Origin of the sequence: Micromonospora sp. NPDC048868 (assembly GCF_043198195.1) — a bacterium.
Taxonomy (GTDB): Bacteria; Actinomycetota; Actinomycetes; order Mycobacteriales; family Micromonosporaceae; genus Micromonospora; species Micromonospora reichwaldensis.
Window position 1 is genome coordinate 65364 of the sequence record NZ_JBICUN010000005.1, and the last position, 111752, is coordinate 177115.

Sequence of the window (111752 nt, forward strand, 5' to 3'; positions counted from 1 at the left end):
GTCCGCCGTGCGGATCAGCGCCGTCGTGACCATCAAGCAGCCCGACGACACCCTGACCCGGCAGCCCCGACCGGGCCGCACGACCACCATGTCCCGACCGGCGGAGTCGCTCTCCTTCTCCGTGGAGGGGGCCGATCTGCTGACGCTGACCGTGGAGTGCGACCTCGGCGAGGGCCTCGCCGTCCTCACCGACGCCGGGCTCACCCGCTGACGGGAGTGCCGGGCGGAGGGACCCACGACGAGGTCAGTCACCCGCATCGGCCGGCAGGAGGTGGTTCACCACGATCTCCCCGACGGTGAGCGCCCGGGCCCGCTCCTCGACGCCCCGGTCGGCGCCGGTGAGCCGGCCGCCGTGCTGGCGCAGGTGCTCCTCCCACGACGGCACCTGGTAGACCTCGACGAAGCCGTCCTCCCGTTCGCCCGGGCGGAACAGGCCCCAGCGCATCGCCCCCGTACGCCGTCGGGACCTGCCCACCAGGCGCATCGCCGCGACGAACTCCGTCTGCCGCTCCGGCGGCACCGTGTAGGAGACGGTCACCAGCACCGGCCCGCTGCGTGGGTCCGCGGGCAGCGTCAGGTGCGGCTCCGGCCACCAGACGGCCGGGTCCCGGTCGAGGCCCCGGGTCTCGCGCAGCGGCCAGAGCGGTACGGTCACCGCGCCGACCGCCATCGTGCCGGCCGCCGCGGCGAGCGCCACCACGAGGCTGGTCAGCTCGCCGAGGGCACCCCAGGCGACCGCGCCGAGCGCCTGCCCGCCCGCGAAGACCATCTGGTAGACGGAGAGGCCGCGGGCGCGTACCCAGCCGGGCAGGAAGAGCTGCATGGCGGCGTTGACGCTGGACAGCACGGTCATCCAGGCCATGCCGGCGGGCACCAGGGCCAGGGCGACCGGCACCGGGCCCGGCGCCAGGGCGAGCACCACCAGGACGGCGGCGTAGACCAGGCCGGCCAGCAGCAGGAGCCGGTTGGTGGTGAGCGCCAGGCGGATCCGGGGCAGGACGAGGGCGCCGGCCACCGCACCGACGCCGAGCGCGGCGAGCAGCACGCCGTACCCGCCCGCGCCCAGGTGCAGGCGGCGGCTCGCGACCAGGGGCAGCAGGGCCCACAGTGCGCTGCCCGGCACCACGAACAGTGCGGCGCGCAGCAGGATCCGGCGGACCACCGGCGAGTGCCGCACGTACCGGCCGCCGGCGCGCAACGCGGCGGTGAACCGCTCCGGCAGGTCGTCGCCGCCGGCCCGCTCCGGCCGCCAGCGCAGCAGCGCCAGCGCGAAGACGGCGAACGACACCGCGTTGACAGCGAAGACGGTGGCGACGCCGGCCCGGGCGACCAGCACCCCGGCCACCGCCGGGCCGACCGCGCGGGCCAGGTTCACGCTGATCGACCCGAGCGCCGAGGCCGAGACGAGCTGGGAGCGGGGCACCAGCTCGGGGATGACCGCCTGCCAGGCCGGCAGGGTCAGCGCCTGCCCGACGCCGAGGGCGAACGTCAGGGTGAGCAGCAGCGCCGGCGGCATCCGGTCGGCGGCGGTGAGGCCGGTCAGCAGTACGCCGACGGTGGCCAGGAAGAACTGCACCCCGATCAGCAGCCGGCGGCGGTCGAGGGTGTCCGCCAGCGCGCCGGCGGGCAGGGCGAGCAGCAGCACGGGCAGCATGCTGGCGGTCTGCACCAGCGCCACCAGGGTCGAGGCGTTGGCCTCCTCGACGAGCAGCCACTGGGCGCCGACGGTCTGCATCCAGGTGCCCACGTTGCTGGCCAGGACCGCCAGCCAGAGGCTGCGGAACGCGGCGAGCCGCAGCGGGGCCCAGGCGGACGTGACGGCGTCGGCGAGCGGGGTCGGGGAGGCGCTCACCGACCGGAACGTACCCCGGCCCGCCCGCTTGAGTCCGGCGAACCGTTGCGGGCACGCGGACGGGCCGCCGGGATCACCCGGCGGCCCGTTGCGGTGCGATCGATCAGAAGATGCTGACGCCGTAGCGGCTCAGCGCCTCGCCGACCGGCTGGAAGTAGGTCGTGCCGCCGGTGCGGCAGTTGCCGCTACCACCGGAGGTCAGGCCCAGGGCGATGGTGCCGCTGAACAGCGAGCCGCCGCTGTCGCCCGGCTCGGCGCAGACGTTGGTGCGGATCAGGCCGGAGACCGAGCCCTCGGCGTAGTTCACCGTGGCGTTGAGCGCGGTCACCGAGCCGCCGCGCAGGCCGGTGGTGCTGCCGGAGCGCTGCACCGACTGGCCGACGTAGGCGTTGCCGGCGGCGGTGATGTCCCGGAAGCTGCCGTTGTAGAGGGAGACGTTGCCGGCGGCGTTGGCGGAGTTGTTGTGCCGCACGATGCCGTAGTCGTTGCCGGGGAAGCTGGTGCCGGTGCGGCTGCCCAGCAGGTTGGTCTGGGCGGAGTTGCTGTACCAGCTCGACGAGATGTTGGTGCAGTGCCCGGCGGTCAGGAAGTAGTAGGTGCTGCCGCTGCGGACGTTGAAGCCGAGCGAGCAGCGACCGCCGCCACCGGCGTAGATGGCCTGGCCGCCGGAGATCCGGGTGCCGAGCACGCCGGCCTCGGCCTCGATCCGGATCGCGCCGTTCATCCGCTCGGCGGCGGCCTTGACGCGCTCCAGCTTGGCGCCGGTGACGGTGCTGTCGACGGAGACGACGACCTGGTTGGTGGCCGGGTCGGTCCACCACGCGGTGCCGGGGATCTTGGCGGAGCGGTCCAGCTCCGAGGTGGCCCGGGCCAGCTCGCTGGCGCCGCGCTTGACGATCTTCGGGGTGGCGCCGGCGGCGCTGACCTGCCGGGCGGCGAGCGCGTCGGTCACGGTGACGACCATCTTGCCGTTGGCGTCGGCGTACGTTCCGGCGGACCGGTCGCCGAGGCGCTCGGCCAGGCCGGCGGCGGCGTCGGGCGAAGCGAACGAGGGTGCGGCCTGGGCGGGCGCGCCGATCAGCGAGCCGGCGACCATGGCGCCGGCCGCGGCGACGACGGCGGCACGACGGAGCGAGGACCTCGTGGGTCGCATACAACAACCTCCAGAAGGGGGTGACGGACCCGCGCCGGGGCGACACGAGCCGGGAGCAGCCCTGCCGATCTGGGGGTACCGGCCGAGCACACTGAAGTATTCACATACTTGAGTTCGTATGCAAGACCCGGCTTTGTCCTTTTCGCCCCGGCTGCCTCGGCCATCGGCCCGAAACATTGTGGACACAGGCGTACGTCTGTGTGCTTCGCCCGCCGTCCCACCATCCGGTACGCGCGACCCGGCGGCCCTCGTGACGTCACCAGGCGGACCGACGCCGACGGCACGCGTCGCGGCCCTGGGCCGATCCACCCGCCGACGGACGGTCAGCCGGCGCGGCGGCGCGCTCCGGGCCCCGGCCGCGGCACCACGTCGCGCGGCCGGTCGACCTCGTGCCCGCGCTCGCAGCGCAGCTCGACGCGGACCTCCGCGCCGCAGTCGCGGTGCGCGACCGTCAGCGGCGAGCCCTCCGGGTCGGCCAGGTAGCGATCCCCCCAGCCGAGGACGGCGACCAGCACCGGCCACAGGTCGAGCCCCATCCCGGTCAGCCGGTACTCGTGGCGCTCCCGGCTGCCGGGCTCCCGGTAGGGCTCGCGCCGCAGGACGCCGCGCTCCACCAGCATCGCCAGCCGGTTGGCCAGCACCTGCCGGGGCACGCCGGTGCGCACCCGCATGTCGTCGAAGCGGCGGACGCCGCTGAAGACCTCGCGCAGCACCACGAGGGTCCACCGCTCACCGAGGATCTCCATCGCGCGGGCGATGGTGCAGTTCTCCACCGACCAGTCCAGTGCCGCGGGTCTCATGCGCTCCAGGCTAGGTCTGATTGACAGACTCAGCAACGCGCTGCGAGGCTGGGTCCATGACGCAGACGCAGGATCCGGCGCGCAGCCGTACCTTCTCGTGGTCCGACCCGGGCATCAACGCCGCGCACGTCGGCCGGCGCGGCGGCCTGGAACTGCTCCGCGCGATGATCGCCGGCGAGCTGGCGGCGCCGCCCATCATGCACCTGGTCGACATGTCCCGGATGGAGGCCGACGAGGGGTGGGTGGCCGTCGAACTCGTCCCGCAGGAGTTCCACTACAACCCGCTGGGCACCGTGCACGGCGGGGTCATCTCCACCCTGCTGGACACCGCCGCGGCGTGCGCGGTGCACACCACCCTGCCGGCCGGGGTCGGCTACACCTCGCTGGACCTGAACGTGAAGTTCCTGCGCCCGGTCACCGTCGCGAGCGGCACGCTGCGCTGCGAGGGCACCGTCCTGCAGAGCGGTCGCCGCACGGCCCTGGCGGAGGCGAAGCTGCTCGACGCGAAGTCGCGCCTGGTCGCCCACGCCACCTCCACCTGCCTCCTCTTCCCCCTCCCCCCTCCCACCGAGTAGTCGGGGCGAGGGGGTGGGTCAGCGGGCGGCCAGGCGGGCGGCCCGGGCGTCGCGCTTCTCCTCGAAGCGGGAGGCGGCACGGTCCAGGTCGTCGAGGTGCGTCGCGATCTGGTCGCGGGCGGCCTCGCCGTCGGCGTCGAGCCCCGTCACGTTGAAGACGTCCCACTGGCGCAGCACCGGCGCCACCACCTCGTCGCGGTGCTGGCGCAGGTCGTAGATGCCCGCCAGGGCGATCGCCACGGACTTGCGGGCGAAGCCGTCGATGCCGTTGCCGGGCATCTGGAAGTTGGCCAGCACGTCGGCGACGGCCCGCATCGTCTGTCCGGGCGCCACTTCGAACGCCGCGCCCAGCAGGTTACGGTAGAAGATCATGTGCAGGTTCTCGTCGGCCGCGACCCGGGTCAGCAGCGCCTCGCACACCGGATCGCCGACCGCCCGGCCGGTGTTGCGGTGCGAGATCCGGGTGGCCAGTTCCTGGAACGAGACGTACGCGAGCGAGTGCAGCATCTCCTCGTCGTGCGCGTTGCGGTAGCCGGCGGACATGTGCGTCATCCGGGCCCGCTCCAACGCCACCGGGTCGACCGCCCGGGTGACGCTCAGGTAGTCGCGGATGGCGGTGCCGTGCCGCCCCTCCTCGGCGGTCCACCGGTGCACCCAGGTGCCCCAGGCGCCGTCCCGGCCGAAGAGCGTGGCGATCTGGTGGTGGTACGAGGGCAGGTTGTCCTCGGTCAGCAGGTTGACGATCAGCGCGGTGCGGGCCACGTCGGGGATCGTCGAGTCGCTCTCCGCCCACGCCTCGCCGCCCAGCGGCCCGTCGAAGGTGCGCCCCTCGCTCCACGGCACGTACTCGTGCGGGAACCACTCCTTGGCGATGGCCAGGTGCCGGTCGAGGTTCTTCTCGACGACGGGTGCCAGTTCGAGGAGCAGGGCGGTCTGGCTGAGTGCGGTCACGACGATCTCCCTACGGTGGCGTAACTTACGCCACCGTAGGTCCGATCGCGCGTACGCGCCAGTAATGTCTCAGCTGACCAGGGGCCTGAGGTCCGCCCGGGGCGGCGTCCACTCCCCCGCCGCGGCGGCGGTCTGCTCGCCGGAACGGATGTCCTTCACCTCGTCGGCCGCGCCGTCCACCCCGGGGAACCAGACGTACGGGATGCCCCGCCGCTCGGCGTAGCGGATCTGCTTGCCGAACTTCGCCGCGCTCGGCGACACCTCGGTCGGTACGCCCCGCGAGCGCAGCGCCTCGGCCACCCGGTTGCTGGCGGCGCGCTGCTCCTCGCTGGTCACCGCGACCAGGACGCAGGTCGGCACGTCCCGCGACACCGACAGCGCGCCCGCGCCGAAGAGCAGCCCCAGCAGCCGGGTCACCCCGATCGAGATGCCGACCCCCGGGAAGCGGGTGGCGCCGGCGCTGGCCAGGTTGTCGTACCGGCCGCCGGAGCAGATCGAGCCGAACCGCTCGTAGCCGATCAGCTGGGTCTCGTAGACCGTGCCCGTGTAGTAGTCCAGGCCACGGGCGATGCGCAGGTCGGCCACGCAGAGCCCCGGCGAGTGCGCGGCGGCCGTCTCCACCACCCGGACCAGCTCCTCGACCCCCTCGTCGAGCATCGGGTCGCTGACGCCCAGCGCGCGGACGGCGTCGGCGAAGGAGGCGTCCGGGGCGGAGATCTCCGCCAGCGACAGGACCGCCTTGGCCTGCGCCTCGCTCGCCCCGGCCGTCTGGGCCAGCAACTCGGCCACCCTCGCCGGGCCGATCTTGTCGAGCTTGTCCACCGCGCGCAGGGCCGACTCCGGGTCGGTCAGCCCGATGCCCCGGTAGAAGCCCTCGCAGATCTTGCGGTTGTTGACCTGGATGCGTACCGGCGGGATCGGCAGCGAGCGCAGCGCGTCGCCGATCACCAGCGGCATCTCCGCCTCGTGGTGCGGGGCGAGGGTGTCGCGGTCGACGATGTCGATGTCGGCCTGGAGGAACTCGCGGTAGCGCCCCTCCTGCGGCCGCTCGCCCCGCCACACCTTCTGGATCTGGTAGCGGCGGAACGGGAACTGCAGCTTGCCGGCGTTCTCCAGCACGTAGCGGGCGAACGGCACGGTCAGGTCGAAGTGCAGGCCGAGCGCGTCGTCGCCGGCCGGCCCGTCGGCGTCGGCCTGAAGGCGCCGGATCAGGTAGACCTCCTTCGAGGTCTCGCCCTTGCGCAACAGCTGGTCCAGCGGTTCCACCGCGCGGGTCTCCAGCGGGGCGAAGCCGTACAGCTCGAAGGTGTCGCGGATCCTGTCGAGGACGTACTGCTCGATCATCCGCTGCGCGGGCGTCCACTCCGGGAAGCCGGAGATGGGCGTGGGCTTGCTCATGATGCTCCGTTCGCGGTCCCGCGCGGTCGGCGCGGGCGAAGAGTCGGCGCGGCCGGCCACGGCCGCGGGGTGAGAAGTCGGTGCGGCCGGTCAGAGGCCGCGGGCGGGGGCCGCCGGTCGCGCGCCGCCACCCGCCACCTCGACGAGGTACGGGTTGGTCGCGCGCTCGCGGCCGATGGTGGTCGCGGGGCCGTGGCCGGGCAGCACGACGGTGTCGTCGGCCAGCGGGAGGATCTTGTCCCGGAGGCTGGTGACCATCCTCGTCATGCTGCCGCCCGGCAGGTCGGTGCGGCCGATGGAGCCGGCGAACAGGACGTCGCCCGAGAGGCAGAGCTGCTCCGCGTCCCACGACGAGCCGGCGGCCGGCAGTCGGAAGAGCACCGACCCGCCGGTATGGCCCGGGGCGTGGTCGACGGTGATCTCCAACCCGGCGAGGGCGAGCGTGGCGCCGTCGGTCAGCTCGGCGACGTCCTCCGGCTCGGTGTAGGGCAGCCGCCCACCGAAGAGCGAGCGGAGCTCCGCCGACAGCCCCTTGGCCGGGTCGGCGAGCATCTCCCGGTCGCCGGGGTGCACGTACGCGGTGATGCCGCGCGCGCCGCAGACCGGTGCCACCGAGAACGTGTGGTCGAGGTGGCCGTGGGTGAGCAGGACGGCGGCCGGGTGCAGCCGATGCTCGGCCAGCAGGGCGTCGAGCCGGTCGAGCACCCCGATGCCGGGGTCGACCACCACGCACTGCTCCCCCGGCGCGGCGGCGACCACATAGCAGTTGGTGCCGAAGGCGTCCGCGGGAAAGCCGGCCACGAGCACGTCCGCTCCCCTTCCGTCGAGTGGGTTGCCTGTCAGCAGCCTAACGGGCGGGGCGAGGAGGTTCTGCGCGTGCGTCCGGGGCGTACCGCGTGGCGCCGATCGTGCCCGTCCCGGGCACCGCGTGCGGCGACGATCGCGTGCGTCCCGTGGGCTCCGCCGGGCGCAGTGACGCGTTCCGATAAACCCGGCCCGGACCTAGTACACCACTTTCCCAGCCGGTAGCCGTACACTCTGGCGGGCGTGTGGCGTGGCGCACCTGCCGCCGAACGGGCGCAGGACGCCCGACCACCGGTGACGACCAGGGTAGAGGAAGGGGAGCACGGGTGGCTTCCAGCAGGGACCGGCAGCGCAAACTGGCGCGCGCCAAGCTCGACCGGCAACTCGCCCGCCGGGCCGCCGTCGTCAAGCGTCGTCGGCAGATCCAGGCCGGTGTCGGCGTCGCCGTCGTCCTCGCGCTGATCGTGGGCGGCTCGGCGTGGGCGCTGGGCGCCTTCGACGACGAGCCGAAGGAGAACACGGCCGCCGAGGACGTCTGCCTGTGGACGCCGCAGGACGCCACCGCGAACACCAACCTCAAGGACGTCGGCACCCCGGCCACCGAGGGGCTGCCCACCGACGGCGTACGTCCGATGACGGTCACCACCAACCAGGGTGCGCCGATCACCGTCGAGCTGGACCTGGCTGGCGCCCCGTGCGCGGCGGCGAGCATCGCCCACCTGTCCAGCCGGTCGTTCTACGACAACACCAAGTGCCACGAGATCACCGCCGAGGGCGCGGTGCGCTGCGGCGACCCGAGCGGCACCGGGCTCGGCGGCCCCACCTACTCGTTCTATGACGAGAACGTGCCCACCGCGCCGTCACCGTCGGCCAGCCCCGCCGCCAGCCAGCCCGCGACGTACCCGAAGGGCACGGTCGCGATGATCGCCAACCCGCCGGGCGCCAACGGCAGCCAGTTCCTGATGTTCTTCAAGGACTTCACCACGGCCGACCCGAAGTATCCGATCATCGGCCGGGTCACCGGTGGGATCGACGTGGTGGCGAAGATCGGTGCCAAGCCGACCGTGGACAATGGGACGGGGGCCAAGGTCAAGCCCAAGGACGACGACGTGGTCGTGCAGAGCCTGACCGTCGGCGAGCCCGCGGCGCAGGCGACCTCGGCACCGACGCCGCCCGCTTCGGGCGCTCCGGCGGCCAGCCCGAGCGCCGGCTGACCCGGCCGCCCCACCAATCTCAGCGGCACCGACCGCGCCACCCGACAGCCCAGGAGGATCCAGGCGTGACGTCCACCAGAGAGCGGCAGCGCGCGGCGGCGCGCGCCCGGCTCGAGAAGGAGATGGCCGAGCGCGCGGCCAGGGCCCGCAAGCGCCGGCAGACCCAGGCGATCGTGGGGGCCGCCTCGGTCCTGGTCCTCGTCGTCGCCGGCACGGTCTGGCTCGTCACCACCCTCGGCGGGGACGACGACAAGACCGACACCGCCGGCCCGGGTGCCGGCAAGGTGCAGTGCGCCTGGACCGAGATCCCCGCCGACCAGCGGTCCCCGCAGATCAAGGACGTCGGGGTGCCGCCCGTGCAGCAGTCGGCCACGGGCACCCAGACGATGACGATCGACACCAACCTGGGCCCGATCACCGCTACGATCGACCGGTCGGCGGTGCCCTGCACCGCGGGCAGCTTCACCCACCTGGCGGAGAAGAACTTCTTCGACAACAGCAAGTGCCACCGGCTGGTGACCGAGGGTATCAAGGTGCTCCAGTGCGGTGACCCCGGCGCGACGGGCAAGGGCTGGCGCCAGACCGACGGCACCGGCGGCCCGAGCTACCGGCTCGCCGAGGAGAACCTGCCCACCGACAAGCGGCCCCCGTACCCGGAGGGCGTGATCGCGATGGCCAACTCGGGCCAGCCGGGCAGCACGGGCAGCCAGTTCTTCATCGTCTACGGCGACTCGCCGCTGGACCCGAACTACACCGTCCTGGGCACCATCACCGGCGGCATGGACCTCGTGAAGCAGGTCGCGGCGGCGGGCGACGACAAGGCGTTCGCGAAGCAGGCCGGTGGCGGCCACCCGAAGAAGGAAGTCACCATCAACAAGCTCACCATGAGCGCCCCCCAGGGCTGAAAACCACCCTGACGTACGACGAGCGCCCGCCGGCCCCGCCGGCGGGCGCTCGTCCGTTCCACCCGCACACCAGCGCCCCGGCTCGGTCGGTGCCGGGCCGGGGCGCTGGTGTGCGAGGGGTTAGCGGGGTCAGGCGCCGGAGGTGACGCGGTAGGCGTCGAAGACGCCGTCCACCTTGCGGACCGCCGCCAGCAGGTGGCCCAGGTGCTTCGGGTCCGCCATCTCGAAGCTGAACCGGCTCACCGCCACCCGGTCGCGGGTGGTGGTGACTGTGGCGGAGAGGATGTTCACCCGCTCCTCGGAGAGCACCCGGGTCACGTCGGCGAGCAGCTTGTGCCGGTCCAGCGCCTCGACCTGGATGGCGACCAGGAACGTCGACGCCGAGGTGAGCTTCCAGCTCACCTCGACCACCCGCTCGGCCTGCGCCCGCAGGTCCTCGGCGTTGGCGCAGTCGTCGCGGTGCACGCTCACGCCGCCGGAGCGGGTGACGAAGCCGAAGACCGAGTCCGGCGGCACCGGCGTGCAGCAGCGCGCCAGCTTGATCCACACGTCGCTGACCCCGCGTACCACCACGCCCGGGTCGGCGCTGCTCTGCCGGCTGCGGGGCGGACGGGTGGCGACGGCGGTCTCGGCGATGTCCTCCGCCGCGCCCTCCTCGCCGCCGTACGCGGCCATCAGCTTCTGCACCACCGACTGGGCGGAGACCTGGCTGTCGCCGACCGCCGCGTAGAGGGAGGCCACGTCGGCCAGGTGCAGGTCCCGGGCGATCGCCATCAGCGCGTCGGAGGTGAGCATCCGCTGCAACGGCATGCCCTGCTTGCGCATCGCCTTGACGATCGCGTCCTTGCCGGCCTCGATCGCCTCCTCGCGCCGCTCCTTGTTGAAGTACTGCCGGATCTTCGTGCGCGCCCGGGGGCTCTTGACGAAGCCCAGCCAGTCCTGCGTCGGGCCGGCCGTGTCGGACTTCGACGTGAAGATCTCGATCACGTCGCCGTTGGACAGCGTCGACTCCAGCGGCACCAGCTTGCCGTTGACCCGCGCCCCGATGCACTTGTGCCCGACCTCGGTGTGCACCGCGTACGCGAAGTCCACAGGCGTGGAGCCGGTCGGCAGCGGGATGACGTCACCCTTCGGGGTGAAGACGTACACCTCCTGGCTGGACAGGTCGAAGCGCAGCGCGTCGAGGAACTCGCTCGGGTCGGCCGCCTCCCGCTGCCAGTCCAGCAGTTGGCGCAGCCACGTCATCTCGTCGATGTGCGCGGGCGGGCCGACGATCTGGGTGCCCTTGTGCTCCTTGTACTTCCAGTGCGCGGCGATGCCGAACTCGGCGGTGCGGTGCATCGCGTACGTGCGGATCTGCATCTCCACCGGCTTGCCGGTGGGCCCGATGACCGTCGTGTGCAGCGACTGGTACATGTTGAACTTGGGCATCGCGATGTAGTCCTTGAACCGGCCCGGCACCGGCTGCCAGTTGGCGTGGATCACGCCCAGCGCCGCGTAGCAGTCCCGCACCGTGTCGACCAGGATCCGCACCCCGACCAGGTCGTAGATGTCGTTGAAGTCGCGACCCCGCACGATCATCTTCTGGTAGATCGAGTAGAGGTGCTTCGGCCGCCCGGTGGTCTCCGCCTTGATCTTGGCGGCCTTCAGGTCGGTCTGCACCTTCTGCGTCACCTGGCGCAGCAGCGCCTCCCGCTGCGGCTGGTGCTCGCCGATCAGCCGGTTGATCTCCTCGTAGCGCTTCGGGAAGAGCGTGCCGAAGGCCAGGTCCTCCAGCTCCCACTTGATCGTGTTCATACCCAGCCGGTGGGCCAGCGGGGCCAGGATCTCCAGCGTCTCCTTCGCCTTCTGCTCCTGCTTGGGGCGGGGCAGGAAGGTGAGGGTACGCATGTTGTGCAGCCGGTCGGCCAGCTTGATCACCAGCACCCGCGGGTCCTTGGCCATCGCGACGACCATCTTGCGGATCGTCTCGGCCTTGGCCGCGTCGCCCAGCTTGACCTTGTCGAGCTTGGTCACCCCGTCGACCAGCAGCGCCACCTCGCCGCCGAAGTCGGCCCGCATCTGGTCGAGGGTGTATTCCGTGTCCTCGATCGTGTCGTGCAGGAGCGCGGCGACCAGGGTGGTGGTGTCCATGCCCAGGTTGGCCAGGATCGTGGCGACCGCGAGCGGGTGGGTGATGTAGGGGTCGCCGGACTTGCGGTACTGCCCGGAGTGCCAGCGGGCCGCCGTGTCGAAGGCGCGCTGGAGCAGCCGCGCGTCCGCCTTGGGGTGGGCGTCCCGGTGGGTCGAGATCAGCGGCTCCAGCACCTCGCTGACCTGCGAGGACTGCCAGGGCGCGTTGAACCGCGCCAGCCGTGCCCGGACCCGGCGGCCGGTGGGCGCGGTGGAGAGCGCGAAACCGGCGCTCGGCATGTGGTCGCCGACGACGTCGGCGGGGAACGGAAGCAGGACCCCCTCGGCCGCCGCGCCCGCGCCGCCGGCCGTGGCCGTCGGCGTATCGGGGCGTACGGGCTCGGCCGGGACGGTCACGCCGGGGCCCGCCTCCGGGGCCTGCGCGTCACCGTTGGGTGCGGTCGCCGAGCCGTCCGCGTCGCCTGTCGGGTACACCGTGCCCTCCACCGGAGGGGCGACATCGTGGGACACCGGCCTCCTCACCGCTCGCCGGGAAGTCACCGACCGTGCGCCGGCCGGCCTGGTCTCGCGCCGCCCGGACGGGTCCCGCCCGGTCAGCAAAGGGCAATGCTACCCGCACGCACGGTGCCCCGCCGCTCCGCCGGACGGTCCGCACCGGGTCCGCCCGACGGTCGGCGGGGTCAAACGGTCAACAGGGCATGCACCGGGCGCGGGGCCAGCCGCTCCCGGCCGCCGAGGAAGGCGAGCTCCAGCAGGACGGTGAAGCCTGCCACGGTCCCGCCGGCCCGCTCCACCAGGTCCAGCGTCGCCTCGGCGGTGCCGCCGGTGGCCAGCACGTCGTCGACCACCAGCACTCGGTGCCCGGCCGTGAAGGCGTCCTCGTGCACCTCCAGCGTGGCCTCGCCGTACTCCAGGGCGTAGGAGGCCGAGTAGGCCGGACGGGGCAGCTTGCCGGCCTTGCGCACCGGCACGACGCCGACCCCGGTCGCGTACGCGATGGCGGCAGCGACTACGAACCCGCGCGCCTCGATGCCGACGACGGCGTCGAACGACTCCCGCCCGTGGTACGCGACGATCCCGTCGATCACCTGACGGAACGTGTCGCCGTCGGCGAACAGCGGCATCAGGTCCTTGAACATGACGCCGGGCTTCGGGAAGTCGGGCACGTCGAGCACCCGGCTGGCGACCAGCGCGGCGGTGGCCGGGCCGCTGTCTCCCCGTACCCCGGTGCTGTGGGTCTCCGTCACGGCAGTTCCGCTCCCCTTCACGACGACGGCGTCCTGCATGCTGCTCGCACAGCATGAAGGACGCCGTCGGATCGGTTCCTACCGGGTCTGCCCGGCCCGGCTCAGCGCCGCTTGCCGCCACCCGGCCGGTTGCCACCGCCGCCGGCGGGTCGGCCGCTCCGGGCGCCGGTCGGGCGCTTCCCGGCCGGTCGGGCGCCCACCCGCGGCGCCGCGCCGGCCAGCGCGGCCGACTCCGGGTCGACCGGCTCGTCGTCGGACTCGTCGGTACGCGGGGCGGTGCCCTTGCCGGTAACCTCGCCCCGGGCGATCGCGCCCCGGCGGGCCATTACCCGCTTGTTGTGCGCCTGGATGCGCGGGTCGTAGTTCTTGAGCAGCACCAGCAGCGGCGTGGCCAGCAGGATCGAGGTCAGGAACGCCACCGCCATACCGACGAAGAGCACCAGGCCCAGGTCCTTCAGGGTGCCCGCGCCGAGCAGGCCGGCACCGATGAAGAGCAGACCGCCGACCGGCAGCAGCGCGACCACCGACGTGTTCAGCGACCGCATGAGGCTCTGGTTGATCGCCAGGTTGGCGGCCTCGCCGTACGTCTGGTTGTTGTTGGCGGTGATGCCGCGGGTGTTCTCCTGCACCTTGTCGAAGACCACCACCACGTCGTAGAGCGCGAAGCCCAGGATCGTGAGGAAGCCGATGACCGTCGACGGGGTGACCTCGAAGCCGACAAGCGAGTAGATGCCGGCGGTGAGGACCAGGTTCATGATCAGCGAGGCGACGGCCGCGACCGCCATCCGCCACTCGAAGCGCAGGATCAGGTAGACCATCACCACCGCGATGAAGATGACCAGACCGAGCAGCGCCCGGGAGGTGACCTGGCTGCCCCACGCCTCGCTGACCTGGTTGCCGCTGATGGCGGCGGCGTCGATGCCGAACTCCCGGGCGATCTCGTCCTTGACGGCGTTGGACTGCTCGGTGTCGAGCTGGCTGGTGCGCACCTCGTAGAAGTCGCCGCCGGTGCCGCCGACCTTCTGCGTGGTGACCACCTCGGCGCCGTCGGCGGCCGTGTCGAGGGCCTCCTGGACCTTCAACTCGGTCTGATCCAGCGTGCCGACGCTGGCCGGGATCTGGAACGAGTTGCCGCCGGCGAACTCGATGCCGAGGCTGAAGCCGCGCAGCCCGAAGCTGAGCAGCGACAGCAGGATCAGCGCGAGCGCCACGCCGAACCAGAGCTTGCGCCGACCGATGATGTCGAGGCCGGCCTCGCCACGGTAGAGGCGGCTCGCGAGACCACTCTTTGCCATCTCAGGCCTCCTTCACGCGCGGGTTGCGGGGCTTGGCCGGCTCGGCCGTCCGGGGCGGGAGCGCCCGGCCGAGGCCGCTGACCCGCGGGGACAGGAACGCGGAGGTGCGGGCGAACATCGTCATGATCGGGTGCCGGAAGAGGAACACCACGACGAGGTCCAGCACCGTGGCCAGGCCGAGGGCGAACGCGAAGCCCTTCACCGTGCCGACCGAGACCACGTAGAGCACCACCGCCGACATCAGCGTGATCGCGTTGGCCGAGATGATCGTGCGGCGGGCCCGGATCCAGGCGCGCGGCACCGCGCTGCGCGGGCTGCGCCCCTCGCGGATCTCGTCCTTGAGCCGCTCGAAGTAGATGACGAACGAGTCCGCCGCCACACCCAGTGACACGATCATGCCGGCGATGCCGGCGAGGGTGAGGGTGAAGCCGATCTGCCGGCCCAGCACCACCAGCGCGCCGAAGACCAGCAGCGCCGAGAGAACCAGGCTCAGGAAGATGACCGAGCCGAGCAGGCGGTAGTAGAAGAACGAGTAGACGATGACCAGCAGCATGCCGATGCCCGCCGCGAGCAGACCCGCCCGCAGGTGGCTGGCACCCAGGGTGGCGGTGACGTTCTGCTGCTCCTGCGCCTCGAAGGTCACCGGCAGCGCGCCGTAGCGCAGCTGGCCGGCCAGGGCGCTGGCGTCCTTCTGGTTGAAGTTGCCGGTGATCTGCGAGTTGCCCGTCAGCACGCCCTGGATCTCGGGCGAGGAGACGATCTCGTTGTCGAGCACGACGGCGACACGGCACTTGCCGTCCTGGCCGAGGGCGGTGGCGTCGCAGGCCTGTCCCTCGTTGTTGAACGCCTCGCGGGTCAGGTTGGTCCACTTGGTCTGGCCGCCGCCCGTGAAGTCGAGGCTCACCACCCACTGGCTGGTCTGGTCCAGCACCGCGCTGGCGCCCTTGACGTCGGTGCCCAGCACCTTCGCCTGGTCGAGCAGGTACTTCGCCACGCCGTCCTCGCAGGCCACCGCCTGCTGGTCGGCGGCCGAGATCGACGCCGGCGGGCGCTTGTCGAGCTGGGCGCAGCTGATCTGCGGCACGTTGAACTGCACCGCCGCCGGCAGCACCGCGACCTCGCGCGGGTCGAGAGCCGCGAACGGCTTGAGCTTCTCCGCCAGCGACGGGTCGGCGGCCAGGTCGGCCGGGGCCTGGAGACCGCTCGCGGCCGCCCAGGCGGCGGCGCCGACCTTCTGCTCGACGGCCTTGCGCTGCTCCTCGATGCTCTGTGGCACCGGCTCGCCGCTGGCGCTCGGCGCCGGGGCGGCGGCCGAGGGGGTGGCGCTCGGTGCGGCCGACGCGCTGGCGCTCGGGGCCGGGGCCATGCCGCCCTGGCCGCCACTCGGCGACGCGGTCGCCTTCGGGGCGGCGCTGCCCGACGGGGCGGCGCTGCCCGAGGGCTTCGCGCTGCCCGACGGGGCCGGGGCCGCGCTGCCGGACGGGGCCGGGGTGGCGGCGGGCGGCGGGGCGGTGGCCGCGCCGCTGCCGTCGGCGGCCTTGAGCACCTTGCGGAAGCGCAGCTCGGCGGCGTCGCCCACCTCGGTCAGGTCGCGGTTCTCGCCGGGCAGGGAGATCACGATGTTGCGGTTGCCCTCGGTGACCACCTCGGCCTCGGCGACGCCGAAGGCGTTGACGCGGCTCTCGATGATCTGGCGGGCCTCTTCGAGGTTCTCCGCCGTGGGGGGCCGGCCGTCGACGCTGTTGGTCGCCTCCAGCGTCAGCCGGGTGCCGCCGACGAGGTCCAGGCCGAGCTTGGGCTCGAGCCTGTCCTTCAGGCCGCCGCTGGCGCCGCCCGCGAAGAACACCAAAAGATAGAGGACGACGAAGATGAGCCCGAGCACGGCCAGTTGCCGTCCGGGCCGCATCTGTCCCTGAGGTGGTGCCACGGCTGTCCTGTCTCCCTGTACGGTCGCGCCGCTGGTGCGGCGGGTGTCGGCCGGTCCGGCCGGCGGGTCCGACGGGCCGGCGTCGGAGGCCGGCATCCGGCTCCGGGCTCGGCGTGGGGGCGCCGGGCGGAACGGGACGAGCCGGCTTCCGGCGTCGGGCCCAACTATCCAGTTTTCACGTCGCCTCCGCTGCCCCGTCGGGGAAAGTCGTCACCGGAGTCCGGCGACGACCACTCCGCGCGGGGCGGGAGCGACAGTCATTCCTTGACGACGTCCGCGTCCTCGACGACCGGCTCGCCGGCGGGGCGCTCCGCCTGACTGACGACCCGGGCGATGGCCGGACGGGCGTAGCGGGTCTGCACACCGGGCGCGACCTCGAGCAGGACGGTGTCGTCGTCCACGCCGGTGACCGTGCCGTAGAGGCCACCGATGGTGACCACCTCGTCGCCGGGCGAGAGGGCGGACTGCATGGACTCCGCCTCACGGCGGCGCTTCTGCTGCGGGCGGATCATCATGAAGTACATGACGCCGAAGAGCAGAGCGATCATGAGGATCGGCGTCAGGCTGCCGGCACCCCCGCCGCCCTCTGCTGCGTAAAGCACGGTGAAAGACCTTCCCATTGGCCCCCGGCCCGGCGCGGGCGCGCCGGAGCGGAAGCGGATTCTCACGTCCTGTACAGACCGGCGCGAGTCTAATCCCTGCACCTGGGAACGCCGAATGCGGCACAGATCACGTTCACATCACGGCTGATCGACATCCGTCGAGAACAGATCGGGCACCGCAGGAGCATTCGCGCCAAATGTACCATTCGGCGGCGTACGGCCCAGATGCCGCCAGGCGGCCTCCGTGGCGACCCGGCCGCGCGGCGTACGGGCCAGCAGGCCGGCCCGGACCAGGAACGGCTCGCAGACCTCCTCCACCGTGTCCGGCTGCTCACCCACCGCCACGGCCAGCGTGGACAGGCCGACCGGCCCGCCCCGGAACGAGTCGACGAGCGCGGTCAACACGGCCCGGTCCAGCCGGTCCAGGCCCAGCGCGTCGACGTCGTACACCGTGAGGGCGGCCCGGGCGGTCTCCAGGGTGACCACGCCGTCGGCCCGGACCTCGGCGAAGTCGCGGACCCGGCGCAGCAGGCGGTTGGCGATGCGGGGCGTGCCCCGGGAGCGGCCGGCCACCTCGGCGGCGCCGTCGTCGGTGATCGGCACGCCGAGGATCCGGGCCGAGCGGCGCAGCAGCACCTCCAGGTCGGCCGGCGAATAGAAGTCGAGGTGCGCGACGAAGCCGAACCGGTCGCGCATCGGCCCGGTGAGCAGGCCGGAGCGGGTGGTCGCGCCGACCAGGGTGAACGGCTCGACGTCCAGCGGGATCGCCGTCGCGCCCGGACCCTTGCCGACGATCACGTCGACCCGGAAGTCCTCCATCGCGCTGTAGAGCAGCTCCTCGGCCGGCTTCGCGATCCGGTGGATCTCGTCGATGAAGAGCACGTCGCCCTCGGCGAGGCTGGTCAGGATCGCCGCCAGGTCGCCCGAGCGCTCGATCGCCGGCCCGCTGGTCACCCGGATGCCCGAGCCCAGCTCGGCGGCGACGATGTTGGCCAGGGTGGTCTTACCCAGGCCGGGCGGGCCCGACAGGAGGATGTGGTCGGGCGGGGAGCCGCGCCGCATCGCGCCCTGCAGCAGCAGGTCGAGCTGGTCGCGGACCCGGTGCTGGGCGATGAACTCCTCCAGCCGCTTCGGCCGGACCGTGGCCTCCGCGTCGAGGTCGGCGTCGTGCACGTACGCGGAGACCAGCCCGCCGTCGGGCCCCGTCACCGGGTGCGGCCCAGCAGCCGGATGGCCTGCTTGAGCAGGACCGGCACCGGCGGCACGTCACCGTCGATGGTCTCCGCGACGGCGGCCACCGCCTGGTCGGCCTGCCCGGCCGTCCAGCCGAGCCCGACCAGCGCCTGGCGGACCTGCTCCGGCCAGGCCCCGCCGGTGACCCCGGCCGCGCCGTCGGCGCCGACCGGCACCGGGCCGACGCGGTCGCGCAGCTCCAGGACCAGGCGCTCCGCGCCCTTCTTGCCGATGCCGGGCACCCGGGTCAGCGCGGCGGTGTCGGCGTTGGCGATCGCCTTGCGCACCGCGTCGGGGGTGTGCACGGCGAGGACGGCCTGGGCCAGCCGGGGGCCGACACCGCTGGCGGTCTGGAGCAGCTCGAACAGCTGCTTGGCGTCGTCGTCGGCGAAGCCGTAGAGGGTGAGCGAATCCTCCCGGACGACCAGGCTGGTGGCCAGCCGGGCGGGCTGGCCGATGCGCAGGTCGGCGAGGGTGCCCGGAGCGCACTGCACCGCCAGGCCCACCCCGCCGACCTCCACCACGGCGTGATCCGGACCGGTCGCGGTCACCACCCCGCGCACGCTGGCGATCATCTGGCTCCTCCTCGTCGTACCCGGTCGGCCGCGGCGGCCAGCTTGGAACGCGTCCCTCCGCGCCACACGTGACAGATGGCCAGGGCCAGGGCGTCGGCGGCGTCCGCCGGCCTCGGCGGCTCGGCCAGCCGCAGCAGCCGGGTGACCATGGCGGTCATCTGCGCCTTGTCGGCCTGGCCGGAACCGGTCACGGCGGCCTTCACCTCGCTGGGCGTGTAGGTCTGCACGGGCAGCCCGGCGCGGGCGCCGGCGAGCACGGCGATTCCGCTGGCCTGGGCGGTGCCCATCACCGTGCGGACGTTGTGCTGGCTGAAGACCCGCTCGACGGCGACGCTGTCGGGCCGGTGCTCGGCGACCAGGTCGGTGAGCGAACGGTCCAGGTGCAGCAGGCGCAGCGCCAGGTCGTCGTCCGGATCGGTGTGGACGACGTAGTAGGCGATCAGCGTGCAGGGGCGCCCCGGCACACCCTCGACCACGCCGACCCCGCACCGGGTCAGCCCCGGGTCGACGCCCAGCACGCGCACGCCGCCTCCTCCCCCAGCCGCCAGCGAGACCCCAGCCGCCAGCAGTACGTGTGTTCGACACCCTACCGAGCCGGGCGACACCCCGCCGCCGGGGACACGCCGGGCGCGCCGACACGCCGCCGGGGGCGCGCGGCGGCCACACATGCCGGGCGGTGAGTATGTGTCGCCGGCCCATGTGCGCCCGGACACACAGCTCGTAACTTCATGCGCCATGACGGCAGAACCCGTGGCGGTCCCCCACGTCGTACACGTCGACCTCGCTGGTCGTACCGCCCTGGTGACCGGGGGCGGGAGCGGCATCGGCCGGGCCTGCGCCCTGCGGCTGGGCGCCGCCGGCGCGGAGGTCCTGGTGGTGGACCGCAACATCGAGGCGGCCAAGGCGGTGGCGGCGGAGGCCGGCGGGCGGGCCGAGGGCGTGGACCTGGCCGACCCGGACGCGGTGGACCGCCTCGACGCCGACGTGGACATCGTGGTGAACAACGCGGGCCTGCAGCACGTGGCGCCGGTGCAGGAGTTCTCCGCGGAGCGCTTCGCCCACCTGCACCGGGTGATGGTCGAGGCGCCGTTCCTGATCATCCGTCGGGCGCTGCCGCACATGTACGCCAGGGGCTGGGGGCGGATCGTGAACATCTCCTCGGTGCACGGGCTGCGCGCCTCGCCGTACAAGTCGGCGTACGTCTCCGCGAAGCACGCGCTGGAGGGGCTGTCGAAGGTGGTCGCGCTGGAGGGCGCCCCGCACGGCGTGACCGCCAACTGCATCAACCCGGCGTACGTGCGCACCGCGCTGGTGGAGAGCCAGATCGCCGACCAGGCCGCCAGCCACGGCATCCCCGAGAGCGAGGTGGTCGAGAAGATCATGTTGGCGCGGGCGGCGATCAAGCGGCTGATCGAGCCGGAGGAGGTGTCCGAACTCGTGGCGTACCTCTGCTCGCCGCCGGCGGCGTTCATCACGGGCGCGTCCATCGCGCTCGACGGGGGCTGGACGGCGAACTAGTGGCAAGCCGCACAATGTCGGTCATGTCGTCACCGGTGGAGTTCCTGGAGCTGCTCGCCCGCGAGGCCGCGGCGGTGGAGTTCGAGGGGCCGCTCATCGCCGCGCGCGCCGCCGGGCTGTCGCCCGCGCGGCTCGCCGAGCTGGAGCAGGCCAAGACGGTGGCGCTGCGGGTCCGCGCGCTGCTGGAACGCCGCCGCCGCCGGGAGGTCGAGCTCTCCGGGCTGTACGACACGGTCAGTGACCTGGCCGGGCTGCGCGACCTGGACGACGTGCTGCGCGCGATCGTGCACCGGGCGCGCAACCTGCTCGGCGCGGACGTGGCCTACATGACGCTCGACGACGAGGAGCGCGGCGACACGTACATGCGGGTCACCGACGGCTCGGTCTCCGCCCGCTTCCAGCAGCTGCGGCTGCCGATGGGCGCGGGCCTGGGCGGCCTGGTGGCCCAGTCCGGCGCCCCGTACGTCACCGCGAACTACCCGGAGGACGACCGCTTCCACCACACCGGCGAGATCGACGCCGGCGTGGGCGAGGAGGGCCTGGTGGCCATCCTCGGGGTGCCGCTGCGGCTCGGCTCGACCTCGATCGGGGTGCTCTACGCGGCCAACCGCTCGGCCCGGCCGTTCGTCCGCGAGGAGGTGGCGCTGCTGGTCTCCCTGGCCGCGCACGCGGCGGTGGCGATCGACACCGCGCGGCTGCTCGCGGAGACGCAGGCCGCGCTGGAGGAGCTGTCGGCGGCCAACACCACCATCCGGGCGCACAGCAGCTCCGTGGAGCGGGCCGCCGCGGCGCACGACCGGATGACCGCGCTGGTACTGCGCGGGGGCGGCGTGGAGGACGTCGCCGCGGCGGTCACCGACGTGCTCGGCGGGGCGCTGCTGGCGCTCGACGCGGAGGGCCGGCTGCTGGCCCGGGTCGGCGAGATCGAGGAGCCGGACCGGGCGGACATGGTGGAGGCGGTGGCCGCGTCGCGTACGGAGGGCCGCAGCGTGCGCCGGGGCCGGCTCTGGTACGCCGCCGTGGTGGCCGGGGCGGAGAACATGGGCGCGCTGGTGCTGCGCCCCGACGACGAGCTGGTCGACGCCGACCAGCGGATCCTGGAGCGGGCGTCGCTGGTGACGGCGCTGCTGCTGCTGTTCCGGCGTACCGTCGCCGAGGCGGAGGGGCGGGTCCGGGGCGAGCTGCTCGACGACCTCATCGCCCGGCCGCTGCGGGACACGGACGCGCTGCGCAGCCGGGCGCGCCGGCTCGGGGTGGACCTGGACGCCCCCCACGTGCTCGTGGCGGTCGGCGACGACGCCATCGCCGCCACCGGCTCGGCCCGGCAGCGGGTGCTCTCCTGGGCCACCACGTACGCCTCGACCCGGGGCGGGCTGGCGGCCGCCCGCGACGGGCGGGTGGTGCTGATGCTGCCCGGGCAGGACGCGGGCGGCAGCGCCCGGGCGGTGGCCCGGGACCTGTCCCGGGTGACCGGCCGGCCGGTGACCGCCGGGTCGAGCGGCCCGTCGACGGGGCCGGCGTCGCTGGCCGCGACGTTCGCCGAGGCGGAGCGGTGCCTGACCGCGCTGGGTGCGCTGGGCCGCTCGGGGCAGGGGGCGAGCACGGCCGAGCTGGGCTTCGTCGGGCTGCTGCTGGGCGCGGTCGGCGACGGGGGCGACAAGGACGTCAACCGGTTCCTGACCGCCACCGTCGGGCCCGTCGTCGACTACGACGCCCGGCGGGGCACCGCGCTGGTGCGGACCCTGGAGGCGTACTTCGGGGTGGGCGGCAGCCTCGCCCGGGCCGCCGAGCTGCTGCACGTGCACGTCAACACGGTCACCCAGCGGCTGGAACGGGTCGGGCAGCTGCTCGGCGCGGACTGGCAGAAGCCGGAGCGGGCGCTTGAGGTGCAGCTGGCCCTGCGCCTGCACCGCCTGCGTACGCCCGCCGCCTGACGGCCCGCGCACCCGGGCGCCGACGGACCTGGCCGCAGCACGACCGACAGGCGTCCGGCCGCCGGGGCCGCCGCCAGGCGAGGCGGGGCCGTCAGCGGGCGCGGATGCCGTCCAGGACGCCGTCGACGATGCGCTGCGGCAGGGTCGCCTCGTCGAGGTCGGGGTGCCAGCGCATGACGCGCTGCACCAGCATCGGGCCGGTCAGCATCGCCATGACCACCTCGACGTCGAGATCCGCGCGCAGCTCGCCGGAGCGCATCCCGCGCCGCAGCACCTCGCGCATCATCTCCCGCCGCGGCTCGATGATGTTCTGGTAGAGCTGGTACTGCTCGGGGCTGCGGTTGACCTCCGGCACCAGGCAGGGCATGATCCGCGCCGCCCGCGGGTCGATGTGGTTACCGACCGCGCCGACCAGCAGGATCAGGTCGTCGCGGACCGAGTGGCCGGCGGGCTCCGGCGGGGTGCCCTTGAGCGTACGCAGGGCGTCGCGCAGCAGCGCGTCCTTGCCCGGCCAGCGGCGGTAGATGGTGGCCTTGCCGACCCCGGCGCGGGCGGCGATCGCCTCGATCGAGATCGCCTCGATCGTGCTGCCGTCGGCGAGCAGGTCGAGGGCGGCCTCGACGATCGCCTCGTCCGCGCGGACGCTCCTCGGCCGCCCGGGCGGCCGAGGAGCGTCGGCGGTGGAAGTCATGTCGGACATTGTTCCCGAAGCTAGGCGGTCCCGGCCAACTCGGGTTCCCCCACCGGCGCCGGCCTCCCCGCCGCCTCGGCGGAGCGGCCGGGCATCCAGCGCAGCACCACGAGGATGCCGAGCGCGGCGATCGCGGCGGCGATACCCGCCGCCCAGTGCATCGCGGCCAGGAAGGCGTCGTCGGCGACCGCGATCAGCTGCGGCGCCGCCGGCCCGAGCTGACCCGCCGCGGCGTACGCGCCGGAAATGGACTCGCCGGCCGCCTCGCGCGCCCCGGCGGGCAGGTCCCGCAGGGCGGGGTCGACGTCGGCACGGTAGACCGCGGAGAGCACCGACCCGAGCACCGCCACGCCGAGCGCGCCGGCCACCTGCCGGACCGTGTTGCTGACCGCCGAGCCGACGCCGGCCTTCTCCCGGGGCAGCGCGGACATGATGGACTCCGTGGCCGGCGGCATGATGTTGGCCATCCCGGTGCCCTGGAGGAAGAAGACGACAAGCACCACCCAGATCGGGGTGGTCGCGTCGACGAACGCGAACGCGCCGAGCGCGACCACGGTCAGCGTCAGCCCGACCGCCGCGACGGCCCTGCCGCCGTACCGGCGGACCATCGCCGCGCTGGCCGGGGCGAACACGAGCTGGGCCGCCGCGAAGGGCAGGAAGAGCAGGCCGGTCTCCAGCGGGCTGTAGCCGCGCACCAGTTGCAGGTAGAACGAGGTGAAGAACATGACGCCCATCGCGGCGAAGAAGATCAGCCCGACGATGGCCACGGGCGCGGCGAAGCGCGGCACCCGGAACAGCCGCACGTCCAGCGACGGGTGGTCGCTGCGCCGCTCGTACGCGACGAACCAGGCCAGCACCGCCAGGCCGCCGAGGATCGCGACCCAGACCAGCGGGCGGCCGAAGCCGTGCTCGCCGCCGTCGATGATGCCGTAGGTCAACGCGACGAGCCCCACCACCGACAGCAGCACACCGGCGACGTCGACGCGGCCCGGATCCGGGTCCCGCGACTCCGGCACGAGCAGCGCCACCAGCACCACGCCGAGCACCACCACCGGCACGTTGATCAGGAAGACCGAGCCCCACCAGTAGTGCTCCAGCAACGCACCGCCGAGGATCGGACCGATGGCCACGGCCAGGCCGACCGCGCCGGCCCAGACGCCGATCGCCCGGCCCCGCTCCCGGGGGTCGAAGACGTTGGAGATGATCGAGAGCGTGACCGGCATGATGGCCGCGCCACCCACGCCCATCAGCGCACGGGCCGCGACGAGTTGCGCGGGGCTCTGCGCGTACGCCGACAGCAGCGACGCCAACCCGAAGAGCACCAGGCCGATGAGCAGGAAGCGCTTACGCCCGGCGCGGTCACCGAGCACACCGAAGGTGAACAGCAGGCCGGCGAAGACCAGCGTGTAGGAGTTGATCGACCACTCCAACTCGCCCTGGCTCGCCCCGAGGCCGTGCACCGGGTCGGCGAGGGTCCGCAGTGCGACGTTGAGGATCGTGTTGTCCAGGACGACCACGAGCAGGCTGATCACCAGCACCCCGAGGATCGCCCACCTCCTCGGGTGTCCCGTGTGCTCGTGCGGTGGCATCTTCGCGTTCTCCCCCCGGACCCCGTTTCGATACGGGCCAGACTCGTAATTCGGCGGTGTCAGCGTAGGCGGGTGGTTATCGATACGGAACCGGTTCGTATCTTATGTGGCGGCGGTCACTCGCGTCCTCTTTCCGGGTGCTGCTTCAGGTTTCCGGGTGCTGCTTCAGGTTTCCGGGTGCTGCTTCGGGCGCTCGGGGTGGGTTGGGCCTTCGGTGGGTGGGGCCTTGGGTGGTTACGGGGCGTCGCGGTGCGTCGTGGTGGGGGTGTGGCCCGCCGTGCCCGGTTCCGGGCGGTCAGGCTTGATCGGCGGGCCACACCCCGTCGGTGGCTACCTTCGCGTCCGTCCGCGTGGACCGGTCGGGAAGGGGCGCCGATCCGGTCGCCTGGCGCATCGCCGTATTGGTCTGCGCGAGGTGTGCGGGCTCCTGCCGGAGATCTTGGCGAGAAACCGCCCCTCCAGGGGCACTCTCGTACCAAGATCTCGACTGGCGCCTCAGTGACCCGGTGTCTGGGGGCGACCCGGGTGACCCGGGCGACCCCGGAACCCCAGTGACCCGGAGGAGCGGCTCACCCGACTCACCCGGGTTCACTCGGATGAGCCGGATGAGGTGGGTGAACCGGATGAGGTGAGAGAACCGGATGAGCTGGGTGAACCGGTGAGCCCTTGATGAGCCGGGTGAGCGCGGGTGAGCCGGGCTGAGCCAGGTGAGTCCTTGGTGAGCGGGGAGTCGGTGAACGTGGGCCCGGGTGTGATCGGTGTCCGGTTTCGTGGTGGCTGTCCGGGGCGGGTTGAGCCGGTGAGTCGTCGGTGGTTGGCGTGTCGGTACTGGGTGTGCGGTTTGTGGGTGTGACCGGGGGCATCGTGGGGGCGGAATCGTGGCCGGGGCGGGGTCGTTACACCCTGCGTACGACCGAGCAAGACCCACGCCGCCGAGGCCACGCCGCCCCGACAGATGGCGGGCCCGGGCCCGGAATGATGGCGGGCCGGCGGTGGTTACACATGGTCCGGCCGACGCGAGGGCGTCCCCCCGCCCCGCACGACAGCCCGGGCCCCTTCCGGCCCGCACGGGTCGGACATCCGGCCGGCATGGCCGATCTGATCTTTCCTCCGGCTGATTCGTCGGAGATCCTCTCCAGGTTTCGCTGGAGATTTCGCGTGAGTTCGTATGAGCGCCGACGGTGCTTGCACCCGCGTGAAGCCGATCCCCCTCGGTGTGGGTGCCAACCCCCGAATGGAGCGTTTCTGATGAACACGATCATCCGTAAGAGCGTTCTCGGTATTGCTGGTCTCGCGTTCGCCGGTGGCGTGTTCGCCGGTCCCGCGACCGCGCACGCGGCCCCGTCGGTGGAGTCGACCCCGGTGGCGGTGGCCGTGCAGGCCGACAAGCCGTCGGTCGACAAGGCCAAGCTGATCCCGCACGGTGTGCAGGGCACGCAGTCGCACGTCGACCTGTCCGACGAGCAGGTCACCAACGTGAAGGCGATCATCGCCGCGACGAAGAAGGCCGGCATGGACGAGCGCGCCGCCGTCGTGTCGATCGCCACCGCACTGCAGGAGTCGAAGCTGGAGAACCTGGGTCACCTGGGTGACCGCAACGACCACGACTCGCAGGGCCTGTTCCAGCAGCGTCCGTCCTCGGGTTGGGGCACGGTGGAGCAGATCACCGATCCGGAGTACTCGACGATGGCGTTCCTGAAGGGTCTGAAGCAGGTCGACGGGTGGCAGGACATGCCGCTGACGAAGGCCGCGCAGACGGTGCAGGTGTCGGCGTACCCGGACCACTACGCCCAGTGGGAGCAGCAGGCCGCCGACCTGGTCGCCGAGCACTGGAACAGCTGACACAGACTTTCCACCACAAGGGGGATCGCTGGCCGGCACCCGAACACGGGGTGCCGGCCAGCGGCACATCCACCGCCGGCCATCGCAGAGGGCTCGACGTCAGGGTTCCTGGCCGGACGGCGGCCGAAGCCACGACGGACCGATGGGCAGCCGGAGGCGAGCTGGCGAGCAGCCGGAGGCGGACGAGTGGGCAGCCGGAGCCGACGCTCTACCGTTCGGCAGGGGCGGGCGGCTGGCTGAGCCCGTAGATCTGGTTGAGCCCGTCAGGGCAGGAGCGGCACAGGCGGTGACGGCGCGGCGCAGGCGGTGACGGCGGCGGGCAGCGTGGACAGTCGGGTCGCCGGCGCGCCGAGCGGCTCGATCCAGCCCGGGCCGGCGCCGTACACCCGGGTCGCCGGGAAGTCGCGGGCGAAGCGCACCAGGCGGTACGCGCGGCCGGTGACCGGCGTCTGCGCCCAGACCACGACGATGCGCGGGCGGACCCGACGGGCGGCGCTGGCGAGCGCCGTCCACGGCAGTGCCGGCCCGAGCAGCAGGCTGCCCCGGGACCGCTCGCGCAGCGCGGCGGCCAGCGCGTGCAGGCCGAGGCAGTGCGTCTCCTGCTCCGCGCCGGCCAGCAGCACGCCGTCGGTGGGCAGCGGGCGGCCCGGTACGCGCCGGAACACGTCCAGGCCGACGCGGACGCCCTCGGCGAGGGCGTGCTCGACGGCGACCTCGATGGCGGTGTGCCCGGGCAGTGCTGCCAGCATCGGCACGCAGACCTGTTCCCACAGCGCCGCCGTGCCCCACTCGTCGGCCACCTCGACGACGACCGCCGCGACCCGGTTGGCGTCGAGGTCCTCGGCGGCCAGCGACAACTGCTTGCGCGCGGTCTCGACGGCCCCGACCGGCATGGGATCTGTCAGCACCAGACGTACCCCCGGGTAGACGTTCACTACCCGGGGGTTCGTCGGGAGGGCCGCGGCTGGATGCGCCCGGGTGCGACTACCGGCGGCGGGATGCCGCCCAGCGCGTCGCCAGGGCGGCGGCGCTGCCCCAGATGCCGCGCCGGAACACCAGCACGACGAGGACGAAGATCCCGCCGGTGACCAGGCCGATCGCCTCGAACCCGGAGAACGACAGCCAGTCCTCCAGGCGGACCAGGATGCCCGCGCCGAGCACCCCACCCCAGAGCGTGCCGATGCCGCCGAGCACCACCACGATGACCGCCTTGCCGGAGGTCGTCCAGTGCAGCACGTCGAGGGAGACGAAGCGGTGGCCGACGGCGAACAGCCCGCCGCCGAGCCCGGCGATGAAGCCCGACAGCACGAACGCGGTCAGCTTGTAGCGGTGCACGGGATAGCCGAGCGCGCGGGCGCGGGCCGGGTTGTCGCGGATGCCGACCAGCACCCGCCCGAAGGGCGAGTGCACGATCCGCCAGGCGGCGGCCAGCCCGAGCAGCACGATCGGCAGGATCGCGTAGTAGAAGTAGTAGTCGTCGGTCAGGTCCAGCCCGAACAGCTCGCGGGGCACGCCCTGCAGGCCGTTCTCGCCGCGGGTCACCGAGCGCCACTCGTTGGCGACGTAGTAGACCAGCTGCGCGAACGCCAGGGTGACCATGGCGAAGTAGATGCCCGTCCGCTTCACCGCCAGGTAGCCGATCGGCACGGCGAGCACGGCCGCCGCGAGCGCCCCGGCCAGCACGGCCGCCGGGAACGGCAGGCCGAGGTGGATGGCCGTCAACCCGGTGACGTACGCGGAGGCGCCCCAGAAGGCCGCGTGCCCGAAGGACATCAGCCCGGTGAAGCCGAGCAGCAGGTCCACGGCGACGGCGAACAACGCCCAGCAGAGGATGTCCACCGCCACCGCCGGGTAGAGCCCGTTGGGCAGCCAGAACGCCACCAGCAGCCCGACGGCGAGCAGCGCGTACCGGACCCAGCCGGGGGCCCGGGTCACGGCGACCAGCCCGGACCTCGGCGCCGGGCGAGCGGCGTCGGTCTCGGTGTCGACGGTGCTCGTCATGCCGGTGCCTCCTCACGGCCGAACAGCCCGGCCGGGCGCCAGAGCAGCACGACGGCCATCACGATGAAGACGATCGTCTGCGACACGATCGGGAAGTCGGACAGGTACGCCTCGCCCCACGCCTGCACCAGGCCGATGCCGAAGCCGGCGGCGACGGACCCGAAGATCGAGCCCAGCCCGCCGATCACCACCACCGCGAAGACCACGATGATCAGGTCGGCGCCCATCAGCGGGTTCACGGCCCGCATCGGCGCGGCCAGCACCCCGGCCAGCCCGGCGAGGCCGATGCCGAAGCCGAAGACCGGGGTGACCCAGCGCCCCACGTCGATGCCGAACGCCCGGGTCAGCTCGGGCCGCTCGGTCGACGCCCGGACCACCATGCCGACCCGGGTGCGGGTGAGCACCCACCAGACGCTGGCGCAGACGGCGAGCGCGAAGCCGAGGATGAAGACGCGGTAGGTGGGGAAGTCGAAGAGCCCGAAGTCGACCGATCCGCTGAGCGCGGACGGGGTCTCGTACGGGCTGGACTGCACGCCGTAGCGGAGCTTCACCAGGTCCTGGAGGATGAGCGTCAGGCCGAAGGTGAGCAGGAAGTTGTAGAGCGGGTCGAGCCGGGTGAGCCGGTGGATGAAGGCCCGCTCCAGGGCCATGCCGACCAGGGCCAGCCCCACCGGCATGATCACCAACGCCGCCCAGAACGGCACGCCCGCCTCGGTGAGCAGGACGTACGCGCCGAAGGCGCCGAACATGTAGAACGCCCCGTGGGCGAAGTTGACCACCCGCAGCATCCCGAAGATGACCGCGAGCCCGAGGGCGAGCAGGGCGTAGAACGCCCCGCTCACCAGCCCGTTGAACGTGTTCTGCAAGAAGCTGGTCATGCCCTGGTCACATCTTGCAGTCCGCCGACGGGGCGCGGAACGCCTCGGCAGCGGGGATGGTCTTGAGCACCTTGACGTAGTCCCACGGCTCACTGACCTCGGACTGCGGCTTCACCTGGGCGAGGTAGGCGTCGTGGATGACCCGGTGGTCCTCGGCGCGGAACTTGCCGTTGCGCAGGAAGACGTCGTTGACCTCCTTGCCCTCCAGCTCCTTGACGATCGCGTCGGCGTCGTCGGTGCCGGCGGCCTGCGCGGCCTCCAGGTACTGCGTCGCGGCGGAGTAGTTGGCCGCGTGCGCGAAGGACGGCCGGGTACCGGTCTCCTTCTGGAACCGGTCGGCGAACTCGCGGTTCTGCTGGTCGGAGTTCCAGTACCAGGCGTCGGTGTAGGTGGTACCGGCGAGCGCGGCCGGGGTGAGCGAGTGGATGTCGGTGATGAACATCAGGCCGACCGCCAGCCCGACGCCCTTGTCGCGCAGCTTGAACTCGTTGTACTGCTTGACCACGTTGACCAGCTCCGCGCCGGCCTGCATGGTGCCGAGCACCTGCGGCTTCGGGTTGAGCGTCGGCGCCTTGAGCAGGAAGGTGGAGAAGTCGCCGCTGGTGTTCGGGAACGGCGCCCCGTCCTTGCCGACGACCTGCCCGCCGGCGGCGGTGATGGCGGTGGTGAAGCTCTTCTCCATGTCCTGGCCGAAGGCGTAGTTCGGGTAGAGGATGTACCAGTTCTTGCCGACCTGCTCGGTGGTGACCTTGCCCGTTCCGTTGGCCAGCATGTAGGTGTCGTACGCGTAGTGGAACGTGTACTTGTTGCAGCTCTTGCCGGTCAGGTCGGTGGTCGCGGCGCCGATGTTGAAGTAGAGCTTCTTCTTCTCCTTCGCCACGTCGGCCACCCGCAGCGCCGCCGACGAGGTGGGCACGTCGAGGATCAGGTCGACGCCCTGGCGGTCGTACATCTCCTGGGCCTTGCTGTTGGCGATGTCCGGCTTGTTCTGGTGGTCGGCGGTCTCCACGGTGATGTCGCCGGTCACCGCCTTGTCGCCGTGCTTCGCCTTGAAGTCGGCGATGGCCATCTCCACGGCCTTGACCGAGTTCTTGCCGGACAGCTCGGAGTACGCGCCGGACTGGTCGTTCAGCACGCCCAGCACGATCTTGCCCCCGGTCAGCTTCTGGTCGCCGCCCGACTGGGGACCACCGCCGCCGCAGCCCGCGACCAGCACCATCGCCGCCGTCGAAGCCGCGGCCACACCCACCGTCCTACGCATGCCCATCCCTCCACCCCGCGCGCCGCGCGGGTCGTCGAATCGGAATTCAGATGCCGAGGTACGACAGCAGCTCCCGTTCCCGGGAGCGCACCTCGGAGTTGTCCATCGCCTCCACGACGCGTCCCTCGGCCAGCAGGTAGTGCCGGTCGGCGACGCCGGTGGCGAAGTGCAGGTTCTGTTCGACCAGCAGCACGGTCACCCCGTGCCGTTTGGCCTCGCGCAGGAGGTCGCCGACCTGCTGCACGAGCAGCGGCGAGAGCCCCTCGGTCGGTTCGTCGCAGAGCAGCAGCCGGGCGCCCATCCGCAGCACCCGGGCCAGCGCGAGCATCTGCTGCTCGCCGCCGGAGAGCATGGTGGCGGCCGAGTCCCGCCGCTGGTGCAGGGCGGGGAACGCCTCGTACACGCGCTCCAGCGACCACGGGTCGGGCCCGACGGTCGGCGGCAGGGTGAGGTTCTCCGTCACGCTCAGCGTGGCGTAGCTGCCCCGGTCGTCGGGGACCCAGCCGAGCCCCAACCGCGCCCGCCGGTACGCGGCCAGCCTCCCGACGTCCCGCCCGTCCAGCTCGATCCGGCCACGCTGGCCGGCGTGCAGGCCCATCACGCAGCGCAGCAGGGTGGACTTGCCGGCGCCGTTGCGCCCGACGAGGGTGACCACCTCGCCGGCGGCGACGTCCAGGCTGACCTCCCGCAGCACCTGCGCCTCGCCGTACCAGGCGGACAGGTTCTCAATGCGCAGCATCGGTGGCTCCCAGGTAGGCGGTGATCACGCGCTCGTCGGCGCGCACCTGCTCGTACGGGCCCTCGACGAGGACCTTGCCGGCCTGCAGGACGGTGACGGTGTCGGCGAGCCGCCCGACCACGCTCATGTTGTGCTCGACCAGCACCACCGTCCGGCCCTGCCGGACCCGCGCGACCAGCTCGACGGTGCGGTCGACGTCCTCCAGGCCCATCCCGGCGGTCGGCTCGTCGAGCAGCAGCACCTTCGGGTCCAGCGCGAGGGCGATGGCCAGTTCCAGCGCCCGCTTGCGCCCGTACGCCAGCGCCTCGGCGGGGGCCTCGGAGAGCTCGGCCAGCCCGACCATGTCGAGCAGTTCGCCGGCCCGGTCGGTGTAGCGGCGCATCAGCTTCGCCGAGCGCCAGAACCGCCAGCCCAGCCCGCTCGGGCTCTGCAGGGCCAACTCGACGTGCTCCCGCGCGGAGAGCTGCGGGAAGAGGCTGGTGATCTGGAACGACCGGGCCACGCCGAGTCGGGCGACCCGCTCGGGGGGCAGCCCGGTCACGTCGCGGCCGGCCAGCTCGATGCGCCCGCCGCTGGGCCGTAGAAACCCGGTGAGCAGGTTGAACAGGGTGGTCTTCCCGGCGCCGTTCGGGCCGACGAGCGCGTGGACGCTGTCCGCCGCGATGTCGAGGTCGACCCCGTCGACCGCCCGGAAACCCCGGAAGTCACGGGTCAGCCCGCGGGCCGACAGGAGCGCTTGCCCGGCCATCGCCTACTCCTTCGTAGGTCCGGCGACGACCGGATCGGTGACCGGGGTCACATGGCCGTCGCGTCCTGGAAACCTACGGCGGGGCCGTGATGTCGAACTATGTCGATGGCAGCCACATTCCGGGACGCCCGACCGTGCGGGAACGCCACCCCGCCGCCCGGCCACCCCGCCCGCCGGCATCGACGGCGATGACTGTGGAGTCACGGCGTACCACGTCATGTGGGCGCGCCACGGCCGCGCCCCACAGGCGTTTCGCCTTGACCGGTGCTCCTAGGGTGATGGCCCCCTCCCGCGAAAGGTGCCGAGCGAAATGCCCTTCGGCTTCACTGTTGCGATCATCTTCGCCGTCGGCCTGGCGATCTCCGGCCTGCTGGCGCTCGCCGCCTCGAATACGTCGACGAAGGGGACCGCCACCCTGGCCGCGGTCGCCTGCCTCGTCGGCGCGGTCGTGTTCACCATCGGCTCCAGCGCCCACTCCGTGCCGATCCGTTCGGTCGGCATCGTCACCAGCTTCGGCAAGCCGACGGGGAAGGTCACCGGCTCCGGCCTGAAGTGGGTGGCTCCCTGGCAGAAGGTCGGCGAGTGGGACGCCGGCCGGCAGAAGTACGACCACATCGGCGGCGACCACTGCGTGCGGGTCCGCACCGGCACCCTCGCCGACGCCTGCGTCGAGGTGCTCGTCGAGTGGCAGGTCAAGCCGGAGAACGCGCCCAAGCAGTTCATGGACTACAAGGGCGACTTCGACAGCTTCCGGGGCCAGCGGGTGGGCGTGCAGCTCGACAGCGCCGTCAACGACGCCTTCGCCACCTACAACCCGCTCGAGAAGATCGACTCGAACACCGGCAGCCTGAACGTGGACCTGAAGCCCTTCGCCGAGAGCATCAAGACAAGCGCCGAGTCGCGGCTCTCCAGCGACGTCGACATCCTGTCGGTGACGATCACCCGGGTCAACCACGACGACAAGACCGAGGGCAACATCAAGGCCTTCCAGGACAAGCTCGCCCAGACCCGCAACCTGGAGCAGGACCGGAAGAACGCCGCCATCCAGAAGCAGATCACCGAGACCAACGCGAAGGTCGACAAGGTGTCGCGGTGCCTGGAGATCGCCGAACGCAACGGCAGCAACCCCGGCCTCTGCATCAACCCCGGGATCGTCACCGGCGCCAAGTGACGGCCGGCCGGCGTCGACCCCGCCCTCGGCCCCGCCCCGGCCTCAGCCGGTGAGCGCATCCAGGGCGAGGTCGACGTCGGCCACCGTGGAGTAGACGTGGAAGGACGCCCGCACCCGGCCGGCACGCACCGCCGCCTGGACGCCGGCCCGCTCCAGCCGCTCCGCCGCGCCCGGCACCTCCACCGCGACGATCGCGCTCTCCCCCGGCGGACGACCCAGCCCGGCGAGAAACCGGTTGGCCAGGGCGACGTCGTGCGCGTGCACGGCCGGCACGCCGATCTCGGCGAGCAGTTCCAGTGCGGGGGCCGTGCCGACCCAGCTGAACCACGCCGGCGAGATGTCGAACCGGCGCGCGTCCCCGGCGAGGCGCAGCGGCAGGCCGTAGTAGGAGGCGTGCGGGTCGTCCCCCGCGTACCAGCCGGCAGCGTCGGGGCGCAGCCGCTCCCGCAGCGCGGGCGCCAGGTAGGCGAACGCGGAGCCGCGCGGGGCCATCAGCCACTTGTACGCGCCGACCGCGACCAGGTCGGCGAGGCTCGCGTCGAACGGCAGCCAGCCACACGCCTGGGTGGCGTCGACCGCGACGAACGCGCCGTGCGCCCGGGCCGCCGCGACCACCTCGGCGTACGGGGCGACCGCGCCGTCGGCCGACTGCACCAGACTGAACGCGACCAGGTCGGTGTCGGCGTCGATCGCGTCGACGAGCCCGGCCAGCGGCACGGTGCGCACCCGCACGCCCCGCTCGACCTGCACCAGCCACGGGAAGAGGTTGGAGGTGAACTCGACCTCCGGCACCACGACGGTCGCGCCGGCGGGCAGGGCGGCGGCGACCGGGGCCAGCAGCTGCGAGACCGTGCTGCCGACCGCGACGTCGGCGACCGGCACCCCGACCAGGCCGGCGAAGGCGGCCCGCGACCGCTCGGTGGCCTGGCCCCAGCCCTCCCACGACGTGCGCCCGGCCCGCCAGTCGGTCAACGCCTCCTGCACCGCGTCCCACACCGGATCGGGCGGGAGCCCGTAGCTGGCGGTGTTCAGCCAACCCGGCTGCGGCTGCCACAACTTCTGCGCCTGTGCGATCTCCACCCCACCGACGCTAGCCACCCGCGCCGCGTACCGGGATGGCCAATCCCGCGCTCGCGGCCCCGGGCGCCGGTTCAGGTCGCCGCGCGCAGGGCGTGCAGACCTCGTCGCACCTCGTCGAGCCCTTGGTCGAGGTCCCAGGCGGCGATCTCGTGCAGCGGGTGGCGCTCGCGCAGGAGCCGGACCAGTTCCAGGCCGACGAGGTAGCCGCAGCGGCGCGGCAGGTCGCCCCGGTGCACGCTGTCGCGCATGAGGAACCAGGCGGCGTACCGGTCGAGGTCGGTGGCGTCCACGTCGGCGGCGATCCGGTGCAGGATCTCCGGCCAGCGGCGCCGGCAGTCGGCGAGCCACCGCCGGTGGGTGGCGCCCATCCAGAGGTACTCGTCGTCAGGTCGTCGCGGGTCCAGCTCGGCCGTCACCTGGGTGGCCAGCCCTTCGGTGAGCAGCGCGGGGGCGACCCCGTGCTCCGGCCAGTCCCGGATGCGGGCCAGCCGGTCGTGCACCACGTGCGCCACCTCGTGCCGGACCAGCAGCTCGTCGTGCTCCGGCTCGCCGAGCCGCTCGACGGCGAGGAACACGGCACCTGGACGGTCACCGGCGGGGCCGAGGGAACCGTGACGTACGAATGGATGGAGGGCCGGTTCTTCCTGCTCCAGCGCGTCGCACTCACCCAGTTCGGTCAGCCCGTCACCGGCCTGGAGGTGATCGGCAACCTGCGCCCGTTCGGCGAGCCCGTGAGCGCGGACGTGGTGTCGCGGTTCTACGACTCGACCGGCAACACCCTCGACTACGTCTACGAGCTGACCGGCGACAAGCTGACGATCTGGGGCGGCGCGAAGGGCAGCCCGGCCTACTACCAGGGCACGTTCAGCGCCGACGACACCACGGTCACCGGTGAGTGGGTCTACCCCGGCGGGGGCGGCTACCCCTCGACCATGACCCGGGTCTGACCTCGCCCACCCCGCCGGCCAGGCTGGCCGGCGGGGTGGTGGCGTCAGCTGACGTTGGCGGGGCCGAGGACGCTCTTCAGGTCGCCCATCAGCGCGGTGGTCGCCGCCACCCGGAACGGCCCCAGCCGCAGGGTGGTGGTCCGGCCGCCGTTGAGCAACTTGACGTGCACCTCGGTGTCGCCCGGATGCAGCACCAGGGTCTCCTTGAGCCGCTCCACCAGCGGCGGGGTGCACCGGTGCACCGGGATGGTCAGGGTGACCGGCTTGCTCCCCGGGGTGCTGCTGACGTCCGGCATGGACATGTCCATCGCCATGATCCGGGGCGTGTCGTCGCGCCGGTCCACCCGCCCCTTCACCACCACGATGGCGTCCTCGGCGATGTACTGCCCGATCACCTCGTAGGTGTTGGGGAAGAAGAGGGTCTCCACGCCGCCGGCGAGGTCCTCCAGGGTGGCCGACGCCCAGGCCCGGCCCTGCTTGGTGACCCGCCGCTGCACCCCGGAGAGGATGCCGGCGAGGGTGACCACGGCCCCGTCCGGGACGGTGCCCTCCTCGGACAGGGAGGCGATGGTGCAGTCCGCCGCCGCGCCGAGGACGTGCTCCAGGCCGAAGAGCGGGTGGTCGGAGACGTAGAGGCCGAGCATCTCGCGTTCGAAGGCGAGCTTGTCGCGCTTGTCCCACTCCCCGTCGCCGATGACCGGCATCACCGTGGTGCTGTTGGTCTCCGCGTCGCCGAAGCCGGCGCCGAAGAGGTCGTACTGGCCGACGGCCTCCTTGCGCTTGACGTCGGCGTACGCGTCGATCGCCTCCGCGTGCACCGTGAGCAGCGCCTTGCGGGAGTGCCCGAGCGAGTCGAACGCCCCGGCCTTGATCAGCGATTCGATGGTCTTCTTGTTGCAGACCACGGCGTCGACCTTCGACAGGAAGTCGTAGAAGTCGGCGTACTCGCCCTTCTCGTCCCGGCAGCGCATGATCGCGGCGACCACGTTGGCGCCGACGTTGCGCACCGCGCCGAGGCCGAACCGGATCTCCTTGCCGACCGGGGTGAACGGCCCCGCGGAGGTGTTCACGTCCGGCGGCAGCACCTGGATGCGCATCCGGCGGCACTCCGACAGGTAGAGCGCCATCTTGTCCTTGTCGTCGCCGACGGAGGTGAGCAGCGCCGCCATGTACTCGGCCGGGTAGTGCGCCTTCAGGTACGCCGTCCAGTACGACACCAGCCCGTACGCCGCCGAGTGCGCTTTGTTGAAGGCGTAGCCGGCGAACGGGACCAGCACGTCCCAGACCTTCTGGATCGCCTCGTCCGAGTAGCCCCGCTCCCGGCAGCCGTCACGGAAGGGGATGAACTCCTTGTCGAGGATCTCCTTCTTCTTCTTGCCCATCGCGCGGCGCAGCAGGTCGGCCTGGCCGAGGGTGTAGCCGGCGAGAATCTGCGCGGCGCGCTGCACCTGCTCCTGGTAGACGATCAGGCCGTAGGTGGGCGCGAGGATCTCGCGCAGCGGTTCCTCCAGCTCCGGGTGGATCGGGGTGATCTCCTGGAGGTTGTTCTTGCGCAGCGCGTAGTTGGTGTGCGAATCGACGCCCATCGGGCCGGGCCGGTAGAGCGCAAGGACGGCGGAGATGTCCTCGAAGTTGTCCGGCTTCATCATTCGCAGCAGGGAGCGCATGGGCCCGCCGTCGAGCTGGAACACCCCCAGGGTGTCGCCCCGGGCCAGCAGCTCGTACGCGGGCCTGTCGTCCAGCGGCAGCGCCAGCAGTTCCAGCTCCTTGCCGTGGTTGAGCTGGATGTTCTTCACCGCGTCGTCGATGATCGTCAGGTTGCGCAGGCCGAGGAAGTCCATCTTCAACAGCCCGAGCGACTCGCACGTCGGGTAGTCGAACTGGGTGATGATGACCCCGTCGGAGTCCCGGCGCATGAGCGGGATGTGGTCGATGATCGGCTCGGCGGACATGATGACGCCGGCGGCGTGCACGCCGGTCTGCCGGATCAGCCCCTCGATGCCCCGGGCGGTGTCGATGACCTTCTTGACGTCCGACTCCGCCTCGTACATGCCCCGGAGCTCGCCGGCCTCGGCGTAGCGGGGGTGCTTGGGGTCGAAGATGCCCTCCAGGGGGATGTCCTTGCCCATCACGGCAGGGGGCATCGCCTTGGTGATCCGGTCGCCCACCGCGTACGGGTAGCCGAGCACCCGGGCCGAGTCCTTGATCGCGGCCTTCGCCTTGATGGTGCCGAAGGTGGCGATCTGGGCGACCTTGTCCTCGCCCCACTTGTCGGTGACGTACTTGATGACCTCACCGCGCCGACGCTCGTCGAAGTCGATGTCGACATCCGGCATGGAGACGCGCTCGGGGTTGAGGAAGCGCTCGAAGATCAGGCCGTGCGGGATCGGGTCCAGGTCGGTGATGCCCAGCGCGTACGCCACCAGCGAGCCGGCGGCCGAGCCACGGCCCGGGCCCACGGCGATGCCCTGGTTCTTGGCCCACTGGATGAAGTCGGCGACCACGAGGAAGTACGACGGGAAGCCCATCTGGATGATGACGCCCAGCTCGTACTCGGCCTGCCTGACGTGCCCCTCGGGGATGCCGCCGGGGTAGCGCCGTTCCAGCCCGGCGAAGGTCTCCTTGCGGAACCAGGACTCCTCGGTCTCCCCCTCCGGAACGGGGAAACGCGGCATCAGGTTGTGGAACTCGAACATCCCCGCGGGGTCGACCTTCTCGGCCACCAGCAGGGTGTTGCGGCAGCCCTCCAGCCAGAAGTCGGAGTTGTCGACGGCGCGCATCTCGTCGGCGGACTTGATGTAGTAGCCGCTGCCGTCGAACCGGAACCGGTTCGGGTCGGCGACGTTCGCCGCCGTCTGCACGCAGAGCAGCACGTCGTGCGCCTCGGCCTGCGACTCGTGGGTGTAGTGCGAGTCGTTCGTGACCACCGGCGGGATGTCCAGCTTGCGGGAGATGTCGTGCAGCTCCTGGCGGACCCGGCTCTCGATGCTGATGCCGTGGTCCATGACCTCCAGGAAGTAGTTCTCCTTGCCGAAGATCTCCTGGTACCGCGCGGCGGCCTTGAGCGCCTCGTCGTACTGGCCCAGGCGCAGCCGGGTCTGCACCTCGCCGGAGGGGCAGCCGGTGGTGGCCATCAACCCGTCGGAGTTCGCCGCGAGCAGCTCCGCGTCCATCCGCGGCCACTTGACGAAGAACCCCTCCGTGTACGACCGGCTGGTGAGCTTGAAGAGGTTGTGCAGGCCGGTCTTGTTCTTCGCCCAGATGGTCATGTGGGTGTAGCCGCCGCTGCCGGAGACGTCGTCGCTCTTCTGCTCCGGCCGGCCCCACTTCACCCGCTGCTTGTGGAACCGCGACTCCGGCGCCACGTACGCCTCGATGCCGAGGATCGGGGTGACGCCGGCGGCCATCGCCTGCTTGTAGAAGTCGTTCGCGCCGTGCATGTTGCCGTGGTCGGTCATCGCCACCGCCGGCATGCCCTGCCGCTTGACCTCGGCGAAGAGGTCCTTGAGCCGGGCCGCCCCGTCGAGCATCGAGTACTCCGTGTGCACGTGCAGATGCGCGAACGAATCGCCCATGCGTGGCGCCCCCCGGGTCGGATCTTGGGTTGGTCGAGCTCGGACGGCCTACCCTATCGCCGCCGCCGAAGGCGGCTCCAGACGCCGCGCGGACAGGGCCGGGCCGGGGTGGCGCGCGTCTCTCCGCCGGCCCCGCCCCGCACGCTCGGCGGGCCCACGACGGCCTCCGGCAGTCGGTTCCCGGACTCGGGGCGCCCCGATCGGCGGCGGCGGCCGTAGCCTGGGCGGACGGTATCCGGCGAGCATTGGACGACCTGATGCCCCTCCCGGACGGTGTCGAGGAGCTGGTCGAGTCGGCGGCGCGCGGCGATCCCGTGGCGCTCGACGCGCTGCTGGTCGCGGTCCGCCCGGAGGTGCTGCGGCTCTGCGCCCGCCTGCTGCCGAACCGGGAGGACGCCGAGGAGGCGTGCCAGGACGCGCTGCTCGCGCTGGCCCGGGGCGTCGGCCGGTTCGAGGGCCGCTCGTCGTTCCACACCTGGCTGTACCGGCTGACGGCCAACCGGGCCCGCTCGACGTACCGGGTGCTGCGGCGGCGCTGGCTGGTGGAGGCCGGCGGCGTGCCGCTGCCGGAGCCGGTGGACCCGCGCCGCACGAGCGTGGTCGCCGGCACCCGGCTGGACCTGCTCGACGCGCTCGACGCGCTGCGCCCCGAACTCGCCGAGGCGGTGACCCTGCGCGACGTCCTGGGGCTGGGCTACCGGGAGATCGCCGGCCTGCTCGGCGTGCCCGAGGGCACCGTCAAGTCGCGGATCCACGAGGCCCGCCGGCAGCTGCGCCACCGGCTCTCCGCTGAGCCCGCCGCCGGCGAGGGCCGGCGGTGACGGCGACGGGCCGCCGCCGGGGCGGGCCGCGCGGCTCCGGTGATTCCGGCGGCTCCGGCGGCTCGCGGTTCTCCGCGCCGCGGCTCGCCGGGATCGCGGTGGTCGCCGTGACCGTGGCCGTGCCGCTCGCGGGGTGCGGCGGCGGGGACGCTCCCGTCTCGCCGCTGCCCGTGCAGGCGCCGGCCCCCCGCTCCCCCGGCCCGGCGTCGCCCTCCCCGTCGGCCCTCCCGCCGTCGGCCTCCCCGCCGTCGCCGAGCACGCCAGGCCGACCGCCGGGCACGTCGGCCGTCGTCCCGCCGTCCCGCCGGCCCACGCCGGCTGCGCCCCCGACGACCACCCCCGGGCGTACGCCCACCGCGACGCGCTCGCCGGGCGAACTGCCCGGCACCTGCTTCGGGGCGGTACGCCACGACCTCGTGCTGGCCGAGACCGAGCTGGCGCTGGTGCGCTCGCTCTGCTTCGCGACCGGCGGGGTGCTGCGGATCATCGGCATCGGGCCGGGTGAGGTCGACGTGGACCGCGAGGACCTGGTGTCCCGCAGCTACGAGGCGGGGGTGGTCGACATCCGGTTCGTCCGCCCCGGCACGGTGGACGTGCTGATCCCCCAGGGCGGTACGACGCACACGGTCACGGTGGTGGTGCGCTAACTCCGACGGAGGGCGGTGCGCCGGCGGGGCGTACGCCCCCGTCGATGGCGGCCCCCTCGCCGTCGGGCTGACCTGCCGTTTCCCTAGGCTGGACCGTCATGACGGAGCGGAAGACGATTCTCGTGACCGGCGCCACCGGCAATCAGGGCGGCGCCACGGCCCGCCGGTTGCTTGAGGACGGCTGGCAGGTGCGGGCACTCGTCCGCGATCGGACCAGGCCGGCCGCGCGCCTCCTCGCGGAGCAGGGCGCCACCCTGGTCGAGGGGGACATGGACGATGCCGGGTCGCTACGCGCGGCGATGCGCGGCGTGCACGGTGTCTTCAGCGTCCAGGCCCTGGCACACACTCCGGACGGCCTCGCGGCCGAGGTCAGGCAGGGCAGGACGGTCGCCGACGTGGCCGGGGAGACCGGTGTCGCACACCTGGTCTACAGCTCGGTGGGCGGCGCGGAGCGCCGGACCGGCATCGACCACTTCGAGACCAAGGCCGAGATCGAGCGGCACATCCAGGCGTCGGGCCTGCCCGCGACCATCCTGCGCCCGGCGTTCTTCATGAACAATCTCCTCCACCACGCCGACGCTGAGGGAGAACGGGTCCTGCGCCTCCAGGTCCTTCCCGACCGACCGCTGCAGATGATCGCCTCCGACGACGTGGGCCGCATCGCCGCGTACGCCTTCGCGCACCCCGCGGACCACCTCGGCGCGCAGATCGAGATCGCCGGGGACGAGCTGACCTTCACCCGGGTCGCCGAGATCTACGAGGCGCTCACCGGCACCCCCACCCGCCTGGAACCGCAGCCGGTCGAGCACCGCATGTACGCCTGGTTCGCCGAGAGCGGATACCAGGCCGACATCGCCGGCCTGCGGAACCGGTTCCCCTGGCTGCTGACGTTCGAGGAGTTCCTGCGCGACCGCCTCGGCCGGGCGGCGGCGTCCGCTCCGCACGGGGAGGACCGGGCCGGGGAGCGCGCGGAACGGGGCGGACCCCGGGAGAGCTAGTGCCTCGTCCCAGAGCGGTGTCCGTCGGTGGCGGATCCGCACGTACGACGCTGTCGAGCTGATGTCGCAGACGACTCACCGCCCCCTGGTGCCCCCAGTGGCCCGGACGACGCCTGATGTCACAGACGACTCAGCTCGACAGCGTCATCCGATCCTCCCGCTCGCGGACCGGCTCGGCGGCCCACGCAGCGCGGAGTACCCGTGCAGGGCTACCTGACGAGGCACTAGCCCACCCTCACCCCGGCCAGCAGCGTGTCGACGAAGTCGGCCCGGCTGCCGGCCGGGGGCGTGATCTGCACGTAGACCAGGCCGGCGCGGCCGGGTGCGAGCCCGGCGGCCTCGACCACCTCGGGCCGCCCCCGGTCACAGGTGAACCGGGCCACCACCCAGTCCACGCCCGCCTGTCGGGTGCGGCGTACGGGCGCGGCGACACACGCCGCGTGGGGACGCTCGGCGACGAATCCCGCCGGGCTGGTGTGTGCGGCGATGCTGGCGGAGAGCCCAACGAAGGCACCCGGCACGGTGGGGTCGGCCGCCCACCGGTGCGGGTCGGGCGACATCACCAATGCCGGTTCGAGCCGGCCGTCGGGTCCGTACCGGCCGGCCCAGCCGGTGCCGGTGGCCCGCCACCCGGGCGGCAGCGCGACGGTGACCGGCCCGCTCGTCCAGCTTCCGGCGTCCCGCCGGCCCGCCGTGTCGTCGCCGGCGGTGGACAGGGCCGCCAGGAGGGCCAGGATCCCCAGCGCCAGCGTGCCGAGCCGCCGCCGGGCGACCGGCCGCCCCTCCGTGCGCGCCCGCCGGGCCGGATGCCTGACCGTCCCGGCGGCCGGCGCGGGGACAGCCGGGGCGGGGGCAGCCGGCACGGGAGCGGCCGAGGCGAGGGCAGCCGCCGCAGGGGCAGCCGGTGCAGGGGCGGCCGGTGCAGGGGCGGCCGGTGCAGGGGCGCCCGGGACGGGAGCGGCCGGGACGGGAGCGGAGGCAGCTGGGGCGGAGGCGGCCGGGGCGGGGCGGCGCAGGGCGGCGCGGAAGGCGGTGGCGTCCGGGTACCGGTCCACGGCGCGGGGCGCGGTGGACCGCCGCAGGACCTCGGCCACCTCCGGCGGGGCGCCCCCACCCGCCGCCTGTGCGACGGCGACGGCACCGGGGGCGGCGCCTGGAGCGGCACCGACATCGGCAGCCGGGGCGAGGAGGCGGAGGCCGAGCCGGCCCAGCGCGTACACGTCGGCGCGGGTGTCGACGATGGCGAACGGGTCGTCCTGCTCCGGGGCCATGTAGCCGGGGGTGCCGGCCCGGGCGGTGAGACCGGAGGCGGCGGCGAGGGCCTTGGCCAGCCCGAGGTCGGCGATCAGCACCCGCTCGCCGTCCGGGCCGGAGCGGAACAGGACGTTGCCCGGGCTCAGGTCGCGGTGCACCACGCCGTGCCGGTGCAGGACGGCGACGCCGGCGGCGATCTCGGCCAGCAACTCCAGGGCGGCGGGCGCCGGCACCGGCCCGGCGGCCAGCCGGTCGCGCAGGCTGCCGCCGTCGGCCCAGGTCAGCACCGAGTACGGCCGGCCGTCGGCCAGTTCGCCGACCGCGTGGACGCGGACCAGCCGCTCGTCGTCGAGCCGGCGCAGCAGGCGGGCCTCGTCCAGGAAGCGCTCCCGTACCCGCAGGTCGTGGTGCCAGTTCTCGGCCAGCACCTTGATCGCCACCCGGGAGTCGAGCACCGGGTCGTGGGCCAGCCACACCGTCGCGAACGACCCCGTGCCCAGCAGCCGCTCGATCCGGTAGGGCCCGATCCGCCCCGGACTGGTCACCGCACCACCCCCGACACCGGCACCGCCGGTCGCCGTTCCGCCTCGACAGTAGACGGCGCAGCGGGCCGGGGGCAGCCCGCGACCGCCACGCGGGGTCGGCGCGTCGGGCGGGCAGGGGCGCACCGGTCGGGCGCATCGGTCCGGGCGCATCGGTCGGGAAACCGACGAACCTTCCCGGCCGGACGGGTGACCAACAGGACAAGGACACCCGCACTCCCGAGGAGGAGATCCCCGTGCACCGTCTCTCGTACACCGTCGTCACCGCCCTGCTGGCCACGGCCGGGCTCGTGCCGATCACCGCGGCGGCACCCGCCGCCGCCGCGCCCACGCCGGCCGCCGTCGCCGGGAACCTGTCCGAACGTGCCGACGGCCGATTCGGCGCGGGTACGGACGGCGCCGCCCGCCCGGCCGCCGCCGACCCCGACGAGGTCCGGCTCATCAGCGTCCGGGGCGCGGGGCCGTTCCGGATCGGGGCCGACCTGGCCCGCCTGTCGGCGGCCGGCCTCATCGACTGGATGGCTACCGGCTGCGACGGCACGGTCCATGCCGGCGTCACCGGGGCCTGGGCAGGCAAGATCCTGCTGGCCTTCCGCGACGGGCGGCTGGTGGAGGTGGGCACCGCCACCGCGCCGCCGCGCACGCCCGCCGGGGCGGGGGTGGGCATGTCCTTCGCCGCCCTGGAGGAGATCTACGGCCCGCGGGGCTCGATGATCCGCAACGACGCGGGCGACGCCTCGGCCTATCTGGTGCGCGTCGGTTCCCGGGTGGAGCTGTTCACCGGCCACCCGATCCGGCCGGGGGTCGGCTACCTCCAGGTCGGGCCGGCGTCCGTCGTCGAGCGCGGCTTCCGGGAGGGCCGGTCCTGCTGAGCGACCGGCACCCGCGGCGGCGGATCCCTTCGAGGGGTCCGCCGCCGTCCGTTTCGCCCGAACACGCTGATGTTGGCGCGCACGATGATGTAGCGGTGGACGATAGTGTGTGCCACACAGTATGGTGTGACGCATGGTTAGCGATGAGATCCTGCGAACGCACCTCCAGGAGTTGCGTCGGGGCACCGTGGTGGTGGCGAGCCTCGTCGCGCTGCGCCGTCCCGACTACGGTTACGCGTTGCTGCAACGCCTCTCCGACCACGGCTTTCCGGTCGACGCCAACACGCTCTACCCGCTGCTGCGGCGGCTGGAGGAGCAGGGGCTGCTGACCAGCGAGTGGAACACCGAGGAGAGCCGGCCACGCAAGTTCTACCGGACCAGCGAGGAGGGCGAGTCGGTGCTGGGCCGGCTCCTCACCGACCTCGCCACAGTGCAGACCTCCCTGACCGGGCTGATCGAAGGAGCCGACCGATGACCACCCTGACCGACCGATACCTCACCGCGACCCTGCGTTCGGTGCCGGTCGCGCGCCGCGCGGAGATCGACACCGAGCTGCGCGCCTCGATCGCGGACATGGTCGAGGGCCGTACGGCCGGCGGGCAGGACGCCACCACCGCCGAGCGGGAGGTGCTCACCGAACTGGGCGACCCGGACAAGCTCGCCGCCCGCTACGCCGACCGCCGGTTGCAGCTCATCGGCCCGGCCTACTACCTGGCCTGGTCGCGGCTGATGAAGCTGCTGCTCAGCTTCATCCCGGCCCTGGTCGGCGTGCTGGCCGGCCTGCTCAGGGTCGCCGACGGCGGCAACGCGGGCGAGGGGATCGGCGCGGGCATCACCACCGCCTTCCAGGTGGCCGTCCAGATCGCCTTCTGGGTGACAGTGGTCTTCGCGGTGCTGGAGCGCACCAAGACCCCCCTGCACCTGCCCGCGTGGAGCGTCGACCAGCTTCCGGAGGACACGACCGACCGGCAGATCACCCTCACCGACATCGCCGCCTCGGTCACCTTCCTGGCGCTGGTCATCGCCTACCTGCCGATGCAGCACTTCCGCTCGTTCGTGCCCACCGACGACGGCGAGAACCTGCCGATCCTCGACCCGGCGCTGTGGAGCTTCTGGCTGCCGTTCCTGATCGCGGTGCTGGTGGCCACGATCGGCCTGGAGTTCGCCAAGTACCGGGTCGGGCGCTGGACCTGGTCGCTGGTCGCGGTCAACGCGGTGCTCGGCCTGGCGTTCGCGGCGCCGGTGGTCTGGCTGATGTCGACCGACCGGCTGCTCAACCCCGAGTTCGTGGCCCGTTTCGAGTGGCTCGGCGAGGGCGACAACCTGAACCTGGTGGCGACCGCCGTGATCGCCGGCACGGTGCTGGTGACGCTCTGGGACATCCTCGACAGCGCCGTCAAGACGTGGCGCAACCGCACCTGATCCACCACCGTCACGGCCCGGCGCGCCACGCGTGCCGGGCCGTGGCCGTGCCGGCCCCGCGACGGGCCGGGCCGCCCCGGCCGGGTGCCGGACCGGCGCCGCCCGGCGGGATGAGATCCTGACCTGGATGAACAGCGACACCGACGAGGACTGGCGGCGCCCGGGGCCCACCCCGGAGCAGCGCCGGCTGGACGTCTACATCGGGCTGGCCGCGACCGTCCTGGCGCTGTTCAGCCTGACCCTGGCCCGCAGCGCCGGTGCGTTCCTGCTCGGCCCGCCGCCGTCCGGCCCGGAACAGGTCTTCTGGACCGTCGCGGTGACCCTGCCGCTGATCTGGCGACGCCGGTTCCCCGCCGCCGTCACGCTGGTGGTCTCGATCGCGTTCATCGCCGCGCAGGCCCGCTCCGCCCCGGAGACGCAGCTCGCCTCGTGGGCGCTGTTCGCCGCCCTCTACACGCTGGGCGCGTGGGGCCGGGAACGGCGGCTGTCCCGGCGGCTGCGGATCGGCGTCATCGCCACCATGTTCCTGTGGCTCGGGGTCTACTACGCGACCACCTACACCACCATCCCCCCGGACGCGTTCGCCCGCGCCGTCGGGCCCGTGCCCCCGTTGCTCGCGGCCATGGTGAACGGGGTGCTGGTCAACGGCCTCTACTTCGGGTTCGCGTACTTCTTCGGGGAGACGGCGTGGCTGGCCGCCCGGCGGCAGCACGAGGTGCAGGCACGGGCCGAGGAGCTGCGCCGCTCGCAGGCCGAGATCCGCGAGCACGCGGTGGTGGGCGAGCGGGTCCGCATCGCCCGGGAGCTGCACGACGTCGTCGCCCACCACGTGTCGGTGATGGGGGTGCAGGCGTCCGCCGCCCGCCGGGTGTTCGACAAGGACCCGGTCAAGGCCCGCGCGGCGCTGAGCGCGATCGAGGAGACCGCCCGCACGGCCGTCGACGAGCTGCGCCGGATGCTCGGCCTGCTCCGCGCCCGCGACGGCGGCCCGGACCGCCCGGACCAGCCGGGACCGGCCGGAGTCGACCAGATCGCGGCCGTGGTCGAGCGCGCCCGCGAGGCCGGGCTGCGGGCCACCATGGGCGTGTACGGGGACCCGACGCCGCTGCCGGAGTCGGTCTCGCAGGCCGCGTACCGGGTGGCCCAGGAGGCCGTGACGAACACGCTCAAGCACGCCGAGGGCGCGACCGCGCTCGACGTGCGCATCCGCTACCTGGCACACGAGGTGGAGGTCGACGTGACCGATGACGGACGGGCGACCCGCCCCGCGAACGCCGACGGGCTCGGCCTGGTCGGGATGCGCGAGCGGGTCGCCACCCACGGCGGCGCGCTGGAGGTCGGCCCGCGCGCCGGCGGCGGCTGGCGGGTACGGGCCCGGTTCCCGCTGCCGCTGCCGGTGGGGCGGCCCGCGTGAGCGCCGGACAGGAGGCGCCCGGGACCGACCGTCCCGTCCGGGTGCTGCTCGCCGACGACCAGCACCTGGTCCGTACCGGCTTCCGGGTCATCCTGGAGGTGGAGGACGACATCGAGGTCGTCGGGGAGGCCGCCGACGGGGAGCGCGCCGCCACCATGGCCCGGGCGCTGCGTCCGGACGTCGTGCTGATGGACGTCGAGATGCCCGGGGTCGACGGGCTGGAGGCCACCCGCCGGATCACCGCCGGGGAGGACGGGCCGGGCGGGCCGGCCGTACTGATCCTCACCACGTTCGACCGGGACGACTACCTGTTCGCCGCGCTGCGCGCCGGGGCCAGCGGCTTCCTGCTCAAGAACGGCACCCCGGAGGCCCTGGTCGAGGCGATCCGGGTGCTCGCCCGGGGCGACGGTCTGCTCGCCCCGGAACTCACCCGGCGGGTGATCGCCACCTTCGCCCGCCCCGGCGAGCCCGGCCCGCCGGGCGGCCCGAGAACGGCTCCCGAGGCGGCGCTGCGGGACCTCACCCCCCGCGAGCGGGAGGTCCTGGTCCTGGTCGCCGGCGGCGCCAGCAACGCCGAGATCGCCGCCGGGCTGCACCTGGGCGAGGCGACGGTGAAGACCCACGTCAGCCGGGTGCTCGCCAAGCTGGGCCTGCGCGACCGGGTGCAGGCGGTGGTCTTCGCGTACGAGCACGGGGTGGTGCGTCCCGGCGGCTGACCCGGCTCCGCCATGAGGGGGACGGCGTGCTCGATCTCGGGGCGGACGGCGGGGCGTGGCCTGCGCTCTAGCGTGGACGCCGTGACCAATGTGCTCCGCCTCGACGGCGTCGACCGCAGCTTCGGCGACCGGCGGGTGCTCCAGAACGTGTCCTTCGACGTGGCCGCCGGCCGGATGACCGGCTTCGTGGGCGGCAACGGCGCCGGCAAGACCACCACCATGCGGATCATCCTCGGGGTGCTCGCCCCGGACGCCGGCGACATCACCTGGCAGGGCGCTCCGCTGAGCCGGCAGGCCCGCCAGCGCTTCGGCTACATGCCGGAGGAACGCGGCCTCTACCCGAAGATGAGCGTCCGGGAGCAGGTGACCTACCTGGGCCGGCTGCACGGGATGACCGCCGCCGCGGCGCGACGCAACACGGACGCGCTGCTGGAGCGGGTCGGGCTCGCCGAGCGCGGCGACGACCTGCTGGAGACGCTGTCGCTGGGCAACCAGCAGCGGGCGCAGATCGCCGCCGCCCTGGTGCACGACCCCGAGGTGCTGGTGCTCGACGAGCCGTTCTCCGGGCTCGACCCGTTGGCCGTGGACACGGTCGTGGCGGTCCTGCGGGAGCGGGCGGCCGCGGGCGCGCCGGTGCTGTTCTCCAGCCATCAACTGGACGTCGTCGAGCGGCTCTGCGACGACCTGGTGATCATCGGGGGCGGCGTGATCCGGGCCGCCGGCAGCCGGGAGGAGCTACGCGCGACGTACACCGTGCCCCGGTACGAGCTGGTGGTGGAGACCGACGCCGGCTGGCTGCGGGACCAGCCGGGGGTGACCCTCGTCGACCTGGACGGCGCGCGCGCCGTGTTCGACCTCGCCCCCGGCGCGGACGAGCAGCCGGTGCTGCACGCGGCGCTGGCACGCGGCCCGGTCCGCGCGTTCCGCCCGGTCAGCCCCTCCCTCACCGAGATCTTCCGAGAGGTCGCCCAGTGAACACGATGCAGGCCACCCGGCTGGTCGCCGGCCGGGAGATCCGAGTCAAGCTGCGCGACCGCACCTTCCTGTTCAGCACCCTGTTCTTCCTGCTGATCGCCGCCGCCGCGACCATCCTGCCGCCGCTGCTCTCCGGCGGCCCGTCGAGCGTGGCGGCGACCGCGTCGGCGGCCGGCCCGCTGCGCGAGGCGGGGCTGGAGGTCCGTACGGTCCCCGACGACCGCGCCGCCGAGCAGGCCGTACGCGACGGCGACGTCGACGCCGCGGTGGTCTCCGGGCCGGCGGTGCTGGCCATGGACGAGGCCCCCGACGACGTGGTGGCGGCGCTGAGCACGCAGCCCGCGGTCCGGCTGCTGGACCCCGACGCGGTGGACCCGGTGGTGGCCTTCCTGGTGCCGTTCGCCTTCGCGTTCATCTTCTTCGTCACCTCGCAGACCTTCGGCGTGCAGATCGCGCAGAGCATCGTCGAGGAGAAGCAGACGAGGATCGTGGAGATCCTGGTCGCGGCGGTGCCGGTACGGGCGTTGCTGGCCGGCAAGATGATCGCCGGCACGGTGCTGGCGCTCGGGCAGATCGCCCTGGTCGCCCTCGTCGCCCTGGTCGGTGTGCAGTTCGGCGACAGCGGCGGGCTGCTCTCGCTGCTGGCCCCGGCGATCGGCTGGTTCCTGCCGTTCTTCCTGCTCGGCTTCGTGCTGGTCGCGGCCATGTGGGCGGCGGCCGGCGCACTGGTGAACCGGCAGGAGGACATCGCCGGGGTGTCGACGCCGGTGCAGCTCGCGGTCATGCTGCCGTTCTTCGCGGTGATCTTCCTGAACGACAACGCGACGGCCATGCGGGTGCTGTCCTATGTGCCGTTCTCCGCACCGACGGCCATGCCGTTGCGGCTGTTCACGGGGGACGCGGCCGGCTGGGAGCCGCTGGTGTCCCTGGCCCTGCTGCTGGTCGCGGCCGCCGCGTTCGTGGCCGCCGGGGCCCGGGTGTACGAGGGCTCGCTGCTGCGCACCAACGGCCGCACCTCGGTGCGGGCGGCGTGGCGGTCGCGCGAGAAGACGCTGGGCTGAGCACCGGCGCCGGCGGGCCACCCGGCCCGTCGGCGCCGGCCGCGGCACGTGCGGCCGGCGGCGATCAGCGGGTCGGTGGGACCGTGTCCCAGCCGGTCGGCAGGGCCGGCATGGGCCAGGCCGGGTCCGGACGCCAGGTCGACCAGGCCTCGTCCCACCAGCGCTCCCCCGCGTCGAGCAGGGCGGCGATCCGGTCGCCCTCGGCCCGGATCGCGTCGGCCATCCCCGGGTAGCGCCCCTCCTCCAGGCGCTGGGCGAACATCTCCACGTCCTTCCAGACGTAGCGGTCGGCGCCGGCGCCCCACCAGAGGTCCAGCTCGTGGTCGAGGGTGTCCACCCCGATCGGGGTACGCCGCACCGGCTCCTGGAGGTTGAAGTACCACCCGGCGAAGGCGCGCTGCGGGCCGGTCCAGAAGACGTCCACGGAGTGCGCCTCACCCGGGCGGTGCAGCATCAGCTTGCCGTGCCCGCTCCACGCCCGGTGCCCGGCGACCTGCCACGGGTGCCGCCCGCACGGGAAGCCGCCGGCCTCGGGGAAACCGAACTCCGCGCCCGGGGGCAGGTAGAGCACGAGCAGGTCCGGCGTGTCCTCGACGCAGATCGTCGGGCAGCCGAACCACACCTCGCCGCGCAGGATCTCGCGCCGGACCACGACGTCGCCCGGCGCGAACCGGCCAACGTCGCCCGCCCCACCATCGTCTCGCTCCGCCCGGCCCGAGTGGTCCACGCCCCGCAGCCTAGCCAGCGCGGGGCGGCGCACCCCCTACCACGGACCCGGCGAGTCCGGCGGAATCCCGATCGACCGGGTCGCCGACCAGAAGCCCTACTACTCGGGTCCCTCAGGCGAGTTGTTCAACTATCTCGTCGGAGACGTCGAAGTTCGCGTAGACGTTCTGCACGTCGTCGCAGTCCTCCAGGACGTCGATCAGCTTGAAGATCTTGCGGGCGCCCTCCTCGTCGAGGGGGACGTTGACGCTCGGGATCAGCGACGACTCGGCCGACTCGTACTCGATGCCGGCGTCCTGGAGCGCGGTGCGGACGGCGATCAGGTCGGTCGGCTCGGAGACCACCTCGAACGCCTCGCCCAGGTCGTTGACCTCCTCGGCGCCGGCGTCGAGGACCGCCATCATCACGTCGTCCTCGGTCGTGCCGGCCTTGGGGACGAGCACGACGCCCTTGCGGGAGAACATGTACGACACCGAGCCCGCGTCGGCGAGCGAGCCGCCGTTGCGGGTCAGCGCGGTGCGCACCTCGGTGGCCGCACGGTTGCGGTTGTCGGTGAGGCACTCGATCAGCATCGCCACGCCGTTGGGGCCGTAGCCCTCGTACATGATGGTCTGCCAGTCGGCGCCGCCGGCCTCCAGGCCCGAGCCGCGCTTGACGGCGCGGTCGATGTTGTCGTTGGGGACCGAGTTCTTCTTCGCCTTCTGGATGGCGTCGTAGAGCGTCGGGTTGCCGGCCGGGTCACCGCCGCCGGTGCGCGCGGCGACCTCGACGTTCTTGATCAGCTTGGCGAACATCTTGCCGCGCTTGGCGTCGATGACCGCCTTCTTGTGCTTGGTCGTCGCCCACTTTGAGTGGCCGGACATCTGCTACCTCCGTTGCTACCCGCCGTCTGCATCGACCGACCGCGCACGCCCCCGCTCCCGCCGGCGCACGCGGTGGTGCCGGGCAGCCCTGCGGGAAAGCCGTGGACGGGCAGCTGGCCCCGCCGAATCTCGGCAATCCTACCGACGCCCGGCGGGTCGCTGTCACCGCGCCGCGTGCCGCCGCCCCGCCCCGGCCGCCCGTAACGGGACGGACGGGACGAAAACGCGGCTGCGGTCAGGCCCCGAAGCCGTACGAGCCCAGCACCCTGAACCCGGAGGTGGACCGCTGTTCGCACCGGTCCTCCAAGCCGGGCCGGTAGCGGCGGCGGGACCCGTCGCCGCCACTCAGCGGGACGCCCGGACCATCGCCACGAAGTACGCGTGCACCCGCGCGTCGCCGGTCAGCTCGGGATGGAACGAGGTGGCCAGCAGGTTGCCCTGCCGCACCGCCACGACCCGCCCTGCGGCCGGGCCCTCGGTCACCGTGCCGAGCACCTCGACGCCGGCGCCGACCCGCTCGACCCACGGCGCCCGGATGAACACCGCGTGGAACGGCCCGCCCTCGACCCCGGTGACCCCCACCGGCGCCTCGAACGAGTCGACCTGCCGGCCGAACGCGTTGCGCCGTACGGTCATCTCGATGCCGGCGAAGCCGCGCTGGTCGGGCCGGCCGTCGAGGACCTCGGTGGCCAGCATGATCATGCCGGCGCAGGAGCCGTAGACCGGCATGCCGTCGGCGATGCGCTTGTCGATCGGCTCGCGCATCTCGAAGATGTCGGCGAGCTTGCTGATCGTGGTCGACTCACCGCCGGGGATGACCAGCCCGTCCACCGCGTCCAGCTCCTGCGGGCGGCGTACCGGGCGGGCGTCCGCGCCGGCCTCGGCCAGCGCGGCGACGTGCTCGCGGACGTCCCCCTGAAGGGCGAGCACGCCGATCACGGGTGCGTCGATCATCTGCCGTTCCTCTCGTAACGAACGTGCCGGCTCGGTTGCTGTGTAAGGAAGGGCACCTTCCTGTGCACCAGGCGACAGGAAGGTGCCCTTCCTGACAGCTCACCAGCCGCGCTCGGCCAGGCGGTGCGGCTGCGGGATCTCGTCGACGTTGATGCCGACCATCGCCTCACCCAGGCCCCGGGAGACCTTGGCCAGCACGTCCGGGTCGTCGTGGAAGGTGGTGGCCTTGACGATCGCGGCGGCGCGCTGCGCGGGGTTGCCGGACTTGAAGATGCCGGAGCCGACGAAGACGCCCTCGGCGCCGAGCTGCATCATCATCGCGGCGTCGGCCGGGGTGGCGATCCCCCCGGCGGTGAAGAGCACCACCGGCAGCTTGCCGCTCTCGGCGACCTCCTTGACCAGCTCGTACGGCGCCTGGAGCTCCTTGGCGGCCACGAACAGCTCGTCGGTCGGCAGCGAGCTCAGCCGGCGGATCTCCTGGCGGATCTTGCGCATGTGGGTGGTGGCGTTGGAGACGTCACCGGTGCCGGCCTCACCCTTGGAGCGGATCATGGCCGCGCCCTCGGTGATCCGGCGCAGGGCCTCGCCGAGGTTGGTCGCCCCGCAGACGAAGGGGACGGTGAAGGCCCACTTGTCGATGTGGTTCGCGAAGTCGGCCGGGGTCAGCACCTCGGACTCGTCGACGTAGTCGACGCCGAGCGACTGGAGGATCTGCGCCTCCACGAAGTGACCGATCCGGGCCTTGGCCATGACCGGGATGGAGACGGCGTTGATGATGCCGTCGATCATGTCGGGGTCGCTCATCCGGGACACCCCGCCCTGGGCGCGGATGTCGGCGGGCACCCGCTCGAGCGCCATCACCGCGACGGCGCCGGCGTCCTCGGCGATCTTGGCCTGCTCGGCGTTGACCACGTCCATGATCACGCCACCCTTGAGCATCTCGGCCATGCCGCGCTTGACGCGGGCGGTGCCGGTGACGGGGCTGGCGCTAGCGTGCTGGGCAGTGGTTTCGGGCACGGGTCATCGCTCCTCGAACATGCTCGGGGGGTGGCTGCGGAAATGCTACGACGGCTCCAACGCCGATCCGACAGCCAATCAGACCCACGGTGGCCTGCACTGTGGCAGCCATCACCGGCCCCGCGTGGTTCCCCCCCCCCCCCCCGCCCGTCCCGCTGCTCCCGGATGCGAAGTCCGTCCCCTCCCCGCACGCGATGCTCCCGTGCGGGGACGCGCGCTGGGTCAGGTGGCGGGGACGTCAGCCGGGACGGTCAGGGTGGGGTCGTCGATGTCGAAGTAGGTCGGCCAGGGGCGTCGGCGCCCCATCCGCAACAGGCGCACCAGCGGGCGACCCCGCGCCGCGCGGGCGTCGCGGACCAGGTCGGTGTGCACCTGACGGGCCAGGGCGAGCCGCCGGCTGGCGCCGATCACCGCCTCGCAGCCCGGATCCGCCGGGTCCAGCTCCACCGCCCGCAACTGGCGGGTGAGGTCGTTCTCGGCGGCCTCCCGCTCGTCGGGCTCGGCGTCCAGCGCGATCCGCGCCGCCGCGTACAGCTCGACGCCGTAGCGGCGCTCGGCCAGGACCGCGGCGGCGGCCGCCCGGCGCAGCAGGTGGGCCTCCAGGGCGCGGGCCGCCAGCTCCGCCCGCGCGTGCAGCCGGGCGACCCGGCCGGCGGTCCAGACGAGGTACGCCGCCACCAGCCCGACGACCAGGGCCGCGAGCACCACCCACCACATGCGCGACATCGTCTAGTCCAGCCCCACCCATTCGGTGTCCATGACCCGCCCGTCGGTGGCCTCGATCGCCGCCGCGTACACCTCCAACACCCGCCGGGCGACCACCGGCCAGTCGAAGGTGGCCACCACCTGGTCGCCGCAGGCGGTCAGCGCGGCCCGGGCGCCGGGATCGTCGAGCAGGTCGGCGAGGGCGGTACGCAGCGCGGCCGGGTCGCCGGTCGGGAAGAGCCGGCCCGCCCGGCCGCCGTCGAGCACCCGCCGGAACGCGTCGAGGTCGCTGGCGACGACGGTCGTGCCCGCCGCGAGCGCCTCGGTGAGGATCATGCCGAAGGACTCGCCGCCGGTGTTCGGCGCCACGTAGAGGTGCACGCTGCGCAGCATCCGCGCCTTGTCCGCCTCGGAGACCAGCCCGAGGAAGGTCACCCGGTCCCGCAGGTCGGCCGGGAACCGCCCGAACAGGTCGTCCGCGTCGCCGGGCCCGGCCACCAGCAGCCGCAGGCCGGGCCGCTGCCGGGCCAGCTCGACGAAGGCGTCGCGCAGGATCGGGAAGCCCTTGCGGGCCTCGGTGAACCGGCCGAGGAACCCGATCGCCCCGTCGCGGCCCGGCGGGCACTCCCCCGGCCAGCCCGGCAGGGGCTGCGCGTGGCTGAACTTCGCGACGGCCACCCCGTTGGGGATCTCCACGGCCCCGCCGTCCATGTGCTCGACCTGCACCTTGCGCGCCAGGGCGCTCACCGCGATCCGGGCGGTGATCCGTTCCAGCACGATCTGGAGCACGCCCTGCGCGGCGGCCAGCGCCCGCGACCGGGTCATCGCGGTGTGGAAGGTCGCCACCACCGGGCCGCGGGCGGAGAGCACGGCCAGCAGCGACAGGCTCAGGGTCAGCGGCTCGTGTACGTGCAGCACGTCGAACTCGCCCCGGATGATCCACCGCCGCACCCGCGCGGTGGAGACCGGGCCGAAGGCGATGCGGGCCACCGAGCCGTTGTACGGCAGGGGCAGGGCCCGTCCCGCCGGCACCACGTACGGCGGGAGCGGGGAGTCCTCGTCGGCCGGGGCGAGCACGCTCACCTCGTGCCCGAGCCCGATCAGCGCCTCGGCGAGGTCCATGACGTGGTTCTGCACCCCGCCGGGCACGTCGAAGGAGTACGGGCACACGATGCCGATGCGCACGTGCAAACGCCTCCCTTACGCCTGTCCGGCGGCCGGGGAGGGCCGGGCCGCGTCGCGACCCGTGCCGTGCTGGTCCAGCCACATCCGCTGCAACATGTGCCAGTCTTCCGGATGCCGGGCGATGCCCGCCGCCAGACCGTCGGCGATCCGCTGGGTCAGCGACCGGACCCGCTGGTCGAGCGGGCCCTCCTCCGGGCCGGGCAGCGGCAGCGGTCCCTCGATCGAGGCGCACGCCGCGTCCGGTTCGTACCACATCGAGGCGACGTAGAGCGGCGCTCCGGTGCGCAGCGCGAGCAGGGCCGGGCCCGGGGGCATCCGGGTGCGGTGGCCGAAGAACTCGACCTCCACGCCCCGCGCGGAGAGATCGCGGTCGGCCAGCAGGGGCACCACCGTGCCGGCCCGGACCCGGTCGACCAGCACGTCGAAGGCGTTGCGCTCGCCCCCGTGGGTGGGCAGGATCTCCATGCCCAGGCTCCGGCGGAAGGCGAGGAAGCGCTGGTAGACGGCCTCGGGCTTGAGCCGCTCCGCGACGGTGGTGATCGGCCAGCCGGTCGCCGCGACCCAGGCGCCGGCGGCGTCCCAGTTGCCGGCGTGCGGCAGCGCCACCACGGCGCCCCGGCCGGCCGCCACGTCGGCGGCGAGCTTCTCCTCGCCGTCGAGCCGGAAGCCGGCCAGGATCTCCGCCCGGCTGAGCGCGGGCAGCCGGAACGCCTCCAGCCAGTACCGGGCGTACGAGCGCAGGCCGCGACGGACCAGCTCGTCGAGCTCGGCCTCCGGCAGGTCGGGGCCGACCACCCGGCGCAGGTTCGCGCGCAGTCGGGTCGTACCCCCGCCGCCGCGACGGTGGGCGCGGTCGGCGCCCGCCCGGAACGCCGCCGCCGCGACGGACCGGGGCAGCGCGCGGATCACGCGCCACCCGGCGACGTAGCCGAGCTCGGTGAGGTTCACCGGCGCCGGCCCCCCGCCCGCGGCAGACCCGCGGGTGTCGCGCTCACCCCTGCCCGCCCGGGGTGTGCACCCGCTGGGCCTGGCGGTAGACGTGCGCCATGCGCTGGCCCACGGTGAAGATCGACACGGCGGCGAGCAGCCAGAGCGCGATCTCCAGTGCGGGCTTGACGTTGAAGCCGGTGAGCAGCCCGCCGACGCCGACGATGAGCAGCCGCTCGGTGCGCTCGGCGATGCCCACGTTGCAGGTCATGCCGAGCCCCTCGGCGCGGGCCTTGACGTAGGAGACCAGCCCGCCGGCGGCCAAGCAGAGCAGCGCGGCGGCGACGCCCGAGTACTGGTGCTGGGTGGCCAGCCAGTACGCCACCGCGCCGAAGACGGCGCTGTCGGCGACCCGGTCCATGCTCGAATCGAGGAACGCCCCGAACTTCGTCGAGCCCCCGCTCATCCGGGCCATCGTCCCGTCGAGCAGGTCGGTGAGCGCGAAGAAGGTGACTATCAGGGCCCCGGCGACCAGATGACCGCGGGCACCGAAGCCGAGCGCGCCGACGAGCACCCCGAGGGTGCCCGCCACGGTGACCGCGTTGGGAGTTACGCCCGCTCGGAGCAGGCGGCGTGCGACCGGCTCGACGACACGGGTCATCCCCGCGCGGGCCGACACTTGGAAGATCTTCGCCATGGCGGTCCCACGATAACGGTCCGCGTAGCAGCAGCGGTACGGCCGGTCAGGCGACCCGCGGGACGGAGCCTTGTGCCGGCCCCGGATCGGGTGTGAGATCGAGGCAGGGAAGTGAGCCAGCTCACCCACCCGCCCGTTGATTACCCGCAAACCGGCACCACACCGGAGGATGTCGCCGCGGAACCCGACCGGGCCGCTTCCCCGTCGCGCGCGGCGGTCGCCACCAACCACGGCTGAGGGAGGTGCGCCCCATGGCGCAGAAGAGTCAGGAGAAGGGGGCCGCCGGCGGCGCGCCGGTGGTGACCGAGCCCGGCAGGATCCGTAACGTGGTGCTCGTCGGGCACTCCGGGGCGGGCAAGACGACCCTGGTCGAGGCGCTGCTCGCGGCGAGCGGCACGATCGGCCGGGCCGGCAACGTCGCCGACGGCACCACCGTCTGCGACCACGACCCGGCAGCCGTACGCCAGCAGCGCTCGGTGAGCCTGGCCTGCGCCCCGCTGCTGCACGGCGGGGTCAAGGTCAACCTGCTCGACACCCCCGGCTACGCCGACTTCGTGGGCGAGCTGCGGGCAGGGCTGCGGGCCGCCGACGCGGCACTGTTCGTGGTCTCCGCCGTGGACGGGATGGACGCCGCCACCGCCGCCCTCTGGGAGGAGTGCGCGGCGGTCGACATGCCCCGGGCGGTGGCCGTGGCCCGGCTGGACCACCCGCGCGCCGACTTCGACGAGGCCGTGGCGCTGTGCCAGCGGGTCTTCGGCGACAACGTGCTCCCGCTCTACCTGCCGATGCTCGGCGACGACGGGATCTCCACCGTCGGCCTGCTCGGCCTGATCACCCGCCGGGTCTTCGACTACACCGCCGGCCTGCCGGCCGAGGTACGCGAGCCGGACCCGGAGCACCTGCCCGCCATCGTCGAGTCCCGCAACGAGCTGATCGAGGGGATCATCGCCGAGAGCGAGGACGAGTCCCTGATGGACCGCTACCTCGACGGGGAGGAGATCGGCACCGACGTGCTCGTCGACGACCTGGAGAAGGCGGTCGCCCGCGGTCACTTCTACCCGGTGGTGCCGGTCTGCGCCGAGACCGGCGTGGGGCTGGACGCGCTGCTGGAGGTGCTCACCGCCGGCTTCCCCTCGCCGCTGGAGCACGAGCTGCCGGCGGTCGCCGGGGTGGATGGCTCCCCCCGACCGCCGCTGACCTGCGACCCGGACGGCCCGCTGGTCGCCGAGGTGGTCAAGACGACCGTGGACCGGCACGTCGGCCGGGTCTCCCTGGTCCGGGTCTTCTCCGGCACCCTGCGCCCCGAGCAGACCGTGCACGTCTCCGGGCACGGCATGGCCGAGCGCGGCCACCCCGACCACGACGCCGACGAGCGGGTCGGCCACATCTACACGCCGCTGGGCGCGAGCCTGCGCGAGGTGGGCGTCTGCGTGGCCGGCGACATCTGCGCGATCACCAAGTCGGGCAGCGCGGAGACCGGCGACACCGTCTCCGCCAAGGACGACCCGCTGCTGATCGCGCCCTGGGAGATGCCCGAGCCGCTGCTGCCGGTGGCCGTCGTGGCGCGCAGCCGCGCCGACGAGGACGCCCTCGCGCGCAACCTGGCCCGCCTGGTCGCCGGCGACCCCACCATGCGGCTGGAGCGCAACCCGGAGACCCACCAGCTGGTGCTCTGGTGCATGGGTGAGGCGCACGCCGACGTGGTGCTGGAGCGCCTGCGCGCCGGCGGGGTGGAGCTGGACACCGAGCCCGTCCGGGTCGCGCTGCGCGAGACGCTGACCGTCGGGGCGTCGGGGCACGGCCGGCACGTCAAGCAGTCCGGGGGCCACGGCCAGTACGCCGTCTGCGACATCGAGGTCGAGCCGCTGCCGCCCGGCGCCGGATTCGAGTTCGTCGACCGGGTGGTCGGCGGGGCGGTGCCGCACAACTACGTCCCCTCCGTCGAGAGGGGCGTACGCGCCCAGATGGAACGCGGCCTGGTCGCCGGCCACCCGGTGGTGGACCTGCGGGTGACCCTCGTCGACGGCAAGGCGCACAGCGTCGACTCCTCCGACGCGGCCTTCCAGACCGCCGGCGCCCTCGCCCTGCGCGACGCCGCCGGTAAGGGGCAGCCGGCGCTGCTGGAGCCGATCGACGAGGTGGCGGTCCGGGTGCCCGACTCCTCGGTGGGCGCGGTGCTGGGCGACCTGTCCGGCCGGCGTGGCCGGGTGCTCGGCACCGAGGCCGACCCCGAGGCCGAGGGACGCACCGTGGTCCGGGCCGAGGTACCGGCCACGGAGCTGCTCCGCTACGCGGTCGAGCTGCGCTCCATGACGTCGGGCACCGGCACGTTCCGCCGCCACTTCGTCCGCTACGACCCGATGCCCGCCCACCTGGCCGACCAGCTCCGCAAGGAACACCCCACCCACCCCTGAGCACCGGCGGGCAACCGGTCCCCGGCCGGGTCAGGGGCGGGCGGTGGGAGGCAGCGGGCTCGGCCGGTGAGGGCGGTCGGCGTCGCGGAGGGCGGCCGAGCGCAGCGCGGCCAACTGGCGCTCCACCTCGGCGAACTGGTCGGCCGGCAGCGGACCCCGGCGCAGGGCCCCGGCGTTCTCCTCCACCTGGGCCACGGTGCGGCAGCCGGGAATCGGGACGGTGCGGTCGCTGCGCGCCCAGAGCCACCCGAGCGCGCCCTGCGCGAGGGTACGCCCGTCAGCGGTCAACGCCGCCCGCACGGCGGTGACGCGGCGCAGCCACTCCGGCGCCGGCCGGCCGCCCCGGAACCACTCCAGCCAACCGGGGGCCACCCCGCGCACGTCGTCGCGGGGCAGCGTGGAGCCGGCCGTGTACTTGCCGGAGAGCAGGCCCATGCCCAGCGGTCCCCGGTTGACGCTGGCGAGGTCGTACTTGTCGCAGACGGCGAGCAGTTCGGGGGCGTCCCGGAGCACCGACAGCGTGTGCTGCACGGTGGTGGCGTGCCGGGCGTCGCGCCCGAACGCGGCGGCCCGGTCGGGGCGGTCGGTGCTCCAGCCGTACGCCCGGATCAGCCCTTCGGCGACCAGGTCCTCCAGGGTGCCGACGAGCGCCTCGGCCCGCGGCACCGGCAGGTCCGCCAGGTGCAGCTGGTAGAGGTCGATCCGGTCGGTGCCCAACCGGCGCAGCGAGTGCGCGACGGCCCGCCGCAGGTACGCCGGGGAGGGGTCCTCGCCGGTGGCCTGGCGGGTGGCCTCGTCGAAGGTCCAGCCCCACTTGGTGGCGATCACGGCCTCGTCGCGCCGGCCGGCGAGGGCCCGGCCGAGCACCCGCTCGCCGTGCCCGGCCCCGTAGGTGTCGGCGGTGTCGAAGAGCGTCACGCCGAGGTCGAGCGCGTGCCGGATCGCACGGACCGACTCGTCGTCGTCGACGGCGCCCCAGCCCAGCGGCTGGCTGCCCTCGGCCCAGGGGCCGCCGATCGCCCAGCACCCCATGCCGAGGGCGCTGACCTCGATGCCGCTGCGGCCCAACGTCCGCGTCGTCACTGCCATCGCCAGATCGTGCCACCTCGCGCCCGGCCAGGGGCGGGAAGTTTGCCGACGACACGACCGCCCGCAGCCGCCGACCGGCCCGGACTCGGGGGGTGTCGATCGGTGCGGGAGCGGGGCCGGCGGGCGGGGCGGGGCCCGCAGGCGGAGCCGCACACCGTCACGGACCGCCGGGAAGAGCGAGGGTCGGTCTAGGTCGGCCAGGCCCGGGTGAACAGGTCGCGGGTGTCGGTGAGCAGTTGCGGCAGGACCTTCGTCTGCCCGATCACGGGCATGAAGTTGGCGTCGCCGCCCCAGCGGGGCACCACGTGCTGGTGCAGGTGCGCGGCGATGCCCGCGCCGGCCACGCCGCCCTGGTTCATGCCCAGGTTGAACCCGTGCGCATTGCTCACCTTGCGTACCACCCGCATGGCGGTCTGGGTGAACGCCGCCAGCTCGGTGGTCTCGGCCAGGTCCAGCTCGGTGTAGTCGGCCACGTGCCGGTAGGGGCAGACCAGCAGGTGCCCGGGGTTGTAGGGATAGAGGTTGAGCACCGCGAACACGTGCTCGCCCCGGGCCACCACCAGGCTCTCCTCGGGCGCCAGCCCCGGGGCCCGGCAGAACGGGCAGCCGGCGGGCCGCTCGTAGCCGCCCTCGGGCCGGTCCTCCCCGGAGATGTAGGTCATCCGGTGCGGAGTCCAGAGCCGCTCCAGGCCGTCGGCCATGCCGCTGTCCATGTGCCGTTCCACCCCAGTCACGCCACCGATCCTACGTTCCCGGCGACGGTCGCTCCGGACGCCGTACGCCGGTCCGCGCCCGCCCCCGACGCCCCCCTGGGGCCCGGATCGCGTTCAGGGGGACGGATAGGGGGTGAAAGTTCTTGACGAACTGATGAACGTGAATGAAGAATCCATCCACAGACATCATCCCTTGTCGATGGGAGCCCATCGTGAGAACCGCATTCCGCCGCTTTGGCCGGGCGCTCGCCGCTTGCGCACTCGCCGCCTCCACCGCCCTCGTGGGCGTGGTGGCGACCAGCAGCCCCGCGCAGGCGGACGGCTGCTACACATGGGGACGCGTCCTCGCCCAGGGCGCCACCGGCGAGGATGTCCGGCAGCTGCAGATCCGGCTCGCCGGCTACCCCGGCTACAACGCCCAGCTCTCCCTCGACGGCTCGTTCGGCCCGGCCACCCGGTCCGCCGTGATCCGCTTCCAGCAGGCGTACGGCCTGGCCGCGGACGGCATCGCGGGGCCGGCGACCCAGAACCAGCTCTACGCGCTCCAGGACGACGACTGCACCCCGGTCAACTTCAGCTACGCCGAGCTGAACCGGTGCAACAGCACCTGGTCCGGTGGCGCGGTCTCCGCGAGCACCGCCCGGTTCAACGCGCTGGTGTCGATGTGGAAGCTCCAGGCCATGCGCAAGGCCCTCGGCAGCGTGTCGATCAACATCAGCAGCGGCTTCCGCAGCTACTCGTGCAACAGCGCGGTCGGCGGCGCCTCGAACAGCCGGCACCTCTACGGCGACGGCGTCGACCTGGTCGGGTCGCCCTCGTTCTGCCGCCTCGCCCAGCAGGCCCGCTACCACGGCTTCGGCAACATCCTCGGCCCCGGCTACCCGGGTCACAACGACCACACCCACGTCGGGGCGGTCGGCGGCTGGTCCGCGCCGAGCTGCGGGATCTGACACCTGACGACCCCATGACGAAGGCCCCCCGCGGCGCGGGGGGCCTTCGGTGCGTCGCGGGTCAGGCGGCGGACGGGCCGACGTTGGTGCGGGAGCCGACCACGTCGAGCACGTGGGCCACGGCGTCGGCGACCGGCACGCCGTTGCGCTGCGAGCCGTCCCGGTAGCGGAACGAGACGGTGCCGGCGGCCACGTCGTCGTCGCCGGCGATCACCATGAACGGGACCTTCTGCTGCTGCGCGGTGCGGATCTTCTTCTGCATCCGGTCGTCGCCCGCGTCGACCTGGGCGCGGACGCCCTCGGCGCGCAGCGCGGCGACGAAGCCGTGCAGGTAGTCGGTGTGGTCCTCGCGGATCGGGATGCCGACCACCTGCACCGGGGCCAGCCACGCCGGGAACGCGCCCGCGTAGTGCTCGGTGAGCACCCCGAAGAAGCGCTCGATCGAGCCGAAGAGCGCCCGGTGGATCATCACCGGCCGCTGCCGGGTGCCGTCGGCTGCCTGGTACTCCAGCCCGAAGCGCTCCGGCAGGTTGAAGTCGACCTGGATGGTGGACATCTGCCAGGTCCGGCCGATGGCATCCTTGGCCTGCACCGAGATCTTCGGGCCGTAGAAGGCCGCGCCACCCGGGTCGGGCACCAGGTCCAGCCCGGACTCCTCGGCGGCGGAGCGCAGGGCCTCGGTGGCCCGCTCCCAGTTCTCGTCGGTGCCGACCGACTTCTCCGGGTTGCGGGTGGACAGCTCCAGGTAGAAGTCGTCCAGGCCGTAGTCACGCAGCAGTTCGAGCACGAAGACGAGCAGCGACTTCAGCTCGCCCGCCATCTGCTCCTCGGTGCAGAAGATGTGCGCGTCGTCCTGGGTCATGCCGCGTACCCGGGTCAGGCCGTGCACCACGCCCGACTTCTCGTAGCGGTAGACCGTGCCGAACTCGAACATCCGCAGCGGCAGCTCGCGGTAGGACCGCCCCCGGGACCGGAAGATCAGGTCGTGCATCGGGCAGTTCATCGGCTTGAGGTAGTAGCTCGCGCCCTCGACCTCCATGGGCGGGAACATGCCGTCGGCATACCAGTCCAGGTGCCCGGAGACCTCGTACAGGTGGCCCTTCGTGATGTGCGGGGTGTTGACGAAGGCGTAGCCGGCCTGCTCGTGCTTGATGCGCGAGTAGTTCTCCATCTCCCGGCGGATGATGCCGCCCTTGGGGTGGAAGACCGCCAGGCCCGAACCCAGCTCGTCGGGGAAGCTGAACAGGTCCAGGTCCACGCCGAGCTTGCGGTGGTCGCGCCGCGCGGCCTCCTCCAGCAGCTTCAGGTACGCCTTCAGCTCGTCCCGGGTCGGCCAGGCGGTGCCGTAGACCCGCTGGAGCTGCGGGTTCTTCTCGGACCCGCGCCAGTACGCGGCGGCCGAGCGCATCAGCTTGAACGCGCCGATCAGCCGGGTGTTCGGCAGGTGCGGGCCCCGGCACAGGTCCGACCAGCAGACCTTGTCCTCTTTGGCGGCCAGGTTGTCGTAGATGGTCAGCTCGCCGCCGCCCACCTCCATCACCTCGGAGGTGTCCAGCCCCTCGCCCTTGACGTCGATGAGCTCCAGCTTGAACGGCTCGGCGGCCAGCTCGGCCTTCGCCTCGTCGAGGCTGCCGAAGCGCCGGCGGCGGAACCGCTGGCCGGACTTGACGATCTCCTGCATCCGCTTCTCGAGCTTGCCGAGGTCGTCCGGCTGGAACGGCTTGTCGACGGCGAAGTCGTAGTAGAAGCCGTTCTCGATGGGCGGGCCGATGCCGAGCTTGGCCTCCGGGAAGACGTCCTGCACGGCCTGGGCGAGCACGTGCGCGCAGGAGTGCCGCAGCACGTTGAGCCCGTCCGGCGAGTCGAGGCTGACCGGCTCGACCTCGGTGTCGGCCTGCGGGGCCCAGTCCAGGTCGCGCAGCTGGCCCTGCGGGTCGCGGACCACCACGATCGCCTTCGGGCCGGACGCGGGCAGACCGGCCGCGGCCACCGCGTCGGCCGCCGTGGTCCCGGCGGCGACGACGACGGGGTCGGCCACGGCGGGGGTACGGGGTGCGGACACGGTGACTCCTCCAGCAGACGGCACGGATGACGCCGAACGTTCGGCTCCTGCGATGCTATCGGTCGCCCCCGCCGGCACGGTCGCCGACGCCACCGCCCCCGGGTCCGTGGGACGGGCGCCGCCCCGTCGGCACCCCGGCCGGGCCGAGCGCGCCGGGCCCGGCCGGCGTCCTGAGCCCTGCGTTGAACCTTTGCGTCCCCGCATCCGAACTACCGGACGTGGCCGGAACCGTGCCGGCCCCTGGAGACGGATGGGACCGACGATGGCGACGATGCACGGTGTGCGGCCCGAGCCTCGGCCCCGGCGCCGGGCCGCGACGGTGGCAGTCCTGGCGGCGGCCGGGGTGCTGACCTGGCCCGCCCCGGCGTACGCGGCCGACGTGACGACCAGCCCGACGCAGGCGCGACAGGGCGGTGCGGTGAAACTGGAGTTCGTGGTGCCCGACGAACTGCCGGGCGCCCGCGCCGAGCGGATCGAGATCCGGCTGCCGGCCGACGCCCCGATCGCCGAGGTCTATCCGATGTCGGTGCCCGGCTGGGCGCCCCGGATCACCTCCCGCAGGCTCGACCAGCCGGTCGCCGGCATCCACTCGTCCCGGGTCGACGAGGTGACCAGCGCGGTGACCTGGGTCCGGATGCCCGGCACGGCTCCCGGCCCGGCCCGGCTCACCCTGTCCATGGGGCCGTTGCCGCAGACCGACCGGCTCACCTTCGAGGTGCTGCGCACGTACGCCGACGGCACGGTGGTGCGCTGGGCCGGGCCGACCGGGGCTCGCCGGGCGCCGACGCTCACCCTGCTGCCGGCGGCCCCCGGCGCGGCGGCCGGGCACGGCGGGCACGCCGCCGCCCCGGCGCCCGGGGCGGCGGTTGGCGGGGCGGGCGACGTCCCGGCGGCGGGGGCCCGGGCGGCGGGTGGGCCGGCGGCCGGCGACGCCCCGGGCGGCGGCGGGAACGCGGACGGGATGCTGGCCGCCGGGCTGCTCGCCGGCCTCGGCGGGGGCGCGGCGATCGGCTGGCTGGTCAGCCGCTGGCGCCGCCGCGAGCCGGCCGAGCCGGCCGAGCCGGCCGAGCCGGTCGACCTGTCGGTGCTGCGGGAGGACCCGACGCCCCGGACCGACCCGGACGGGCCCGGGCCGGCCGCCGCCCGGCCCGGCGCGACCGGCGTCGAGCCGGACGGGCGCGCTGCCGGGGCCGATGAGCACGTCGCCCCGGAACGCGTCCCGCACGTGCCGGCCGGCGCGCCCGCCGTCGGGGCCGGTGCGTCCGCCGCCGGGGCGCAGTCGCCGGGCAGGCCGGCCGCCGCCCGCTGAGCGGGGCGGGTGTCGGGTCGTGGATCAGGTGGCGGTCAGCCGGCCCAGTCCGGCAGGGGCTCGCGGGCGGCCAGCCAGTCGGCCGGCACCCCGCCCGGCGTGCCGACGCCGGTGTGCGCGGCCACCACCGCCCCGGCGATGGCGGCGGTGGTGTCGACGTCCCCGCCGGCCTCGACGCACGCGCGGACCGCCGCCGGGTAGTCGTCCAGGTGCACGGCGGCCACCCAGCAGGTAAAGGCGACGGTGTCCTGGGCGGTGACCCGGGAGCCGTTGCCGAGCACGTCGGCGGCCTCGGCGACCGGGCGGTCGAGCAGGCCGGCGGCCCGGCGTACGCCCCGGTGCACCTCCGTGGCCGGGTCCAGCGCGGCGGTGACGCCGGCCAGCAGCCGCTCCGGGGCGGGCCGGTGGCCGTCGAGGCGGGCGCGGGCGGCCAGCGACGCGGCCACCGCCACCGCCACCGCGCCGGCGACGCCCTCCGGGTGCGCGTGGGTCACCTCCGCCGACGCCCGGGCCTGCGCCGCCGCCCGCGCGGTGGAGTCGGCGTACCACGCGCCCAGCGGGCCGACCCGCATCGCCGCGCCGTTGCCGCAGGAGCCCTGACCGTCGAAGGCCGAGGCGGCCGCCACCGGCCAGGGCGTGCCGGTGCGGATCAGCCGCAGGATGGTCACCGCGCCCGGCCCGTACCCCCGGTAGGGCTCGCAGCGCTCGGCGAAGGCGGCGGCGAGCGCGTCCCGGTCGATCCGGCCGGTCTCGGCCAGGGCGGCGACCACCGAGCAGGCCATCTCGGTGTCGTCGGTCCACTGCCACGGCGGTGGGGGCAGCTTCCCGACGGCCAGGTCGGCCGGGTGCCGGCCGGGAACGAAGAACTGTGAGCCGAGCGCGTCGCCCACCGACAGGCCGGCGAGCGAGTCCCGGGCCAGCGCGAGGCGGGTGTCGGGAAAGAGCGTGAAGGACATCGTTGTACCAGCTTGCCCTTTTCCAGCGTGCGCCACAAACGCGATCGACTTGCCACCGCGGGTACGGTCTTGCTGTGGCCACCGTGCTCCTGGTCGAAGACGATCACGTCGTACGCGGCGCGATGCTGCGATCCCTCGCCGACCGGGGGCACGCCGTGCACGCCGTCGGCACGGCGCTGGACGCGCTGCGCCGGGTGGCGGCCGAGACCCCCGACCTCGTGGTGCTCGACCTCGGGCTGCCCGACCTCGACGGCTCGGACGCGCTGCGCATGCTGCGCGGCATCACCGACGTGCCGATCATCATCGCCACCGCCCGCGACGACGAGCAGTCCGTGGTGCGGCTGCTGCGCGCCGGGGCCGACGACTACATGGTCAAGCCGTTCACCGGCGCGCACCTCGACGCGCGGATCACCACCGTGCTGCGCCGGGCCGGGCGGGCCAGCCGCACGGTGCAGCCGGCCGTGCACAGCGTCGGCGGGCTGCGGGTGGACGTCGGCGAGCGCAGCGCCCACCTCGACGGCGAGCCGCTGGCGCTGACCCGCAAGGAATTCGACCTGCTGGCCTATCTCGCCGCGCGGCCGGGCCGGGTAGTGTCCCGCCGGGAACTTCTGGAGGAGGTATGGCGGCAGCCATCGGTCGGCGAGGACCAGACCATCGACGTTCACCTGTACTGGCTGCGCCGCAAAATGGGCGAGTCCGCGGCGAAGCCGCGCTACCTGCGCACCGTGCGGGGGGTCGGCTTCCGGCTGGTGGCGCCGGACTGAGGCCGTCGCTGGCCCTGCTCACGGCCGGCATGTGCGCCCTGGTGGCGCTCGCGTTCCTCGTCCCGCTCGCCCTCGGTCTCGCCGACCGGGCGCGCGAGGAGGCCATCGCGGACGCCGCCCGACGCAGCGCGCTGGTGACCGGCGCGCTCGCCGTCAGCACCGACCCCGCCGTGGTGCAGCGCGTCGTGGCGGCCAGCGGCGACGACCCGGCCACCCGGCCGGTCGTGCACGGGCTCGGGGTGGACGAGTCGGCGGGCCGGGCCGACGCCGGGAGCCTCGAGCGCGCGCGGGCCGAACGGCGTTCCGTGGTCGTCGACGTCGAGGGCGGCGTGCTCCGGCTGGACCCGGTCGTGCTCGGCGACACGACGGCCGTGGTCGAGGTCTTCGTGCCCGAGTCGGAGCTGGCCGGCAACAGTCGGTGGCTGCTGCTGCTCGGGGTGGCCGCCGCCCTGGTGGGCGCGGCGGTACTGGTGGTGGACCGGGTCGCCGCCCGCGCGGTCGACTCGGCCCGGGGCCTGGTCCGCGCGGCGCTCGCGATCGGCGACGGCGACCAGGGCGTACGCGTCGACCCGAGCGGTCCACGGGAGCTGGCCGAGGCCGGGCACGCCTTCAACCGGATGGCCGACCGGCTGGACGCCGCCCGCACCGACGAGCGGGAGCTGGTCGCCGACCTGTCGCACCGGCTGCGCACCCCGCTGACGGTGCTGCGGCTCGACGCGGAGGCGCTGGAGTCCGACGACACCAGCGTGGGCTCGTTCAGCGAGGCGGAACTGGACCGGCGGCGCGGCATCCGCCGGATCCGGCAGGCGATCGTCACCCTCGAGGGCGAGATCGACGTGCTGATCAAGACCACCCGCAAGGCGGTCGCACACGAGGCCGGGCCGGCGATGTGCGACGTCAGCGAGGTGGTGCGGGACCGGATGGTGTTCTGGGCCGCCCTGGCCGGCGACCAGAACCGGCCGCACCGGGTCAGCGGCGCCCAGCTGCGCATCCCGGCACCGGTCCCCCGGGCCGAGCTGGCCGCCGCGCTGGACGCGGTGATCGGCAACGTCTTCCGGTACACCCCGCAGGGCACCGCGTTCGAGGTGGCGGTCTCGCGCCGCGACGGGTACGTGGCCATCCGGATCGACGACGCCGGGCCGGGGATCGCCAACCCGGACCGGGCGCTGCGCCGGGGCACCAGCGACCAGGGCTCGACCGGGCTGGGGCTGGACATCGCCAAACGGGTGGCGTTGCAGGCGAACGGCTCGGTCAGCATCGACCGGGCCCGGCTGGGCGGGGCGAGCGTGGTGATGCTGCTCGCCGACCCGGAGGCGACGCCCCGGCAGGTCAGCCGGTTCGGCCTGGTCGGCCGGATGGCCCGGGAGCAGAAGACCGGCAGCCGCCGCTGGCCCCGCCAGCGGCCCACCGACGACTGAGCCGCGGCCCGGCCGGGCGGCCCCGGTCCGGCGGCCGGTTGTGGGGCGGCGCAAGTCTTCCTTAGATCGCGGTTAACCGTGGTGCCGGAGCGGGCCGGCGCTGACAGGATCGAATCCGAACCCATCAGTTCCACCGGTCAATGCCTCGGGGCACCCCACCGGCCGGTGGAGCCGGGCGCGCGGCGGGAGACTCGGTCCCCCCACACCTCCTCCCGCCGCGCGCCGCCCCCTCTCCGCGCTCAGCCGGTGGCGGCGGCCAGGTGGGCGTCGATCTCGGCGGTGATCCGCCGCTTGCCGGCCGGGTCCAGGAACGAGGCGGTCACCGCGTCGCGGGCCAGCGCCGCCAGCCCTTCCGGACCAACGTCGAGCAGCCGGGCCGCGACGGCGTACTCATCGTCGAGGGTGGTGCCGAACATCGGCGGGTCGTCGGAGTTGATGGTGACCAGCAGGCCGGCCTCGACCAACTGCCGCAGCGGGTGCTCCTCGATGCTGGCGACCGCGCGGGTACGCACGTTGGAGGTCGGGCAGACCTCCATGCCGATGCGGTGCTCGGCGAGGTAGGCCAGCAGCTCCGGGTCCCGCGCGGCGGAGATGCCGTGCCCGATGCGCTCCGCGCCGAGGTCGCGCAGCGCGTCCCAGACCGTCTGCGGGCCGGTGGTCTCGCCGGCGTGCGGCACCGAGCGCAACCCGGCCGCCCGGGCCCGGTCGAAGTACGGCTTGAACTGCGGCCGGGGCACCCCGATCTCGGGGCCGCCGAGGCCGAAGCTGATGAGCCCGTCCGGGCGCTCCTCCAGCGAGATGCGCAGCGTCTCCTCGGCCGCCGGCAGGCCGGCCTCGCCGGGGATGTCGAAGCACCAGCGCAGCTCGATGCCGAAGTCCGCCTCGGCCCGCTTGCGGGCGTCCTCGATCGCCTCGCAGAAGGCGGGCGCGGGGATCCCCCGGTGCACGTGCGAGTAGGGCGTGACGGTCAGCTCGGCGTAGCGGACCTGCTGGCGGGCCAGCTCGCGGGCGACCTCGTGGGTGAGCAGCCAGACGTCCTCGGGGTCGCGGATGAGGTCCACGACGCTCAGGTAGACCTCGATGAAGTGCGCGAAGTCGCGGAAGGCGAAGTAGTCGGCGAGCGCGGCCGGGTCGGCGGGCACGGGGCTGCGGCCCTCGTGGCGGGCGGCCAGCTCGGCGACGATCCGGGGCGAGGCGGAGCCGACGTGGTGCACGTGCAGCTCCACCTTGGGCAGTCCGGCGATGAAGGTTTGCAGGTCGGTCACTGGTTCTCCTCTGCGCGGGCGCCGGTGCGGGCGACGAAGAAGACGCGGCGGAACGGGAAGTGCACCTGAGCGTGCCGCACGGGGTACGCCTCGGCGAGTCGTACGCCCAGCTCGGCCCGGAAGTCGGCCCAGCCGGCGGCGTCCAGGGCCGCGCGGACCGGCCGGAGCGCGGTCCCCTCCAGCCAGCTCAGCACGGGGTGGTCCGCGTCGACGCGGGCCGGCAGCAGGTGCACGTAGGTAGTCTCCCAGGCGTCCACCGCGCAGCCGGCACCGGTCAGCAGCTCGGCGTAGCCGACGGCGGTGTCGTCGGCCGGGGGCCGGCGCAGCAGCGGGGCGACGTCGGCACGCCACGCCGGACGGTCGGCGACCTCGCGCAGCGCCCGGTGCGAGGGGGCGTCGAAGTTGCCCGGCACCTGCACGGCCAGCCAGGCGCCGGCGGGCAGTTCCCGCGCCCAGCGGGTGAGCAGTTCCCGGTGGCCGGGCACCCACTGGAGCACGGCGTTGCTGACCACGACGTCCACGTCGGGTTCCGGGTGCCAGTGCCGGACGTCGCCGACGGCGAAGGAGACCCTGGCGGCGGTGGCGGTGGCGGTGGCGGTGATGGCGGTGGCGGTGGCGGTGGCCTCCGCGATCATCTCCGGCGAGGAGTCGAGGCCCGCGACCCGGCTGTCCGGCCACCGTGCGGGGAGGGTGGCGGTCAGGTTGCCCGGGCCGCAGCCGAGGTCGACCACCGCGCGCGGGCGCTCGGCCGGGACCCGCGCGAGCAGGTCGTGGAAGGGCCGGGAGCGCTCGTCGCCATAGCGCAGGTACGTCGTCGGATCCCACATAACTGCCTCCCAAACCGTACGTCCGTCTTGTTAACCGTACGGCCCGCCGCGCGACCGGACAAGCCGATCACTAGGCTCAGTCCCATGGAGCAGCGCACCTTCCCCCGGCTGGGGCGGCGCGTCGGGGTGATCGGGCTGGGTGCCTGGCAACTCGGCGCGGACTGGGGCACGGTCAGCGAGGCCGACGCCACCGCCGTGCTGACCGCCGCCGTCGAGTCGGGGGTCACCTTCCTCGACACGGCGGACGTCTACGGCGACGGGCGCAGCGAGCAGCTCATCGGGCGGTTCCTGCGCAGCCGGCCCGACGCCGGGCTGACCGTGGCCACCAAGATGGGCCGCCGGGTCGCGCAGACGCCCGAGGCGTACACCCTGGCGCACTTCCGCGAGTGGACCGACCGGTCCCGGCGCAACCTCGGCACGGACACCCTCGACCTGGTGCAGCTGCACTGCCCGCCCACCGCCGTCTTCGCCGACGACGCCGTCTTCGACGCGCTGGACACCCTGGTCGCCGAGGAACGCGTCGCCGGCTACGGGGTGAGCGTGGAGACCTGCGAGCAGGCGCTCACCGCCATCGCCCGGCCGGGGGTGGCCAGCGTCCAGATCATCCTCAACGCGCTGCGGCACAAGCCCCTCGACCGGGTGCTCCCGGCCGCTGCCGCCGCCGGGGTCGGCGTCGTCGCCCGCGTCCCGCTGGCCAGCGGGCTGCTCTCCGGCCGGTACGACGAACACACCACCTTCGCCGCCGACGACCACCGCACCTACAACCGGCACGGCGAGGCGTTCGACGTGGGCGAGACCTTCTCCGGTGTCGACTTCGCGCTGGGCCTGGCCGCCGTACGCCGGCTGGCGCCGCTGGTCGGCGACGGACGCACGATGGCCCAGTTCGCGCTGCGCTGGGTCGTCGACCAGCCCGGCGTCACCGTGGTCATCCCCGGCGCCCGCGACGCCGCCCAGGCCCGGGGCAACGCCGCCGTGGCCGGCCAGGCCCCGCTCTCCGGACGGGAGCTGGCGGCGGTGGCGGAGGTCTACGACGAACTGGTCCGTCCGCGGGTGCACGACCGGTGGTGAGTCGGGCGGCCAGGACGGGGATCGACGGAGGGAAGACGCGATGAAGGGCTGGCTGCCGCTCACCCTCGGCCTGCTCGCCGTGGTCGGCGGTGCGGTGTGGACGGTGCAGGGCCTCGGCTACGTCGAGGGCAGCGTGATGACCGACCAACGGATCTGGGCCGTGCTGGGGCCCGTCGTCGTCCTGGCCGGGTTGGTCACCCTCTGGTTCGGGCTGCACGCCCGCAAGCGACGCTGAGCGCTGCCCGCCTCTCCCGGTGGGCGGCCAGGTTGGCGAGTGGCAGGCCGGGGCCGGCAGCTCGCGTAGGGGCCGCGGCGGCGGGCCTCGTGAACGCGGAAAGCCCCGCATCCTTGGCGGGATACGGGGCTTCGCTGTGATCCGGGCGCCGGATCACCCACTGGCCGGCGGCTGCCGACCGGCACTGCTCAGAGGGGGCGGACCTGCTCGGCCTGCGGACCCTTCTGACCCTGGGCGATCTCGAACTCCACCCGCTGGTTCTCCTCCAGCGTGCGGTAGCCGCTGGTCTGGATGGCCGAGAAGTGGACGAACACGTCAGCACCCCCGCCGTCGACGGTGATGAAGCCGAAGCCCTTGTCTGCGTTGAACCACTTCACGGTTCCCTGCGCCATGTGAATCTCCTTCTAAAACTGGCGGCCGAGCACGCCGTGCGGCCGATTGGCCGTTTTCGAGCAGCGGTGCCTGAGGCGGCCCCCACGAAGGAGACTTCGCTCAACCCACGCCATCTCTCAACAGCGTGGAACAGCAAACCACGTAGCGAAAACTCTGCACAGAGTACCGGACGAAATTCTTCGACATGTGACCTGACGGGTGCCGAAGATCCGCTGGGTGGGCCCTTGCACCCGCGCGAAAAGACCCCCGCACCAGCGCACCGGTACGGGGGTCCTTTTCGTCGTCGTCGGGTCAGTCCGGCCAGCTTCCGGTGAACCGGCGTACGCCCACCGCGCCACCCCGGTCGACGGCGGCCCGGACGACCGCGAAGATGGCGCCCTGCAACGCCGCCGCCGCCAGGACCTCGCCCCAGCCACGGTCCTCGTCGGTGGCGCTGGGCGCCTCGCCGTCGCCCGCCGTCATCTTCCACACCTGCCGGAAGATCGCGCCCGCGACCGTACCGGCGGCGATGCCCATCAGCACGCCGACCGGCTTGTACGCGGCCTTCCCGATGCCCCTGCTCACCGCTGCCTCCCCCGAACGATCACCAACACGATCACGGCCGCCACCGCGCCCGCCGCGAGGGCGACGAACGGCGTCGGGTTACGCCGTACGACGGCGCCCTTCTCCTGCGCCTGCTCCCGCGCGAGCTGCGCCTTCTGCGCCGCCTGCCCGCGCACCCGGGCCACGGTCTGCGCCGTCTGGTCCCGCATCCGCTCCTTCGCCTGGTCGGCGGAGGACCTCAGCCGCGCCTTGACGTCGGCCTTGGCCGCCAACGCCTCCATCGTCTCGCCCAGCTCGACCCGGGTCCGCCGGATCTCCTCCCGCAGCGCCTCGGTGTCGCCGGTGCCCCGGCCGTTGCCCGTCGTCATGCCCGTCCCCTGTCCTTCACGGCGGCGGCGACCGTGTCCACGTCCGCCCGGACGCTACGGACCGCGGCCTGCGGCACCGGCGGGACCGCCTGGCTGACCTGCTTCTTGCCCACCAGGGCCAGGACCCCGGCCATCGCGAAGAGCACCACCGCGACGATCAGGGCCGCCGCCCAGGCCGGAAGCACCAGGTCGAGCAGCAGGATCGCGGTGGCGACCAGGGCACCCAGGCCGTACAGCGCCAGCGCACCGCCGCCGCCGAAGAGACCGATGCCGATACCGGCGTGCTTGCCCTTCTGGGTCAGCTCCGCCCGGGCCAGGGCCAGTTCGTCCCGGACCAGGCGGGAGACCTGCTCCGTGGCCCGCTGCACCAGCTCGGCGGTGGACGGCTCGCTCCCGGTACGGGATGTGCGGGCGTTCGCCACGTCAGCCATGCTGTCCTCCTTTCATCATCACCGCGCTGTATGCCCGGAGTCGCCGCCCGTCAATCCTTCGCCCGGCAGCCGTTGAGCCCGTACCGCCGCGTCCCCGAGCCGCCGACGGCGCGGAAGAAGGTGCAGAAGCGTCGCGCAGCAGGTCCCCGCCAAACGCCCGGTCAAACTTCCCGAGCCAGCGCACTCCGCCCGGCCGCCCCACGAGGCACAACCCCGCCCACACCTCCAACGCTCCCCGCCGCCCACAGGTCACGACCCACCCCACGCCCCCACCCCACCCCGTGGCCCCCGCCCACCTCACCGCTGGGGTCGATCATGCAGTTGTGGTGAGCGTTATCCGAGCGATGCCCCTTTTGCGGGGGGCCACAACTGCATGATCGACGCCGCCCCTTGGGCGGGCGCGGCCGCGTCGAGCGGGGCGGCCCGTCCTTGGGGCGGGGTGGGACCGGGTGGGGTGGAACCGGGTGGGGCGGGTGGGTGGTCAGCGGCGGGATTCGGCGGGCTCGTCGGGGCCGACGAAGGCCTCGCTGCGGGCGTCGCCGTCGTCGCTGCCGCCGAAGACCCGCGCGTCGTCGGGCACCTCGGGGTCGTTGAGCCGGCGCACCGGCCGGCGGGGGCGTACCCACTGCCACGCCAGGTTGCTCTCCGCGTCCCCGATCTCGGTACGCATCCGGGGCATGGCGGTCGGCCGGTGGTCCCGGATCCAGGCGACCAGGTGCTCGCGGACCAGGCAGCGCAGGTCCCAGAGGCTGCCGGCGTCGGCGGCGCTGACCAGGGCACGCACCTTGATCGTCCCGCCGGTCGCGTCGGTCACCTGGAGCACGCAGACCCGGCCGTCCCACAGCTCGGTGCCCTCGACGAGGCGGCGCAGCTCCTCCCGCATGGCCTGCACCGGCACCGCCCAGTCGACGTCGAGCTCGGCCGTGCCCAGCACCGCCGCCTCGGTGCGGGTCCAGTTCTGGAACGGCTTGCTGGTGAAGTACGAGGTGGGCAGGATCAGCCGCCGGTCGTCCCAGATCTGCACGACCACGTAGCTGAGCGTCAGCTCCTCGATGCGGCCCCACTCCCCCTCGACCACCACCACGTCGTCGAGGCGGACCGCGTCGCTGAAGGCGAGCTGGAGCCCGGCGAAGACGTTGCCCAGCAGGCTCTGCGCGGCCAGCGCGGCGACCACACCGACCACACCGGCGCTGGTCAGCACGCCGGCGCCGATGCCGCGTACGGCCGGGAAGGTCATCAGCATGACGCCGATCGCCAGCACGACGATCACCGCGATCGTCAACCGGCGCAGCATGACCACCTGTGTCCGCACCCGCCGCGCGTGCCGGTTGTCCGGCACGTCCACCCGGAACCGGGCCAGTGCGGTGTCCTCCGCCACGACGAGCAGCGAGGCGACCAGCCAGGCGACGCTGGCGATCACGCCGAGCACCAGCAGGTGCAGCAGCACCTGCCGCCACTGGTCGCCGACCGCGTAGCCGGTGCTGAACCGCACGGCGAACTGGACGGCGACGACGGTGGCAGCGACCTGGATCGACCGGTGCGCGTGGTCGGTGAGCTCGGTCAGCAGCAGCGAGCGCCGACCGACCCGCCGGATCACGCGGTGCGCGACCTCGACCGCGAACAAGGCGATCGCCGCCGCGGCGAGCGCGGCGACGATCGTCCCGAGGTAGCTCTGCACAGGTTTCTTCCTCCTCCTGGCGCCGGGCACGTGCTTCGGGCAAAGGCCCAATAGTGCCCGGCGACGCCGGAATCGACCAGGTTCAGACCTTGCGATACCGGGACTGGAGGAAGCAGAAGACGCCGAAGGCGGCGATACCGAGCGCCACCAGGGTGAGCAGGATCTGGCCGTACGCCTGGTCGCGCAGCGTGCGCAGTGCCGCGTCCAGACCGCGGGCCTTCTCGGGGTCGTAGTTGACGGCGGCCAGGATGATCAGCAGGCCGGAGATGCCGTACGCGACGCCCTTGGCGATGTAGCCGGCCATGCCCAGCCGGCGGGTGAGCTGGCGCGTCTTGGCGTTCATCTCACCGGTCTTGAGGTGCTTCTCGAAGCGCTTGATCAGCCCGTAGATCACCAGGCCGACGCCGATCGCGGCGAGGCCGAGCCCGGCCAGGCCGACCAGCCAGCGGCCACCGGAGGACTCCATGAGCTTGCCGGTCAGCGCCTCCTGCTGGTCGGCGCTGTTCGAGCCGGCGTCCTTGAAGACCTTGAAGGCCGTCCAGGCGAAGTAGAGGTAGACGACGGTGCGTCCCGCCGAGGCGAGCCGCTCCCAGACGCGCTCCTTGTCGCGCTCGGCGCGGTGCCCGACGGCCGCCTCCAGCGCCTGCCAGATCGCCATGGCGAGCAGGCCGACCGCGATGGCGATGACGAGGAACTTGCCCATCGGCTGCTGGGCGAGGGTGCGCAGCGCGCCGGACTGGTCGCCGTCGTCGCCGGCCTTGCCGAACGCGATCTGCAACGCCAGCCAGGCGAACAGGAGGTGCACGATGCCGTAGCCGATGAAACCGACTCTGGCCAACAACTCGAGCCACCTGCTGTTCGCCGTACGGGAGGCGGTGGCTTCGGCATTCCGGGTGAGTGACATGGCGCCTCAATCACCGAATACGAAGATTTCCAAACGTCGGCCACCGCCGCCCCGACGGATCAGTTGCCGGGATTCCTCGACACCCGGATCTTGACCTCCTGGTCGGTGACGCTGTCCAGCGTCACCGCGAAGCCCCCGACCTCGGTGGCCTGCTGGCCCGTCGTCAGCGACAGCTGCTCGCCGGCGACCTCGACCGTGACCTGGTCGCCCTGCGCGCCGATCAACTTCGCCTCCACCCCGAGGATGGTGGCGCGGGCGTCCACGCCCCGGTCGAAGGTGACGGTGCAGGCGTCCAGACCGCAGTCGGTGCTGGCGCCCTCGGAGCTGCAGCCGGCGAGCACGGCGGCGCCGAGCGCCAGGCCTGCCAACAGGCCGGCGGCCCGGCGGGTGGGGGTCAGCGGGAAGGCAACACGTCGGTTCGTCACCCCGCCAAGGGTACGAGACGCGGGCCACTCCGGCAGGGCGTGATCATCCGCGCAGGTGGGGCGCCCGGGGCCGGGCGTTAGGGTCCCGGGCATGCCGTTCGACATCGCCCGCACCCGGGCCGCCTACCCCGCCCTCGCCGAGGGCTTCGTCCACCTCGACGGCGCCGGGGGCACCCAGACCGCCGCCGGAGTCGTCGACGCGGTCACCGCCGCCATGCGCGCGGCGGTGGGCAACCGTAGCGCCGCCTTCGCGCCCGGCCGACGCTCGCTGGAGATGGTGGCCGCCGCCCGCTCGGCCGTGGCCGACCTGCTCGGCGCCGAACCCGACGGGGTGGTGCTGGGGCCGAGCGCCACGGCGCTGACGTACACCCTGGCCCGGACCCTGGGTGCCGGCTGGCGGCCCGGCGACGAGGTCGTGGTCTCCCGGCTCGACCACGATGCGAACGTACGCCCCTGGGTGCAGGCCGCCGAGGCGGCCGGCGCGACGGTGCGCTGGGCCGAGTTCGACCGGGACACCGCCGAACTGCCGGCGGCCCGCTACGCGGAACTGGTCGGCGAGCGGACCCGGCTGGTCGCGGTGACCGCGGGCAGCAACGCGACAGGCACCGTCCCGGACGTGGCGGCGATCGCCGCGACCGCGCACGCCGCCGGCGCGCTGGTCTGCGTCGACGGGGTGCACTCGGTGCCGCACGGGCCCACCGACGTCGCCGCGCTGGGCGCCGACTTCCTGGTCACCAGCGCCTACAAGTGGTCGGGGCCGCACCTGGCCGCGATGGTGGCCGCCCCGGCGACGTGGGAGCGGCTGCGCCCGGCGAAGCTGCTGCCCTCCTCCGACGCGGTGCCGGACCGCTTCGAGTACGGCACCCCGAGCTTCCCCCTGCTGGCCGGCGTGGCCGCCGCCGTGGACCACCTGGCCGGGCTGGACCCGGCGGCCACCGGGAGCCGCCGCGAGCGGCTGGTCGTCGGGCTGGGCGCCGCGCGGGCGTACGAGGAGTCGCTGCTGGACCGGCTGCTCGCCGGGCTGGCCGCGCTGCCCGGCGTCACGGTGCTCGGCTCCCCCGCCCGGCGCTGCCCGACGGTGTCCTTCCGGCTGGCCGGGCTCTCCCCGCAGCGGACCCAGGAAGAGCTGGGCGCGGCCGGCTTCTGCCTCTCCGCCGGCGACTACTACGCGTACGAGTACTTCCAGGCGATGGGGCTGCGCGACAGCGGCGGGGCGGTGCGCGCCAGCCTCTACCACTACAACACGGCGGAAGAGGTGGACCGGTTGCTCGACGAACTGGACCGGCTCGCCGGTCGCGGGGGCAGAATGGCCGGGTGAGCACCCTGGTCGAGGACAATCCCGCCAAGCACCGCTTCGAGATCCTGGTCGACGACGCGCTGGCCGGGTTCACCGCGTACCTGCCGCGCGGCGAGGTGCTGATCTTCACCCACACCGAGGTCGACCCGAGGTTCCAGAACATGGGCGTCGGCGCGGCCCTGATCCGGGGCACCCTCGACCAGCTCCGCGAACGCGGCACGACGGTGGTGCCGCGCTGCCCGTTCATGGCGGCCTTCATCGGCCGCCACCCCGAGTACGCCGACCTGGTCACCCCCGAGCCGTAGCCCGGGGGCACCGGTCGGGGGTGCGGGGGCGGTCAGCGACCCGTCAGCAGCCCGACGGCGGCGTGGGCGGCGGCCCGGGTGGCGCCGTGGGTGGCGACGTGGACCGCGCCGGTGACCAGCTCGGGCACGCCCAGCTCGACCACGACCGCGTCCGGGCGGGCGGCCAGCGCTCGGCTCACGGACGCCCGCATCCAGTCGTGCCGGTGCAGGTCGCGCACCACCAGCACCACGCACCGGCCGGCCGCCCCGGCGGTCGGGTCGGCGGGCACGTCGGCCTCGGCGTAGCGGACGGTGGTGGTGCCGGCGAGCAGGTCGGCCAGCGGGGCGGCGAGCCCCCACGGGGTCTCCGGACCGATCGCGATGTTGCGCGGCGGCTCGAACTCGACCACGTGGGCGGGACCGGTCAGCGGCAGCGCGCCGACGCCGGCGGGCGCGGTGGTGACCCGCAGCGCCCGGCGGGCGGCGGCCAGCCCGACGGCCGAACCGGCGGCGCTCGGGCGCGACCGGGACGGCCGCTCGGCCCGGGCGGCCACCGTCCAGGCGGCGAGCTGCCCCACCCGCTTGGCCGCCTCGGCGAGGCGCTCCTCGGGCAGATCGCCGGCGACGACCGCCGCGACGATGGCGTCCCGCAGCAGCCGGGCCGACCCCTCGTCGGCGCGCTCCCCGCCGATGCAGATCGCGTCGGCGCCCGCGGCGAGGGCGCGCACCGCCGTGCCGGCGAAGCCGTACCGGTCGGCGACCGCCCGCATCTCCACCGCGTCGGTGACCACGACGCCGGAGAAGCCCAGCTCGTCGCGGAGCAGCCCGCCCAGGATCCGGCTGCTGAGGGTGGCGGGCAGCTCCGGGTCCAGCGCCGGCACCAGCAGGTGGCCGGTCATCACGGCCTGCACCCCGGCGGCGACGGCGGCCCGGAACGGGGCCAGCTCCACGGCGTCGAGGCGGGCCCGGTCGGCGCCGATCCGGGGCAGGTCGTGGTGCGAGTCGACCTGGGTGTCGCCGTGCCCCGGGAAGTGCTTGGCGCAGGCGGCGACCCCGCCCGACTGGAGGCCGCGTACCCAGGCGGCGGTGTGCCGGGCGACCAGCGCCGGCTCGGCGCCGAAGGCGCGTACGCCGATCACCGGGTTGGCCGGGTTGGAGTTGACGTCGGCGTCGGGGGCGTAGTCGAGGGTGATCCCCAGCGCGGCGAGGTCGGCGCCCAGGTCGCGGGCGACCTCCTCGGTCAGCGCCGGGTCGTCCACCGCGCCGAGGGCGAAGTTGCCGGGCCGGGAGCTGCCCCGGGCGGACTCGATCCGGGTGACGTCGCCGGCCTCCTCGTCGATGGCGACGACGACGTCGGGGCGCTCGGCGCGCAGCGTGGCGGTGAGGGCGGCCACCTGCTCCGGGTCGACCACGTTGCGGGCGAAGAGCACCACGGAGCCGAGGCCCTCGCCGAGCCAGCGGCAGATCCAGGGTGGCGGCGTGGTGCCGACGAAGCCCGGCTGGAGGACGGCGGCGGCCAGGGCCGTCAGGCTCCCGTCGCGCCCGCTCACGCCGGCCTGCCGGTGTGGTGGCTGATGTGTCGCTCGCTCATGCGGTCGTCGTACCCCCGTCTTCTCCGCGCCCGGCGGCCCGCCACCGGCGGCGGTGCTGACATGGTCACACCGTGCGAGTAAATAGTCAATAAACCTTACAGTTGCCGTCGGGCGCGGAGCTGGGGACAGTTCGGGGATGGATCCCCTGCTGCTGGCCGACGCGACGAGCCCGGCCGACATCCCCGGCGTACGCATGCTCGGCCTTGTCGTCGGCGGCCTCCTGCTGCTCGCCGCGATCCGCGCGATGTTCCGGCGCTGAGGCGCCGCCCGGCGCCGGCACCGCGGTTCGGCGGCGGCCGTCGGGGTACCGCCTGCCTCGTTGGACCGGTACGACACGGCGAGGGGGAACGATGAGGATCGGCTACTTTCTGTCCACCGAGGAGTACACGCCGGCCGAACTGCTGGAGCAGGCGCGCGGCGCGGAGCGGGCCGGCTTCGAGGCGCTCTGGATCTCCGACCACTACCACCCGTGGACGGACGCGCAGGGGCAGAGCCCCTTCGTCTGGTCGATGATCGGCGCGCTCAGCCAGGTCTGCCAGCTCCCGGTCACCACCGCCGTGACCTGCCCGACCGTGCGCCTCCACCCGGCCGTCCTCGCGCAGGCGGCGGCCACCAGCGCGGTCCTGCACTCCGGGCGGTTCGTGCTCGGGGTGGGCAGCGGCGAGGCGCTCAACGAGCACATCCTCGGCGACGCCTGGCCGCAGGCCGACGTCCGGCTGGAGATGCTGGAGGAGGCCGTCGAGGTGATGCGCGAGCTGTGGCGGGGCGGCTTCGTCAACCACCACGGCAAGCACTACACCGTCGAGCACGCCCGGATCTACACCCTGCCGGACGCTCCCCCGCCGGTCTACGTCTCGGGCTTCGGCCCCAAGGCCGTCGACCTCGCCGCCCGCATCGGCGACGGCTTCGTCAACACCTCGCCCGACGCCGAACTCGTCCGGCGGTTCCGGGAGAACGGCGGCGGCGACAAGCCGTGCCAGGCCGGCTTCAAGGCGGCGTACGCGCCCAGCGAGGAGGAGGGCGTGCGGATCGCGTACGAGCGCTGGCCGAACGCCGGGGTGCCCGGCGAGCTGTCCCAGGTGCTGCCCTCGCCGCGGCACTTCGAGCAGGCCGGCGAGCTGGTCCGGCCGGAGGCGATGAAGGACGCCTTCGTCTGCGGGCGGGACACCGACGCGCACCTGGCGAAGATCGACCAGTACGCCAAGGCCGGCTTCGACGAGGTCTACGTGGCCAACACCGGCCCGAACTGGCAGGGCCTGCTCGACCTCTACCAGCGCGAGGTGTTCCCCCGCGTACGCTGACCGCCGCCTCAGGTGTAAGGAAGGGCCCCTTCCTTACACCTGAGCGCGGTTTCGGCGCTGGTCGCGTCGGGTACCTCCGGCCCTCGATGAAACTGTCCACGCACTCCACGACACTGCGCCGCGCGGCCAAGAGCCTCTTCGGCTGGACCGCACTGCGGCCCCACCAGTTGGCCGCCATGCGGGCGGTCATGAAGCGCCGTGACGCCCTGGTGGTGCTGCCCACCGGCGCCGGCAAGTCGGCGATCTACCAGATCCCGGCCAGCCTGATCCCCGGCCCGACCGTGGTGATCTCCCCGCTGCTCGCCCTCCAGCAGGACCAGATCGCGGCGCTCAACGAGCGGCAGCGGCCGGAGCTGCGTGCGGTGCGGATCAGCTCGAACGAGTCGGCCACCCAGCAGGCGCAGGCGATCACCGAGATCCGCGAGGGGCGGGCCGAGTTCCTCTTCATCACCCCGGAGCAGCTCGCCAACCCGGACCGGATGGCCGAGGTGAAGTCGCTGAAGCCGGCGCTGGTGGCGATCGACGAGGCGCACTGCATCTCCGCCTGGGGGCACGACTTCCGCCCCGACTACCTGGCGCTGGGTCACCTCATCGACGGCATCGGCCGGCCCCCGGTGGTGGCGCTGACCGCCACCGCCTCCCCGCCCGTACGCGACGACATCATCGCCCGGCTGCGGCTGACCGAGCCCGAGGTGGTGGTCTCCGGGCTGGACCGGCCGAACCTGTTCCTCGAGGTGGCGCACTGCCCGACGGAGGACTACCGGTGGCGGCGGCTGCTCGCCCTGCTGAGCGACGACACCCGGCCCGGCATCATCTACGTGCCCACCCGGCGCTCCGCCGAGGAGTTGGCGGCCCGGCTCACCGACGCCGGTTACCCGGCCCAGTACTACCACGGCGGGATGGCGGCCGGGCCGCGCGCCGAGCTGCACGAGGCGTTCCTCGCCGACCAGGTGCCGATCATGGTCGCCACCTCGGCGTTCGGCATGGGCATCGACAAGCCGAACATCGCCTGGGTGGTCCACATGGCGCTGCCGGACTCGCCGGACAGCTACTTCCAGGAGATCGGGCGGGCCGGCCGCGACGGCGCCCCGGCCCGGGTGCTGCTGCTGTGGCAGGGCGAGGACGTCGGGCTGCAACGGTTCTTCAGCGGCGGCCTGCCGAACGCCGACGAGCTGCGCGACCTGTCCGCGCTGCTGCGCAAGAAGGCACGGAACAAGAAGGAGCTGCGCGAGCTCACCGGGCTCGGCCCGCGCAAGCTCGGCCAGTACCTCGCCCTGCTGGAGCAGGTCGGCGCGGCCGAGCCGAGGGCGAAGCAGCGCATCGGCGTCCCCCGCTACTCCCCCGCGCCCGTGGACGCCGCCGCGGCGGCCCTGGCGGAGGCCGAGCGGCAGCAGACCGTGACCCGGTCGCGTACCGACATGATGCGGGCCTTCGCCGAGACCACCGCCTGCCGGGGGCAGACGCTGCTGGCCTACTTCGGTGAGCAGATGACCGAGCTCTGCGGGCACTGCGACAACTGCCACGCCGGCACCAGCACCCCCGACGACGGCGCGGTCGGGCCCTTCCCCGTGCACAGCCAGGTCCGGCACCCGGAGTGGGGGCACGGCCTGGTGCTGAGCTACGAGGAGGACCGGATGACGGTTCTCTTCGACGAGGTGGGGTACAAGACGCTGTCCGTCAGCGTGGTGTCCGAACAGGGCCTGCTGACCCTCGACTAGCCTGAGCCGGGCACCGCTGGCCGGGGCCGTGGACGACGAGCGACATCAGTGCGGAAAGGGGCTTTGCCGTGATCGAGCAGCCGGCGTACACCGGATTCGGTTTCTCCGACGAGGAGTGGGGGCTGTTGGTCGGCCTGCCGCAGTCGGTGCTGACCGCGGCGAGCGCCGCAGAGTCCGACGGCACCCGGCGCACCATGGCCGAGAACGCCGCCGGGCTGGAGACCATCGCCGCCGGCCGGGAGTCGGCCAGCCCGCTGGTCGCGGCCGTGGCCGGCGAGATCGTCACCCGGGTGGGCGACCCGGAGGCCGGCGAGGAGATGCCGGTCATCGCGCCGTCCGACCCCCGCGCCTACCTGGAGGACGTGCTGGGCCGGGCCAGGGAGGCGGCGGTGCTGCTGGCCGCCCGGACGGACGAGGGCGAGGCCGGCGCCTACAAGCACTGGCTGGTGGAGATCGCCGAGCAGGTGGTGGGCGCGGCCTCCAGCGGCGGCATCCTGGGTCTCGGCGGGGACGTGGTCAGCGACTCGGAGCGGCGCTTCCGCGACCGGCTCTCCCAGGTGCTCAACGACTGACGCGACGACGACGGCGGCACCGGATCTCGTCCGGTGCCGCCGTCGCGTACCCCCAGGGTGGTGTCGGTCAGGCCACGCGGCGGCGGAACAGCACGGCGGTCAGGGGCACCGAGACGGCCAGGACGCCGAGGCACCAGGCCACCGCCAGGGCCGGGGCGGTGCCCGTCGGCGTGCCCAGCAGCAGGGCGCGCAGCGTCTCGATGACGGGCGTGACGGGCTGGTGGTCGGCGAAGCCGCGGATCCAGCCCGGCATCGTCTCCACCGGCACGAAGGCGCTGCTCGGGTACGGCAGGAACATCGCCAGGAAGGTGAAGCCGCTGGCGGCCTCCGGGGTGCGGGCCAGCAGGCCGAACGCGGCCGACAGCCAGGACACGGCGAGCAGGAAGAGCAGCAGCACCCCGAACGCGGCCAGCCAGCGCAGCGGGTCCACGGCCGGGCGGAAGCCGATGGCGACGGCGAGGGCCAGCACCAGCACGGTGGAGACGGTGTTGCGGGCGATGCTGGCGGCGACGTGCCCACCGAGGATCGCGGTGGCGCTGACGTCCATCGTGCGGAACCGCTCGATGATCCCGTTGGTCAGGTCGGTGGTCACGCTGACGGCGGTGGTCGCCGCGCCGAAGCTGGCGCAGAGCAGCAGGACGCCGGGCACGACGTAGGTGACGTAGCGGGTGCCGGTGTCGATCGCGCCCCCGAACAGGTAGACGAAGAGCAGCATCAGCAGCACCGGCAGCAGCAGCGAGGTCAGCAGCGCGTCGACGTTGCGCCGGGACAGCCGTACGCAGCGCGCCATCATGACGAGGGCCTCGCCGGCACGGGTCGGCCGCAGGGTCAGCTCAGACACCGGCCGCCTCCCGCCGGGCGGGCACCGGGTCGCCGGTGAGGGTGAGGAAGACGTCGTCCAGGGTCGCCTCGCGGACGGTGAACCGGGCGAGCCCCTGCCGGTCGGGGTCGACCTCGTCGAGCAGGTGGCGGATCTCCGGCGCGCCGCCGTCGGTGGCGACCGCCAGCTCCAGCCGGGCCGGGTCGCGGTGCGTGACGCGCCCGCCGAGGCGGTGCGCCGCCTCGGCGAAGCTCCGCGCGTCACGCAGCGTCAGCTCCAGCCGGTGGGCGCCGAACCGGCGCTTCAGGTCGTCCGCGCTGCCCTCGGCGGCCAGCCGGCCCCCGTGCAGCACCGCGATCCGGTCGGCGAGGCGGTCGGCCTCCTCCAGGTACTGCGTGGTGAGCAGCACGGTCACTCCGGCACCGGCCAGCTCGGCGACCACCTCCCACAGCCCCTGCCGGCTGCGCGGGTCGAGGCCGGTGGTCGGCTCGTCGAGGAAGATCACGGACGGCTGACCGACCAGGCTGGCCGCGAGGTCGAGCCGGCGGCGCATCCCGCCGGAGTAGGTCACCACCCGACGGCCGCCGGCGGCGACCAGGTCGAAGCGCTCCAGCAGGTCCGTGGCGCGCCGCCGGGCGGCGGCCGGGGTCAGCCCGGCCAGCCGGGCCATCATGTGCAGGTTCTCCGCGCCCGTCTGCTGGTCGTCGAGCGCCGCGTGCTGGCCGGCGAGGCTGATCGCCCGCCGGACCCGGCTCCGGTCGCGGACCACGTCGTGGCCGTCCACGCGGGCCACGCCCCCGTCGGGCGTGGTGAGCGTGGCCAGGATCCGGACGGTCGTGGTCTTGCCCGCCCCGTTCGGGCCGAGCAGGGCGTGCACGCTGCCCGGGGCGACCCGCATGTTCAGGCCGTCGAGCACCGCCACCCCGCCGTAGGACCTGCGTAGGTCGACGGTCTCCACCGCCGCGTCTGTCACTCCCATCGCCCCTCACTCTCCGCGTTCTGCGTACGTCATACGCTGTTCTGCGTGCACCATACGCAGAAGCTAGGATGGCGGTCAACACCGCGTACCGGGAGGTGAGGATGAGCGACGCCGACGTCGAGCTGCCGGAGAGCATCGAGCTCGCCTGGGGCCTGCGGGAACGACCCGGCAAGGGACCCCGGCGCAGCCTCACGATGCGGCAGGTGGTGGCCGCCGGCATCCGGGTGGCCGAGGCCGACGGGCTGCCGGCGGTGTCGATGAGCCGGGTCGCCGGCGAGCTGGGCGTGGCGACCATGTCGCTCTACCGCTACGTCTCCGCCAAGAACGACCTGCTGGAGCTCATGGCCGACACCGCGTACGGGGACCCGCCCGCGCCACGCGCCCCGGGCGAGGGCTGGCGGCCGGCGCTCGCCCGCTGGGCGCTGGCCAACGTGACGGCCATCCACCGCCACCCGTGGATCCGGCAGGTCCCGATCAGCGGCCCGCCGTTGGGCCCCAACCAGGTGCGCTGGATGGAGCAGGGGCTGGCCGCCCTGCACGGCACCGGCCTGCACGGCGTCGAGCGGCTCTCGACGATCATGCTGGTCAGCGGGTACGCCCGGAACTGGGCCACCCTCACCGCCGACCTCGACGAGGCTGCGGCGCGCGAACAACTCGACCCCGACGACGCCGGGGTGCGGTACTGGCAGCAGCTCGCCCTGCTGACCCGGCACGGCGCCTACCCGGCGATCCGGGAGCTGCTGGCGGAGAGCGTCGAGGGAGAGCAGGACGAGGTGTTCGACACGGAGTGGCAGTTCGGCCTCGACCGGATCCTCGACGGCGTCGAGGTGCTGATCCGGGGCCGGACGGCCACGGCCTGACCCGGGGCCGGGAAACGCGCTGGGCGGGGCGGGTGCCCACGATGGACAATGGGCGTCGGACCGGCGCGAGGACGGGGGAGCGGATGCTTCGGCGGACCGTCGTCGACACCGAGCAGGTGCCGGCGGCCGAACGCTTCGACATGTGGCTCGACGTCGTGGCGCGTACGGCCTCGCCGCTGCGGATCCGCACCGAGCACGCGCACGACTTCACCGCCCGGGCGGAGATCGTCGAGCTCGGCCCGATCCAGGTGGTCAACTACCGGTACCCGTCGCTGGAGGGCGTCCGGACGCCGAGGCTGGGACGCGAGTCGGCCCCGGAGATCTACACGCTGGCGCTCACCGTCGACGGGGACGGCGCGGCCAGCCAGGCCGGCCGGAGCAGCGTGCTGGGGCCGGAGGAGTTCATCTTCTACGACGGGTCGCGGCCGCACGGGGTGCGGCACGTCGGCGACGACGGCGGCCGCGATCCGGCCCGTTCCGTCGTGGCGCTCATCCCGCACGCCGCGCTGCCACTGTCGCCGGACCGGCTGGCGCCGCTGCTCGGCGGCCGGATGTCGGGCACCGAGGGGATCGGCGCGCTGCTGGCCCAGTTCCTCCTCCAGATCGCCCACCATCCCGAGCAGTACCACGCCGCCGACGCCGCCCGCCTCGGTGCCGTCGGGCTCGACCTGGCGTCCACCATGCTCGGTCGGCACCTGGTGGCCGAGGACGTGGTGCCGACCGAGGTCCGCAGGCGCGCCCTCGTCACCCAGATGCGGGCGTACATCCAGCGGCATCTCGGGGACGCGACGCTGAGCCCGCAGGTGGTGGCGGACGCGCACCACGTCTCGCTGCGTACCCTGCACCGGCTCTTCGCGGCCGAGGAGTCGACTGTCGCGTCGTACATCCGGGAGCTGCGGCTGGCGCGGTGCCGGCACGACCTCGCCGACCCGGGCCTGCGCGGCCAGCCGATCCAGGCGATCGGGGCGCGCTGGGGCTTCCCCGACAAGGCCCACTTCAGCCGGATCTTCCGCAAGGCGCACGGCGTCGGGCCGCAGGCCTGGCGGGCCGGCCAGGCGGAGTGAGCGCGGCACGGAGAGTCAACCCGGCGGCGTCCACGGTCAACCCGGTCGGGGCAGACTGACGTCGAGGTGTCCGATCCCTGCCTGCCCCGGCGCCGGCCGGGATCGGACCGCCGACGGGGGCCGAGGCGAGCCGCCCGCCGCCACGGGGGAGGCGGGCGGTCGCCCGGTGACCCGGACCGGCCCCGGCGCCCCCACCACAGGACGGCGCCGGGGCCGCCTCAGGCGTCCTCCAGCAGTTCGAGCACGATCCGCTCGGCCTTCTCGCGGGGCGTCGCGGGGTCGACCGGGGCCACCACGCCGTCGTGGAAGAGGTCGACCACGCGCGGGTCGACGTAGGACGTGCGGGCCACGGTGGCGGTGTTGCCGAGCAGCTCGGCGACGTCACGCATCACCGCCGCGACCGCCCGCCTGCCGGCGGTCGCCGAGCGCGGCGGGCCCACCGTCGCCAGTTCGGTCGCCGCCCGCACCGTGGCGTGCCAGGTACGGAAGTCCTTCGCCGTCATCTCCCCGCCGCTGGCGTCCCGCAGGTACTCGTTGACCTCGTCGCTGCGCACGTCGCGCCAGTCCCCGCCGTCTCGGTAGCCGAACAGGCGGTCGGCCGACCGGCGCTGGCGGCGCAGGTTGACAAGCACCCGGCACAGCTCCGGGTCCTCGATGCGACGCACCTGCTCGACGCCGCCCTTGGCGGGGAACTCGAACACCACGCAGCCACCCCGGGACCGGGCATGCTCGGGACGCAGGGTCGACACCCCGAACGTCGGCTCGTCGCCGGCCGCGTACTGGTCGCTGCCGACCCGGAACGTGCCCATGTCCAGCAGCCGGGTCACCGTCGCCAGCACCCGGTCGCGGTGCAGTCCCCGGCCGGACAGGTCCCGCCCGACCCGGTCGCGCAGCACCGGCAGCCGGCGGGCCACCTCCAGCACGTGGTCGAACTTCGCCTCGTCGCGCCTCGCCCGCCACGTCGGGTGGTAGAGGTACTGCTTGCGCCCGGCCGCGTCGATGCCCGTGGCCTGGATGTGCCCGTTCGGGTACGGACAGATCCACACGTCGCGCCAGGCGGGCGGGATCACCAGGTCACGCAGCCGGCCCAACCGGTCGGGGTCGCGGACCGGCTGCCCGGACGGGTCCAGGAAGAGCCAGCCCCGGCCGCGCCGGCGTCGCCCGTACCCCGGCCTGCCCGGATCACTACGCCGCAACCGCACGGGAGACCCGCACCGCCCGTTCCACCTCGTCCACGGCGGCCACCACCTCGTCGACCCCGATGGCCGCCAACGTCGGATGGCTTCCCACCCCCTCCCACCCGGGCCGTCCCTGTCCACCCGCCCACAGCACCCGGTGCCGGGGCCGGCCCGGCGGCGGCCCCCAGCGCGCCGGGGAGACCGGGCCGAAGAGCACCACCGACGGCGTGCGGTAGCCGGTCGCCAGGTGCGCCACGCCCGTGTCCCCGCTGACCACCAGCCGGGCGTACGCCACCAGCGCGGCCAGCCGGCCCAGGTCCGTCCGGCCGGCGAGCACCGCGTCGGCGGGCAGCCCCGCGGCGTCCGCGATCCGCTGCGCGGTGGCCCGCTCGTCGGGGCTGCCGGTGAGCACCACCCGGTGCCCCCGGGCGGCCAGGTCCCGCGCCAACGCGGCGAAGCGTCCGGGCGGCCAGCGCTTCGCTGGGATCTTGGAACCCGGGTGCAGCACGGTCACGCCGGTCGGGACGCCGCCGGGGGCCGGGCGCCGCAGGTCCAGGTCGATGCGGTCGGCGGGAATGCCGTACCAGTCGAGGAGCCGGCACCAGCGGTCGACCTCGTGTTCGTCGTCGCGCCATTCGGGGCCGTCGTGATGGCCGGCCTCGGGGCTGGCGTAGGCGAGCAGCCGACCGGGACGGGTGCCGGCGAGCATCCGGTGCGACTCGGGCCCCCGGCCGTGCAGGTTCACGGCGACGCGCGGCGTCCCCAGGGCCGGGTCGGGGCGACCGAGCCCGTCCGTGGGCACCAGCCGGTCGACGCCGCCGACCAGGGCGACCAGCGGCGCCAGCCAGCCGGGTGCCGCCAGGACGAGGTCCCGGCCGGGGTGGGCGGCACGCAGGGCGCGCAGGGCCGGGACGGCGGTGGCGAGGTCGCCGACGCCGAGGGCGCGCAGGGCGAGGATCACGGGTAGGAGGTCTCCTGGTCGGCGCAGACGACCATCTCGCGGACGGCGCAGCCGGCGGGTTGTGACAGCGCGAACATGACGGCGGCGGCGGTGTCGGCGGGGTCGTTCAGGACGGCGTCGGGACCGGGCTTGTACGCGGCGTCGCGCTCGTCGAAGAAGGCCGTGCGCATGCCGCCGGGGATGAGCAGCGTGACGCCGACCCTGCCGGCGAGTTCGGCGGCGAGGGCCCGGGTGAAGCCGACGACCCCGAACTTCGCGGCGCAGTACGCGGTCGCGTCGGCAACGGCCTTCACCCCGAGCGTGGAGGCGACGGTGACGACGCTCCCCCGGGAGGTCTCCAGGAAGGGCAGGGCGGCCCGTATGACGGCCGCCGTGGCGAGCAGGTCCACGGCAACGATCCGCTCCCAGGTCTCGCCGGGGGTGTCCGCCAGCTTCCCGGGCACGTCCATCCCCGCCGCGGTGACCACCGCGTCCAGCCCGCCCGAGCGCTCGGCGAGCTGCCGGGTGGCGGCCTCCGCGGCGCGGGTGTCGGCGAGGTCGCACTCCACCCACGGCACCCCGTCGGCGGGCGCCTGCCGGTCCAGCACCAGGGGACGTCCGCCGGCCCGGGCCACGGCCGCGACCACGGCGGCGCCCAGGCCGCTCGATCCGCCCGTGACGAGCACGGTGCGCCCCGCGCCGGGCGCCCCGGCGCTCATCGGGTCCCCTCCGTCGTGGTCGGTCCCGCGAGGCCGGCCCGCGCCCGTCCGGGCTCGCCGCCGGGTCTCCCCGAGGCGCCACCGGGAGCGGGACCGGCCGGCGGCACGGTGTCGGTGAGCGGCGGCCCGTCGAGCGGCCCGGCGGTGCCGGTGGAGCGGGCGGCGGCGATCAGCCCGGTCGTGGAGCGGCCGTCCAGGTACGGCACCACCACGGCGTTGCCGCCCCAGCGGCGCAGGACCTCCGCCTCGGGCAGGGCGGGCTCGCCGCCGTCACCGGCGTAGTCGCCACCCTTCACCCAGACGTCCGGCCGCAGCCACGACAGCGCCGCGTGCGGGGTGGCCTCGTCGAAGATCATGACCGCGTCGACGCAGCTCAGCGCCGCGAGCAGCCGGGCCCGGTCGCCCTGCGGGATCACCGGCCGGTCCGGGCCCTTCAGCCCCGACACGCTCGCGTCGGAGTTGAGGCAGACCACCAGGCAGTCGCCGAGCTGCCGGGCGGCCTGCAACGTCGCCACGTGCCCGGCGTGCAGCAGGTCGAAGCAGCCGCCGGTGGCCACCACCGTCCCGCCGGACGCGCGTACCGCCGACACCACGCCGGCCGCCGCGGCCACGCCGACGCGCTCGCCGCCGGGGCCGGAGACCGCCGGCGGCAGCGGACGCACCGCGCGCGGCAGCGCCGTCGCCACTCCCCCGCCGGCCACGTACGCCGACGCCTCGGCGACCGCCTCCTGCACCGCCTCGGAGACCAGCGCCCCCCGCGCCAGGGCGAGGCTGGCGGTGGCCGCGAACCGGTCACCGGCCCCGCAGGTGTCCCCCTCGGCGACGGCCGGGGCGGGCACCACCATCGGCGTCGCGCCGGCGTGGCAGAGCAGCGCCCCGTCCCCGCCCAGGGTCACCGCCACCGCGCCGGCGCGCCAGCGCTGGCGCAGCCCCTGGGCGCCCCGCGCCGCCGTCGCCAGCCGGGTCGCCCCCGGCGTGACCGTGACCAGCTCCCGCACCTCGGACTCGTTGGGGGTCACCAGGTGCACCCCCGCGACCGCCTCCGGTCCCCGTGGGTGCGGGTCCCAGACCACGGGGGCCCGGGTGGCGGCGAGCGCCGCCCGCAGCGCGGGCTGCCGGGCGACGCCCCGGCCGTAGTCGCTGACCAGCACGGCGGAGGCCCGGGCGAGCACCCGCAGCACCGCCTCGGACGGCTCGCCGGGCGTACCGGCCGCGCCGCCCCGGTCGTGGCGCAGCAGCACCCGGCCCCGGGCGCGCAGCCGGACCTTCTCCGGCGTGCCGCCGCGCAGCCCGAGGGGATACACCTGCACGCCGGCGTCGGTGAGCAACGAGGCGAGCCGGGCACCCCCCGCGTCGTCCGCCAACGCGGTCACCAGCACCACGTCGGCGCCCTGCGCGGCGGCGAAGACGGCGGCCAGCCCGGCGCCGCCGGGCCGGTCGACGTGCGCGGTCTCGTCCAGCACCGGCACCGGCGAGTCCGGGCAGAGCCGGTTCACCACCCCCTCGACGTCCCGGTCCAGCAGGGTGTCACCGACCACCACGACGGGTCCCCTCACGCTTCCCTCCTCATCACGCCTGGACCTGCTGACCTGCACCGCCGTCGAGCACCACCTCGACCCCGGTCCGTACGGGCGCCCCGGGCGCGGCGGGCGCCACCGGCAGCGCCCGCTCGACGTACTCGCAGAGGAGGTGGCTGGTCACGAGGTGGAGTTCCTGCACGACCTGGCTGTCGGCCGACCCGACGGCGAGCACGTCGTGGCACAGCTCCGCCAGGGGGTTGGGGGCGGGGCCGGTCAGGGCCCAGCAGGTGAGCCCGCTGTCGCGGCCGGCCCGGGCGGCGGCGAGCAGGTTGGCGCTGGTGCCGCTGGTCGACAGCAGCAGCAGGACGTCGCCGGCGCGGCCGTGGGCGCGTACCTGGCGGGCGAAGACCTCGTCGTAGCCGTAGTCGTTGCCGATGGCGGTCATCGCGGAGGTCTCCGCGTGCAACGCGAGGGCGGACAGGGGCTGGCGGTCGTCGCGGAGCTTCCCGACGAGTTCGGCGGTGAGGTGCTGGGCCTCGGCGGCGCTGCCGCCGTTGCCGGCCACCAGCAGCCGGCCGCCGTCGACCAGCCGACGCGCGAGGGCCTCCCCCCACCGGGCCAGCAGCGTCTCGTGCCGCCGGAAGGGCACCAGCGCCGCCGCCAGGTTCGTCAGGTGCGTGTCCAGCGGCGTGGGTGCCGCCATCAGGCCACCACCCGGGTCGGCCGGTGGACCGCCACGTCGCCGTAGACCTCCACCAGCCGCTCCGCCGTGGCCGCCCAGGAGTACCGCCGCCGGGCCCGTTCCCGCGCCGCCGTCGCGTACGCGAAGCGGCGGATCCGGTCGTCGAGCAACCCCTGGATCGCGGCGCCCAGCGCACACGGGTCCCGGGCCGGCACCAGGTCGCCGGTGACGCCCTCGACCACGGTGTCCTTGATCCCGCCGACGGCGGTGCCCACCACGGGCACGCCGCACGCCATCGCCTCCAGCGGGGTGAGCCCGAACGGCTCGTACCAGGGGGCGGCCACCAGGACGTCCGCCGAGCGGTACCAGCGGCCCATCTCCTCGCGGGGCACCGCGCCGACCAGTCGCACCCGGTCGGCGACCCCGCAGCTGACCGCGAGGGCGCGCAGCCGGCGGGCGTACGGGTCGGTCTCCAGCAGGCCGGCGGGCGGGCCGCCGACGACCACGCACTCGGCCTCGGGCACGTACGCCATCGCCCGCACCACGGTCTGGAAGCCCTTGCGTTCGACCAGCCGGCCGACGGTCAGGATCCGCGGCCGGCCGTCCTCCCGCTCGGCGGTCGGCCCCAGCGGGGCGAACGTGCCCAGGTTGACCCCGGACGGCACGACCGTCATCCGGGAGCGGGGCACGCCCATCCGGACCAGCTCGCCGACCTCGTCGCGGCACTGGGCGATGACCCGGTCGACGGCCCGGCCCAACTCCCGCTCGTAGCCGATCCGGCGGGCCGGGCTGGTGTCCTGCACGCCCTGGTGCCGCCGCTTGACCACCCCCAGGGCGTGGTACGTCTGCACGACCGGAACGCCGGTCTGCCGGCTGGCCGCCAGCGCGGCGAGGCCGCTCATCCAGAAGTGCGCGTGGATCACCTCGGGCATCCAGTCGCCGCCCCGCCACCGGTCGACCAGCCAACGGCTGAACTCCCGCATGTGCGGCAGCAGGGCGTCCTTGGCGACCGGCTCGGCCGGCCCCGCCGGGACGTGCACCACGTCGTAGCCGTCGGCACTGCGTACGGTCACCGGCAGGTCCACGGCGTCGCGGCGGGTGTAGACCCGCACGTCGTGTCCGGCGGCCGCGAGGGCGGCGGAGAGCTCGGCGACATGCGTGTTCTGACCGCCGGCGTCCTCGCCGCCCAGGATGGCGAGCGGGCTGGCGTGCTCCGAGATCATCGCGATGCGCATACTTCCTCCTCCAGCAGCCGGTCCCAGTCGGCGAGGAAACGGTCGAGGCCGTAGCGGTCCCGGGCGGCGACGCGGGCCCGCTCCCCCGCCCGGCGTGCCTCCGCCGGCTCGTCGACGAACCGGCGGGCGGCGTCGAGCAGGGTGTCGAGCCGGGTGGACAGCGCGCCCGCCTCCGGTGGCACCGCCATCGCCGCCTCCGTGGCGGCCAGCGCGACCACCGGCATCCCGATGGACATCGCCTCGATCAGGCTCAGCCCCAGCGAGGTCCACCGGCACAGGTGGAGGTACGCCCGCCGCCGCCCCAACTCGGCGTGCATCCGGTGCTGGGGCAGGTCGTCGTGGCTGGTGAGCCGGTCGGCGGGCAGGCCCAGGTGCTCGGCCAGCCCCGCCACCTTCATGCCGAAGACGTCCAGCGGGGCGATCTCGGCGAAGCGGGGCAGCAGGTCGGTGCCGGTGACCCGCCCCCGGCGTACCGGCTCGTTGATCACCACGGCCAGCCGCTCGAACTCGCCCGTGTACCGCACGGCGGGAGGGACGATGCCGTGGTCGACCACGGTGGTGCGGGTGGCGCCGGTGTCCCAGAACAGCTCGTTGAATCCGGTGACGTGCGCGACGAGCAGGTCGTCGCGGTCGGCCATGGGGTGCCGGCTGTTGGGCACGTCGCCGTCCTTGGGCGTGTTGTGCTCGACGTAGACGGCGGGTACGTCGCGGCCGGGCCGGCGGCCGAGCCACCGCTCGGCGAGGTCGATCTCCTCGGGGCGTTGCAGGACGACCAGGTCGACGTCGGCGGTGCGCAGCTGCTCGGGGGTCACCTCGACGGCCGTGTCGGGCCACGGGTAGGTGCGGGCGCGGCCGAGGCCGTAGGGGCCCCGGTCCGGGGTGACGGGCACCAGGTACCGGTGCTTGCCGTGCACGAACGACGTGGTCCAGGAGCCGTGCACGTGCCACAGGAGCAGGTTCATCGGCCGCTCCCGCCGGTGGTGGCCAGCGTCGGCCCGCTGGCGGACGGGCTGCCGGTGGGCGGCCCCGACCGGACCGACGGGGTCACCCCGAGCAGCCGCAGCGCGTCGACGACCTCCTCGGGGTCGACGTTGCTCAGGCAGGGGTGTCCGGGCACCGGGCAGCGCGCCGCCCGGGTGTCGCGGCAGGCGGCCTCCGCGTCGCCGAGGCGCACCGTGGGCACCCGCCACGGCCCCCACTGCCCGAACGGCACCGTGGGGGCGAACAGGCTGACCACCGGCACCCCGTGCGCGGCGGCGAGGTGGGCGGGGCCGGTGTTGCCGACCACGACCGCGCCGGCGCCGGCGACCGTCGCGGCCAGCCCGGCGAGGCCGGTCCGCCCGCCCAGGTCGACGGCGACGTCCCCGGCCACCCGCGCGGTCAGCTCCTGCTCGTCGGGGCCGCCGGTGACCACCACCCGGTGGCCGGCGGCCGTCAGGGCGCGGGCGATCCGCGCGGCCAGCTCCGGCGGGCAGCCCCGGGCCTGCGCCGCCGAGCCGGGGTGCAGCACCACGTAGCCGGGCGCACCGACCTCCGGCGGCGGCGCCTGCGCCGGACGCAGGTGCAGGGCGGGTCCGTCGTGGTCGGCGAGGGCGAAGCCGGCGGCGGCGGCGAGGGAGAGCGCGCGTTCCGGTTCGGGTACGCCGGCCGGCACGCGGTGCCGTACGTCGAGCAGGCTGCCCGGGTAGTCGTCGCTGATGGCGCTCACGCGCCCGACCCCGGCCAGGCGCAGCAGCAGGGCCAGGGGCAGGGGCGACTGGTGGAAGCTGGTGAAGACGACCGCCTCGTCGGCGTGCACGGCGGCGAGCCGGTCGGCGAGTCGACGCATGTCGGCGGGGTCGACGGGGTCGGGGGCGGGGTCGATCCAGGGCAGCCGGTGTACGACGATCTCGTCGACGCCGGGCAGGAGTTCCGCCGCGGCGCGTCCCCGGGGCCCGCACAGCAACACCACCCGCTCGGCGTGGGCGGCGACGGCGCGGATGGCGGGCCCGGTCACCAGCACGTCCCCGGCCGAGTCGGCGCGTACCACCAGCACGGTCCCCGCCCGCCGCCCGCGGGCGCCCCGCGCGGCGTCGGTGCCGGTGTCGGCCTGCCGGTAGGTGGCCGGGTCGAGCGCCGCCTGGCGGCGCAGGATCTCCGCCACCGCCGCCGGGAGATCGCGGGCCACCTGCGGGGCGGCGGCCACCTCCTGCGGGCAGGTCACCGGCGTGGGCACCAGGATCCCCGACGCGCCCGCGGCCGACGCCGCGATCATGTCCCGGCCGATGTCCCCCACCAGCACGCACCGCGCCGGCACGGTGCCCAGTTCCCGCGCCGCGGCGTGCACCAGCCCCGGCGCCGGCTTGCGGCACCCGCATCCGTCGCCGTCGTCGTGCGGACACACCAGCCAGGCGTCGAACGGCCCCAGCAACCGCTCGACCCGGGCGTGCACCGCCCGCATCTGCGCCTCGGTGAACAATCCACGGGCCAGGCCGGACTGGTTCGTCACCACCGCCAGCCGCAGGCCCGCCGCCCGCAGCCGGTCCAGGGCGGCCCGCGCTCCCGGCACCGGCCGTACCTTCTCGGGATCGCCGTTGTACGGCACGTCCTCGATCAGCGTGCCGTCGCGGTCCAGCAGCACCGCGTCGAACAGGACGGGCCCGGACCCCGCCGCGCCAGCGCCGGCAAAAACCCGGGCTGACCTGCGCTGATCCGGCTCCACCTGGTCCTGTCGCACAGCCGGCGGGTTCCCGGCGCCCCGGGGAGTAAACGTCGTCCCGGACGCGCCCCCCGCGTCGTACGCCGGCGGCGCCGACACGCCGGCTCGCAGGTGCCGTTACCCGTCGCCCGGGAGAAGCTAACCCGTCGGCACCGTTAGCCCCGGCCGCACCCAGGGTATGGGAGCGCAGTGGCGATTGTGGAGAAAGTGATCAAAGCTTCCCCGCAGCAGGTCTGGGCGGTGCTGGCGGACGGGTGGACGTACAGCGACTGGGTCGTGGGCACGGTGCACGTGCGCGACGTGGACGACGCCTGGCCCCGGGTGGGCAGCCAACTGCACCACAAGGCCGGGCCGTGGCCGTTCTCCCTGCACGACGTCTCCACGGTGCTGACCTGCGACCCGTCGCGCCGGTTGGTGATCCGCGCCGGCCTCTGGCCGGCCGGGGAGGCCATCGTGGTGTTCACCCTCGAAGCGGTCGGCGCGGACGCCACCCGGGTACGCATCGGCGAGGACTTCGCCGCCGGTCCGCTGCACTGGATACGCAACAAGATCAACGACCTGGTGCTGCACCAGCGCAACAAGGAGACCCTGACCCGGCTGGCCGACATCGCCATGCGGCAGAAGGCGGACGCATGACGCAGACCGTGGTGGTCACCGGGGCGAGCGCCGGCGTGGGACGGGCGGTCGCCCGCCGGTACGCCGAGCGCGGCGCCCGGCTCGCGCTGCTCGCCCGTGGCGAGGCCGGGCTGGCGGCCGCCGAGCGCGACTGCCGGGAGCTGGGCGCCTCGGAGGTGCGCACCTACCGGGTGGACGTGGCCGACGCCGGGGCGGTGCAGCAGGCCGCCGACGACGTGGTGCAGCGGTTCGGCGGCATCGACGTGTGGGTGAACAACGCGATGGTCTCGGTCTTCGCCCCGGCGTGGGAGATCCCGGCCACCGAGTTCCGGCGGGTCACCGAGGTCAACTACCTCGGCACCGTGCACGGCACCCTCGCGGCGCTGCGGCACATGCGGGCACGTGGGCGGGGCGCGGTCGTGCAGGTCGGCTCCGCGCTGGCCTACCGCGGGATCCCGTTGCAGTCGGCGTACTGCGCGAGCAAGCACGCCATCCAGGGCTTCAACGACTCGCTGCGGGCGGAACTGCTGCACGACTGCCCGGGCGTGAAGCTGTCGATGGTGCAACTGCCGGCGATCAACACCCCGCAGTTCTCCTGGGTACGCACCCGGCTGCCCCGGCACCCCCAGCCCGTACCGCCGATCTTCGCACCCGAGGTGGCCGCGAAGGCGATCGTCTGGGCGGCCGACCACGGGCCGCGCGAGCTGAACGTGGGTGGCCCGACCTGGCGCGCCCGGCTCGGCGACGTCCTCGCCCCCGGCCTGCTCGACCGGAAGCTGGCACGCGACGGCTACGACAGCCAGCAGACCGAGACCCCGATCGACCCGGCCGCCTGGCGGGACAACCTGGACCGTCCCGGGGACGACGAACGGGACCGGGGCGCGGCGGGCGTGTTCACCGACCGGGCCCGGGGCCGCTCGGCCGCCCTGTGGATCGGTACGCACAAGCCGGCCGTCTCCGGCGCCGCCCTGGCGGGCCTGGCGGTGGCCCTCACCGCGCTGGCCCGCCGCCTCCGCTGACTGGAACAGGCCCTCGTCGGGGGCGGAAGACGGGGCGGTAGGGGTGGCCTTTTCGACCCGGATGTGGCAACTGGCTACGCTCTGAGGGAGCCCTGTCCGCCGACCGAGGATGTCCGACATGATCGAACCCGTGCAGTTGCCCGTGCCGTGGCGGGACGCACGCCTGACCGTCGTGGTTCCCACCTACAACGAGGCGGGCAACCTCCCGGTGCTGGTCGAGCGGCTGCTGGCCCTGCCGCTGCCGGGCCTGAAGATCCTGGTCGCCGACGACAACTCGCCGGACGGCACGGGTGAGGTGGCGGACAAGCTGGCCATCGAGCACCCCGACCGCGTCGAGGTCGTGCACCGGGCCGGCAAGGAGGGCCTCGGCCGGGCCTACGTGGACGGCATCGGGCGCGCCCTCGAGGGCGGCGCGGAGTACGTGGCGCAGATGGACGCCGACCTGTCGCACCCGCCGGAGGCGCTGCCGGGCATGCTCGGCGCGCTGCTCTCCACCCAGGCCGGCGTCGTGATCGGCTCCCGGTACGTGCCGGGCGGCGAGCTGGACGAGAACTGGCCGCTCTACCGGCGGGCGCTCAGCGGCTGGGCCAACCTCTACGTGCACACGCTGCTGCGGGTCCGGATCCGCGACCTCACCGCCGGCTTCAAGATCTGGCGGGCGGACGCGCTGCGCGACATCGGCCTGGAGCGGGTGCAGTCCAACGGCTACAGCTTCCAGGTGGAGATGCACTACCTGGCCACGAAGCTGGGGCACACCATCCTGGAGGTGCCGATCCGCTTCGAGGAACGGCGCGACGGCGCGTCCAAGATGACCACCGCGACCAAGATCGAGAGCGCACTGATGCCGTTCAAGCTGCGCAGCAAGCACCGCAACATCGAGCGCTGACCCGACCCGATCCCCGCTGTGCCGCCCTGCCCTGCCCTGCCCTGCTCCGCCCCGCCCCGCTGCCACGCCATGCCCTGCCCTGGTCCCGGGTCCCGTTCAGCGGGCCGGGCCCGGGGCGGCAGGCGAACGGCGGCGGACGACGGACGGCTGGAGCAAGGACCGCGGCGAGCGGTAGAGGCAGCGAGCGGCGGACGGGCGGAGCGGCGGACGGGCGGAGCGGCGGACGGGCGGAGCGGCGGACGGGCGGAGCGGCGGACGGGCGGAGCGGCGGACGGGCGACCTTGAGTCCCGGCCGTCCGCCGCGCGGAACGTCCGACACCCGGCACCGCGACTTCGGAGCGTAACCCTCACCTTCCGTGACTTTCGAGCCCGCCTCGGGATCGCCACTCTCCGCCCTTTGCTCTGCAGCCACGGACGCACCACGTCGCTGACCTGGGGCTGACTCGCCGTCGGTGCGGCGGAACCGTCCGCACACCGTTACCCGCAGCAACCGTTGCGTATATGGATGCAGAGCAAAGGGTGCGGTGAGCGACCCGTGCGGCCAGCGCTCCCCTCACTGTCCGTCAACGACTTCACCACAATCCGCCGGCGGGCACGCGCCCGTCCGGGTGCCCTGCTGGCCCGGATCCGCGAAGAGTCGGCCTGTTCATCCAGGCCGCAGTGCACAGCGCCCCGCGCACGGCGCACGATGCCCCGCACACGGCACACGGCACACGACCCCCCGCGCACGACGCACGGCGCACGGCGCGAGCCTGTCGCCTTCGCCGTGCTGGCGGTCAGCGGTAGATCGCGCGGTGGGCGGCGTCGATCCCGGCCGCGTACAGCGGGCCGGTGAGGGCGCGGTCGCGGGCCAGGGCGGCGCGGGCCGCGTTCGCGCCGGGTGCGCCGTGCACGCCGCCGCCCGGGTGCGCCGACGCGCTGGCCAGGAAGAGCCGGTCCACCGGGGTGTCCGCGCGGCCCAGGCCGGGGATCGGGCGCAGGAACAGCTGCTGGTACGCGGCGGCGGTGCCGCCGCCCAGCGCGCCGCCGACCAGGCTCGGGTCGCCCGCCTCCAGGTCGGCCGGACCGGCCACGTGCCGACCCACGATCAGGCTGCGGAAGCCCGGCGCGGCCTCCTCCAGCACCTGCTCCATCCGCTCGACGTGCGCGGCGATCTCGTCGGCCCGCCACTTCTGGCGGAACGGCAGGTGGGTGTACGACCAGAGCGACTCCGTGCCCGGCGGCGAGTGGCTCGGGTCGGCCACCGACATCTGTCCCAGCAGCAGGAACGGGTCGCGCGGGATCTCCTTGCGGGCCAACGCGGCGGCGTAGCTGGTGAGGCCGTCCAGGTCCGCCCCCAGGTGCACGGTGCCGGCGTTGGCGACCGCCCGGTTGGTCCACGGCACGGGGGCCGACAGCGCCCAGTCCACCTTGAGGGTCGATCCGTCCCAGCGGAAGTGCGCCAGGTCCTCCACCAGCCGGGGCGGCAGCGCCGCCGCGCCGACCAGGTCCAGGTAGAGAGCGGGCGCGGGGACGTCGGCGAGCACCGCGCGGCGGGCCCGCCAGAGGGCGCCGCCCGTGGTACGCACGCCCATCGCCCGGCCGCGGGCGGTCAGCACCCGGTCGACGTGTGCGCCGTAGAGGATCCGGCCACCCCGCTCGGTCAGCCGGGCCACCAGCGCGTCGGTGATCTTCTGGGCGCCGCCGTCGGGCACCGGCCAGCCGACCTGCTGGCCGAGCATGGCGAGCAGCCAGCCGTACACGCCGGAACCGGCCTCCTCGGGCGACAGGTCGGTGTGCAGGGCGCAGCCGGCCAGCAGCACCGGGCCGCCCTCGCCCTCGAAGAGTTCGTCGCCGAGCTTGCGCACCGGCACCACCAGCCGCCGGGCCAGTCGCAGCGCCCCGGACACGCGCAGCCGGCGCAGCAGGGTCAGGCCCCCACGCACCGGCGGGAACGGCCTGGTGATGCTCTCCAGCATCGGCTCGGCCACCTGGCGCCAGTCGTCGTACGCGTGCAGCCAGCGCTTGCCGTCGCCCGGGGCGAACGCCTCCAGCGAGGCCGCGGTGGCCTCCGGGTCGCGGTTGAGCACCGCCGCCCGGCCGTCGGGCAGCAGGTGGGCCAGCACGTCCGGGGAGTGCCGCCAGCGCAGCCCGTACCGGTCGAGCCCCAGCCCGCGCAGCACCGGCGAGGCGTAGCCGAGGGGATAGAAGGAGCTGTAGAGGTCGCTCAGGTAGCCGGGGGCCGTCACCTCGGCGGAACGCACCGCCCCGCCCGGGGTCTCCGTGGCCTCCAGCACCAGCACGTCCCAGCCGGCGTCAGCGAGCAGATTGGCGGCGACCAGGCCGTTGTGGCCTGCTCCCACGATGACGGCGTCCGCGCTCTCCGCGCCGGGCGAACTCATCCGATCCGCCTACCCGGCCAGCAACCGGGCGAAACGCGTTTGCCACGCCGGGGCCGGGGCATGCACTGCCATGTACACGGTTGCGCAGCTCATAGGCGGAGTGTGGGGCGCGGGCGGCGAGGGTGGCGAGTTGGTCGTACGCGATCCGGCCGACGGCTCCCCGGTCAGCTCGGCGCCGGTGGCGACGGCCGACGAGGTCGGCAAGGCGGTGGAGGCGACGCGCGGCGTCGCGGCGGAGTGGGCGGCGACCGCCCCGGCGGAACGGGCGGCGGCCCTGCACCGGGCGGCGGACGCCGTGGCGGCGGTGGCCGACGACCTGGCCCGGGCCACGACGGCCGAGATGGGCAAGCCCCTGTCGGACGCCCGGGGCGGCGTGGAGGCGGGGATCGGCACGCTGCGACAGTACGCGGAACTCGCCCCCGTGCGCGGCGGGCGGACCCTGCACGGCGCCACCCACGCCCTCGACTTCATGACGCCGCAGCCGCGCGGGGTGGTCGCCGCGATCACCCCGTGGAACGACCCGGTGGCGGTCTCCTGCGGGCTGCTCGGCGCGGCCCTGGTCACCGGCAACGTGGTGCTGCACAAGCCGAGCGAGCGTGCCCCGGCGACCGGCTGGCTGCTGGCGAAGGCGTTCGACTCCGCGCTGCCGCCCGGGGTGCTGTCGCTGCTGACCGGGGGCCCGGAGGTCGGCGCGGCGCTGGCCGCCCAACAGGTCGACGTCGTCGCCCACGTCGGCTCCACCGCCACCGGGCGGGCCATCGCGGCCGCGGCGGCACGGACCGGGGCGAAGGTGCTCCTGGAGAACGGCGGCAGCGATCCGCTCGTCGTGGACGGCGACGTCGACCCGGTGTGGGCGGCCGGGCAGGCGGCGATCGGCGCGTTCGCCAACGCGGGGCAGATCTGCGTCGCGGTGGAGCGGATCTACGTGCACCGGGACGTCGCGGAGGACTTCGCGCTGGCGCTGGTGGAGCGGGCCACGAAGCTGCGGACGGGCCCGGGCGGCGACCCGCGTACCGAACTGGGGCCGCTGGTGGACCGGCGGCACCGCGACCACGTGCACGGGCAGGTGACCGCGGCGGTGGCGCAGGGCGCGCGGATCCGCACCGGCGGCACGCTGCCCGACGGGCCGGGGGCGTTCTACCCGGCGACCGTGCTCACCGACTGCCGGCACGACATGACGGTGGTACGCGAGGAGACGTTCGGGCCGGTCGCCCCGATCGTGGCCGTCGACTCGCTCTCCGAGGCGCTGCGGTGCGCCGCCGACTCCCCGTACGGGCTGGCCGCGACGGTGCTGACCGGATCGATGAGTCACGCCCAGCGCGCCTGGCGGGAACTGCCCGTGGGCACCGTGAAGGTCAACGCGGTGTTCGGCGGCGCGCCGGGCGGTGCCGCGCACCCGCGTCGGGGCAGCGGGCACGGCTTCGGCTACGGGCCGGAACTGCTGGACGAGTTCACCGCGACGAAGGCGGTGCACATCGAGGCACCCGGCGGCGGCCACTGGTGAGACACGCGCGGGGGCTGTCCGCGCCCGGACAGCCCCCGCGTCGCGTACCCGAAAGGTGGCCTCAGCGGCCGCGGGCCTTGGCGGTCCGGCGGTTGTTCGCCTTCTCGATGGCCTTGACCAGTTCGGGCTTCGTCATGCTCGAACGGCCGGGCACGTCCAGCTTGCGGGCCACCTTCATCAGGTGGTCCTTGGTGGCGTTGGCGTCCACCCCGCCGGCCGTGGGCGCCCGGCGCTCCGGTCCGCCGCCGGCCGCCTGGCGGTCGCTCGGCCCCTTGCGGCCCTTGGGCTCCCAGTGGTCGCCCACCTTCTCGAACTCGTGCTTGACGGCGGCGAAGGCGGTGCGGTGCGCCCGCTCCCCCTCGCCGTACGTCTCCACGGCCGAGTCGTGCGTCTTCTCCCAGGTGCGCTGCGCCTTCTTGGGGGAGCGTCGCAGCGTGCTGGGCAGTACCTCGCGCCCGGGCATCTCGTCCTCCTCCGCGTCGATGGGTTCCCCTGACCGTTCCCCCGCGTCCGGTCGGCAAACCGGAGGGCGGGTTTGTCGATTTCCGGCCAGGGGTACCGGCGGGCCAGGCGAAGCCGGATGCACCGGGCCATCCGGCGGCCGGGGCGCAGGGAGCGGGCATGACGACGACGGAACCCGGCGCGGTGCCTGCCGGGGAGCGGCGACCGCGGATCCCCCGCCGGGTACGGCAGCTGAGCTGGCGCACCTGGCGCGGAGTGCTGGTGCGCAGCGTGCGCAACTTCGTCAAGGACAACTGCGCGGACTGGGCCGCCGCGCTGACCTACTACGGGGTGCTCGCGCTCTTCCCGTCCACGATCGTGGTGGTCGCCCTGGTCGGGCTGGTGTCCAACGGCGAACAGACCGTCGACACCGTGCTGGACCTGGCCCGGGACATGGGCGCCGGCTCGGTGGTGGCAAACGAGGGCTTCGTCGGCGTGGTGCGGGGCGTGGTCGACCAGAACGACTCGGCCAGCGCGCTGCTGAGCTTCGGTCTGCTCGGTGCCCTCTGGTCGGCCTCCGGCTTCATCGGGGCGTTCACCCGGGCCTCCAACGCCGTCTACGGGGTCGAGGAGGGGCGGCCGGTCTGGAAGCTGCGGCCGGTGCAGATCGGCCTGGCGGCGATCTCGCTGGTGCTGTTGGCGATCGTCGCCACCGGGCTGATCGTCAGCGGGCCGGTCACCGACGCGGTGGGCGACCTGATCAACGCCGGCGGACTGGCGCGTACGGCGTGGAGCATCGCCAAGTGGCCCGTGCTCGCGATGATCATGATGGTGCTGCTGAGCCTGCTGTTCTGGACCGCGCCGAACGTCCGGCAGCCGCGGTTCCGCTGGCTCACCCCGGGCGGCGCGGTGGCGCTGGTGGCCTGGGCCCTCGCCTCCTTCGGCTTCGGCCTCTACGTGGCCAACTTCGGCTCGTACGACGCCACCTACGGCAGCCTCGGTGCGGTCATCGCCTTCCTGGTCTGGCTCTACCTGTCCAACTCGGCGCTGATGCTCGGCGTGCAGATCAACGCGGAACTCCAGCGCGGCCGGGTGCTCCAGGCCGGCGAGCCGGACCCCGACGAGCCGGTCCTGCCCCCGAAGACGCCGGCCGCCACGTGACCCGTACGGGTTTACCGGCCGCGACGCCGGTGCGCCCGTTTACCGCCGGTGCCACCGGGTAGCGCAGAAGGCATGGAACGTGGCAGCAGCAAGCACGGACCGAGGGTCGACGAGCAGATGAGCCGGGAGGTCAGCGGCCTCGTGCAGGGGCCGGGGACCGGCGGCTCGCGGGTCGACGAGTCCCGTGTGCCGGAGCCGGCGGGTGAGGACCAGCCGGAGCCGACCACGGCCCCGGCCGGCGACCTGCGTACGGGCGCGCCCAAGGGGATGAGCTCCGAGGACGTCGAGCGACGCAGCCGGCTCGGCCGGTTCATCACGATGGCCGCCCTGCCCGGTGACCGGGAGACGTTGATCGCCAACGCGCGGGACAACGAGGCGCCGGCGGACATCCTCGCCGAACTGGAACGGCTGCCCGAGGGCACCCGCTACCAGACGATCTCCGAGGTGTGGGCGGCGCTCGGCCACAAGAACGAGACGACCCGTTGGTGACCGGATCCCCGCACGATCCGGCCCGTCACCGGCGGACGAAGGAGGATGCCTTATGAGTGGCGTTACCGAACACGTGGACGTCTCCGTCCCGGTCCGCACCGCGTACGACCAGTGGACCCAGTTCGAGGACTTCCCCCACTTCATGGAGGGGGTCCAGGAGGTCCGGCAGCTGACGGACACGATGACCCACTGGACGGTGGAGATCGCCGGGGTGAAGCGGGAGTTCGACGCCGAGATCACCGAGCAACTCCCGGACGAGCGGGTCGCGTGGCGCTCCACGGGCGGCACCCAGCAGGCCGGCGTGGTGACCTTCCACCGGCTGGACCCGGACACCACCCGGGTCACGCTCCAGCTCGAGTTCGAACCGCACGGCGTGGTCGAGCAGGCCGGCGACAAGCTCGGCGTCGTCGACCGGCGCGCGAAGGGCGACCTGGAGCGGTTCAAGCAGTTCATCGAGCGACGCGGTCAGGAGACCGGCGCCTGGCGCGGCAAGGTCGACCGCCCGCAGCCCTGATTCCCCGCCCCCGGGTGTGAACCTCCGATGGCCGCCGGCTCCCCCGGCGGCCATCGTCGTTTGCGGGGACCCGGCCGGGGTACCGCGACTGGCATGACGGACGACGACAAGGTGTGGCGGGACGAGGAACGGACTTCGCTCCAGGAACTGGACCGGGCCGTCGCGCGGTCGACCCTGGACGGCCAGGCCGACGACGTGACGGGGAACGACGCCGGCGAGGAGGCGGCCTTCGGGCACGGCCCGGAGGCGACGGACCGGGGCGGGCAGGCCGCCGGTACGGGCCGCGAGCCGACCGACCCGGAACGCGCGTACCGGCCCTCGACGACCGGCCGGACCGGACCCGACACGATGTGAACGCCCGGCGCGGCGGGCGGGCCCACAGGGGTCCGCCCGCCGCGTCGCTCAGCGGGGCGTGGAAGGCGGCCGGCGGGTGCCGGCGGCGTGCAGGGCGATCAGGCCCAGCGCGAGGACGACGAGCGCCGGCCCGAGCAGTTCGACCGAGGTGTTGCCGAGCAGCACCCCGATGCCGGCGGGCACCAGCGCGCCGCCCAGCCCGGCCGCGGCGATCTGGAGCCCGATGGTCCGGTCCGCGTGCGCCGCACCGACCCGCTCGGCGGTGGTGAGGGTGAGCAGCGGGAAGACCGGGGCGGCGGCGAAGCCGACGACGAACAGCCCGGCGACGGCGACCCAGGCCGGTGCCGGCAGCGCGATCAGGACCGCGCCGACCGCCATCCCGGCGAGGCTGCCCCGCAGCACCACCGCCGCGCCCAGCCGTTCGGCCACCACGCCCTGCACGACGCGCCCGACGAACAGGCTGCCCCAGTAGCCCGAGACGCAGACGCCGGCGACTGCCGCGCCGAGGCCGCGTCCCTCGGTCAGCAGCAGGAACGCCCAGAGCCCGGCCGCCACCTCGATGGCCACGTAGACGGCGAAGGCCGACGCGCCGAGCCAGACCGCCGGCAGGCGCAGCGTCTCGCGTACCCGGGTGACGGTCGGTGGGGCGACGGCCGCCTCCCCGGCGGCGGACGCGGCCTGCTCGCGGGCCGGGGCGCGGTCCCGCCAGGCCCGCACGGTCAGCGCGAACGCGGCGGCCAGCGCGAGCTGGGCCCCCGCCACCAGGCCGTAGCCCCAGCGCCAGGAGAGCCCGGCGCTGAGCGCGCCGGTCATGATCAACGGTCCGAGCGCCACGCCGAGGCCGAAGAACGCGTGCATCCAGTTCATGTGCCGGGGGCCGAAGGCGCCAGCCGCGTACGCGTTCAGGCCGGAGTCGATCGCGCCGGAGCCCAGGCCGAGCACCAGCGCGCAGCCCACCATCAGGGTGAGCCCGGGCGTCGACGCGTAGCCGGTGAGCGCGAGGCTGGCCAGCAGCGTGCTGCCGGCGAGCAGCCAGCCGACGCCGAGCCGGGCCAGCGTGAAGCCGGCCAGCACGCTGGAGGTCAGGTAGCCGGCGGTGCCGGCGGTGAGCACGAGGCCGACGGCCTCGGTGGGCACGCCGAAGTCGGCCCGGATCGAGGGCCAGCCCACGCCGATCAGTCCGTCGGGCAGGCCGAGGCTGACGAAGGCGAGGTAGGCCAACAGGAGCAGCGAGGCGCGGGGCGGGGCGGTGGACACGGAGGACCATCCTGCCCTGAGTCGGCCGAGGCACCAGTCCGCCTCCCCCGGTGGGACGAAGATTACGGTCCGGACGGGCGGTAAAACGGACAGCTCATCCAGAATCGGCCGTTCGGCTGACGGCAAGTGCCGGGTCGCGAGCAAGACTTTCGGGATGCATCAGGGCTCCGGCATCCTCTCCACGCGTCAGCGCCGCCTGGCATGGCTCGGCTTCCTCCTCGCCGCGCTGCAGGCTCCCGTCTCCGCCAAGCTGGCATCGGACGACTCCTGGTTGTTCAGCCTCTGCGTCGCGCTGATGGTGGCGACCGTGATCATCGCCGACGACGCGGCCCGCCGCCGCCCGGCGGACGCCCGCTCCATGGAGTGACGCGGCAGCCGGCGCGACGGCATCCCGCCGCGCCGGCCGGATCATCCCGGCTTGACCGCGATCGCGCCGTCGACGGTGCGCAGGATCAGGCGCAGTACCTCGTGCCGGGAGGCACCGGTCTCGGCCAGGTAGGCCCAGCCGGCGTACAACTGGGACCAGATCAGGCTCTGCACCCACCCCGCCGGCAGCTCCGGGTCGATGGTGCCGTCGCGGTGCCCGCGTTCGACCATCGCGACGAAGTTCGGGTCGCACCCGCCGTCGATGGAACCGGCGCCGGTCTCCGGCTCGGTGAAGATCAGCGAGAGCAGAGTGCCGAGGTCGAAGTACTCCTGGCAGAGCCGGCGCACGGCCGACGCACCGGTGCCCTCGGCGATCCGCGCCTGGGCGGTCGCCCGGTCCAGCCGGGCGCCGGCCTCGGCGCCGACCGCCCCGAGCAGGTCGGCCCGCTCGGCGAAGTAGCGGTGCAACGTCGTACGCCCCACCTCGGCGGCGGCGGCGATGTCGCCGAGGGAGGCGGCGGGGTTGCGCCCCCACACCTCGATCGCCGCGTCGACGATGGCCTGGCGGGTCCGGGCGCGACTGCCGGACACCTGCTGGTCGGTCACGTCGGCGAGGATACCAACACGTCCTTTCGGAATACCGATTGACCGGACTGGAACACTGATGTTCCATTCGGGGCATGACTCCTTCCGCCCCGGCGTTCTCCCGGTTGCGCACGCTCACCTCGTTCCTCGTCCCGCACCGGCGGACGATGCTCCTCGGTCTCGTGCTGGGGCTCGCCGCCAACGCGGCCGGGCTCGCGACGCCGATGGTCACCAAGTGGGTCCTGGACACGCTCGGCGCCGGCGAGTCGATGGCCCGCCCGATCGGCGCCCTGCTGGCGCTCGTCGTCGTCGGCGCGGCCGTCTCGCTGTGGCAGTGGCGGCTGCTCGGAACGCTGGCCGAGCGCGTCGTGCTCGACGCGCGGGCCTCGATCGTCCGGCACTACTTCCGGGCCCGCGTCGGCGACCTGCAACGCCGCCCCACCGGCGAACTGGTCACCCGGGCCACCTCCGACACCCAGCTGCTACGCGAGGCGTCCGGCAGCATCGTCGGCCTGGTCAACGCCGGTATCGCCCTGGCCGGCACCCTCGTGCTGATGGGGGTGCTCGACCTGTTCCTGCTCGGCTGCACCGTGGCCGCCGTGCTGGTCGTCGCCGCGGTCATGGGCGCACTGATGCCCCGCATCGGGCAGGCGCAGGCCGCGGCGCAGGAGTCGACGGGCGCGCTGGGTGGCGTCCTGGAGGGGGCGCTGCGCGCGATCCGCACGGTCAAGGCCAGCCGGGCGGAAGCCCGGTTGACCGAGCGGATCGTCGCCGACGCCCGGCAGGCGGCGACGCACAGCGTACGGGCCGCGCGGGTGACGGCGTCGGTCTGGACGATCGCCTGGACGGGGATCCAGCTCGCGGTGATCGCGATCCTGGGCATCGGCGCCTGGCGGGCCCAGCACGGCCTGCTGGAGATCTCCAGCCTGATCGCCTTCCTGCTGTACACGTTCCAGCTGATGGGGCCGATCATGGAGCTGACCCAGAACACCACGGCGTTGCAGGCCGGGATCGCGGCGGCGGGACGGATCCGCGAGATCGAGACCATCGCGACCGAGCCGGCAGGCCCGGCGCCCGCCCCGGCGGAGCCCGCGCCGACGCCCGACGCGCAGCAGCCGGTGCTGGTGTTCCGCGAGGTCACCGCCCGGTACGGGCCCGACGCTCCCCCCGCGGTGCGGGACATCGAGCTGGCCGTCCCCCGGCGGGGGCACACGGCGATCGTGGGGCCGTCGGGGGCCGGCAAGACCACGCTCTTCTCGCTGATCCTGCGCTTCCTCGAACCCGAGCGGGGGGAATTGCTGCTCGACGGCCGCCCGTACGCGGCGTACGGGCACGACCAGGTGCGGGCCCGGCTGGCGTACGTCGAGCAGGAGACGCCGGTGGTACCCGGCACCGTCCGCGACAACCTGCGCTTCACCCACCCCGACGCGACCGAGGAGGAGATCTGGGCGGTGCTGCACGCCGTCCGGCTGGACGACAAGATCGATTCGTTGCCGGACGGGCTGGACACGTCGCTGGCGTCGACGGAGGTCTCCGGCGGGCAGCGCCAGCGCATCGCCCTGGCCCGCGCCATGCTGCGCACCCCCGACCTCCTGCTGCTCGACGAGGCGACCGCGCAGGTCGACGGGCTGACCGAGGCGGCGTTGCAGGAGTGCATCCGGCAGCGCGCGGCATCCGGCGCGGTGCTGACCATCGCGCACCGGCTCTCCACGGTGCTCGACGCCGACCGGATCGTGGTGATGGAGCACGGCCGGATCCGGGCCCAGGGCACCCACTCCGAGCTGCTGGCCGCAGACGATCTCTACCGCCGCCTGGTGGCGGCGCTTCGCATCGCCACCGAGGAACGCACGGTCGCGGCCGAACTCTCCGCGGCCGCTACGCGCTAGCTTCCGGTGTCGGGGCGTGCCTCGTGCCCGGGTCGGCCCCGGCTGCGCCGCCGCTCCTTCATCTCCGCCTCGTAGAGGTGCCGGCGACCGCCGACCAGCTCCTCCCGGGCGGCCCGGTCCAGGTCGCGGAAGAGGGCGTAGTAGTTGTCGTCGAAGTCCTCGACGATCTGGAACGTCCACCGTCCGGCGATCACGTTGCGGCCCAGCAGGTCGGTGTCGATACGGTCGGCGATCCGGTCGTGCCCGGCGGCGCGGAACATCTCCACGGCGTCGTCGAGCATCAGGTCGGCGTGCCCCACCAGTTGGTGCAGCGAGTAGAGGTGACCGCGGACCCGCTCGACGCACTCCAGCGCCTCGCTGAGCTTGCCGAGCGCCGCCACCGTCTCGTCGCTGACCCCGGCGGGCCTGCGGTGCCGTTCGTCCGGCCCGTCCTCGTGTCGTCCCATCCGTTCCTCCAGGTTTCGGCTGTGCCCGTCCGGGCGGTTCTCCTCTGCCCCGCCCGCGTCGGATCAACCCCCCGCGCCGCCCGCTGACCGTTCGGGGGAGGGTGAAAAACCCGCCGACCGGCCGAGGTCGACCCTGGTCACGGCCGGATAGCCTCGGTCACCATGCGTGTGCCGTTCACCCGGGTCGAGGCCCGTTCCGCCGCCAGTTCGGCGCGGGCCACCCTCGCTCTCCTGTCCACCTCGGTCGGCGCCGAGGGACTGGCCGCCGCCGCCGCGCGTCCGGGCCTGCTCGCCCTGGTCGACCAGCACGCCGCGGCGGTGCGGGAGAGCCTGGACGGCGACCGCCGGGCGCTGAGCGCCGCCGCGCTCGCCGGCTACGCGGAAGGTGTCCGCGCCGCCGCGCTGGAGCACGGCTGGCAGCCGCCGGCGGCCCCGGTGGACTGGTCCGCACCGGACTGGCTGCTCACCCGGCTGCTCGCGGTCTGCGCGCTGACCCGCTCGCTCGGGGCCCCGGCGACCGCCCCGCTCCCGCTGGTCTGAACCGCCGGCCCCGGTCGCACACGCCGGAGGGGCGCCCGCACGTCCGCGGACACCCCTCCCCGTCCTGCTCACCGCCAGGTCAACGGCGGAACTGCTGGGTCTCGTCGCTGACGTTCCCCGACTGGTACGTGCCGCGCCCGCCGGCCGTCGCGGACTCCTGCCCGCGGGGCATGACCTCGGTGCGCTCGGCCGCCGTCCGGTCCGCCATCTGCCGGCCGACGTCGGTCTGACCGGCCTCCCGGGCCCGGCGGTGCTCCTGCACCGCCCGCGACTCCTCGGCCATCCGGTTCAGCCAGCCTTCCCAGCGGTTCTGCATCGGCCGCACCAGGCCACCGCCGACACCGATGATCAGGATGCCGGCCACGGTGGCGAGCACCGCGATCAGCACCGGAGTGGTCACCGTGGTCGCGATGCCCACCTGGTTCAGCGCGGCGATCACACCCAGCGCGAGGATGAAGACCGCCACCAGGTCCGCCAGGACCTTGCCGTACGCGAGCCCGCCCAGCGCCCCGGTGACCAGATCCCGGACGGCGTTGGCGATCGCGGCGGCCACGACGATGATGACGATCGCCACGAAGGCGCGTGGCAGCCAGGCGACCACGCCGCTGATCAGGTCACTGATCGCGTTGGGTCCCCACACCCCGAAGGCGAACTGCAGGGTGAACAGCAGCACGGCGTAGTACGCAAGTCTCGCCAGGATGTCACTGGCGTCGTACTTGGTGCGTTCCAGCGCGCGCTTGATGCCGCCCCGTTCCACCGCCCTGTCGAACCCGACCCGTTCCAGCGCCGTGTCCACGATCTTGAGCACGGCTCGGGCGATGAGCCATCCGACCACGAGGATCGCGATGAACGCGATGGCCCGCGGTATGAAGAGCAGCACCGACCTCCACATGTCGGCCACGGCGTTGCCGATGTCGACCTGCCTGACCGCGAGGCTTTCCGGCATGATGTCCCTCCTGTCGCATGGACTGCGCCGCGCGCTTACCCGGTCGCCGACGCGGCACGCCGTCGGAGTCCCCGAGTTTTTCCCGACATGTCACCGCAGAACAGCCTTGACCTGCCCGAACGTTCGGGCCCGGCGTGGTGCGGGGCATGATCGGAAACAGCCGACGGACCCTCCGGCTAGGCTGCGCTCATGCCAGGAACGGTCGGACGGGTCCCGAACCCACCAGCCCCGGTCTCGGGAACGCCCTCCGCGTCGGGCATGGCGGCCGCCGTCCCGCGCCACGACTGGGGTGGCACCCCGCTCGGTGCGTGGCGGACGTGGGACCCGGCGGTCCGGGCCGCCACGGAACTGCTCCTCGCCTCGCCCGTACCGATGGCCCTCACCCTGGGCGACGAGCACCTGCTCGTCTACAACGACGCGTACGCGGAGCTGATCGGCGACCGGCACCCCGACGCGGTGGGCCGCCCGGCGGCCCAGGTGTTCGCGGAGTCCTGGCCGCTGCCCGGCGTCGGGGACGCCATCGCGCACACCTACCGCTCCGGGGAGCCGTTCCTGGAGAAGGAGACCACGCTTCCGCTGCACCGCCGTCCCGGCCTGGTCGAGCAGTCGGTCTTCACCCGGGGCTACTCCCCCGTGCGCGACAGCGCCGGGCGGATC

110 protein-coding genes (2 of these 110 cut by a window edge) are annotated in these 111752 nt (G+C 73.8%); 46 read left to right on the forward strand and 64 right to left on the reverse strand.

What is annotated here, in order from left to right; all coding sequences use genetic code 11:
- On the forward strand, positions 1-211 hold the end of the coding sequence (locus tag ACGFNF_RS09760; protein ID WP_393166960.1) for a hypothetical protein. It extends 461 nt beyond the left edge of the window; only the last 211 of its 672 coding nucleotides appear in the window; its start codon lies off the left edge, out of view; the stop codon is at positions 209-211.
- A gap of 33 nt (positions 212-244) precedes the next feature.
- On the opposite strand, the gene ACGFNF_RS09765 is transcribed toward ACGFNF_RS09760, so the two are convergent.
- The 3 genes from ACGFNF_RS09765 to ACGFNF_RS09775 all read right to left on the reverse strand — a co-directional run bounded on the left by ACGFNF_RS09765 (position 245) and on the right by ACGFNF_RS09775 (position 3805).
- Positions 245-1852: an MFS transporter gene (locus ACGFNF_RS09765; protein ID WP_393166962.1), complete on the reverse strand. Its 1608-nt coding sequence runs from the start codon at positions 1850-1852 to the stop codon at positions 245-247.
- Positions 1853-1955: 103 nt separating this feature from the next.
- Positions 1956-3005: a S1 family peptidase gene (locus ACGFNF_RS09770; RefSeq protein WP_393166964.1), complete on the reverse strand. Its 1050-nt coding sequence runs from the start codon at positions 3003-3005 to the stop codon at positions 1956-1958.
- A 323-nt stretch (positions 3006-3328) separates the two neighbouring features.
- Positions 3329-3805 carry a helix-turn-helix domain-containing protein gene (locus ACGFNF_RS09775; protein WP_357580582.1) on the reverse strand — a complete coding sequence of 159 codons (477 nt, stop codon included), beginning with the start codon at positions 3803-3805 and terminating at the stop codon, positions 3329-3331.
- Between the two features lie 56 nt (positions 3806-3861).
- On the opposite strand from ACGFNF_RS09775, the gene ACGFNF_RS09780 reads away from it, so the two are divergent.
- Positions 3862-4380 carry a PaaI family thioesterase gene (locus tag ACGFNF_RS09780; RefSeq protein WP_393166966.1) on the forward strand — a complete coding sequence of 173 codons (519 nt, stop codon included), beginning with the start codon at positions 3862-3864 and terminating at the stop codon, positions 4378-4380.
- An 18-nt stretch (positions 4381-4398) separates the two neighbouring features.
- Here the strand turns inward: ACGFNF_RS09780 and ACGFNF_RS09785 are convergent, their stop codons facing one another.
- The 3 genes from ACGFNF_RS09785 to ACGFNF_RS09795 form a co-directional block, all read right to left on the reverse strand.
- A complete protein-coding gene (locus ACGFNF_RS09785) occupies positions 4399-5331 on the reverse strand; it encodes an acyl-ACP desaturase (protein ID WP_393166968.1) in 933 nt (310 codons plus the stop codon).
- A 69-nt stretch (positions 5332-5400) separates the two neighbouring features.
- Positions 5401-6729, reverse strand: coding sequence for a histidine--tRNA ligase (hisS, locus tag ACGFNF_RS09790; protein ID WP_393166970.1), 1329 nt, complete (start codon positions 6727-6729; stop codon positions 5401-5403).
- Positions 6730-6819: 90 nt separating this feature from the next.
- Positions 6820-7536: an MBL fold metallo-hydrolase gene (locus tag ACGFNF_RS09795; RefSeq protein WP_357580586.1), complete on the reverse strand. Its 717-nt coding sequence runs from the start codon at positions 7534-7536 to the stop codon at positions 6820-6822.
- Between the two features lie 323 nt (positions 7537-7859).
- On the opposite strand from ACGFNF_RS09795, the gene ACGFNF_RS09800 reads away from it, so the two are divergent.
- Both ACGFNF_RS09800 and ACGFNF_RS09805 read left to right on the forward strand, forming a co-directional pair.
- Positions 7860-8747: a peptidylprolyl isomerase gene (locus tag ACGFNF_RS09800; RefSeq protein WP_393166972.1), complete on the forward strand. Its 888-nt coding sequence runs from the start codon at positions 7860-7862 to the stop codon at positions 8745-8747.
- A 65-nt stretch (positions 8748-8812) separates the two neighbouring features.
- Positions 8813-9652 carry a peptidylprolyl isomerase gene (locus ACGFNF_RS09805; protein ID WP_393166974.1) on the forward strand — a complete coding sequence of 280 codons (840 nt, stop codon included), beginning with the start codon at positions 8813-8815 and terminating at the stop codon, positions 9650-9652.
- A 129-nt stretch (positions 9653-9781) separates the two neighbouring features.
- Here the strand turns inward: ACGFNF_RS09805 and ACGFNF_RS09810 are convergent, their stop codons facing one another.
- The 8 genes from ACGFNF_RS09810 to ruvC form a co-directional block, all read right to left on the reverse strand.
- The gene (locus ACGFNF_RS09810) at positions 9782-12295 is read right to left on the reverse strand and encodes a RelA/SpoT family protein (protein ID WP_393166976.1); all 2514 of its coding nucleotides are present in this window, start codon (positions 12293-12295) and stop codon (positions 9782-9784) included.
- 170 nt (positions 12296-12465) lie between these two features.
- Entirely contained in the window at positions 12466-13032 is a 567-nt protein-coding gene (locus tag ACGFNF_RS09815) for an adenine phosphoribosyltransferase (RefSeq protein WP_357580789.1), read from the reverse strand.
- Between the two features lie 101 nt (positions 13033-13133).
- Complete coding sequence (gene secF / locus ACGFNF_RS09820) at positions 13134-14327, reverse strand: protein translocase subunit SecF (RefSeq protein WP_357580788.1); 1194 nt, start codon at positions 14325-14327, stop codon at positions 13134-13136.
- Position 14328: 1 nt separating this feature from the next.
- Entirely contained in the window at positions 14329-16254 is a 1926-nt protein-coding gene (gene secD, locus ACGFNF_RS09825; protein ID WP_393166978.1) for a protein translocase subunit SecD, read from the reverse strand.
- A 257-nt stretch (positions 16255-16511) separates the two neighbouring features.
- Positions 16512-16856, reverse strand: a complete 345-nt coding sequence (gene yajC / locus ACGFNF_RS09830) for a preprotein translocase subunit YajC (RefSeq protein ID WP_393166980.1) — start codon at positions 16854-16856, stop codon at positions 16512-16514.
- 138 nt (positions 16857-16994) lie between these two features.
- Complete coding sequence (gene ruvB, locus ACGFNF_RS09835; protein ID WP_393166982.1) at positions 16995-18065, reverse strand: Holliday junction branch migration DNA helicase RuvB; 1071 nt, start codon at positions 18063-18065, stop codon at positions 16995-16997.
- Positions 18062-18664, reverse strand: a complete 603-nt coding sequence (ruvA, locus tag ACGFNF_RS09840) for a Holliday junction branch migration protein RuvA (protein WP_151456909.1) — start codon at positions 18662-18664, stop codon at positions 18062-18064. Before ruvA ends, ruvB begins: the two co-directional genes overlap by 4 nt.
- Positions 18661-19188 (reverse strand): crossover junction endodeoxyribonuclease RuvC, encoded by a 528-nt coding sequence (gene ruvC / locus ACGFNF_RS09845; protein ID WP_132240119.1) that lies wholly within the window; start codon positions 19186-19188, stop codon positions 18661-18663. Before ruvC ends, ruvA begins: the two co-directional genes overlap by 4 nt.
- Positions 19189-19399: 211 nt before the next feature.
- Between ruvC and ACGFNF_RS09850 the strand changes: the two genes are divergently transcribed.
- A complete protein-coding gene (locus ACGFNF_RS09850; protein WP_311413841.1) occupies positions 19400-20182 on the forward strand; it encodes a 3-hydroxybutyrate dehydrogenase in 783 nt (260 codons plus the stop codon).
- Positions 20183-20196: 14 nt separating this feature from the next.
- Entirely contained in the window at positions 20197-22116 is a 1920-nt protein-coding gene (locus ACGFNF_RS09855; protein WP_357580785.1) for a helix-turn-helix domain-containing protein, read from the forward strand.
- Positions 22117-22207: 91 nt separating this feature from the next.
- On the opposite strand, the gene ACGFNF_RS09860 is transcribed toward ACGFNF_RS09855, so the two are convergent.
- Together ACGFNF_RS09860 and ACGFNF_RS09865 are read right to left on the reverse strand one after the other, a co-directional pair.
- A complete protein-coding gene (locus tag ACGFNF_RS09860; protein ID WP_327027709.1) occupies positions 22208-22816 on the reverse strand; it encodes a TetR/AcrR family transcriptional regulator in 609 nt (202 codons plus the stop codon).
- Between the two features lie 11 nt (positions 22817-22827).
- The gene (locus ACGFNF_RS09865; RefSeq protein WP_393166985.1) at positions 22828-24396 is read right to left on the reverse strand and encodes an MFS transporter; all 1569 of its coding nucleotides are present in this window, start codon (positions 24394-24396) and stop codon (positions 22828-22830) included.
- Positions 24397-25644: 1248 nt separating this feature from the next.
- Here ACGFNF_RS09865 and ACGFNF_RS09870 point away from each other — a divergent pair.
- Positions 25645-26238 carry a hypothetical protein gene (locus tag ACGFNF_RS09870; RefSeq protein ID WP_393166987.1) on the forward strand — a complete coding sequence of 198 codons (594 nt, stop codon included), beginning with the start codon at positions 25645-25647 and terminating at the stop codon, positions 26236-26238.
- 263 nt (positions 26239-26501) lie between these two features.
- Here ACGFNF_RS09870 and ACGFNF_RS09875 read toward each other — a convergent pair whose 3' ends face one another.
- The 6 genes from ACGFNF_RS09875 to ACGFNF_RS09900 all read right to left on the reverse strand — a co-directional run bounded on the left by ACGFNF_RS09875 (position 26502) and on the right by ACGFNF_RS09900 (position 31865).
- Positions 26502-27146 (reverse strand): transcriptional regulator, encoded by a 645-nt coding sequence (locus ACGFNF_RS09875; RefSeq protein ID WP_393166989.1) that lies wholly within the window; start codon positions 27144-27146, stop codon positions 26502-26504.
- A gap of 76 nt (positions 27147-27222) precedes the next feature.
- A complete protein-coding gene (locus ACGFNF_RS09880) occupies positions 27223-28239 on the reverse strand; it encodes a branched-chain amino acid ABC transporter permease (protein ID WP_393166991.1) in 1017 nt (338 codons plus the stop codon).
- Positions 28236-29117 carry a branched-chain amino acid ABC transporter permease gene (locus ACGFNF_RS09885; protein WP_393166993.1) on the reverse strand — a complete coding sequence of 294 codons (882 nt, stop codon included), beginning with the start codon at positions 29115-29117 and terminating at the stop codon, positions 28236-28238. The genes ACGFNF_RS09880 and ACGFNF_RS09885 overlap by 4 nt, the downstream gene beginning before the upstream one ends.
- 7 nt (positions 29118-29124) lie before the next feature.
- A complete protein-coding gene (locus tag ACGFNF_RS09890; RefSeq protein WP_393166995.1) occupies positions 29125-30384 on the reverse strand; it encodes an ABC transporter substrate-binding protein in 1260 nt (419 codons plus the stop codon).
- A gap of 40 nt (positions 30385-30424) precedes the next feature.
- Positions 30425-31117, reverse strand: coding sequence for an ABC transporter ATP-binding protein (locus ACGFNF_RS09895; RefSeq protein ID WP_151455606.1), 693 nt, complete (start codon positions 31115-31117; stop codon positions 30425-30427).
- Positions 31104-31865, reverse strand: a complete 762-nt coding sequence (locus tag ACGFNF_RS09900) for an ABC transporter ATP-binding protein (RefSeq protein WP_393166997.1) — start codon at positions 31863-31865, stop codon at positions 31104-31106. The genes ACGFNF_RS09895 and ACGFNF_RS09900 overlap by 14 nt, the downstream gene beginning before the upstream one ends.
- A 310-nt stretch (positions 31866-32175) precedes the next feature.
- Between ACGFNF_RS09900 and ACGFNF_RS09905 the strand changes: the two genes are divergently transcribed.
- Positions 32176-33036 carry an SPFH domain-containing protein gene (locus ACGFNF_RS09905; RefSeq protein ID WP_357579216.1) on the forward strand — a complete coding sequence of 287 codons (861 nt, stop codon included), beginning with the start codon at positions 32176-32178 and terminating at the stop codon, positions 33034-33036.
- Between the two features lie 42 nt (positions 33037-33078).
- Here the strand turns inward: ACGFNF_RS09905 and ACGFNF_RS09910 are convergent, their stop codons facing one another.
- Positions 33079-34116 carry an aminotransferase class V-fold PLP-dependent enzyme gene (locus tag ACGFNF_RS09910; protein ID WP_393166999.1) on the reverse strand — a complete coding sequence of 346 codons (1038 nt, stop codon included), beginning with the start codon at positions 34114-34116 and terminating at the stop codon, positions 33079-33081.
- Positions 34117-34187: 71 nt separating this feature from the next.
- A complete protein-coding gene (locus ACGFNF_RS09915) occupies positions 34188-34691 on the reverse strand; it encodes a hypothetical protein (protein WP_393167001.1) in 504 nt (167 codons plus the stop codon).
- A 36-nt stretch (positions 34692-34727) separates the two neighbouring features.
- On the opposite strand from ACGFNF_RS09915, the gene ACGFNF_RS09920 reads away from it, so the two are divergent.
- Entirely contained in the window at positions 34728-35063 is a 336-nt protein-coding gene (locus ACGFNF_RS09920) for a hypothetical protein (protein ID WP_393167003.1), read from the forward strand.
- Between the two features lie 44 nt (positions 35064-35107).
- Here the strand turns inward: ACGFNF_RS09920 and dnaE are convergent, their stop codons facing one another.
- Positions 35108-38638, reverse strand: a complete 3531-nt coding sequence (gene dnaE / locus ACGFNF_RS09925) for a DNA polymerase III subunit alpha (protein WP_393167005.1) — start codon at positions 38636-38638, stop codon at positions 35108-35110.
- A gap of 257 nt (positions 38639-38895) precedes the next feature.
- On the opposite strand from dnaE, the gene ACGFNF_RS09930 reads away from it, so the two are divergent.
- The 3 genes from ACGFNF_RS09930 (at position 38896) to ACGFNF_RS09940 (ending at position 41104) form a co-directional block, all read left to right on the forward strand.
- A complete protein-coding gene (locus ACGFNF_RS09930; RefSeq protein ID WP_393167007.1) occupies positions 38896-39459 on the forward strand; it encodes an RNA polymerase sigma factor in 564 nt (187 codons plus the stop codon).
- Positions 39456-40106: a hypothetical protein gene (locus ACGFNF_RS09935; RefSeq protein ID WP_393167009.1), complete on the forward strand. Its 651-nt coding sequence runs from the start codon at positions 39456-39458 to the stop codon at positions 40104-40106. Before ACGFNF_RS09930 ends, ACGFNF_RS09935 begins: the two co-directional genes overlap by 4 nt.
- 98 nt (positions 40107-40204) lie before the next feature.
- On the forward strand, positions 40205-41104 hold the full coding sequence (locus tag ACGFNF_RS09940; RefSeq protein ID WP_393167011.1) for an NmrA/HSCARG family protein: 900 nt from the start codon (positions 40205-40207) through the stop codon (positions 41102-41104).
- Between the two features lie 224 nt (positions 41105-41328).
- Here the strand turns inward: ACGFNF_RS09940 and ACGFNF_RS09945 are convergent, their stop codons facing one another.
- Positions 41329-42903 carry a protein kinase gene (locus tag ACGFNF_RS09945; RefSeq protein ID WP_393167013.1) on the reverse strand — a complete coding sequence of 525 codons (1575 nt, stop codon included), beginning with the start codon at positions 42901-42903 and terminating at the stop codon, positions 41329-41331.
- Between the two features lie 233 nt (positions 42904-43136).
- On the opposite strand from ACGFNF_RS09945, the gene ACGFNF_RS09950 reads away from it, so the two are divergent.
- The 7 genes from ACGFNF_RS09950 to ACGFNF_RS09980 all read left to right on the forward strand — a co-directional run bounded on the left by ACGFNF_RS09950 (position 43137) and on the right by ACGFNF_RS09980 (position 49360).
- On the forward strand, positions 43137-43772 hold the full coding sequence (locus tag ACGFNF_RS09950; protein ID WP_393167015.1) for a hypothetical protein: 636 nt from the start codon (positions 43137-43139) through the stop codon (positions 43770-43772).
- Between the two features lie 133 nt (positions 43773-43905).
- On the forward strand, positions 43906-44247 hold the full coding sequence (locus tag ACGFNF_RS09955; protein WP_089001033.1) for a PadR family transcriptional regulator: 342 nt from the start codon (positions 43906-43908) through the stop codon (positions 44245-44247).
- On the forward strand, positions 44244-45194 hold the full coding sequence (locus ACGFNF_RS09960; protein WP_393167017.1) for a permease prefix domain 1-containing protein: 951 nt from the start codon (positions 44244-44246) through the stop codon (positions 45192-45194). The genes ACGFNF_RS09955 and ACGFNF_RS09960 overlap by 4 nt, the downstream gene beginning before the upstream one ends.
- A 127-nt stretch (positions 45195-45321) precedes the next feature.
- Entirely contained in the window at positions 45322-46608 is a 1287-nt protein-coding gene (locus tag ACGFNF_RS09965) for a sensor histidine kinase (protein WP_393167019.1), read from the forward strand.
- Positions 46605-47324, forward strand: a complete 720-nt coding sequence (locus ACGFNF_RS09970) for a response regulator (RefSeq protein ID WP_393167021.1) — start codon at positions 46605-46607, stop codon at positions 47322-47324. The genes ACGFNF_RS09965 and ACGFNF_RS09970 overlap by 4 nt, the downstream gene beginning before the upstream one ends.
- An 81-nt stretch (positions 47325-47405) precedes the next feature.
- Positions 47406-48299, forward strand: a complete 894-nt coding sequence (locus tag ACGFNF_RS09975; protein ID WP_393167022.1) for an ABC transporter ATP-binding protein — start codon at positions 47406-47408, stop codon at positions 48297-48299.
- Positions 48296-49360: an ABC transporter permease gene (locus tag ACGFNF_RS09980; protein ID WP_393167024.1), complete on the forward strand. Its 1065-nt coding sequence runs from the start codon at positions 48296-48298 to the stop codon at positions 49358-49360. Before ACGFNF_RS09975 ends, ACGFNF_RS09980 begins: the two co-directional genes overlap by 4 nt.
- A 64-nt stretch (positions 49361-49424) precedes the next feature.
- On the opposite strand, the gene ACGFNF_RS09985 is transcribed toward ACGFNF_RS09980, so the two are convergent.
- From ACGFNF_RS09985 to pgsA, 8 genes are all read right to left on the reverse strand, one after another.
- The gene (locus ACGFNF_RS09985; protein WP_393167025.1) at positions 49425-50087 is read right to left on the reverse strand and encodes a DUF402 domain-containing protein; all 663 of its coding nucleotides are present in this window, start codon (positions 50085-50087) and stop codon (positions 49425-49427) included.
- Between the two features lie 112 nt (positions 50088-50199).
- Positions 50200-50949, reverse strand: coding sequence for a YebC/PmpR family DNA-binding transcriptional regulator (locus ACGFNF_RS09990; RefSeq protein WP_393167027.1), 750 nt, complete (start codon positions 50947-50949; stop codon positions 50200-50202).
- Between the two features lie 345 nt (positions 50950-51294).
- Positions 51295-51900 (reverse strand): pyridoxal 5'-phosphate synthase glutaminase subunit PdxT, encoded by a 606-nt coding sequence (gene pdxT, locus ACGFNF_RS09995; RefSeq protein ID WP_393167332.1) that lies wholly within the window; start codon positions 51898-51900, stop codon positions 51295-51297.
- 102 nt (positions 51901-52002) lie between these two features.
- Positions 52003-52920: a pyridoxal 5'-phosphate synthase lyase subunit PdxS gene (gene pdxS, locus ACGFNF_RS10000; RefSeq protein WP_357579197.1), complete on the reverse strand. Its 918-nt coding sequence runs from the start codon at positions 52918-52920 to the stop codon at positions 52003-52005.
- A 222-nt stretch (positions 52921-53142) separates the two neighbouring features.
- Positions 53143-53637: a hypothetical protein gene (locus tag ACGFNF_RS10005; RefSeq protein WP_393167334.1), complete on the reverse strand. Its 495-nt coding sequence runs from the start codon at positions 53635-53637 to the stop codon at positions 53143-53145.
- A gap of 12 nt (positions 53638-53649) precedes the next feature.
- Positions 53650-54810: a glycosyltransferase family 4 protein gene (locus tag ACGFNF_RS10010; protein WP_393167029.1), complete on the reverse strand. Its 1161-nt coding sequence runs from the start codon at positions 54808-54810 to the stop codon at positions 53650-53652.
- Positions 54811-54825: 15 nt separating this feature from the next.
- Positions 54826-55758, reverse strand: a complete 933-nt coding sequence (locus ACGFNF_RS10015) for a phosphatidylinositol mannoside acyltransferase (RefSeq protein WP_393167031.1) — start codon at positions 55756-55758, stop codon at positions 54826-54828.
- A 43-nt stretch (positions 55759-55801) separates the two neighbouring features.
- On the reverse strand, positions 55802-56434 hold the full coding sequence (pgsA, locus tag ACGFNF_RS10020; protein ID WP_101409171.1) for a phosphatidylinositol phosphate synthase: 633 nt from the start codon (positions 56432-56434) through the stop codon (positions 55802-55804).
- A gap of 251 nt (positions 56435-56685) precedes the next feature.
- Between pgsA and ACGFNF_RS10025 the strand changes: the two genes are divergently transcribed.
- The gene (locus ACGFNF_RS10025) at positions 56686-58848 is read left to right on the forward strand and encodes an elongation factor G-like protein EF-G2 (RefSeq protein WP_393167033.1); all 2163 of its coding nucleotides are present in this window, start codon (positions 56686-56688) and stop codon (positions 58846-58848) included.
- Positions 58849-58878: 30 nt separating this feature from the next.
- Here ACGFNF_RS10025 and ACGFNF_RS10030 read toward each other — a convergent pair whose 3' ends face one another.
- The gene (locus ACGFNF_RS10030; RefSeq protein WP_393167035.1) at positions 58879-59937 is read right to left on the reverse strand and encodes an aldo/keto reductase; all 1059 of its coding nucleotides are present in this window, start codon (positions 59935-59937) and stop codon (positions 58879-58881) included.
- 188 nt (positions 59938-60125) lie between these two features.
- Positions 60126-60638: an HIT domain-containing protein gene (locus ACGFNF_RS10035; protein ID WP_199729380.1), complete on the reverse strand. Its 513-nt coding sequence runs from the start codon at positions 60636-60638 to the stop codon at positions 60126-60128.
- A gap of 224 nt (positions 60639-60862) precedes the next feature.
- On the opposite strand from ACGFNF_RS10035, the gene ACGFNF_RS10040 reads away from it, so the two are divergent.
- The gene (locus ACGFNF_RS10040; protein WP_393167037.1) at positions 60863-61600 is read left to right on the forward strand and encodes a D-Ala-D-Ala carboxypeptidase family metallohydrolase; all 738 of its coding nucleotides are present in this window, start codon (positions 60863-60865) and stop codon (positions 61598-61600) included.
- Between the two features lie 61 nt (positions 61601-61661).
- On the opposite strand, the gene thrS is transcribed toward ACGFNF_RS10040, so the two are convergent.
- Entirely contained in the window at positions 61662-63662 is a 2001-nt protein-coding gene (gene thrS, locus ACGFNF_RS10045; protein ID WP_393167039.1) for a threonine--tRNA ligase, read from the reverse strand.
- Positions 63663-63933: 271 nt separating this feature from the next.
- Between thrS and ACGFNF_RS10050 the strand changes: the two genes are divergently transcribed.
- A complete protein-coding gene (locus ACGFNF_RS10050) occupies positions 63934-64971 on the forward strand; it encodes a DUF1775 domain-containing protein (RefSeq protein ID WP_393167041.1) in 1038 nt (345 codons plus the stop codon).
- 35 nt (positions 64972-65006) lie between these two features.
- Here the strand turns inward: ACGFNF_RS10050 and ACGFNF_RS10055 are convergent, their stop codons facing one another.
- Complete coding sequence (locus ACGFNF_RS10055) at positions 65007-65927, reverse strand: ADP-ribosylglycohydrolase family protein (protein WP_393167043.1); 921 nt, start codon at positions 65925-65927, stop codon at positions 65007-65009.
- A 74-nt stretch (positions 65928-66001) separates the two neighbouring features.
- On the opposite strand from ACGFNF_RS10055, the gene ACGFNF_RS10060 reads away from it, so the two are divergent.
- Together ACGFNF_RS10060 and ACGFNF_RS10065 are read left to right on the forward strand one after the other, a co-directional pair.
- Positions 66002-66691 (forward strand): response regulator transcription factor, encoded by a 690-nt coding sequence (locus tag ACGFNF_RS10060; RefSeq protein WP_089001050.1) that lies wholly within the window; start codon positions 66002-66004, stop codon positions 66689-66691.
- 29 nt (positions 66692-66720) lie between these two features.
- Entirely contained in the window at positions 66721-68109 is a 1389-nt protein-coding gene (locus ACGFNF_RS10065) for an ATP-binding protein (protein ID WP_393167045.1), read from the forward strand.
- Positions 68110-68348: 239 nt separating this feature from the next.
- Here the strand turns inward: ACGFNF_RS10065 and ACGFNF_RS10070 are convergent, their stop codons facing one another.
- Both ACGFNF_RS10070 and ACGFNF_RS10075 read right to left on the reverse strand, forming a co-directional pair.
- Positions 68349-69374 carry an adenosine deaminase gene (locus ACGFNF_RS10070; protein ID WP_393167047.1) on the reverse strand — a complete coding sequence of 342 codons (1026 nt, stop codon included), beginning with the start codon at positions 69372-69374 and terminating at the stop codon, positions 68349-68351.
- Positions 69371-70201: a trans-aconitate 2-methyltransferase gene (locus tag ACGFNF_RS10075; RefSeq protein ID WP_393167049.1), complete on the reverse strand. Its 831-nt coding sequence runs from the start codon at positions 70199-70201 to the stop codon at positions 69371-69373. The genes ACGFNF_RS10070 and ACGFNF_RS10075 overlap by 4 nt, the downstream gene beginning before the upstream one ends.
- 84 nt (positions 70202-70285) lie before the next feature.
- Here ACGFNF_RS10075 and ACGFNF_RS10080 point away from each other — a divergent pair, with 84 nt between their 5' ends.
- Both ACGFNF_RS10080 and ACGFNF_RS10085 read left to right on the forward strand, forming a co-directional pair.
- On the forward strand, positions 70286-71269 hold the full coding sequence (locus ACGFNF_RS10080) for an aldo/keto reductase (RefSeq protein ID WP_357578870.1): 984 nt from the start codon (positions 70286-70288) through the stop codon (positions 71267-71269).
- A 40-nt stretch (positions 71270-71309) separates the two neighbouring features.
- A complete protein-coding gene (locus ACGFNF_RS10085) occupies positions 71310-71504 on the forward strand; it encodes a hypothetical protein (RefSeq protein ID WP_357578869.1) in 195 nt (64 codons plus the stop codon).
- A 188-nt stretch (positions 71505-71692) separates the two neighbouring features.
- Here ACGFNF_RS10085 and ACGFNF_RS10090 read toward each other — a convergent pair whose 3' ends face one another.
- From ACGFNF_RS10090 to ACGFNF_RS10120, 7 genes are all read right to left on the reverse strand, one after another.
- A complete protein-coding gene (locus tag ACGFNF_RS10090) occupies positions 71693-71896 on the reverse strand; it encodes a cold-shock protein (RefSeq protein WP_011905669.1) in 204 nt (67 codons plus the stop codon).
- Between the two features lie 292 nt (positions 71897-72188).
- Entirely contained in the window at positions 72189-72461 is a 273-nt protein-coding gene (locus ACGFNF_RS10095; RefSeq protein WP_089001055.1) for a DUF4235 domain-containing protein, read from the reverse strand.
- Positions 72458-72808 (reverse strand): DUF3618 domain-containing protein, encoded by a 351-nt coding sequence (locus ACGFNF_RS10100; RefSeq protein ID WP_393167051.1) that lies wholly within the window; start codon positions 72806-72808, stop codon positions 72458-72460. The genes ACGFNF_RS10095 and ACGFNF_RS10100 overlap by 4 nt, the downstream gene beginning before the upstream one ends.
- Positions 72805-73239, reverse strand: coding sequence for a phage holin family protein (locus ACGFNF_RS10105; protein ID WP_151456905.1), 435 nt, complete (start codon positions 73237-73239; stop codon positions 72805-72807). The genes ACGFNF_RS10100 and ACGFNF_RS10105 overlap by 4 nt, the downstream gene beginning before the upstream one ends.
- A 481-nt stretch (positions 73240-73720) precedes the next feature.
- Complete coding sequence (locus ACGFNF_RS10110; RefSeq protein ID WP_393167053.1) at positions 73721-74917, reverse strand: mechanosensitive ion channel family protein; 1197 nt, start codon at positions 74915-74917, stop codon at positions 73721-73723.
- A gap of 82 nt (positions 74918-74999) precedes the next feature.
- Positions 75000-75821, reverse strand: coding sequence for a DUF1206 domain-containing protein (locus tag ACGFNF_RS10115; protein WP_393167055.1), 822 nt, complete (start codon positions 75819-75821; stop codon positions 75000-75002).
- 59 nt (positions 75822-75880) lie between these two features.
- Positions 75881-76246, reverse strand: a complete 366-nt coding sequence (locus ACGFNF_RS10120) for a hypothetical protein (protein WP_151456105.1) — start codon at positions 76244-76246, stop codon at positions 75881-75883.
- 91 nt (positions 76247-76337) lie between these two features.
- Between ACGFNF_RS10120 and ACGFNF_RS10125 the strand changes: the two genes are divergently transcribed.
- Both ACGFNF_RS10125 and ACGFNF_RS10130 read left to right on the forward strand, forming a co-directional pair.
- Positions 76338-77564, forward strand: a complete 1227-nt coding sequence (locus ACGFNF_RS10125) for a cysteine desulfurase-like protein (RefSeq protein WP_357578865.1) — start codon at positions 76338-76340, stop codon at positions 77562-77564.
- Positions 77561-77848, forward strand: a complete 288-nt coding sequence (locus ACGFNF_RS10130) for a GNAT family N-acetyltransferase (RefSeq protein WP_393167058.1) — start codon at positions 77561-77563, stop codon at positions 77846-77848. Before ACGFNF_RS10125 ends, ACGFNF_RS10130 begins: the two co-directional genes overlap by 4 nt.
- A gap of 32 nt (positions 77849-77880) precedes the next feature.
- Here the strand turns inward: ACGFNF_RS10130 and ACGFNF_RS10135 are convergent, their stop codons facing one another.
- The gene (locus tag ACGFNF_RS10135) at positions 77881-79377 is read right to left on the reverse strand and encodes a glycoside hydrolase family 3 N-terminal domain-containing protein (RefSeq protein WP_357578863.1); all 1497 of its coding nucleotides are present in this window, start codon (positions 79375-79377) and stop codon (positions 77881-77883) included.
- Positions 79378-79555: 178 nt separating this feature from the next.
- On the opposite strand from ACGFNF_RS10135, the gene ACGFNF_RS10140 reads away from it, so the two are divergent.
- From ACGFNF_RS10140 to ACGFNF_RS10155, 4 genes are all read left to right on the forward strand, one after another.
- Positions 79556-79678, forward strand: coding sequence for a hypothetical protein (locus tag ACGFNF_RS10140; RefSeq protein WP_357578862.1), 123 nt, complete (start codon positions 79556-79558; stop codon positions 79676-79678).
- Positions 79679-79769: 91 nt separating this feature from the next.
- Positions 79770-80720 (forward strand): TIGR03557 family F420-dependent LLM class oxidoreductase, encoded by a 951-nt coding sequence (locus ACGFNF_RS10145; protein ID WP_393167060.1) that lies wholly within the window; start codon positions 79770-79772, stop codon positions 80718-80720.
- An 86-nt stretch (positions 80721-80806) separates the two neighbouring features.
- A complete protein-coding gene (locus tag ACGFNF_RS10150) occupies positions 80807-82438 on the forward strand; it encodes a RecQ family ATP-dependent DNA helicase (protein ID WP_393167062.1) in 1632 nt (543 codons plus the stop codon).
- Between the two features lie 68 nt (positions 82439-82506).
- A complete protein-coding gene (locus ACGFNF_RS10155) occupies positions 82507-83010 on the forward strand; it encodes a hypothetical protein (protein ID WP_132236000.1) in 504 nt (167 codons plus the stop codon).
- Between the two features lie 67 nt (positions 83011-83077).
- On the opposite strand, the gene ACGFNF_RS10160 is transcribed toward ACGFNF_RS10155, so the two are convergent.
- A complete protein-coding gene (locus ACGFNF_RS10160) occupies positions 83078-83851 on the reverse strand; it encodes an ABC transporter permease (RefSeq protein WP_225852357.1) in 774 nt (257 codons plus the stop codon).
- Entirely contained in the window at positions 83844-84809 is a 966-nt protein-coding gene (locus ACGFNF_RS10165; RefSeq protein ID WP_393167064.1) for an ATP-binding cassette domain-containing protein, read from the reverse strand. Before ACGFNF_RS10165 ends, ACGFNF_RS10160 begins: the two co-directional genes overlap by 8 nt.
- A 101-nt stretch (positions 84810-84910) precedes the next feature.
- Between ACGFNF_RS10165 and ACGFNF_RS10170 the strand changes: the two genes are divergently transcribed.
- Positions 84911-85669, forward strand: coding sequence for a TetR/AcrR family transcriptional regulator (locus ACGFNF_RS10170; RefSeq protein WP_393167066.1), 759 nt, complete (start codon positions 84911-84913; stop codon positions 85667-85669).
- Between the two features lie 83 nt (positions 85670-85752).
- On the forward strand, positions 85753-86733 hold the full coding sequence (locus ACGFNF_RS10175; protein ID WP_393167068.1) for a helix-turn-helix domain-containing protein: 981 nt from the start codon (positions 85753-85755) through the stop codon (positions 86731-86733).
- A gap of 218 nt (positions 86734-86951) precedes the next feature.
- On the opposite strand, the gene ACGFNF_RS10180 is transcribed toward ACGFNF_RS10175, so the two are convergent.
- Genes ACGFNF_RS10180 through ACGFNF_RS10215 form a run of 8 tightly spaced genes read right to left on the reverse strand, consistent with a single transcriptional unit; the run spans position 86952 to position 95627 of the window.
- Positions 86952-87935, reverse strand: coding sequence for a DNA topoisomerase IB (locus ACGFNF_RS10180; protein ID WP_357578856.1), 984 nt, complete (start codon positions 87933-87935; stop codon positions 86952-86954).
- Entirely contained in the window at positions 87919-88872 is a 954-nt protein-coding gene (locus ACGFNF_RS10185; protein WP_393167070.1) for a glycosyltransferase family 9 protein, read from the reverse strand. The genes ACGFNF_RS10180 and ACGFNF_RS10185 overlap by 17 nt, the downstream gene beginning before the upstream one ends.
- Positions 88869-89570, reverse strand: coding sequence for an SDR family oxidoreductase (locus tag ACGFNF_RS10190; RefSeq protein WP_393167072.1), 702 nt, complete (start codon positions 89568-89570; stop codon positions 88869-88871). Before ACGFNF_RS10190 ends, ACGFNF_RS10185 begins: the two co-directional genes overlap by 4 nt.
- On the reverse strand, positions 89567-91126 hold the full coding sequence (locus tag ACGFNF_RS10195; protein WP_393167074.1) for a PfkB family carbohydrate kinase: 1560 nt from the start codon (positions 91124-91126) through the stop codon (positions 89567-89569). The genes ACGFNF_RS10190 and ACGFNF_RS10195 overlap by 4 nt, the downstream gene beginning before the upstream one ends.
- Positions 91127-91139: 13 nt before the next feature.
- Positions 91140-91796, reverse strand: coding sequence for an SIS domain-containing protein (locus ACGFNF_RS10200; RefSeq protein WP_393167336.1), 657 nt, complete (start codon positions 91794-91796; stop codon positions 91140-91142).
- Entirely contained in the window at positions 91793-93007 is a 1215-nt protein-coding gene (locus tag ACGFNF_RS10205) for a glycosyltransferase (RefSeq protein WP_393167076.1), read from the reverse strand. Before ACGFNF_RS10205 ends, ACGFNF_RS10200 begins: the two co-directional genes overlap by 4 nt.
- Positions 92992-93969, reverse strand: a complete 978-nt coding sequence (locus ACGFNF_RS10210; RefSeq protein WP_393167078.1) for a glycosyltransferase — start codon at positions 93967-93969, stop codon at positions 92992-92994. Before ACGFNF_RS10210 ends, ACGFNF_RS10205 begins: the two co-directional genes overlap by 16 nt.
- Complete coding sequence (locus tag ACGFNF_RS10215) at positions 93966-95627, reverse strand: HAD-IIIA family hydrolase (RefSeq protein ID WP_393167080.1); 1662 nt, start codon at positions 95625-95627, stop codon at positions 93966-93968. Before ACGFNF_RS10215 ends, ACGFNF_RS10210 begins: the two co-directional genes overlap by 4 nt.
- Before the next feature lie 285 nt (positions 95628-95912).
- Here ACGFNF_RS10215 and ACGFNF_RS10220 point away from each other — a divergent pair, with 285 nt between their 5' ends.
- The 3 genes from ACGFNF_RS10220 (at position 95913) to ACGFNF_RS10230 (ending at position 98225) form a co-directional block, all read left to right on the forward strand.
- The gene (locus ACGFNF_RS10220; protein ID WP_357578849.1) at positions 95913-96341 is read left to right on the forward strand and encodes an SRPBCC family protein; all 429 of its coding nucleotides are present in this window, start codon (positions 95913-95915) and stop codon (positions 96339-96341) included.
- Positions 96338-97339 carry an SDR family oxidoreductase gene (locus ACGFNF_RS10225; protein ID WP_393167082.1) on the forward strand — a complete coding sequence of 334 codons (1002 nt, stop codon included), beginning with the start codon at positions 96338-96340 and terminating at the stop codon, positions 97337-97339. The genes ACGFNF_RS10220 and ACGFNF_RS10225 overlap by 4 nt, the downstream gene beginning before the upstream one ends.
- Positions 97340-97457: 118 nt before the next feature.
- Entirely contained in the window at positions 97458-98225 is a 768-nt protein-coding gene (locus ACGFNF_RS10230) for a polyprenol monophosphomannose synthase (RefSeq protein ID WP_311414284.1), read from the forward strand.
- Between the two features lie 776 nt (positions 98226-99001).
- Here the strand turns inward: ACGFNF_RS10230 and ACGFNF_RS10235 are convergent.
- Positions 99002-100606: a phytoene desaturase family protein gene (locus tag ACGFNF_RS10235; RefSeq protein WP_393167084.1), complete on the reverse strand. Its 1605-nt coding sequence runs from the start codon at positions 100604-100606 to the stop codon at positions 99002-99004.
- Between the two features lie 70 nt (positions 100607-100676).
- On the opposite strand from ACGFNF_RS10235, the gene ACGFNF_RS10240 reads away from it, so the two are divergent.
- The gene (locus ACGFNF_RS10240) at positions 100677-102110 is read left to right on the forward strand and encodes an aldehyde dehydrogenase family protein (RefSeq protein WP_393167086.1); all 1434 of its coding nucleotides are present in this window, start codon (positions 100677-100679) and stop codon (positions 102108-102110) included.
- 61 nt (positions 102111-102171) lie between these two features.
- On the opposite strand, the gene ACGFNF_RS10245 is transcribed toward ACGFNF_RS10240, so the two are convergent.
- Positions 102172-102573 carry a ChaB family protein gene (locus ACGFNF_RS10245; protein ID WP_132235972.1) on the reverse strand — a complete coding sequence of 134 codons (402 nt, stop codon included), beginning with the start codon at positions 102571-102573 and terminating at the stop codon, positions 102172-102174.
- 158 nt (positions 102574-102731) lie between these two features.
- On the opposite strand from ACGFNF_RS10245, the gene ACGFNF_RS10250 reads away from it, so the two are divergent.
- From ACGFNF_RS10250 to ACGFNF_RS10265, 4 genes are all read left to right on the forward strand, one after another.
- The gene (locus ACGFNF_RS10250; protein ID WP_393167088.1) at positions 102732-103712 is read left to right on the forward strand and encodes a YihY/virulence factor BrkB family protein; all 981 of its coding nucleotides are present in this window, start codon (positions 102732-102734) and stop codon (positions 103710-103712) included.
- Between the two features lie 72 nt (positions 103713-103784).
- Positions 103785-104201 (forward strand): DUF2795 domain-containing protein, encoded by a 417-nt coding sequence (locus ACGFNF_RS10255; RefSeq protein ID WP_357578844.1) that lies wholly within the window; start codon positions 103785-103787, stop codon positions 104199-104201.
- Between the two features lie 52 nt (positions 104202-104253).
- On the forward strand, positions 104254-104715 hold the full coding sequence (locus tag ACGFNF_RS10260; RefSeq protein WP_151455771.1) for an SRPBCC family protein: 462 nt from the start codon (positions 104254-104256) through the stop codon (positions 104713-104715).
- Positions 104716-104808: 93 nt separating this feature from the next.
- On the forward strand, positions 104809-105069 hold the full coding sequence (locus ACGFNF_RS10265) for a hypothetical protein (protein ID WP_393167090.1): 261 nt from the start codon (positions 104809-104811) through the stop codon (positions 105067-105069).
- A 48-nt stretch (positions 105070-105117) separates the two neighbouring features.
- On the opposite strand, the gene ACGFNF_RS10270 is transcribed toward ACGFNF_RS10265, so the two are convergent.
- Positions 105118-106326: an MFS transporter gene (locus tag ACGFNF_RS10270; protein WP_393167092.1), complete on the reverse strand. Its 1209-nt coding sequence runs from the start codon at positions 106324-106326 to the stop codon at positions 105118-105120.
- Between the two features lie 154 nt (positions 106327-106480).
- Between ACGFNF_RS10270 and ACGFNF_RS10275 the strand changes: the two genes are divergently transcribed.
- Positions 106481-106693, forward strand: a complete 213-nt coding sequence (locus ACGFNF_RS10275; RefSeq protein WP_132235960.1) for a hypothetical protein — start codon at positions 106481-106483, stop codon at positions 106691-106693.
- A gap of 41 nt (positions 106694-106734) precedes the next feature.
- Here the strand turns inward: ACGFNF_RS10275 and ACGFNF_RS10280 are convergent, their stop codons facing one another.
- Positions 106735-107298 carry a TetR/AcrR family transcriptional regulator gene (locus tag ACGFNF_RS10280; RefSeq protein ID WP_357578840.1) on the reverse strand — a complete coding sequence of 188 codons (564 nt, stop codon included), beginning with the start codon at positions 107296-107298 and terminating at the stop codon, positions 106735-106737.
- Between the two features lie 74 nt (positions 107299-107372).
- Between ACGFNF_RS10280 and ACGFNF_RS10285 the strand changes: the two genes are divergently transcribed.
- The gene (locus ACGFNF_RS10285; RefSeq protein WP_393167094.1) at positions 107373-109163 is read left to right on the forward strand and encodes an ABC transporter ATP-binding protein; all 1791 of its coding nucleotides are present in this window, start codon (positions 107373-107375) and stop codon (positions 109161-109163) included.
- Here the strand turns inward: ACGFNF_RS10285 and ACGFNF_RS10290 are convergent.
- Complete coding sequence (locus ACGFNF_RS10290; protein WP_393167096.1) at positions 109160-109609, reverse strand: hypothetical protein; 450 nt, start codon at positions 109607-109609, stop codon at positions 109160-109162. The two genes, ACGFNF_RS10285 and ACGFNF_RS10290, sit on opposite strands and share 4 nt — an antisense overlap.
- Positions 109610-109771: 162 nt before the next feature.
- Between ACGFNF_RS10290 and ACGFNF_RS10295 the strand changes: the two genes are divergently transcribed.
- Positions 109772-110149, forward strand: a complete 378-nt coding sequence (locus ACGFNF_RS10295) for a DUF6401 family natural product biosynthesis protein (RefSeq protein ID WP_393167098.1) — start codon at positions 109772-109774, stop codon at positions 110147-110149.
- 79 nt (positions 110150-110228) lie between these two features.
- Here ACGFNF_RS10295 and ACGFNF_RS10300 read toward each other — a convergent pair whose 3' ends face one another.
- Positions 110229-111095, reverse strand: a complete 867-nt coding sequence (locus ACGFNF_RS10300) for a hypothetical protein (RefSeq protein WP_132235954.1) — start codon at positions 111093-111095, stop codon at positions 110229-110231.
- Positions 111096-111284: 189 nt separating this feature from the next.
- Between ACGFNF_RS10300 and ACGFNF_RS10305 the strand changes: the two genes are divergently transcribed.
- Positions 111285-111752, forward strand: the 5' end (the start) of a protein-coding gene (locus ACGFNF_RS10305; RefSeq protein ID WP_393167100.1) for a SpoIIE family protein phosphatase. It continues 1659 nt past the right edge of the window; only the first 468 of its 2127 coding nucleotides appear in the window; its start codon is at positions 111285-111287; the stop codon falls past the right edge of the window.

Excerpts from the sequence above, each read along its gene's own strand:
- ACGFNF_RS10240 (WP_393167086.1), top strand. The coding sequence starts at position 100,677 with ATGTACACGGTTGCGCAGCTCATAGGCGGAGTGTGGGGCGCGGGCGGC.
- ACGFNF_RS09965 (WP_393167019.1), top strand. The coding sequence starts at position 45,322 with ATGAACAGCGACACCGACGAGGACTGGCGGCGCCCGGGGCCCACCCCG.
- ACGFNF_RS10005 (WP_393167334.1), bottom strand. The coding sequence starts at position 53,637 with ATGTGGTGGGTGGTGCTCGCGGCCCTGGTCGTCGGGCTGGTGGCGGCG.
- ACGFNF_RS09860 (WP_327027709.1), bottom strand. The coding sequence starts at position 22,816 with ATGTCCGACATGACTTCCACCGCCGACGCTCCTCGGCCGCCCGGGCGG.
- ACGFNF_RS10300 (WP_132235954.1), bottom strand. The coding sequence starts at position 111,095 with ATGCCGGAAAGCCTCGCGGTCAGGCAGGTCGACATCGGCAACGCCGTG.
- ACGFNF_RS10080 (WP_357578870.1), top strand. The coding sequence starts at position 70,286 with ATGGAGCAGCGCACCTTCCCCCGGCTGGGGCGGCGCGTCGGGGTGATC.
- ACGFNF_RS09955 (WP_089001033.1), top strand. The coding sequence starts at position 43,906 with ATGGTTAGCGATGAGATCCTGCGAACGCACCTCCAGGAGTTGCGTCGG.
- ACGFNF_RS10190 (WP_393167072.1), bottom strand. The coding sequence starts at position 89,570 with ATGAGCGCCGGGGCGCCCGGCGCGGGGCGCACCGTGCTCGTCACGGGC.
- ACGFNF_RS10140 (WP_357578862.1), top strand. The coding sequence starts at position 79,556 with ATGGATCCCCTGCTGCTGGCCGACGCGACGAGCCCGGCCGACATCCCC.
- ACGFNF_RS09885 (WP_393166993.1), bottom strand. The coding sequence starts at position 29,117 with ATGACCAGCTTCTTGCAGAACACGTTCAACGGGCTGGTGAGCGGGGCG.
- ACGFNF_RS10030 (WP_393167035.1), bottom strand. The coding sequence starts at position 59,937 with ATGGCAGTGACGACGCGGACGTTGGGCCGCAGCGGCATCGAGGTCAGC.
- ACGFNF_RS10255 (WP_357578844.1), top strand. The coding sequence starts at position 103,785 with ATGGAACGTGGCAGCAGCAAGCACGGACCGAGGGTCGACGAGCAGATG.
- ACGFNF_RS10285 (WP_393167094.1), top strand. The coding sequence starts at position 107,373 with ATGACTCCTTCCGCCCCGGCGTTCTCCCGGTTGCGCACGCTCACCTCG.
- ACGFNF_RS09930 (WP_393167007.1), top strand. The coding sequence starts at position 38,896 with ATGCCCCTCCCGGACGGTGTCGAGGAGCTGGTCGAGTCGGCGGCGCGC.
- ACGFNF_RS09960 (WP_393167017.1), top strand. The coding sequence starts at position 44,244 with ATGACCACCCTGACCGACCGATACCTCACCGCGACCCTGCGTTCGGTG.
- ACGFNF_RS09780 (WP_393166966.1), top strand. The coding sequence starts at position 3,862 with ATGACGCAGACGCAGGATCCGGCGCGCAGCCGTACCTTCTCGTGGTCC.
- ACGFNF_RS10205 (WP_393167076.1), bottom strand. The coding sequence starts at position 93,007 with ATGCGCATCGCGATGATCTCGGAGCACGCCAGCCCGCTCGCCATCCTG.
- ACGFNF_RS10050 (WP_393167041.1), top strand. The coding sequence starts at position 63,934 with ATGCACGGTGTGCGGCCCGAGCCTCGGCCCCGGCGCCGGGCCGCGACG.
- ACGFNF_RS09775 (WP_357580582.1), bottom strand. The coding sequence starts at position 3,805 with ATGAGACCCGCGGCACTGGACTGGTCGGTGGAGAACTGCACCATCGCC.
- ACGFNF_RS10025 (WP_393167033.1), top strand. The coding sequence starts at position 56,686 with ATGGCGCAGAAGAGTCAGGAGAAGGGGGCCGCCGGCGGCGCGCCGGTG.
- ACGFNF_RS10210 (WP_393167078.1), bottom strand. The coding sequence starts at position 93,969 with ATGAACCTGCTCCTGTGGCACGTGCACGGCTCCTGGACCACGTCGTTC.
- ACGFNF_RS10090 (WP_011905669.1), bottom strand. The coding sequence starts at position 71,896 with ATGGCGCAGGGAACCGTGAAGTGGTTCAACGCAGACAAGGGCTTCGGC.
- ACGFNF_RS09895 (WP_151455606.1), bottom strand. The coding sequence starts at position 31,117 with ATGCTGCGCATTGAGAACCTGTCCGCCTGGTACGGCGAGGCGCAGGTG.
- ACGFNF_RS09890 (WP_393166995.1), bottom strand. The coding sequence starts at position 30,384 with ATGGGCATGCGTAGGACGGTGGGTGTGGCCGCGGCTTCGACGGCGGCG.
- ACGFNF_RS09880 (WP_393166991.1), bottom strand. The coding sequence starts at position 28,239 with ATGACGAGCACCGTCGACACCGAGACCGACGCCGCTCGCCCGGCGCCG.
- ruvA (WP_151456909.1), bottom strand. The coding sequence starts at position 18,664 with ATGATCGCCAGCGTGCGCGGGGTGGTGACCGCGACCGGTCCGGATCAC.
- ACGFNF_RS10225 (WP_393167082.1), top strand. The coding sequence starts at position 96,338 with ATGACGCAGACCGTGGTGGTCACCGGGGCGAGCGCCGGCGTGGGACGG.
- ACGFNF_RS09870 (WP_393166987.1), top strand. The coding sequence starts at position 25,645 with ATGAACACGATCATCCGTAAGAGCGTTCTCGGTATTGCTGGTCTCGCG.
- ACGFNF_RS10035 (WP_199729380.1), bottom strand. The coding sequence starts at position 60,638 with ATGGCCGACGGCCTGGAGCGGCTCTGGACTCCGCACCGGATGACCTAC.
- ACGFNF_RS10125 (WP_357578865.1), top strand. The coding sequence starts at position 76,338 with ATGCCGTTCGACATCGCCCGCACCCGGGCCGCCTACCCCGCCCTCGCC.
- ACGFNF_RS10250 (WP_393167088.1), top strand. The coding sequence starts at position 102,732 with ATGACGACGACGGAACCCGGCGCGGTGCCTGCCGGGGAGCGGCGACCG.
- secF (WP_357580788.1), bottom strand. The coding sequence starts at position 14,327 with ATGGCAAAGAGTGGTCTCGCGAGCCGCCTCTACCGTGGCGAGGCCGGC.
- ACGFNF_RS10295 (WP_393167098.1), top strand. The coding sequence starts at position 109,772 with ATGCGTGTGCCGTTCACCCGGGTCGAGGCCCGTTCCGCCGCCAGTTCG.
- ACGFNF_RS09905 (WP_357579216.1), top strand. The coding sequence starts at position 32,176 with ATGCCCTTCGGCTTCACTGTTGCGATCATCTTCGCCGTCGGCCTGGCG.
- ACGFNF_RS10235 (WP_393167084.1), bottom strand. The coding sequence starts at position 100,606 with ATGAGTTCGCCCGGCGCGGAGAGCGCGGACGCCGTCATCGTGGGAGCA.
- ACGFNF_RS09940 (WP_393167011.1), top strand. The coding sequence starts at position 40,205 with ATGACGGAGCGGAAGACGATTCTCGTGACCGGCGCCACCGGCAATCAG.
- ACGFNF_RS10115 (WP_393167055.1), bottom strand. The coding sequence starts at position 75,821 with ATGTCACTCACCCGGAATGCCGAAGCCACCGCCTCCCGTACGGCGAAC.
- ACGFNF_RS10170 (WP_393167066.1), top strand. The coding sequence starts at position 84,911 with ATGAGCGACGCCGACGTCGAGCTGCCGGAGAGCATCGAGCTCGCCTGG.
- ACGFNF_RS09900 (WP_393166997.1), bottom strand. The coding sequence starts at position 31,865 with ATGGCCGGGCAAGCGCTCCTGTCGGCCCGCGGGCTGACCCGTGACTTC.
- ACGFNF_RS09770 (WP_393166964.1), bottom strand. The coding sequence starts at position 3,005 with ATGCGACCCACGAGGTCCTCGCTCCGTCGTGCCGCCGTCGTCGCCGCG.
- ACGFNF_RS10245 (WP_132235972.1), bottom strand. The coding sequence starts at position 102,573 with ATGCCCGGGCGCGAGGTACTGCCCAGCACGCTGCGACGCTCCCCCAAG.
- ACGFNF_RS10085 (WP_357578869.1), top strand. The coding sequence starts at position 71,310 with ATGAAGGGCTGGCTGCCGCTCACCCTCGGCCTGCTCGCCGTGGTCGGC.
- ACGFNF_RS10230 (WP_311414284.1), top strand. The coding sequence starts at position 97,458 with ATGATCGAACCCGTGCAGTTGCCCGTGCCGTGGCGGGACGCACGCCTG.
- ACGFNF_RS09865 (WP_393166985.1), bottom strand. The coding sequence starts at position 24,396 with ATGCCACCGCACGAGCACACGGGACACCCGAGGAGGTGGGCGATCCTC.
- ACGFNF_RS10275 (WP_132235960.1), top strand. The coding sequence starts at position 106,481 with ATGCATCAGGGCTCCGGCATCCTCTCCACGCGTCAGCGCCGCCTGGCA.
- ACGFNF_RS10265 (WP_393167090.1), top strand. The coding sequence starts at position 104,809 with ATGACGGACGACGACAAGGTGTGGCGGGACGAGGAACGGACTTCGCTC.
- ACGFNF_RS09990 (WP_393167027.1), bottom strand. The coding sequence starts at position 50,949 with ATGTCCGGCCACTCAAAGTGGGCGACGACCAAGCACAAGAAGGCGGTC.
- ACGFNF_RS10055 (WP_393167043.1), bottom strand. The coding sequence starts at position 65,927 with ATGTCCTTCACGCTCTTTCCCGACACCCGCCTCGCGCTGGCCCGGGAC.
- ACGFNF_RS10260 (WP_151455771.1), top strand. The coding sequence starts at position 104,254 with ATGAGTGGCGTTACCGAACACGTGGACGTCTCCGTCCCGGTCCGCACC.
- ACGFNF_RS10100 (WP_393167051.1), bottom strand. The coding sequence starts at position 72,808 with ATGACGACGGGCAACGGCCGGGGCACCGGCGACACCGAGGCGCTGCGG.
- ACGFNF_RS09850 (WP_311413841.1), top strand. The coding sequence starts at position 19,400 with ATGACGGCAGAACCCGTGGCGGTCCCCCACGTCGTACACGTCGACCTC.
- ACGFNF_RS10065 (WP_393167045.1), top strand. The coding sequence starts at position 66,721 with ATGTGCGCCCTGGTGGCGCTCGCGTTCCTCGTCCCGCTCGCCCTCGGT.
- ACGFNF_RS10290 (WP_393167096.1), bottom strand. The coding sequence starts at position 109,609 with ATGGGACGACACGAGGACGGGCCGGACGAACGGCACCGCAGGCCCGCC.
- ACGFNF_RS10105 (WP_151456905.1), bottom strand. The coding sequence starts at position 73,239 with ATGGCTGACGTGGCGAACGCCCGCACATCCCGTACCGGGAGCGAGCCG.
- dnaE (WP_393167005.1), bottom strand. The coding sequence starts at position 38,638 with ATGGGCGATTCGTTCGCGCATCTGCACGTGCACACGGAGTACTCGATG.
- hisS (WP_393166970.1), bottom strand. The coding sequence starts at position 6,729 with ATGAGCAAGCCCACGCCCATCTCCGGCTTCCCGGAGTGGACGCCCGCG.
- ACGFNF_RS10175 (WP_393167068.1), top strand. The coding sequence starts at position 85,753 with ATGCTTCGGCGGACCGTCGTCGACACCGAGCAGGTGCCGGCGGCCGAA.
- ACGFNF_RS10165 (WP_393167064.1), bottom strand. The coding sequence starts at position 84,809 with ATGGGAGTGACAGACGCGGCGGTGGAGACCGTCGACCTACGCAGGTCC.
- ACGFNF_RS10145 (WP_393167060.1), top strand. The coding sequence starts at position 79,770 with ATGAGGATCGGCTACTTTCTGTCCACCGAGGAGTACACGCCGGCCGAA.
- pgsA (WP_101409171.1), bottom strand. The coding sequence starts at position 56,434 with ATGGCGAAGATCTTCCAAGTGTCGGCCCGCGCGGGGATGACCCGTGTC.
- ACGFNF_RS10075 (WP_393167049.1), bottom strand. The coding sequence starts at position 70,201 with ATGTGGGATCCGACGACGTACCTGCGCTATGGCGACGAGCGCTCCCGG.
- ACGFNF_RS10150 (WP_393167062.1), top strand. The coding sequence starts at position 80,807 with ATGAAACTGTCCACGCACTCCACGACACTGCGCCGCGCGGCCAAGAGC.
- ACGFNF_RS09855 (WP_357580785.1), top strand. The coding sequence starts at position 20,197 with ATGTCGGTCATGTCGTCACCGGTGGAGTTCCTGGAGCTGCTCGCCCGC.